General features: G+C 70.9%; 101 protein-coding genes and 3 pseudogenes (1 of these 104 only partly in view). 46 read left to right on the top strand and 58 right to left on the bottom strand.

The features are described from left to right. From SRB17_RS24080 to SRB17_RS24005, 16 genes are all read right to left on the bottom strand, one after another. Window positions 1–1,513, bottom strand: the 5' portion of a protein-coding gene (locus tag SRB17_RS24080; protein ID WP_153542078.1) for a xanthine dehydrogenase family protein molybdopterin-binding subunit. It extends 695 nt beyond the left edge of the window; only the first 1,513 of its 2,208 coding nucleotides appear in the window; it begins with the start codon at window positions 1,511–1,513; its stop codon lies beyond the left edge, outside the window. After that, on the bottom strand, window positions 1,510–2,499 hold the full coding sequence (locus tag SRB17_RS24075) for an FAD binding domain-containing protein (protein ID WP_153542076.1): 990 nt from the start codon (window positions 2,497–2,499) through the stop codon (window positions 1,510–1,512). The genes SRB17_RS24080 and SRB17_RS24075 overlap by 4 nt, the downstream gene beginning before the upstream one ends. Next, window positions 2,486–3,016, bottom strand: a complete 531-nt coding sequence (locus SRB17_RS24070) for a (2Fe-2S)-binding protein (protein WP_153542074.1) — start codon at window positions 3,014–3,016, stop codon at window positions 2,486–2,488. The genes SRB17_RS24075 and SRB17_RS24070 overlap by 14 nt, the downstream gene beginning before the upstream one ends. 176 nt (window positions 3,017–3,192) lie before the next feature. Further along, on the bottom strand, window positions 3,193–3,639 hold the full coding sequence (locus tag SRB17_RS24065; protein WP_153542072.1) for a cupin domain-containing protein: 447 nt from the start codon (window positions 3,637–3,639) through the stop codon (window positions 3,193–3,195). A gap of 165 nt (window positions 3,640–3,804) precedes the next feature. Then, window positions 3,805–4,872: a sugar kinase gene (locus SRB17_RS24060; RefSeq protein ID WP_416237080.1), complete on the bottom strand. Its 1,068-nt coding sequence runs from the start codon at window positions 4,870–4,872 to the stop codon at window positions 3,805–3,807. Then, the gene (locus SRB17_RS24055; protein WP_323376163.1) at window positions 4,869–5,801 is read right to left on the bottom strand and encodes an SMP-30/gluconolactonase/LRE family protein; all 933 of its coding nucleotides are present in this window, start codon (window positions 5,799–5,801) and stop codon (window positions 4,869–4,871) included. The genes SRB17_RS24060 and SRB17_RS24055 overlap by 4 nt, the downstream gene beginning before the upstream one ends. Then, complete coding sequence (locus SRB17_RS24050; RefSeq protein WP_323376162.1) at window positions 5,798–6,430, bottom strand: bifunctional 4-hydroxy-2-oxoglutarate aldolase/2-dehydro-3-deoxy-phosphogluconate aldolase; 633 nt, start codon at window positions 6,428–6,430, stop codon at window positions 5,798–5,800. Before SRB17_RS24050 ends, SRB17_RS24055 begins: the two co-directional genes overlap by 4 nt. A gap of 24 nt (window positions 6,431–6,454) precedes the next feature. Beyond that, on the bottom strand, window positions 6,455–7,294 hold the full coding sequence (locus tag SRB17_RS24045; protein ID WP_153542070.1) for a hypothetical protein: 840 nt from the start codon (window positions 7,292–7,294) through the stop codon (window positions 6,455–6,457). A 5-nt stretch (window positions 7,295–7,299) separates the two neighbouring features. Continuing rightward, window positions 7,300–8,445, bottom strand: coding sequence for a galactonate dehydratase (gene dgoD / locus SRB17_RS24040; RefSeq protein WP_323376161.1), 1,146 nt, complete (start codon window positions 8,443–8,445; stop codon window positions 7,300–7,302). Continuing rightward, window positions 8,442–9,179: a FadR/GntR family transcriptional regulator gene (locus SRB17_RS24035; protein WP_153542068.1), complete on the bottom strand. Its 738-nt coding sequence runs from the start codon at window positions 9,177–9,179 to the stop codon at window positions 8,442–8,444. Before SRB17_RS24035 ends, dgoD begins: the two co-directional genes overlap by 4 nt. A gap of 85 nt (window positions 9,180–9,264) precedes the next feature. Continuing rightward, window positions 9,265–10,035 carry an SDR family NAD(P)-dependent oxidoreductase gene (locus tag SRB17_RS24030; protein ID WP_153542066.1) on the bottom strand — a complete coding sequence of 257 codons (771 nt, stop codon included), beginning with the start codon at window positions 10,033–10,035 and terminating at the stop codon, window positions 9,265–9,267. Between the two features lie 74 nt (window positions 10,036–10,109). Beyond that, window positions 10,110–12,209 carry an alpha-galactosidase gene (locus SRB17_RS24025; protein WP_323376160.1) on the bottom strand — a complete coding sequence of 700 codons (2,100 nt, stop codon included), beginning with the start codon at window positions 12,207–12,209 and terminating at the stop codon, window positions 10,110–10,112. Further along, a complete protein-coding gene (locus tag SRB17_RS24020) occupies window positions 12,206–13,069 on the bottom strand; it encodes a carbohydrate ABC transporter permease (protein WP_153542064.1) in 864 nt (287 codons plus the stop codon). Before SRB17_RS24020 ends, SRB17_RS24025 begins: the two co-directional genes overlap by 4 nt. Next, on the bottom strand, window positions 13,069–14,004 hold the full coding sequence (locus SRB17_RS24015) for a carbohydrate ABC transporter permease (protein WP_153542062.1): 936 nt from the start codon (window positions 14,002–14,004) through the stop codon (window positions 13,069–13,071). Before SRB17_RS24015 ends, SRB17_RS24020 begins: the two co-directional genes overlap by 1 nt. Window position 14,005: 1 nt before the next feature. Further along, window positions 14,006–15,295, bottom strand: a complete 1,290-nt coding sequence (locus SRB17_RS24010; RefSeq protein WP_153542060.1) for an ABC transporter substrate-binding protein — start codon at window positions 15,293–15,295, stop codon at window positions 14,006–14,008. Between the two features lie 115 nt (window positions 15,296–15,410). Next, window positions 15,411–17,459, bottom strand: coding sequence for a glycoside hydrolase family 27 protein (locus SRB17_RS24005; protein WP_194294134.1), 2,049 nt, complete (start codon window positions 17,457–17,459; stop codon window positions 15,411–15,413). Between the two features lie 382 nt (window positions 17,460–17,841). Between SRB17_RS24005 and SRB17_RS24000 the strand changes: the two genes are divergently transcribed. The 4 genes from SRB17_RS24000 (at window position 17,842) to SRB17_RS23985 (ending at window position 26,876) form a co-directional block, all read left to right on the top strand. Beyond that, window positions 17,842–20,130: a SpoIIE family protein phosphatase gene (locus SRB17_RS24000; protein WP_194294111.1), complete on the top strand. Its 2,289-nt coding sequence runs from the start codon at window positions 17,842–17,844 to the stop codon at window positions 20,128–20,130. A 179-nt stretch (window positions 20,131–20,309) separates the two neighbouring features. Next, window positions 20,310–21,149: an SDR family oxidoreductase gene (locus tag SRB17_RS23995; RefSeq protein WP_153542053.1), complete on the top strand. Its 840-nt coding sequence runs from the start codon at window positions 20,310–20,312 to the stop codon at window positions 21,147–21,149. 150 nt (window positions 21,150–21,299) lie between these two features. After that, on the top strand, window positions 21,300–22,349 hold the full coding sequence (locus SRB17_RS23990) for an aldo/keto reductase (RefSeq protein ID WP_153542051.1): 1,050 nt from the start codon (window positions 21,300–21,302) through the stop codon (window positions 22,347–22,349). Window positions 22,350–22,799: 450 nt separating this feature from the next. Then, entirely contained in the window at window positions 22,800–26,876 is a 4,077-nt protein-coding gene (locus SRB17_RS23985) for a discoidin domain-containing protein (RefSeq protein WP_153542050.1), read from the top strand. A 449-nt stretch (window positions 26,877–27,325) separates the two neighbouring features. Here the strand turns inward: SRB17_RS23985 and SRB17_RS23980 are convergent, their stop codons facing one another. Together SRB17_RS23980 and SRB17_RS23975 are read right to left on the bottom strand one after the other, a co-directional pair. Continuing rightward, window positions 27,326–28,024: a DUF1275 family protein gene (locus SRB17_RS23980; RefSeq protein WP_153542048.1), complete on the bottom strand. Its 699-nt coding sequence runs from the start codon at window positions 28,022–28,024 to the stop codon at window positions 27,326–27,328. A 74-nt stretch (window positions 28,025–28,098) separates the two neighbouring features. Further along, on the bottom strand, window positions 28,099–29,322 hold the full coding sequence (locus SRB17_RS23975) for an MFS transporter (protein ID WP_153542046.1): 1,224 nt from the start codon (window positions 29,320–29,322) through the stop codon (window positions 28,099–28,101). A gap of 252 nt (window positions 29,323–29,574) precedes the next feature. Here SRB17_RS23975 and SRB17_RS23970 point away from each other — a divergent pair, with 252 nt between their 5' ends. The 5 genes from SRB17_RS23970 (at window position 29,575) to SRB17_RS23950 (ending at window position 32,922) form a co-directional block, all read left to right on the top strand. Further along, a complete protein-coding gene (locus tag SRB17_RS23970; RefSeq protein ID WP_153542044.1) occupies window positions 29,575–30,435 on the top strand; it encodes an NAD-dependent epimerase/dehydratase family protein in 861 nt (286 codons plus the stop codon). A 168-nt stretch (window positions 30,436–30,603) separates the two neighbouring features. Further along, window positions 30,604–31,500: a LysR family transcriptional regulator gene (locus SRB17_RS23965; RefSeq protein WP_323376158.1), complete on the top strand. Its 897-nt coding sequence runs from the start codon at window positions 30,604–30,606 to the stop codon at window positions 31,498–31,500. 71 nt (window positions 31,501–31,571) lie between these two features. Next, complete coding sequence (locus tag SRB17_RS48105; RefSeq protein ID WP_153542041.1) at window positions 31,572–31,724, top strand: hypothetical protein; 153 nt, start codon at window positions 31,572–31,574, stop codon at window positions 31,722–31,724. A 129-nt stretch (window positions 31,725–31,853) separates the two neighbouring features. Next, the gene (locus SRB17_RS23955) at window positions 31,854–32,423 is read left to right on the top strand and encodes a TetR family transcriptional regulator (protein WP_153542039.1); all 570 of its coding nucleotides are present in this window, start codon (window positions 31,854–31,856) and stop codon (window positions 32,421–32,423) included. A gap of 127 nt (window positions 32,424–32,550) precedes the next feature. Continuing rightward, the gene (locus tag SRB17_RS23950) at window positions 32,551–32,922 is read left to right on the top strand and encodes an ABC transporter permease subunit (RefSeq protein ID WP_323376209.1); all 372 of its coding nucleotides are present in this window, start codon (window positions 32,551–32,553) and stop codon (window positions 32,920–32,922) included. Here SRB17_RS23950 and SRB17_RS23945 read toward each other — a convergent pair. Together SRB17_RS23945 and SRB17_RS23940 are read right to left on the bottom strand one after the other, a co-directional pair. Continuing rightward, entirely contained in the window at window positions 32,919–34,337 is a 1,419-nt protein-coding gene (locus tag SRB17_RS23945; protein ID WP_323376157.1) for an MFS transporter, read from the bottom strand. The genes SRB17_RS23950 and SRB17_RS23945 overlap by 4 nt on opposite strands. 146 nt (window positions 34,338–34,483) lie before the next feature. After that, window positions 34,484–35,440: an NAD-dependent epimerase/dehydratase family protein gene (locus SRB17_RS23940; protein WP_153542037.1), complete on the bottom strand. Its 957-nt coding sequence runs from the start codon at window positions 35,438–35,440 to the stop codon at window positions 34,484–34,486. A 127-nt stretch (window positions 35,441–35,567) separates the two neighbouring features. Between SRB17_RS23940 and SRB17_RS23935 the strand changes: the two genes are divergently transcribed. Further along, window positions 35,568–36,275 carry a TetR/AcrR family transcriptional regulator gene (locus tag SRB17_RS23935; protein ID WP_153542035.1) on the top strand — a complete coding sequence of 236 codons (708 nt, stop codon included), beginning with the start codon at window positions 35,568–35,570 and terminating at the stop codon, window positions 36,273–36,275. 90 nt (window positions 36,276–36,365) lie between these two features. On the opposite strand, the gene SRB17_RS23930 is transcribed toward SRB17_RS23935, so the two are convergent. From SRB17_RS23930 to SRB17_RS23910, 5 genes are all read right to left on the bottom strand, one after another. Next, the gene (locus SRB17_RS23930) at window positions 36,366–36,710 is read right to left on the bottom strand and encodes a hypothetical protein (protein ID WP_153542033.1); all 345 of its coding nucleotides are present in this window, start codon (window positions 36,708–36,710) and stop codon (window positions 36,366–36,368) included. A gap of 263 nt (window positions 36,711–36,973) precedes the next feature. Continuing rightward, on the bottom strand, window positions 36,974–37,858 hold the full coding sequence (locus tag SRB17_RS23925; RefSeq protein WP_416237079.1) for an alkaline phosphatase family protein: 885 nt from the start codon (window positions 37,856–37,858) through the stop codon (window positions 36,974–36,976). A gap of 358 nt (window positions 37,859–38,216) precedes the next feature. Beyond that, window positions 38,217–38,441 carry a hypothetical protein gene (locus tag SRB17_RS46525; RefSeq protein ID WP_153542031.1) on the bottom strand — a complete coding sequence of 75 codons (225 nt, stop codon included), beginning with the start codon at window positions 38,439–38,441 and terminating at the stop codon, window positions 38,217–38,219. 155 nt (window positions 38,442–38,596) lie between these two features. After that, on the bottom strand, window positions 38,597–38,950 hold the full coding sequence (locus SRB17_RS23915) for a VOC family protein (RefSeq protein WP_153542030.1): 354 nt from the start codon (window positions 38,948–38,950) through the stop codon (window positions 38,597–38,599). 234 nt (window positions 38,951–39,184) lie between these two features. Beyond that, window positions 39,185–39,646: a DUF2199 domain-containing protein gene (locus SRB17_RS23910; RefSeq protein WP_267133453.1), complete on the bottom strand. Its 462-nt coding sequence runs from the start codon at window positions 39,644–39,646 to the stop codon at window positions 39,185–39,187. Between the two features lie 314 nt (window positions 39,647–39,960). On the opposite strand from SRB17_RS23910, the gene SRB17_RS23905 reads away from it, so the two are divergent. Continuing rightward, entirely contained in the window at window positions 39,961–41,259 is a 1,299-nt protein-coding gene (locus tag SRB17_RS23905) for a lanthionine synthetase LanC family protein (RefSeq protein WP_323376156.1), read from the top strand. Between the two features lie 93 nt (window positions 41,260–41,352). Here the strand turns inward: SRB17_RS23905 and SRB17_RS23900 are convergent, their stop codons facing one another. The 3 genes from SRB17_RS23900 to SRB17_RS23890 all read right to left on the bottom strand — a co-directional run bounded on the left by SRB17_RS23900 (window position 41,353) and on the right by SRB17_RS23890 (window position 44,810). Next, complete coding sequence (locus SRB17_RS23900) at window positions 41,353–42,990, bottom strand: sigma-70 family RNA polymerase sigma factor (protein WP_153542026.1); 1,638 nt, start codon at window positions 42,988–42,990, stop codon at window positions 41,353–41,355. 117 nt (window positions 42,991–43,107) lie between these two features. Further along, window positions 43,108–44,289, bottom strand: coding sequence for a serine hydrolase domain-containing protein (locus SRB17_RS23895; RefSeq protein ID WP_153542024.1), 1,182 nt, complete (start codon window positions 44,287–44,289; stop codon window positions 43,108–43,110). Between the two features lie 149 nt (window positions 44,290–44,438). After that, entirely contained in the window at window positions 44,439–44,810 is a 372-nt protein-coding gene (locus tag SRB17_RS23890) for a VOC family protein (protein ID WP_153542022.1), read from the bottom strand. 156 nt (window positions 44,811–44,966) lie between these two features. On the opposite strand from SRB17_RS23890, the gene SRB17_RS23885 reads away from it, so the two are divergent. Next, entirely contained in the window at window positions 44,967–45,164 is a 198-nt protein-coding gene (locus tag SRB17_RS23885) for a hypothetical protein (RefSeq protein ID WP_153542020.1), read from the top strand. A gap of 99 nt (window positions 45,165–45,263) precedes the next feature. Here the strand turns inward: SRB17_RS23885 and SRB17_RS23880 are convergent, their stop codons facing one another. After that, window positions 45,264–45,851, bottom strand: a complete 588-nt coding sequence (locus SRB17_RS23880) for a hypothetical protein (RefSeq protein ID WP_153542018.1) — start codon at window positions 45,849–45,851, stop codon at window positions 45,264–45,266. A gap of 531 nt (window positions 45,852–46,382) precedes the next feature. Between SRB17_RS23880 and SRB17_RS23875 the strand changes: the two genes are divergently transcribed. After that, window positions 46,383–47,075 carry a DUF899 domain-containing protein gene (locus tag SRB17_RS23875; RefSeq protein ID WP_153542016.1) on the top strand — a complete coding sequence of 231 codons (693 nt, stop codon included), beginning with the start codon at window positions 46,383–46,385 and terminating at the stop codon, window positions 47,073–47,075. A gap of 257 nt (window positions 47,076–47,332) precedes the next feature. Here SRB17_RS23875 and SRB17_RS23870 read toward each other — a convergent pair whose 3' ends face one another. Continuing rightward, window positions 47,333–47,527 carry a response regulator transcription factor gene (locus SRB17_RS23870; protein ID WP_153542404.1) on the bottom strand — a complete coding sequence of 65 codons (195 nt, stop codon included), beginning with the start codon at window positions 47,525–47,527 and terminating at the stop codon, window positions 47,333–47,335. Between the two features lie 47 nt (window positions 47,528–47,574). On the opposite strand from SRB17_RS23870, the pseudogene SRB17_RS23865 reads away from it, so the two are divergent. Further along, window positions 47,575–48,009: pseudogene (locus SRB17_RS23865) on the top strand (LuxR C-terminal-related transcriptional regulator); the annotation flags it as partial. A 49-nt stretch (window positions 48,010–48,058) separates the two neighbouring features. Here the strand turns inward: SRB17_RS23865 and SRB17_RS23860 are convergent. The 4 genes from SRB17_RS23860 to SRB17_RS23845 are packed head-to-tail and all read right to left on the bottom strand — an operon-like array spanning window position 48,059 to window position 50,361. Further along, complete coding sequence (locus SRB17_RS23860; protein ID WP_153542014.1) at window positions 48,059–48,826, bottom strand: DUF899 domain-containing protein; 768 nt, start codon at window positions 48,824–48,826, stop codon at window positions 48,059–48,061. 58 nt (window positions 48,827–48,884) lie between these two features. Beyond that, window positions 48,885–49,550, bottom strand: a complete 666-nt coding sequence (locus tag SRB17_RS23855) for a DUF2182 domain-containing protein (RefSeq protein ID WP_153542012.1) — start codon at window positions 49,548–49,550, stop codon at window positions 48,885–48,887. Window positions 49,551–49,589: 39 nt separating this feature from the next. Then, window positions 49,590–49,940 carry an ArsR/SmtB family transcription factor gene (locus SRB17_RS23850; RefSeq protein ID WP_153542010.1) on the bottom strand — a complete coding sequence of 117 codons (351 nt, stop codon included), beginning with the start codon at window positions 49,938–49,940 and terminating at the stop codon, window positions 49,590–49,592. Then, the gene (locus SRB17_RS23845) at window positions 49,927–50,361 is read right to left on the bottom strand and encodes an SRPBCC domain-containing protein (protein ID WP_153542007.1); all 435 of its coding nucleotides are present in this window, start codon (window positions 50,359–50,361) and stop codon (window positions 49,927–49,929) included. The genes SRB17_RS23850 and SRB17_RS23845 overlap by 14 nt, the downstream gene beginning before the upstream one ends. Window positions 50,362–50,771: 410 nt before the next feature. Here SRB17_RS23845 and SRB17_RS23840 point away from each other — a divergent pair, with 410 nt between their 5' ends. Then, on the top strand, window positions 50,772–51,266 hold the full coding sequence (locus tag SRB17_RS23840) for a hypothetical protein (RefSeq protein WP_153542006.1): 495 nt from the start codon (window positions 50,772–50,774) through the stop codon (window positions 51,264–51,266). A 475-nt stretch (window positions 51,267–51,741) separates the two neighbouring features. On the opposite strand, the gene SRB17_RS23835 is transcribed toward SRB17_RS23840, so the two are convergent. Continuing rightward, window positions 51,742–51,987, bottom strand: coding sequence for a hypothetical protein (locus SRB17_RS23835; protein ID WP_153542004.1), 246 nt, complete (start codon window positions 51,985–51,987; stop codon window positions 51,742–51,744). A 363-nt stretch (window positions 51,988–52,350) separates the two neighbouring features. On the opposite strand from SRB17_RS23835, the gene SRB17_RS23830 reads away from it, so the two are divergent. Both SRB17_RS23830 and SRB17_RS23825 read left to right on the top strand, forming a co-directional pair. Next, on the top strand, window positions 52,351–53,553 hold the full coding sequence (locus tag SRB17_RS23830) for a PP2C family protein-serine/threonine phosphatase (RefSeq protein ID WP_153542002.1): 1,203 nt from the start codon (window positions 52,351–52,353) through the stop codon (window positions 53,551–53,553). A gap of 81 nt (window positions 53,554–53,634) precedes the next feature. Next, window positions 53,635–54,528 (top strand): annotated as a pseudogene (locus SRB17_RS23825) (phosphorothioated DNA-binding restriction endonuclease). Window positions 54,529–54,602: 74 nt separating this feature from the next. Here the strand turns inward: SRB17_RS23825 and SRB17_RS23820 are convergent. Together SRB17_RS23820 and SRB17_RS23815 are read right to left on the bottom strand one after the other, a co-directional pair. Next, window positions 54,603–56,186, bottom strand: coding sequence for an MFS transporter (locus SRB17_RS23820; RefSeq protein ID WP_323376155.1), 1,584 nt, complete (start codon window positions 56,184–56,186; stop codon window positions 54,603–54,605). Between the two features lie 12 nt (window positions 56,187–56,198). Continuing rightward, on the bottom strand, window positions 56,199–56,897 hold the full coding sequence (locus SRB17_RS23815; RefSeq protein WP_153542000.1) for an SDR family oxidoreductase: 699 nt from the start codon (window positions 56,895–56,897) through the stop codon (window positions 56,199–56,201). Window positions 56,898–57,005: 108 nt separating this feature from the next. Here SRB17_RS23815 and SRB17_RS23810 point away from each other — a divergent pair, with 108 nt between their 5' ends. Continuing rightward, complete coding sequence (locus tag SRB17_RS23810) at window positions 57,006–57,497, top strand: winged helix-turn-helix transcriptional regulator (protein ID WP_153541998.1); 492 nt, start codon at window positions 57,006–57,008, stop codon at window positions 57,495–57,497. A 174-nt stretch (window positions 57,498–57,671) separates the two neighbouring features. Next, window positions 57,672–58,166, top strand: coding sequence for a PaaI family thioesterase (locus tag SRB17_RS23805; protein WP_323376207.1), 495 nt, complete (start codon window positions 57,672–57,674; stop codon window positions 58,164–58,166). Between the two features lie 201 nt (window positions 58,167–58,367). Here SRB17_RS23805 and SRB17_RS23800 read toward each other — a convergent pair whose 3' ends face one another. Together SRB17_RS23800 and SRB17_RS23795 are read right to left on the bottom strand one after the other, a co-directional pair. Next, window positions 58,368–60,458 carry a SpoIIE family protein phosphatase gene (locus tag SRB17_RS23800; RefSeq protein ID WP_323376154.1) on the bottom strand — a complete coding sequence of 697 codons (2,091 nt, stop codon included), beginning with the start codon at window positions 60,456–60,458 and terminating at the stop codon, window positions 58,368–58,370. 434 nt (window positions 60,459–60,892) lie between these two features. Further along, window positions 60,893–61,465 carry a TetR family transcriptional regulator C-terminal domain-containing protein gene (locus SRB17_RS23795; protein WP_194294110.1) on the bottom strand — a complete coding sequence of 191 codons (573 nt, stop codon included), beginning with the start codon at window positions 61,463–61,465 and terminating at the stop codon, window positions 60,893–60,895. A gap of 226 nt (window positions 61,466–61,691) precedes the next feature. Here SRB17_RS23795 and SRB17_RS23790 point away from each other — a divergent pair, with 226 nt between their 5' ends. The 3 genes from SRB17_RS23790 to SRB17_RS23780 all read left to right on the top strand — a co-directional run bounded on the left by SRB17_RS23790 (window position 61,692) and on the right by SRB17_RS23780 (window position 65,630). Then, window positions 61,692–62,708 (top strand): alcohol dehydrogenase catalytic domain-containing protein, encoded by a 1,017-nt coding sequence (locus tag SRB17_RS23790; protein ID WP_153541992.1) that lies wholly within the window; start codon window positions 61,692–61,694, stop codon window positions 62,706–62,708. Between the two features lie 74 nt (window positions 62,709–62,782). Further along, window positions 62,783–63,826, top strand: a complete 1,044-nt coding sequence (locus SRB17_RS23785) for a TDT family transporter (protein WP_153541990.1) — start codon at window positions 62,783–62,785, stop codon at window positions 63,824–63,826. A 745-nt stretch (window positions 63,827–64,571) separates the two neighbouring features. Beyond that, entirely contained in the window at window positions 64,572–65,630 is a 1,059-nt protein-coding gene (locus tag SRB17_RS23780) for a zinc-dependent alcohol dehydrogenase family protein (protein WP_153541988.1), read from the top strand. Between the two features lie 64 nt (window positions 65,631–65,694). On the opposite strand, the gene SRB17_RS46520 is transcribed toward SRB17_RS23780, so the two are convergent. From SRB17_RS46520 to SRB17_RS23755, 5 genes are all read right to left on the bottom strand, one after another. Beyond that, window positions 65,695–65,838, bottom strand: a complete 144-nt coding sequence (locus SRB17_RS46520; protein ID WP_228396208.1) for a hypothetical protein — start codon at window positions 65,836–65,838, stop codon at window positions 65,695–65,697. Between the two features lie 394 nt (window positions 65,839–66,232). Beyond that, complete coding sequence (locus SRB17_RS23770) at window positions 66,233–67,246, bottom strand: aldose 1-epimerase (protein ID WP_153541986.1); 1,014 nt, start codon at window positions 67,244–67,246, stop codon at window positions 66,233–66,235. A 17-nt stretch (window positions 67,247–67,263) separates the two neighbouring features. Beyond that, a complete protein-coding gene (locus tag SRB17_RS23765; RefSeq protein ID WP_323376153.1) occupies window positions 67,264–68,046 on the bottom strand; it encodes an ATP-binding cassette domain-containing protein in 783 nt (260 codons plus the stop codon). Then, on the bottom strand, window positions 68,043–69,077 hold the full coding sequence (locus SRB17_RS23760) for an ABC transporter permease (RefSeq protein ID WP_323376152.1): 1,035 nt from the start codon (window positions 69,075–69,077) through the stop codon (window positions 68,043–68,045). The genes SRB17_RS23765 and SRB17_RS23760 overlap by 4 nt, the downstream gene beginning before the upstream one ends. 129 nt (window positions 69,078–69,206) lie before the next feature. Beyond that, window positions 69,207–70,334 (bottom strand): substrate-binding domain-containing protein, encoded by a 1,128-nt coding sequence (locus tag SRB17_RS23755; RefSeq protein WP_153541984.1) that lies wholly within the window; start codon window positions 70,332–70,334, stop codon window positions 69,207–69,209. Between the two features lie 149 nt (window positions 70,335–70,483). Between SRB17_RS23755 and SRB17_RS23750 the strand changes: the two genes are divergently transcribed. Together SRB17_RS23750 and SRB17_RS23745 are read left to right on the top strand one after the other, a co-directional pair. After that, a complete protein-coding gene (locus SRB17_RS23750) occupies window positions 70,484–71,542 on the top strand; it encodes a LacI family DNA-binding transcriptional regulator (protein WP_153541982.1) in 1,059 nt (352 codons plus the stop codon). After that, window positions 71,535–72,608, top strand: coding sequence for a carbohydrate kinase family protein (locus SRB17_RS23745; protein WP_153541980.1), 1,074 nt, complete (start codon window positions 71,535–71,537; stop codon window positions 72,606–72,608). The genes SRB17_RS23750 and SRB17_RS23745 overlap by 8 nt, the downstream gene beginning before the upstream one ends. A 79-nt stretch (window positions 72,609–72,687) precedes the next feature. Here SRB17_RS23745 and SRB17_RS23740 read toward each other — a convergent pair whose 3' ends face one another. Next, window positions 72,688–75,237: a glycoside hydrolase family 32 protein gene (locus SRB17_RS23740; protein WP_153541978.1), complete on the bottom strand. Its 2,550-nt coding sequence runs from the start codon at window positions 75,235–75,237 to the stop codon at window positions 72,688–72,690. A gap of 275 nt (window positions 75,238–75,512) precedes the next feature. Between SRB17_RS23740 and SRB17_RS23735 the strand changes: the two genes are divergently transcribed. Together SRB17_RS23735 and SRB17_RS23730 are read left to right on the top strand one after the other, a co-directional pair. Further along, window positions 75,513–76,559 (top strand): LacI family DNA-binding transcriptional regulator, encoded by a 1,047-nt coding sequence (locus tag SRB17_RS23735; RefSeq protein ID WP_228396207.1) that lies wholly within the window; start codon window positions 75,513–75,515, stop codon window positions 76,557–76,559. Window positions 76,560–76,612: 53 nt separating this feature from the next. Then, window positions 76,613–76,852 (top strand): hypothetical protein, encoded by a 240-nt coding sequence (locus SRB17_RS23730; RefSeq protein WP_153541976.1) that lies wholly within the window; start codon window positions 76,613–76,615, stop codon window positions 76,850–76,852. 101 nt (window positions 76,853–76,953) lie between these two features. On the opposite strand, the gene SRB17_RS23725 is transcribed toward SRB17_RS23730, so the two are convergent. After that, the gene (locus SRB17_RS23725; protein WP_323376151.1) at window positions 76,954–77,673 is read right to left on the bottom strand and encodes an FAD binding domain-containing protein; all 720 of its coding nucleotides are present in this window, start codon (window positions 77,671–77,673) and stop codon (window positions 76,954–76,956) included. A 214-nt stretch (window positions 77,674–77,887) separates the two neighbouring features. Here SRB17_RS23725 and SRB17_RS23720 point away from each other — a divergent pair, with 214 nt between their 5' ends. From SRB17_RS23720 to SRB17_RS23660, 13 genes are all read left to right on the top strand, one after another. Next, a complete protein-coding gene (locus SRB17_RS23720; RefSeq protein WP_153541972.1) occupies window positions 77,888–78,871 on the top strand; it encodes a DMT family transporter in 984 nt (327 codons plus the stop codon). A 10-nt stretch (window positions 78,872–78,881) separates the two neighbouring features. After that, window positions 78,882–79,949, top strand: coding sequence for a glucose-1-phosphate thymidylyltransferase (locus SRB17_RS23715; protein ID WP_153541970.1), 1,068 nt, complete (start codon window positions 78,882–78,884; stop codon window positions 79,947–79,949). Beyond that, window positions 79,946–80,965, top strand: coding sequence for a dTDP-glucose 4,6-dehydratase (gene rfbB, locus SRB17_RS23710; protein ID WP_153541968.1), 1,020 nt, complete (start codon window positions 79,946–79,948; stop codon window positions 80,963–80,965). Before SRB17_RS23715 ends, rfbB begins: the two co-directional genes overlap by 4 nt. Window positions 80,966–80,967: 2 nt before the next feature. Continuing rightward, entirely contained in the window at window positions 80,968–81,861 is an 894-nt protein-coding gene (rfbD, locus tag SRB17_RS23705; RefSeq protein WP_153541967.1) for a dTDP-4-dehydrorhamnose reductase, read from the top strand. Next, a complete protein-coding gene (locus SRB17_RS23700) occupies window positions 81,858–82,457 on the top strand; it encodes an acyltransferase (protein ID WP_323376150.1) in 600 nt (199 codons plus the stop codon). The genes rfbD and SRB17_RS23700 overlap by 4 nt, the downstream gene beginning before the upstream one ends. A 291-nt stretch (window positions 82,458–82,748) precedes the next feature. Beyond that, window positions 82,749–83,921: a hypothetical protein gene (locus SRB17_RS23695; RefSeq protein ID WP_153541965.1), complete on the top strand. Its 1,173-nt coding sequence runs from the start codon at window positions 82,749–82,751 to the stop codon at window positions 83,919–83,921. Next, window positions 83,918–84,688 (top strand): WecB/TagA/CpsF family glycosyltransferase, encoded by a 771-nt coding sequence (locus tag SRB17_RS23690; protein ID WP_153541963.1) that lies wholly within the window; start codon window positions 83,918–83,920, stop codon window positions 84,686–84,688. The genes SRB17_RS23695 and SRB17_RS23690 overlap by 4 nt, the downstream gene beginning before the upstream one ends. Continuing rightward, entirely contained in the window at window positions 84,688–85,947 is a 1,260-nt protein-coding gene (locus SRB17_RS23685; RefSeq protein ID WP_153541961.1) for a nucleotide sugar dehydrogenase, read from the top strand. The genes SRB17_RS23690 and SRB17_RS23685 overlap by 1 nt, the downstream gene beginning before the upstream one ends. A gap of 3 nt (window positions 85,948–85,950) precedes the next feature. Then, the gene (gene wecB, locus SRB17_RS23680) at window positions 85,951–87,066 is read left to right on the top strand and encodes a non-hydrolyzing UDP-N-acetylglucosamine 2-epimerase (RefSeq protein ID WP_153541959.1); all 1,116 of its coding nucleotides are present in this window, start codon (window positions 85,951–85,953) and stop codon (window positions 87,064–87,066) included. A 51-nt stretch (window positions 87,067–87,117) separates the two neighbouring features. Then, the gene (locus tag SRB17_RS23675; protein WP_153541957.1) at window positions 87,118–87,945 is read left to right on the top strand and encodes a chain length determinant protein; all 828 of its coding nucleotides are present in this window, start codon (window positions 87,118–87,120) and stop codon (window positions 87,943–87,945) included. Further along, window positions 87,908–89,395, top strand: a complete 1,488-nt coding sequence (locus tag SRB17_RS23670; RefSeq protein ID WP_153541955.1) for an oligosaccharide flippase family protein — start codon at window positions 87,908–87,910, stop codon at window positions 89,393–89,395. The genes SRB17_RS23675 and SRB17_RS23670 overlap by 38 nt, the downstream gene beginning before the upstream one ends. Further along, window positions 89,392–90,339, top strand: a complete 948-nt coding sequence (locus tag SRB17_RS23665) for a hypothetical protein (RefSeq protein ID WP_153541953.1) — start codon at window positions 89,392–89,394, stop codon at window positions 90,337–90,339. Before SRB17_RS23670 ends, SRB17_RS23665 begins: the two co-directional genes overlap by 4 nt. An 11-nt stretch (window positions 90,340–90,350) precedes the next feature. Next, complete coding sequence (locus tag SRB17_RS23660; protein WP_153541951.1) at window positions 90,351–91,142, top strand: glycosyltransferase family 2 protein; 792 nt, start codon at window positions 90,351–90,353, stop codon at window positions 91,140–91,142. An 18-nt stretch (window positions 91,143–91,160) separates the two neighbouring features. Here the strand turns inward: SRB17_RS23660 and SRB17_RS23655 are convergent, their stop codons facing one another. Next, a complete protein-coding gene (locus SRB17_RS23655) occupies window positions 91,161–92,060 on the bottom strand; it encodes a glycosyltransferase family 2 protein (protein WP_153541949.1) in 900 nt (299 codons plus the stop codon). Then, window positions 92,057–94,033 carry an O-antigen ligase family protein gene (locus tag SRB17_RS23650; protein ID WP_228396206.1) on the bottom strand — a complete coding sequence of 659 codons (1,977 nt, stop codon included), beginning with the start codon at window positions 94,031–94,033 and terminating at the stop codon, window positions 92,057–92,059. Before SRB17_RS23650 ends, SRB17_RS23655 begins: the two co-directional genes overlap by 4 nt. 119 nt (window positions 94,034–94,152) lie before the next feature. Here SRB17_RS23650 and SRB17_RS23645 point away from each other — a divergent pair, with 119 nt between their 5' ends. Continuing rightward, window positions 94,153–94,809: a hypothetical protein gene (locus tag SRB17_RS23645; protein ID WP_153541945.1), complete on the top strand. Its 657-nt coding sequence runs from the start codon at window positions 94,153–94,155 to the stop codon at window positions 94,807–94,809. 17 nt (window positions 94,810–94,826) lie between these two features. Here SRB17_RS23645 and SRB17_RS23640 read toward each other — a convergent pair whose 3' ends face one another. The 8 genes from SRB17_RS23640 to SRB17_RS23605 all read right to left on the bottom strand — a co-directional run bounded on the left by SRB17_RS23640 (window position 94,827) and on the right by SRB17_RS23605 (window position 105,990). Then, window positions 94,827–95,873, bottom strand: a complete 1,047-nt coding sequence (locus SRB17_RS23640; RefSeq protein WP_153541943.1) for a glycosyltransferase family 2 protein — start codon at window positions 95,871–95,873, stop codon at window positions 94,827–94,829. 71 nt (window positions 95,874–95,944) lie between these two features. Continuing rightward, a complete protein-coding gene (locus SRB17_RS23635; protein WP_153541941.1) occupies window positions 95,945–99,547 on the bottom strand; it encodes a DUF4082 domain-containing protein in 3,603 nt (1,200 codons plus the stop codon). 72 nt (window positions 99,548–99,619) lie between these two features. Next, window positions 99,620–100,738: a DegT/DnrJ/EryC1/StrS family aminotransferase gene (locus SRB17_RS23630; RefSeq protein ID WP_153541939.1), complete on the bottom strand. Its 1,119-nt coding sequence runs from the start codon at window positions 100,736–100,738 to the stop codon at window positions 99,620–99,622. Continuing rightward, the gene (locus SRB17_RS23625) at window positions 100,735–101,424 is read right to left on the bottom strand and encodes an acetyltransferase (protein WP_153541937.1); all 690 of its coding nucleotides are present in this window, start codon (window positions 101,422–101,424) and stop codon (window positions 100,735–100,737) included. The genes SRB17_RS23630 and SRB17_RS23625 overlap by 4 nt, the downstream gene beginning before the upstream one ends. Beyond that, window positions 101,421–102,560, bottom strand: coding sequence for a DegT/DnrJ/EryC1/StrS family aminotransferase (locus SRB17_RS23620; RefSeq protein WP_323376149.1), 1,140 nt, complete (start codon window positions 102,558–102,560; stop codon window positions 101,421–101,423). Before SRB17_RS23620 ends, SRB17_RS23625 begins: the two co-directional genes overlap by 4 nt. Then, the gene (locus SRB17_RS23615; RefSeq protein ID WP_153541935.1) at window positions 102,557–103,531 is read right to left on the bottom strand and encodes an SDR family NAD(P)-dependent oxidoreductase; all 975 of its coding nucleotides are present in this window, start codon (window positions 103,529–103,531) and stop codon (window positions 102,557–102,559) included. Before SRB17_RS23615 ends, SRB17_RS23620 begins: the two co-directional genes overlap by 4 nt. A gap of 45 nt (window positions 103,532–103,576) precedes the next feature. Further along, on the bottom strand, window positions 103,577–104,632 hold the full coding sequence (locus SRB17_RS23610) for a Gfo/Idh/MocA family oxidoreductase (RefSeq protein WP_323376148.1): 1,056 nt from the start codon (window positions 104,630–104,632) through the stop codon (window positions 103,577–103,579). Window positions 104,633–104,685: 53 nt separating this feature from the next. Continuing rightward, window positions 104,686–105,990, bottom strand: coding sequence for a sugar transferase (locus SRB17_RS23605; RefSeq protein ID WP_323376147.1), 1,305 nt, complete (start codon window positions 105,988–105,990; stop codon window positions 104,686–104,688). Window positions 105,991–106,468: 478 nt separating this feature from the next. Between SRB17_RS23605 and SRB17_RS23600 the strand changes: the two genes are divergently transcribed. From SRB17_RS23600 to SRB17_RS23590, 3 genes are all read left to right on the top strand, one after another. Continuing rightward, a complete protein-coding gene (locus SRB17_RS23600) occupies window positions 106,469–107,317 on the top strand; it encodes a glycosyltransferase family 2 protein (RefSeq protein ID WP_323376146.1) in 849 nt (282 codons plus the stop codon). A 72-nt stretch (window positions 107,318–107,389) separates the two neighbouring features. Further along, on the top strand, window positions 107,390–108,733 hold the full coding sequence (locus tag SRB17_RS23595) for an MFS transporter (RefSeq protein WP_153541930.1): 1,344 nt from the start codon (window positions 107,390–107,392) through the stop codon (window positions 108,731–108,733). 23 nt (window positions 108,734–108,756) lie between these two features. Then, on the top strand, window positions 108,757–109,779 hold the full coding sequence (locus SRB17_RS23590) for a TolB family protein (protein WP_153541928.1): 1,023 nt from the start codon (window positions 108,757–108,759) through the stop codon (window positions 109,777–109,779). Between the two features lie 19 nt (window positions 109,780–109,798). Here the strand turns inward: SRB17_RS23590 and SRB17_RS23585 are convergent, their stop codons facing one another. Continuing rightward, the gene (locus tag SRB17_RS23585) at window positions 109,799–110,044 is read right to left on the bottom strand and encodes a Smr/MutS family protein (protein WP_153541925.1); all 246 of its coding nucleotides are present in this window, start codon (window positions 110,042–110,044) and stop codon (window positions 109,799–109,801) included. An 81-nt stretch (window positions 110,045–110,125) separates the two neighbouring features. On the opposite strand from SRB17_RS23585, the pseudogene SRB17_RS48525 reads away from it, so the two are divergent. Next, a pseudogene (locus SRB17_RS48525) lies at window positions 110,126–110,473 on the top strand (urea transporter); the annotation flags it as partial. 415 nt (window positions 110,474–110,888) lie between these two features. Continuing rightward, a complete protein-coding gene (locus SRB17_RS23575; RefSeq protein ID WP_153541921.1) occupies window positions 110,889–111,275 on the top strand; it encodes a DUF2267 domain-containing protein in 387 nt (128 codons plus the stop codon). Between the two features lie 96 nt (window positions 111,276–111,371). Here SRB17_RS23575 and SRB17_RS23570 read toward each other — a convergent pair whose 3' ends face one another. After that, window positions 111,372–112,703 carry an erythromycin esterase family protein gene (locus tag SRB17_RS23570; protein WP_323376145.1) on the bottom strand — a complete coding sequence of 444 codons (1,332 nt, stop codon included), beginning with the start codon at window positions 112,701–112,703 and terminating at the stop codon, window positions 111,372–111,374. Between the two features lie 222 nt (window positions 112,704–112,925). On the opposite strand from SRB17_RS23570, the gene SRB17_RS23565 reads away from it, so the two are divergent. Next, window positions 112,926–113,921, top strand: coding sequence for a sigma-70 family RNA polymerase sigma factor (locus SRB17_RS23565; protein WP_323376144.1), 996 nt, complete (start codon window positions 112,926–112,928; stop codon window positions 113,919–113,921). Window positions 113,922–113,968 lie beyond the last annotated feature (47 nt).

The raw sequence follows: 113,968 nt of genomic DNA, 5'->3' as shown, positions 1-113,968 counted from the left end.
GGCCGGAACCGCCCGCCATCATCGAGTGAGGCATGTCGGAGTCGCCCAGGTCGAAGCGGACCCGGTCCAGAGGCAGGCCCAGCTCCTCGGCGGCCAGTTGGGCCATCACGGTGTAGGTACCGGTGCCGATGTCGGTCGCCGCGCTGCGCACCAGCGCGCTGCCGTCCCTGTTGACAGTGGCCTGCGCCGCGCAGGGCTGGGCGAAATACGGGAACCACGCGCTCGCCATGCCGTAGCCGACGAGCCAGTTGCCGTCCCGCATGGAGCGCGGCTCGGGGTTCCGGTCGGACCAGCCGAAGCGTCGCGCGCCGACCTCGTAGCACTCCCGGAGCGCCTTGCCGGACCAGGGCAGTCCGTTGCGCGGGTCGACGTCGGTGTGGTTGCGCAGCCGCAGCTCCAGGGGGTCCATGCGCAGTTCCCGGGCCAGCTCGTCGAGCGCGGACTCCAGCGCGAAGTTGCCCTGCGCCTCGGCCGGGGCGCGCATGGACGTCGGCACGGCGATGTTGAGACGGGCCTGCCGGTCCTGCGTGATCACGTTGGGGCACCGGTAGGCGAAGGCGGTTCCCGACGCGAACGGCTCGTAGTCGGTTTCCTCCATGCTCAGGGAGCTGAGGCTGCGGTGGTCCAGCGCGACCAGCTCGCCGTCCCGGGTGGCACCGACGCTCAGCCACTGCACCCCGCTGGGCCGGTGCCCGATGGAGGTGAACATCTGGGGCCGGGTCAGCACCAGCTTCACCGGTCGCTTGATCATCCGGGCGGCCATGGCGGTGAGGACCACGTGCGGCCATGCGCGCAGCCCGGCGCCGAAGCCCCCGCCGACGTAGGGCACCAGGACCCGTACCGAGCTCTCGGGGATGCCGAAGACCATGGCGAGGGTGGTGCGCACCATCGACGGCCACTGGCTGGTGTCGTGGACGGTGAGGGTGTCGCCCTCCCACGCGGCGAGGGTCGCGAACAGGCCGAGCGGGTTGTTGGTGTTGTCGGCCGTGGTGTAGGTGGCTCGGAGTGTCACCTCGGCGGATTCCAGCGCTGCGGCGGTGTCGCCGCGGGAGGTGTCCGTCTCCCACGGGTCGACGAGCTGTTCGGCCCGCGGGTCCCGGAGGTCCAGCAGCGGCTCCGCGGCCTCGTAGTCGGCCCGCACCAGCCGCGCCGCCGCGGTGGCCTGCTCCGGGGTCTCGGCCACCACGAACGCGATGTGCTGCCCGTGGTAAAGGATCCGGTCGTTGCGCAGCGGTGCGCGAGGCGACGGGCCGAGGACCGTCGTGGGACCGGTCCCGACCTTCGGGGCGTTCTCGTGGGTGAGGACGGTGATCACGCCCGGGGCGCCTTCGGCCGCGTCGGTGTGCATGCGGACGATCCGTCCCGCGGCGACGGTGCTCTGCACCAGGGCGCCGTAGGCCTGGCCGGGGACGCTGAAGTCCATCGGGTACGGGGCGGTGCCGGTGACCTTGCGGGGGCCGTCGACCCGGTTGACGCCGGCGCCGACCCGTGGCCTGCTTTCGACGGTGCTCATGCGGTCACTCCCGAGACGGTCTGCAGCTCGCGTACCAGGGTGCGCCGGGCGAGCGGCACCTTGAACGCCGTTCCGGGGACGGTGAAGGCGTCGCGCATGGTCGCCTCGGCCGCGTCCTGGAACGTGGTCGTCGTGGCGGGTGCCCCGGTCAGCACGTGCTCGGCCTCGTAGGCCCGCCAGGGTTTCGTGCCCACGCCGCCGAGGCCGACCCGGGCCTGGTGGATCGTGCCGTCCGCCACGACGAGCAGCACCGCGGCCGAGGTGAGGGCGAACTCGTACGATGCCCGGTCGCGGACCTTGAGGTAGCCCGAGCGGGCGACGGGCGGCGGGAGCGGGATCTCGACCTCGGTGATCAGCTCGGCGTGCTCCAGGACGTTCTCGCGCTGGGGGCTCTCGTCGGCCGTCAGGTAGAACTCCGTCAGTGGCACGGTGCGAGCCTTTGACAGCCCCTGGATGTGCACGACCGCGTCGAGCGCCACCAGGGCGACAGCCAGGTCGGATGCGTGCAGCGCGATGCACCGCTCGCTCGCGCCGAGCACGGCGTGCATGCGCGCAGCCCCCTGCACCGCGGCGCAGCCGGAACCCGGCGTGCGCTTGTTGCATTCGGCGACCGTGGGGTCCCGGAAGTAGCGGCAGCGTGTGCGCTGCAGCAGGTTGCCGCCGATGGTGGCCATGTTCCGCAGTTGCACCGATGCGCCCTGCAGCAGGGACTCGCGCACCAGGGGCAGGCGCTCGGCCACCGTGGCGTCGGCGGCGAGTTCCTCCATGGTGGCCAGGGCTCCCACGTGGAGGACCTCGCCACGTCGTTCGACGCCGTGCAGCGGGAGCCGGGTGATGTCGATCAGCCGCGGCGGCTCCAGGACTCCGTCCTTCATCAGGTCCAGCTGTGTCGTGCCGCCCGCGAGGCAGGACGCCGCCGGGTCCTCCGCCAGCAACCGCACCGCCTCACGGGTGTCGGTGGCCCGGACGTAGTCAAAGGCGCGCATCGTGACCTCCCCGGGAGGCGGCCTCGCGAATCGCCGCGACGATGTTGGGATAGGCACCGCACCGGCACAGGTTTCCGCTCATGAACTCCCGGATCTCCTCGTCCGAGCCGGCCCGGCCCTCGGCCATGAGCGCCACCGCGGACATGATCTGCCCCGGCGTGCAGAAGCCGCACTGGAAGGCGTCGTGCTCCATGAACGCCTGCTGCACGGGGTGCGGGCCGTCGGCGTCGGCGATGCCCTCGATGGTGGTGATCTCCCGGCCCTCCGCCTGCGCCGCCAGGGTCAGGCAGGCCAGCACCCTCCGGCCGTCCAGGTGGACGGTGCATGCGCCGCAGGCGCCCTGGTCACAGCCCTTCTTCGTGCCCACCAGCCCCAGCCGGTCACGCAGCGCGTCCAGCAAGGTGACCCGCGTGTCCATGCGCAGGGCGTACGACCGTCCGTTCACCGTGAGGGTGATGACCCGCTCCGGAGCCGCAGGCCGCTCACCCACGTCCCGCCTGCTCGCCACGTCCGTCATCGCGTCCTCCTCGGGACAGGTCGCGCACGGCTCCAGCCCGGCACACGGCGCAGACCCGGTGAGCCGATTCGACAGTTTCGGGAAGATTGGCCACGTCATTTCACGATAGAGGCGGCCTGGAGGACAGGCACTGCGAGCCGATCGTCGCCGCCGTCGCCGTCTTCCTGTCACACGCTCTACGCAGGGCGTGGGGCGCGCTTGTCCTTGCGCTGTGCCAGTTCTTCCTCGTCGACGAGGACGAGCATGGGTTTGCCGGGCTCGCACAGCATCGTGACGAGGAACCGAACCGGCATGTCGGTTCGGTTGTTGCCGTCCTGGTAGTGGATCACGTCGCCCCCGGGCTCCCAGAACGCCTCCCCGGCCCGGATCACCCGCTCGGGCTCCCCCTCCAGCTCGAACAGCATCTCGCCCTCCAGCACATATCCGAAGGCCGGACCGAAGTGCCGGTGCGGAGGCGTGCCGGGGTCTCCGGGAGGGAACTCGACGCGCACGGTCATGGCCTGTGCGCCCTCCGGGACGGAAGGTGGTTGCACCTCCTGGACAACCGTGAGCGCGGTCTTCCACGCCTCGGATCGCCGTCCCTGACGTCCCGGGCCGTCTGCCACCGGTTCGCTGTTCGGCATCGCGTCACCTCCGGGCGGGCGTATGTGGAAGACGCTACTCCGGACTCGTACGGGCCGCAGGCGGCGCCGTTGCGGAGTGTCCACGGTGTCGCGGGGCCCGCGTACCGGTGGTCGTCCCCGCGTCGTCGGACGTTGCCCGGACCACCGGCGCCTCGGTCAGCGACTTCATCGGTCGGCCCCTCGCACGCTCCGGCGCGAGAAGGGTGCGTCGCCCGGTGAGACCGCACGGCCCAGTGCCTCCCACTCCGAGGCCGGCAGGGCGAGGAGGCGTCCGATCTGATGTGCGTCCGGCAACGGGCCGTGGTCTCCGGTCACTTGCAGGGCCGACACCGCGGTGATGTGCCCCAGTCTGAGCGCCCCCGTCGGGGGGACTCCCCGCAGCAGGCCCGCGAGGAAGCCCGCGGCGAAGGCGTCGCCGGCGCCCACGGGCTCCACCACCGTCGTCCGGAGCGCCGGCACGGTGTGGACACCGCCCTCGGTGAAGGCGGTGGCGGCGCGGGCGCCGTCCTTGACCACGAGGATGCGGGGATGCGGGAGCAGCCGTCGCAGGCCGGTCACGGTGAGGTCCTGGCCCCACAGGCCCTGCGCCTCGTCGAGACCGACGAAGACGATGTCCGCCCGGTCGGCCAGCCGGCGCAGCACGGTGGCCGCCGTGCCGTCCGGCCAGAGGGCGGGCCGGTGGTTGACATCGAAGCTGACCGTGTGGGGCCGTCCGTCGGCCGGAGGGGTCAGGGCTCTCGTGACCAGCTCCCGGCAGGAGGGCGAGAGCGCCGGTGTGATGCCGGTGAAGTGCAGCAGGCCGGCCGAGCGCACGGGCTCCTGGTCCAGCAGCTCGGGGCCGAGCGTCGAGGCCGCCGAGCCCGCTCGGTAGTAGTGCACGCGGGTGCCGGCAGGACCGGGGTTCTTCACGAGGAGCCCCGTGGGGTGGTGGGCGTCGGTGCGCAGGTGCGAGACGTCGACTCCGGCAGCGGACACGGCGGCGCGGACACGCCTGCCCAGCGCGTCGTCTCCGAGTGCCGAGAGCCAGGCCACGGGGATGCCGTGGTCGGCCAGGTACATGGCCACGTTCGACTCCGCACCGGCCACCGACAGCTTCAACTGCCCGGCCCGCTCCAGCGGTTCCGGCGGATCGGGCGAGAGGGCCGCCATCGTCTCGCCGATGCACACCACCCGTCCCTCGGAGGGGCGCCACGGCGCCCCCATGCCGGCCGGTTCGGTTCCCGCCCCGTTCATGCCGGTCCCTGCCCGGACGCCTCGGAGGGGGCGTCATCCCGAGGCGTCGCCCGCGCCGCCGACATGACGGAGGGGGCCGGGCCGTAGGGAGCTGCGGGAGTCCCGGGGACCTCGACCCGGATGCTGAACACGGCGCCGTCGTACCGCCCGGGCGGGTTCAGGCCCAGGCGGGCCGTGGTGATGTGCAGGACGTCGCCTTCCAGGCACACGCCCGCCGGCCTGCTCGCGGGCAGTTGCACGATGCGGTCGAGGGTGCCGTCGGGCAGGTGCCGGCGTACCGTCCCGGTGCCCCAGACGGCGACCCATACGGCGCCTTCCACGTCGATCGCCATCCCGTCGGGGTTGCCGTCGTCCACGGTGACGAAGACCTCGGATGTGCCGAGCCGGGCGGTGCGCGGGTCGACGGGATAGCGCAGGATGACGCCCCGCGCGCTGTCGGCCAGGTACATCGAGCGGCCGTCCGGGGTGAACACCGGGCCGTTGGGCACGGTGATGCCGTCCAGGACCCGCACGACCGTGCCGTCGTGGTCGACCCGGTACAGCGAGCCCGCGCCCTCGTCGGCGTCGTACGCCATGCTGCCCGCCCAGAACCGGCCCGAGGGGTCGGCCACGGCGTCGTTCATGCGCATGCGGGGCCCCGGCTTGTCCTCCGGGCGTGCCGACCAGGTCGTGGTGCCGTCGGGGTGCAGCAGGCAGATGCCGGTTCCCGCGGCCGCGATCCAGGTGCCCGGGTGACCGGCCACGGGCGCGACGGCCCCCAGCGGGACGGGGAGTCGGGCGAGGGTGCGCAGCGGGGCAGCGGGATCGGCCGGGGCCGCGAGGAGGCGACCGGCGAGGAGGTCCACGAGGATGATCCCGGTGCCCGTCCAGCGGATGCCTTCGCCGAGTTCGAGGCGGTCGGGACGGGTGGGGAGGGAGTCGGGGATCACGGTGCCGCCTCGCGTACGGCGGTGCGGAAGGTGCGGGCGCGGGCCCTGAGCGCGTCGACGCTGCCGCCGTCGGCGGCGTCGCCGACGAGCGGGGATCCGATGCCGACCGCCGCCGCGCCGGCGGCGAGACAGTCACGGGCGACCGCTTCGTCGACTCCGCCCACCGGGACGAACGAGGCATCGGGGAACGGGCCGCGCAGCGCCTTCACATACGCCGCTCCCCCGGCCTGGGCGATCGGGAAGACCTTCAGTGCCGCCGCGCCCATCCTCCGGGCGGCGATCACGTCGGTCGGGGTGAAAACGCCGGCGAGCACCGGCAGGCCCAGGTCCTGTGCCGCCGGTATGCCCTCTCCCAGGCCGGGTGTGACCACGAAGGTCGCGCCCGCGCGGTGGGCGGCACGGGCGTCGTCGGCGGTCAGGACGGTGCCGGCGCCCAAGGCGCGGTCGCCGCCGAGGAGTTCACGGGCGCGCGCGATGACGGTGAGGGCGTCCGTGCCGGTGAGCGACACCTCGATGAGGTCGATGCCCTCCTCGGCCAGGGTGAGTACGGTGCGCAGCGCGGCGTCGGCGTCGCGTCCGCGGACGATGGCGAGCAGGCGGTGGGCTGCCAGGGCAGCGGGTAGATCCACGTACCGGTCTCCTTGCTGGGCGATTCAGGGGCAGCGGCAGGCGGTGGTGAGCGTGAGTCGCCAGCGCATCTCTGCCGTGGCGGGCACCTGTGCGGCGTCCTCGGGGCCTGCGTCGGCGAGGTCGAAGACGCGGCCGAGCATGGGCTCGACGCCCGTGCTGCGGTAGGGGTCCTGCTGGGGGAAGCCGCCGAGGTTGCGCCACAGGGCGATCGACACGGGCTGCCTGGGCATGGCCCTTCCGGCCAGGGGTTGTTCGTGCACGCGCAGGCTCAGGACCAGCCGGTCGGGGCCGTCGTGCACGCAGCACAGGTGCGTGTCGACGACGGCTCCGACCGCGGTGCCGTCGTCGGGGCCGAACCGGTCGAGGGCGAGCCCGCGGGGCGCGGGCCAGGCACCCGCGACCCAGGGGGCGCCGGCGGGCCACTGTTCCCGCAACAGGGGTGCGGCTTCCGGGAAGAGGCGGGTGGTCGCGCCGCCGCTCATGCGGAGGGTCGCGTCCTGGGAGAGGTCGAGCAGGGCGTGGGCCGCCCAGAGGAAGCGGAAGCCCGGTTCGGCGGTCAGCGTGTAGTCGGCCTCGGCGCCGTCGGGTGTGGCGCGGATGGTGCGGGCCAGGGTGAAGGAGTCGCAGTGGAGGCGGTCGGTGTCGCCGTCCCGGGTCCACGGGCGGGACCAGGCGTCGCCGTGGTCGGGGCGGCCGCGGACGGTGGGCAGACACTCCTCGAGCCCGCCCGCGTCGACGAACGCGTCACCGGGTGCGGCCGTGTCCCTTTCCGGTGCGTGGCGGTGCCAGAGCCATTCGCGGCCGCCGGCGCGCAGAGAGGTCCAGCGGCCGCCGTGGGCGGGGTCAGTGACGATGTCGAGCATGCGGCTCACCACTCCGCGAACGAACCGTCGGGGTGCCGCCACACGGGATTGCGCCAGGCGTGCCCGCCGCGGTCGGCGGCACGCACCGCCGTCTCGTCGAGGGTGACACCGAGGCCGGGGACGTCGCTGCGGCGGGCGTGGCCGTCCACGAACCGGAACGGTTCGGGATCGACGACGTACGACAGCAGGTCGGCGTCCTTGTTGTAGTGGATGCCGCGGCTCTGCTCCTGGATCAGGAAGTTGGGGGTGGCGAAGGCGATCTGGAGGCTGGCCGCCAGTGCGATGGGGCCGAGGGGGCAGTGCGGGGCCAGCTGGGCGCCGAAGGTGTCGGCGAGGGAGGCGATCCGGTGGACTTCGGAGATGCCTCCGGCGTGGGACAGGTCGGGCTGGGCGATGGCGACTCCGGCGGTGAGGGCGGGCAGGAAGTCGCTGCGGGAGTAGAGGCGTTCGCCGGTCGCCAGCGGCACCGTGCTCGCGGTGACGAGACCGGGCAGCAGGTGACCGTGCTCGGGGAGGACCGGCTCCTCCACGAACAGGGGGTGCAGCGGGGCCAGTTCGGCCAGGACGCGGCGGGCTCCGGCGGCGGTGAAGCGGCCGTGGAAGTCCACCGCCACGTCCCGGTGCGGGCCGAGCGCCTCGCGGGCGGCTGCCACCCGGGCCACGACGGCCGCCGTCTCGGCCGCGGTCGTGATCGGTGAGGTGGCTCCCGCGGCGTTCATCTTCACCGCCGTGAAACCGGCGTCCACCTGGGCCGCTATCTGGTCGGTCAGCTCGGCGGGCTCGTCGCCGCCGACCCAGGCGTAGACCCGGACGCGTTCACGCACGGGCCCGCCCAGCAGGGCGTGCACCGGGGCGCCGTAGGTCTTCCCGGCGATGTCCCACAGGGCCTGGTCGAGGCCGGCGACCGCGCTGGACAGCACGGGGCCGCCTCGGTAGAAGCCGCCCTTGGTGAGCACCTGCCAGTGGTCCTGGATGCGCAGCGGGTCCTGCCCGAGGAGCTGTTCGGCGAGTACGTCGACGGCTGCGCGGACCACCTCCGCGCGTCCCTCGACGACGGGTTCGCCCCAGCCGACCACGCCGTCGTCGGTCTCGATCCGGCAGAACAGCCAGCGCGGCGGAACCAGGAACGTTTCGATGCGGGCGATCTTCACTTGCCGCCGGTGCCTTTCGTGTCGTCGGGGCCGTCGATCCGGTCCAGGTCGCGTCCGGCCTGCTCCAGCAGGGCGTGCATGGCGGCCTCGGCGGCCCGCGGGTCCTGGCCGCGTACGGCGTCCAGTACGGCGCGGTGCGCGGGAACCGGGTCCTGGCTGTGCGGGGAGCTGTGGACCAGGCGGTCTCGGTGGGCGAGGCCGGACTCGATGACCATCTCCATGCGTTCCAGGAGCTCGTTGTGGGTGGCGGCGAGCAGGGCGCGGTGGAAGGCGAGGTCGGCTTCGACAGCGTGGGCGGGGTCGGTGTCGTGCTCTGCCATCGCCGTGAGGGCGGCGTCCAGGGCGGCGAGGTCGGTGTCGGTACGGCGCTGGGCGGCCAGGCGGACGGCGGCGGGCTCGATGATGGTCCGCACCTCGGCCAGGTTGCGCAGCAGCGCCCGGTCGGCCTCGCCGGCCCTGCCGCCCTCGAACTGCCAGCGCAGGACGTCGGCGTCGAGCAGGTTCCAGTCCGCGCGGGCCCGGACGAAGGTGCCGCGCTTCTGGCGGGCGTCGACCATGCCCTTGGCGGCCAGTACCTTCAGGGACTCGCGCAGGGCGGTGAGGCTGACGTCCAGCTCACTCTGCAACGCCACCAGATCGAGCGTGGCCCCCTCCGGGATCTCGCCGTTCAGGATGCGGCGGGCCAGCGCCTCCACGGTCTGGCCGTGCACGCCACGGCGGGCGTAGGGCGTCATGTCGTACAGCCTTTCTCCTCGGATGTGCACGGGGCGGACGCGTGGGGATCGGATGTGCACACGCCCCATGGGACCACGGCGGTGATCACGCGGACGCCTTCACGACGCTCCAGCCTCCGTCGACGACGAGGTGCGAGCCGGTGATGAAGGAAGCCTCCTCGGCGCTGAGGAAGGCGATGGCCGCGGCCACCTCCGCAGGGGTGCCGAAGCGGCGGGCCGCGGTTCCGGCGACGCTGCGCTCGCGCTCCTCGGGCGGCACCCGGTCCCAGGCGGCGGTGAGCACCGGTCCCGGCAGGACGGCGTTGACGCGTACCTCGGGCCCGTACTCGACGGCGAGTTGGCCGCACAGGGACAGCAGCGCGCCCTTGGAGGCGGCGTATGCGGGATGACCGGGGATGCCGGCGTGGGCGTGGACGGACGAGGTGAGCACCACGGCCCCGGTGCCGGCGCGCAGGTCGGGCAGGACCGCCCGGAAGCCGAGGAAGGCGGCGGTGAGGTTCACGGACAGCTGCCGCTGCCAGGAGTCCAGGGACATCTCGTGGGCCGGGGTCACGTCGACGGTGAAGGCGTTGCTGACCAGCACGCCGACGGGCCCGTAGACATGGGCGGCGGTGACGATCCGCTGCCAGTCCTGCTCCGCCGAGACGTCGGCGGGCACGAACCGGGCACGGCCGCCGTCCTTGGCGATGCGCTCGGCGACGGCCTCGCCGCGCTCCTCGTCGACGTCGGCCAGGAGCACGGCGGCGCCCTCCTGGGCGAGGCGTTCGGCGGTGGCGGCCCCGATGCCCGAGGCGGCTCCGGTGATCACGGCAGTGCGGCCGGTGAACCGGGCGCCGTGCCGTCGAGCGGGATCCATGGGGCTTGGGCTCCTTGTCGTCTTGGGTGGTCTACGAGGGCTGCTGGCGGAGATGCGGTGGTGCGTGCGTGGGTCTACTGACGTACGAGTACCACCAGTTCGGCGTCATGGTCGGCGGTCCACGCGAAGGGGAGCCCGTAGTGCAGCAGGTGGGCGCCGCCGTACGTGGTCGTGGTCGCCGTGTCTCGGTAGGCGGCGGTCGGTTCGAGGCCGCGCAGCCGTAGTCGGGCTGGGCGGCCGGGCACGAGCGGGGCGCCGTCGAGACGGCCGGTGCTGAAGGCGGCGACGACGGTACGACGCTCGTCCTGGGCGTCGTACTGGACTCCGCAGGTGGTGTCCTGCGGGGTGCCGAGCAGGCGGGCCTCGCCGTGGTGCATCACGTCTCGCACCGCCTTGTACCGGGTGATCCAGCCGGCTGCCTCGGCGCGCTGTTCGGGTGTCCAGGCGCGCAGGTCGGCGCCGATGCCGAGGACCCCGCACATCGCGGTGACGAACCGGAAGGCGAGGCTGCGCGGGCGGGGGTCGAACACGCCGGGCGCGTCGGTGACCCAGGAGCTCATCACGTGCGGCGCGTGGGCGTGCAGGAAGCCGTACTGGATGGCCAGCCGGTCCAGGGGCGCGGTGTTGTCGCTGGGCCAGAGGACGTCGGTGCGGGCGAGGGTGGCGTGGTCGACGCGTCCGCCGCCGCCCGCGCAGCCCTCGACGGTGACGTGGGGGTGCGCGGTGCGCAGATGGTCCAGGACGCGGAGATAGCCGTGGACGTGCTCGGCGTCGAGGTCCAGGCGGTCCGCGTACCCGGCGCCGGGGCGGCCGCGCTCGGTCGGCGGGCGGTTCATGTCCCACTTCAGATAGCCGATGTCGTAGCCGGTCAGCAGCCGGTCGAGGGTGGCGAGGACGAAGTCCTGCACGTCGGTGCGGCCGAGGTCCAGCAGGAGCTGGTTGCGGATGCGGCGGGCCGGGCGGCCGTCGATCCGGTAGACCCACTCCGGGTGCTCGGCGTGCAGGCGGCTGCCGGGGCTGACGGCCTCGGGTTCGATCCAGAGCCCGAAGTCCAGTCCGAGGGCGCGGATGTCGTCGACGAACCGCTCGAAGCCCTGGGGGAAGGCCGCCGGGTCGGGGTACCAGTCGCCCAGTCCCCCTGTGTCGTCGGTGCGGCCGGTGAACCATCCGTCGTCCACCACGAACAGCTCGGCTCCGAGGTCCGCGGCCGCCTTGGCCAGTTCCAGCTGGCTCACGGCGTCGACGTCGAAGCCGGTGGCCTCCCAGGAGTTGTAGAGAACCTTGCGAGGCCGGTGCAGGCGTTCGCCGGCGAGGCGGCGCTCGTAGCGGTGCCAGACGCGGGAGAGGCCGTCGAGTCCGTCCGGGCTGAAGGCGCAGACGAGGTGGGGGGTGGTCAGGGTGTCGCCGGGAGCCAGGTGAACCGCGCCTCCGTGCGGTACGCGTCCGGCTCGGACGCGTACGGCTCCGCCGGGCTCGGCCTGCACGGTGATGTGCCAGTTGCCGGGCCACTCCAGGGCGATGCCGTAGGCCGGGGCGGGGGCGTCGTGGGGTGCCGTGGCGTCCTGGACGGCGAGCCAGGGCGCGTACGCGTGGCCCGGCACGCCCTGGGTGCTGCCCATGGTGAAGGCGCCCCGGGCCAGGTCGAGTTGGGTGCGCTGGAACTCCTGGGACCACTGGCCGGTCAGATAGGTCAGCCGGGCCGCGGTGGTGACCGGGATGTTCACGGCGGCGGAGTCCAGCCGCTCCAGGCGCAGTTCCTCCTCACCCGTGCAGGTCAGTTCGGTCCAGCGGTGCAGGACGTCGGTGCCCGCCACGGTGGCGTAGCACAGGGTGGTGCGCAGGCCGAGGACGTCGTCGGTGAAGGTGAGCCGGAGGGTGCCGGTGTCCTGCTGTGCTCCCTCGAAGGTCCACCACACGCCGCGTTCGGAGCCGGGCCGTGCGGCGACGAGGTCGGCGCCGGTGAAGGGGCGCAGCCCGTACGGCAGGTACTCCGCGGGGGCCGCGTCGGCGGGTGTGATGAAGTGGGTGCGGTGGGACCAGTCCAGCGCGGACGGTCCGTCCTCCACGCCGTGCGGTCCCCAGGCCTCCAGTTCCGCCCAGGGGCCGTCCGCGGAGAGTCGGACGGTGTAGCTGGTGTGGTCGGTGCGCAGGGTCCAGCGCTGGTGCGGCGTCACTTCACTGCTCCCAGGTTCAGGCCGGCCACGAAGTGGCGCTGGAAGCGGAGGAAGACGGCCACGGTGGGGGCGGCGGCGATGACGGATCCGGCGGCGATCACGTTCCACATGGACACGTACTGTCCCTGAAGTCCGATGAGGGCGGCGGTGATCGGCATCCTGGTGTCGCTGCGCAGCACGGTGATCGCCCACAGCAGGTCGTTGAAGATCCAGGTGAAGGACAGCGCGCTGAGCGCGGCGAGCGCGGGCCGGGTGAGCGGGAGGATGATGCGCCAGAAGATCTGCCAGGGTCCGGCGCCGTCCACGACGGCCGCCTGCTGGATCTCGGCCGGGATCGCGCGCATGAAGCCGTGCAGGACGAAGACGTAGAAGCCGACGCCGAAGCCGACCTGCACTCCGATCAGGGCGGGCAGGGTGTCGTAGACGCCCATCATCTCGCTCAGCTTGGACACCGGGATGAGCAGGATCTGCGGTGGCAGCAGGTTGCCGCCGAGCATGAGCAGCAGCAGGAAGCGACGCAGGGGCATCTCGTAGCGGCTGAGGGCGAACGCCGCCATGGCCGCCAGCGCGAGGGTCAGCAGAACGCAGGGGACGGTGACGATCAGGCTGTTGATCAGGGCGCGTTGCTGACCGCCGTCGACCCAGGCCTGCCGGAAGTTGTCCAGGGTGAAGGAGCGGGGCCAACTGCCCAGGCCGTGGGCGGCGATGTCGTTGAAGGACCGCAGGCTGGTCACCAGGACCAGGAGGATGGGCAGCAGCCATACGACGGCCAGGGCTCCGGCGCCGAGGTGGAAGCCGGCGGTGGCGGCCCGCCGGCGGCGCAGCGCACGGGCGGACGTGTGGGGGTGGGCGGCGGACATCAGTCGGCCTCCCGGAAGGCCCGGACCAGGTAGGAGGCGATGACTCCGAAGGCCAGCAGGAAGATGACGACGGCCAGGGCGGAGCCGTATCCCAGGCGCAGGGACTGGAACGCGGTGGAGTACATGTAGGTGCTCAGCAGTTCGGAGGAGTGGTAGGGGCCGCCGCGGGTCAGTGACCAGACCACGTCGAAGGAGCGCAGGGAGTCGATGATGATGACGGACAGCACGACGGCGTTGACGCCGCGCAGCTGAGGCAGTGTCACATGGCGGAGGCGCTGCCAGGCTCCGGCGCCGTCGACCTTGGCCGCCTCGTACAGCGCGGGGTCGATGCCTTTCAGGCCCGCGAGGTAGAGGACCATCACATAGCCGATCTGCCGCCACAGCGCGGGGACGATCACCGCGTACAGTGCGGTGTCCTGGTCGGCGAGCCAGGCGTGGCGCAGGCTGTCCAGACCGGCCGACTCCAGGAGGCGGTTGAGCACGCCGTCGGGCTGGTAGATGGCCTGCCAGACCAGGGCGGTGGCGACGAGGGAGAAGACGACGGGCAGGAACAGGGCCGCGCGGTAGAAGCCGACGCCGCGGCGCTCCTGCTGGAGCAGCAGGGCGGCGGCCAGGCCGAGCAGGGCGGACAGGCCGCCGAAGAGCAGCAGCCACAGGACGGTGTGGCCGAGCGCGCTGCGGAAGACGTCGTCGCCCGCCATCTCGCGGAAGTTGCCGAGGCCCACGAACTTCGGCGGCGAGACGCCGTCCCAGTTGGTCAGGGCGAGGTAGAAGCCCTGCAGCGCGGGCCAGAAGACCCATACGGCCTCGGCGAGCAGGGGGACGAGGACGAAGGCGAGCACCAGGGGAGGTGTGCGCCGGGGGCCCCGGTCCCCGCGGCTTCGCGGCGCTGCCGGGACCGGGGACTTGCGGTGCGGGGCGGTCAGGACGGCCATGTCAGGCGTTCCAGATCTTCTCGGCGTCGCGCTGCCAGTCGGTGAGGATGCCTGCGACGTCCTTAGGCCTGGCGATGAACTTCGTGAGTGCGGTGTCGGCGGTGGGCTGGAGGGCGTCGCTGGAGTCGCGGTTGAAGAACTGGGTGATCTCGGCCGCCTGGTCGATGTGTGCCCGGCCCTTCTTCACCAGCGCCGTGCCGGCGTCCTTCGCGTCGGGGTTGCAGGGCAGGACGGTCCCGGAGGAGCCCCTGATGTAGATCTCCTGGGCCTCGGCGGTGGCGAGGTAGCGCATCAGGTCGAAGACCTGCTCGCGGCGTCCGGTGCGGGCGCTGGCGAAGTAGCCGTCGGTCGGGGCCTCTTCGGCGAGCGGGACCTTCGGATCGATCACGGGGAAGCGGAAGAAGTCGATGTCGTCGAGGGCGCTCTTGGGCGCGGCGTCGGCGAAGAAGGTGCCGATGAGCATCATGCCGGTGCGGCCGTTGAGGAGGGCGGTGGTGGCGTCCTGGAAGGCCACGGCGGTGCCGTCGGGGTCGAAGTACGGCAGTACCTCCTGCCAGCGGTCGAAGACCTTGCGCACCTCGGGGTCGTCGAACCGGTGCTTGCCCGCGAGGAGTTGGCGGTGGTAGGAGGCACCGTTGATGCGGATGTCGAGGTAGTCGAACCAGGCCGAGGCCACCCATGCCGTGCCGCCGCCCGCGCCGAGCCCGATGGGTGCCACGCCCTTGCTCTTGAGCTTGTCGCACAGGTCGAGGAACTCGTCCCAGGTGGTGGGCTCGCTGACGCCCCACTTGGCGAAGTTCGACTTCCGGTAGAACATGCCCCACCAGTAGTAGTTGGCGGGCACGAAGACCTTCTTGCCGGAGCTCGCGGTGCACAGGCTGTTCAGCGCCTTGGAGTACCGCTTGAGGTCGGGCGAGGAGCTCCAGACCTCGTCGAGGTCGAGGAGCAGGTTCTTCTTGGCGTAGGCGTTGGCCACGGAGCCGGGGTACCAGGTGTAGACGTCCGGCGGGTTGGCGGAGGTCAGGTAGGTCGGCAGCTGGGTGCGGAAGGTCTCCGTGGCCACCGTGTTCAGGCTGGCGTGCCCCTGTCCGCTCTTGCCGTAGGCGGCGACGAGGTCCTGCATCGCGGCCTTGGCCTGCGGTGCGGACAGGCTGGACTGGAGGGTGACCGCGCCCCTGGAGGAGGACTTGGCGGAGGAGGTCGAGGTGACGCAGCCGCTGAGCAGTGCCGTCGCCCCGGCGGCTCCCAGGCCGGCGAGGAAGCTGCGGCGGCCGGGCAGGTGGTTCGTCATGGAGGGCTCCCTGCGGCTCCGAGCGGCGGGGCCCGGTTCCCCTTGTGGCCGGGCCCCGCTCGCGGCGGATCCAGAGTCGCGTGGCGATCTCGCCACGTCAAGATTAATTACTAATTTATTTGAACTGGGTGGTGTGGATGTATCCGTCGACGCCGCGGTACGCCGCGTCGACCGAGCCGTCCGGACCGGCGACCGCCCCGAGCGCGCCCTCGAAGGCCGCGCTGGGGAACTCCTGCCGCTTGGTCCAGCCCTGCCACGCGCCGCCGTCGTACCGCTGCTGCCACAGGGTGTAGTCGGCCGCCCGCGCGTACAGCACCACGGCGTCGCCCACGGCGACGAGCGTCGGGCTGCCGCTCACCGTGCCGCCGAGCGAGGTCCAGCCCGACCACTGCCCCGAGGCGTCCTGCGCGATGGTCCACACGTCGTCCGCGGCGGTGCGTACGGCGACGTGGACCCGTCCCTCGGCGTCGACGACGGCGGACGGCCTGCCGTACACCGGCCGGTCACCCGGCGTGCCGAGCGACGACCAGCCGGACGACGGTCCGCGCTGCACGATGCGCCCGTCGGCATCGGGCGCGACGAGCGTCCAGTGCGCGGGATCGGTGAACGCCACGGCCGGGGCGTCGGTCAGCCGCCCGCCCAGGTCCTGCCAGTCGCTCCAGCGCCCGCCGGAGAAGACCCTTCGGTAGGCGTGGTCGTCGGTTCCGCGGACGAAGACGTCGATACGGCCGCCGGCGGAGGCGTAGGCGGCGGGCTGGCCGAGGATCCGCCCGCCGACCGGGCCCGCGAGGTCCCTGGTGCGCGCCGGATGCGTGCCGTCCGCCGTGTGCTGGAGGAGCGTTCCGCCCGGCCCGCGGAAGAAGGTGGTCAGCGTGTCGCCGTCGCGCACCAGGGCCGGGCTCGCCGAGGCCCTCTCCCCCAGACTGGTGCCGGGCAGCGCGTCCTGCCCGGTGAGTCCGAGGAAGGCGGTGCCGTGGGCGGGGACCTCGACGGTGTAGGAGCCGGTGTGCGTGCCGCGGTCGGCGCGTGCGCGCAGGTCACGTACCTTGACGGGCCCGCCGAGGGCGGCGTCGGCGAAGTTCACGGTCCGCTCGGCCGGATGGTCGGAGCGGTTGAGCAGGACGACCGCCCGGCGGCCGTGGCCGGAGAGCACCTTGCTGTAGACGTCGCCGACGGAGTCCGTGGCGACGCGGACCCCCTGGATCCCGAGCGGGTCCTGGTCGACGGCGATGATCTCCGGGTTGCGCAGCGCGGCGATCATCGACGGGGACAGGGTGCGCGGGTCGGAACCCAGGACGAGCGGGGAGGCCATCTCGGCCCACATCACGAACTGGGTGGTGGACTCCTCCTGCGTCAGCTCCAGGGAGCCGTCGGCCATGTGGCGCATGGGGATGAGGTAGTCGGGGTCGTTGTAGTGGCCCGGTCCCTGCGCCTCGGGGTGCCAGGCGTTGGCATCCATGTTGCGCAGGATGTCGGGCCACTCCCCCGGGCTCGGGGTGCCCCAGGCGATGTCCGTGCCGGTGCGCCAGGAGTCGGCGATCGCCGGGGCGTAGACGTAGGTGTTGTGTGCGTCCTGCTCGGGTGTGTGCGGCAGGCCCCAGTCGTCGGTGAGCGGGTTGCACAGGTTCAGCAGCATCGGGCGGCCGGACTTGGCGACTGCGTCGCTGAACTCCTTGAACGCCGGCCCCGGATCGAGCCCCGCACCGATGCCGCACAGGAAGTCGACCTTGATCGCGTCGATCTTCCAGTCGGCGAACTGCCGCGCGTCCTCGGTGTAGTGGCCGCGGCTGCCGAGCCCGCACCTCTTGCCTCCGTCGTAGGTGCCGGCGTCGGTGTAGATACCGGCCCGCAGGCCGCGCTCGTGCAGATAGGAGACCAGGGCCGGGATGCCGGACGGGAACCGGTCGGGGTTGGCCACCAACCTCCCTTGCGCGTCCCGGGGGTTGTCGGCCTGCCAGCCGCCGTCGAGCCAGACGATGTCGTAGCCGCTGTCGCGCAGTCCGCTGCTGACCAGCTTGTCGGCGACCGCGCGCACCTCCTTCTCGGTGGGGGCACCGAGTCCGTAGTACGTGTTCCATCCCATGGAGGGCGTGCGGGCGAGACCGCTGTCGTAGTAGGTGGGGGCTCCTTGGTCGACGGTGTCGGCGGCGGTGGCCGCGGGCATCGCGGAAGCGGTCAGCACGACCGCGATCGCGGCGGCGAGCGCCAGGCGGGTGGTCCGGGTGCGCCGGGGTGCACGTACGGGCAAGCGTGAAGTCACTTGCGGCTCCTGTGGTGTGGGAAGCAGGAGGGGCCGCCGGAGGCGGAGGAAGACGGGTGTCCGTGCCCGCAGGAGCGGGCGGCGGAGTCACGGCGACGACTGTGGCCCGTGGGCACAACCCTGTCAATATTAATTACTAATTTAGGAGCAGCTGCTTCGTCAGGGCCGGTTGCGCGATTCGGGGACAAGAGCAGTCCGGACGCGACTCACCGAGGTGAGCGGCCCGATCACCTACCCCACTATGGAAGGGACACATGGGCGCGGGCCGGAGCGGAGGTGTGGTGCGATGTCCAGTGGTGCCGTCCTCCTGCGCATCGCCGCCGACGGGCGCATCGTCGAATGGTCGGCGCGGGCCGCGGACCTGCTGGGCCGCTCCCGGGAGGAGGCCGAGGGCCGCACCGTGGCCGAGCTGATGGGCGGGGACGACGGCACCACGGGACGCGGGACCCCGCCGGCGGCTCTGGGCGCGATGTCCGTACGGCCGGTGGTCTCCGGCGACTCGTTCACGTGGGAGGTGCGCGACGAGCACGGTGAGGGCACCACGGACCGGGATCTGGCGATCCTGCGGACGCTGTTCGTCCACTCGCCGATCGGCCTGCACGTCCTGGACGCGGATCTCCGCATCGTCCGGTCCCGGATCGGCACGGGCGAGGCACCCCCGGGGACGGAGGACGCGCTCGCCGGCCAGGACTTTCCCGAGGCGTTGGGGCTTGAGGATCCCGAGAAGGAGCGCGCGGCGGCGCTGCGGGTCCTCATGACCGGGGAGCCGACGCTGCAGCGTGTCGTGCGGTCCGTCCCGAACATCGGCGGGGGCCGGCGCAGGCACTACTCCTTGTCGTACGTGCGCCTCGACGGGGTGGACGGCGAGGTGCTGGGTCTCGTCGCCTCGGCCCTCGACGTGACCGAGCACGAGCGGGCACTACGGCGGCTCGAGCTCCTGGAGCACGTCCGCGCCACCGTGGGTGAGCGGCTCGAAGTCGTGGCCGTGTGCCAGGAGTTGGTGGACGCCGTCGCCCCGGCGTTCACGAGCATCGTGGTGGTCGAAGTCATCGAGGACGTCATCCGGGGCGAGGAGCCGCCGCTGGCTCCGGTGGACCACGACGTGCCGCTGCGGCGAGCCGCCTTCAAGGGGCTCATGTCGGCTCACCCGGTGGGGGACGTACGCCGGCTGCCGGACGGCACGCCCTTCTCCCGCGTCCTGAACGACCTGCGGCCCAGGCTCGTCCCCGTGACCGAGGACAGTCCCTGGCTGTCGGCGGACCCGGCGCGGGCCGACGCCATCGCCCGGTCGGACGCGCACTCCCTGATCGTCGCGCCGCTCACCGTGCGCGGCCAGGCGCTGGGGGTGGTCAGCTTCTACCGGCACCGGGACGAGGAACCCTTCGACGAGGACGACATCGCGCTGACGTCGGACCTGTGCGCCCACGCCGCCCTGTGCATCGACAACGCCCGCCGCTTCACCCGGGAGCGGACCATCGCCGCAACCGTGAAGCGCAGGCTCCTGCCGCAGCGGAGGTCGGCGCCGTCCACCATGGACGTGGCCCGCATGCACATCGCGGGGCCGGGCGGTGGAGGCGCGTGGTTCGACGTGATCGAACTGGCCGGGGGCCGGACCGCACTGGTGCTCGGGGACGTGGTCGGCCGGGGTGTCGCCACCGCGACCACGATGGGACAGCTCAGGACGGTCATTCACGCACTGGCCGCGCTGGACCTGGAGCCGAACGAACTGATGGCACGGCTCAGCGACACCGCCGCGCTGCTGGCCTCCGAGCGGTCCGCGCTCCCTGCCGGGGACCCGCTGCACCATGAGCCACTGACCGCCGACTGCCTGATCGCTGTCTACGACGCGGTCGACCAGACCTGCACCTTCGTGCGCGCCGGCCTGCCCGAGCCGTACCTGATCCGGCCCGGAGGCGACGCGCAGACCCTGCCCGTGCCGGGAGGCCCGGTGCTGGCCGGCACCGACCGCTCTCCCTTTCCCGCGACCGAACTCCCGCTGCCGGCCGGCAGCATCCTCGCGCTCGGCAACGAAGACCTGCTGGAGAGCGAGCCGGGATTGCGTGCGGTGCTGCGCGAGGGAGCGGAGCTGCCGCTGGACGAGCTGAGCGACAGGCTCGCCTACGCGCTGCGGGACCACCACGGGAGCGAGAAGCTGCTGCTCCTGGCGCGCCCCACGGGACAGCCCGCCGACCAGGTGCTGACGGTGCCGCTGGCCGAGGACCTCGCGGCCGTCCCGGAGGCCCGGGCGGCGGTGCGCGGGCAGCTCGACGCCTGGGGCGTCGGCGCGGACGACGCGTTCACGACGGAACTCGTCGTCAGTGAGCTGGTCGCCAACGCCCTGCGCCACGGCGCCCCGCCCTACCGGTTGCGCCTCATTCTCGACGAGCGTCTGACCTGCGAAGTCCGCGACGCGGGCGACAGCGTCCCGCACCTGAAACACGCCCGCGCGATCGACGAGGGCGGCCGCGGCCTCTTCATCGTCGCGAGCGTCGCCGACGGATGGGGCATCCGGTACCACGCGGTGGGCAAGACGGTCTGGGCACAGCAGAGCACGAGTACGGCTGCGTCGCCGTAGACGAGCCATCTTCCGCCGGTTGCGCGATCCTCGGAGCCGCCTTCTAAACCATCCGGTTGTTTTTCTCGAGGGTGCCCGCTAAATTCCAACCAACCGGATGGATGACATTCCGGCGGCGGCCGTCCGCCAGAGACGGTCACATCACCATCACAGGTTCGATCGGACTCGGAGGAACGGTCATGAGCACGTGGTTGGTCACCGGGGCGTCGTCGGGCATCGGCCGCAAGGTGACGGAGCAGCTCCTGAGGCGGGGCGACCACGTCGCCGCCGTGGCGCGGCGCGCGGAGCGCCTGGACGACCTGGTGAAGGAGTACGGGGACCGGATCTGGACGGCCCCGCTCGACGTGACGGACACGGAGGCTCTACGCGACATGGTGGACCGGATCTTCGCGGAGCTGGGTCGGGTGGACGTCGTCTTCTCCAACGCCGGCTCCGGCGCCGTCGGTGCCGCCGAGGAGCTGGAGGACTCCACGATCGAGCAGCAGATCGCCCTCACCATGACGGCCCCGATCCAGCTCGCCCGCGCCGTGATCCCCCGCCTGCGCGCCCAGGGCGGCGGCCGGTTCATCCAGACCTCCACGATGGGCGGCCAGATCACCACGCCGGGCGCCGGCATGTACCACGCCTCCAAGTGGGGTGTGGAGGGATTCATGGAGTCGGTGGCGCCCGAGGTCGCGCCGTTCGGCATCGGGATCACGATGATCCAACCCGGCGTCGTGCGCACCGGCTTCGGCTCCGTGCTCTCCATCGCCCCGGAGCTCGATGCCTACGCCTCGACCCCGGTCGGCCAGGTGCGCCGGTACATCCAGGCGACCGGTGGCAACCTGACGGCCGACGCGACCGGTGACCCCGAGAAGGCCGCCACCGCGATCATCAACTCCGCGGACATCAGCCCGGCCCCGCTGCGTCTCGCGCTCGGCAGCGACTCCTACGGGGCCATCAAGCGCGCGCTCGAGGGCCGGCTCGCCGAGCTCGAACGCACGAAGTCCATCGCCTTCTCGACCGACTTCGCCCGGTAATCACCAGGCGGCCACGACCGGTGGCCGGCCCGGCGCCCCGCCCGACGGCGTGGCGCCCACGGCCCTCCGTCTCCGGCTCACCTGTCGTGCCGGACAGGGGCCGTCCCTGCGGCCCCGACAACTCCCCCGCAGACCCAGAGGAATTCCGCCATGAGCCTCACCGACTTCCGCACGCTCGGACGCACCGGCCTTCGCGTCAGCCCCCTGGCCCTGGGCACCATGACCTTCGGCGACCCCTCCTGGGGTGCCGACGAGCAGACCTCGCTCGACATCCTCGCGCGCTACATCGACGCGGGCGGCAACTTCATCGACACCGCGAACCGCTACACGGAGGGCCGTTCCGAGCAGGTCATCGGCTCCTACCTGCGCAAGAATCCCGGCCGGCGCGACCGGCTCGTGATCGCGACCAAGGTCGCCCTCTCGATGGACCCCACCGACCCGAACAACGGCGGAACCAGCCGCAAGGCCATCCGCAAGCACATCGACGCCTCCCTCGAGCGCCTCGGCACCGATTACATCGACCTGTACTGGCAGCACAACTGGGATCAGCACACACCGCTGGAGGAGACCATGTCCACGCTGGACGATCTCGTCCGCGAGGGCAAGGTCCGCTATGTCGGCCTCTCCGACACCCCGGCGTGGGCGGTGGCCCGCATGGCGACCCTCGCCGAGTGGCGCGGCTGGACCCCGGTGGCCGCCCTGCAGCTCGAGTACTCGCTGCTGGAGCGCAGTTCGGAGGGCGAGCTGTTCGGGGCCGCACGGGAACTCGGCCTCGGCATCATGCCCTGGAGCCCGCTGGCCAACGGCGTGCTGACCGGCAAGTACACACGTGAGAACCACGAGCCGGAGGGCTCCGGCCGTGGCATGTTCGTCGGCCACCACCTCAACGAGCAGACCTTCGCCCTGCTCGACGTGCTCGCCCGCATCGCCAAGGAGCTGGACACCACGGTCGCGGCGGTGTCACTGGCCTGGGTGCGCCGGCAGCCGCTGACCACCGCCACGGTCATCGGCGCCCGCACGGTGGCCCAGCTGGAGGCCAACCTGGCATCCCTGGACGTGGTTCTGTCCCCCGAGCATGTCGCCGAGCTGAACCACCTCACCGCCCCGGCCCTCGCCTTCCCCCTGCCCTTCCTCAAGACCCTCGGTGTCCCCGCCCAGCAGGGCACCACGGTCATCAACGGCGTGAAGGCCGGCGACTGACCGGTCCGCACACAGGGCCTTGTCCCAGCGGGCAAGCTCCCCCCCAACCTACGAGACGAGATGGGCGTGTCGCAGTTGTCGTCGGCGTGGTGGATGTCGCCGGCAAGACCACCGTCCGCTGTCAGTCACATCTGCAACGCCCGGCCGACGCGGCGGACGGCAGGGACAGTGCCGCTCTTGCCGCGTCCGCGCCGATGCCCTCGTGGAGGCCCTGAGGTGACCGACTTCTGGCACACACGCCACGGGCCGGTCTTCCCACGTTCGCCATCGCCACCGTCCGCCGGTACCCGGCAGGGACGGCGCAAGCGATTCACCTGCCGATCCGCGCACCGGGGTTGACATGAGGCGGCGTGCAACACAGCCTTTGGCAACGTTGTCATTCCTTCTGCGGCACAGGCGCGCGGAGTCGGTTCCGCTTGCGCCGCCGATTCTTGATGGGGCGTCATATTCATGACCGATCAGCCAGGCCCGTCGCGACGGACCGTCATCACCACGGGCACCACCCTGCTGGCCGGATTCGGTGTCGGTTCCCTGCTCACCGCGCCGACCGCCGTCGCCGCTCCTGCCGGCGCACCGGTCGACTCCTCCGCCGGCCCAGGTGAACTCGCTCTCTACCGGCCGGTCTCGGTCTCCTCGACCGCCTACGCCGCGACCCCCGGCTCCTTCGCGGTCGACCGCCTCGCCTCCCCCGGTGTCCGGGGCAGCGGCTGGCGCGCCGAAGACGGCGACCCGCAGTGGATGTCCGTCGACCTGCAGGCAGCCTGTGAGGTCACCCAGGTCCGCCTGACCTTCGAGGCGGACGCCTCCGACCCGGTGTTCACGCCACCGACCACCGGCAACGTGCACAGTGGCACCACCGGCAAGGAGATCCAGTCCAGCTACTCCGTCGTCTTCGCCGTCGAGACGTCCCTGGACGACACATCCTGGACCACCGTGTACCGCAGCACGGCGGGAACCGGTGGCGTCGTGGACGTCCAGCTCCCCCGCCCGGTGTCCGCTCGCTGGGTACGCATGACCTCCCAGAAGCGCTCCAGTCCGCTGCCTCTCGGTCTCAACGGCTTCGAGGTGTACGGCACCGCCAAGGGCCACCGCCCCTCGGCCACCGGGTGGACCGACTGGGGCACCCGGCACGGCGAGGCGCCGAGCCTCACGGTCGCCGACGACGGGACCGTGCCCGTGGACTCGGGCTGGCGGCTCACCATGGACGACTGGGCGGGCGCGGACGGCGCCGGTCTGTCGAGGACGTCCGTGGACACCAGTACGTGGCTGCCCGCGACCGTTCCCGGCACGGTGCTGGGCTCACTCGTGGAGCAGGGCAGGCTGCCCGACCCCGTGGCGGGCTTGAACAACCTGCACGTCCCGGAGGCGCTGTCGCGGCACTCCTGGTGGTACAAGCGGGACTTCACGCTGCCCCGGGGCCTGCGCACCGGCGCCGGCCTGCACACCTGGCTGGAGTTCGACGGCGTCAACCACAAGGCCGACGTGTGGCTCAACGGCGCACAGGTGGGCGGCCTGACGTACCCCTTCGCCCGCGCCGCGTTCGACGTCACCCGGCACCTCCTGGCGGACGGCGAGAACGCGCTCGCGGTGAAGATCACGCCGATGCCGGTCCCCGGCAGCCCCGGTGACAAGGGTCCGCTGGGCGAGTCCTGGGTGGACGCCGGCGCACAGCAGATGAACCTCAACTCCCCCACGTATCTGGCGTCCTCGGGGTGGGACTGGATGCCGGCCGTACGTGACCGGGCGGCGGGCATCTGGAACCACGTCCGGCTCAGATCGACCGGGCACGTCGTCATCGGCGACCCGCGCGTGGACACCGTGCTGCCCACGCTGCCGGATGTGTCGGTGGCCGAGCTGACCATCGTCGTCCCGGTGCGCAACGCGGACGCCATCGACCACCAGGCGACGGTCACGGCGGCCTTCGACGGCGTGCGCGTGTCGCAAACCGTCACCGTGCAGGGCGGCGAGAGCCTGGACGTCGTTTTCGCCCCGGACGCCTTCCAGCGGTTGAGACTGCGTGACCCCGAACTGTGGTGGCCGAACGGTCTGGGCGAGGCCACCCTGCACGACCTCACGCTCACGACCGCGGTGGGCGGCCAGGAGAGCGACCGGCGCGCCACCCGCTTCGGCATCCGCCAGTTCGGCTACGAGTACGAGATACCGCTCGCGTTCACCGGGTCCGGCGACGCCTGCACCCAGACGGTGGCCTTCGACCGCCAGCAGGCCCAGCACGTCCGCATCCGATGCCTGACGCGCGCCACCTCCTGGGGCAGCTCGCTGTGGACCCTCTCCGTCCGGGACAGCACCCGGCCGGACACCGACCTCGCCCTGCATGCCCACGCCGAGGCGTCGAGCACCGATCAGGACAGCAACGGCGCGGCCAATGCCACCGACGGTGACGCCGGCACCCGCTGGTCCTCGCGCTACGAGGACGACCAGTGGATCAGCGTCGACCTGGGCTCCACGCAGTCCTTCGACCAGGTCGACCTCACCTGGGAGCAGGCATACGCGAAGACCTTCGTCGTCCAGGTCTCCTCGAACGGCTCGGACTGGACCGACGTGAAGTCGGTGGACAACGGGGCGGTGCCGCTGCCGTTCAGCAACGGCAACGCCAGCCTGCAGGTCGAGGACTTCGACCGGCGGAGCGCGCGCTACGTGCGCCTCAACTGCGACCTTCGCAACACCAGTTGGGGCAACTCACTGTGGTCGTTCGGTGTCGTCGACCGCAGCGACCCCGGCACCGACCTCGCCCTGCACCAGAAGGCCACGGCCTCCACCGAGGACCCCGACCATCCCGCCTCGCACGCCACCGACGGCGACCCGAACACCCGCTGGTCCTCGGCCTACGAGGACCACCAGTGGATCCAGGTGGACCTCGGCTCCTCGCGGACGTTCGACCGCGTGGCCGTCGTCTGGGAGACCGCGTACCCGAAGTCGTACACGATCCAGGTGTCCGACGACGGAGAGCAGTGGTCCGACGTCAAGTCCGTGTCGAACACTCCGGACCCGCTGAAGATCAGCGTCAACGGCGTGCGCGTGCTGGCGCGCGGCGGCAACTGGGGCTGGGACGAACTGCTGCGCCGGATGCCGGCGGAGCGCATGGACGCCGCGGTGCGCATGCACCGGGACATGAACTTCACCATGATCCGCAACTGGGTCGGCAGCAGCGACCGGGAGGAGTTCTTCGCCGCCTGCGACCGGCACGGCATCCTGGTGTGGAACGACTTCCCCAACGCGTGGGGCATGGACCCGCCGGACCACGACGCGTTCAACTCGCTCGCCCGCGACACCGTGCTGCGCTACCGCATCCACCCGAGCGTGGTGGTCTGGTGCGGCGCGAACGAGGGCAACCCGCCGGCCGCCATCGACCAGGGGATGCGCGAGGCGGTGGAACAGCAGGTGCCCGGCCTGCTCTACCAGAACAACTCGGCGGGCGGCATCGTCACGGGCGGCGGCCCCTACGGCTGGGTGGAGCCGGAGAAGTACTTCGACCCGATGACGTACGGCAGCCGGGACTTCGGCTTCCACACCGAGATCGGCATGCCCGTCGTCTCCACTGCGGCGAGCACCCGCAGCATGACGGGCAGCGAGCCGGAGTGGCCCATCCGGGGCGCGTGGTATTACCACGACTGGAGCGAGCACGGGAACCAGGCGCCGCAGAACTACAAGGCGGCCATCGAGGCCCGCCTCGGCGAGTCCGGCGACCTGGACGACTTCGCCCGCAAGGCGCAGTTCGTCAACTACGAGAACGCCCGGGCCATGTTCGAGGCCTGGAACGCCAACCTGTGGGACAACGCCTCCGGACTGATGCTGTGGATGTCCCACCCCGCCTGGCACAGCACGGTCTGGCAGACGTACGACTACGACTTCGACGTCAACGGCATGTATTTCGGCGCCCGTTCGGCCTGCGAGCCGCTGCACGTGCAGGCCGATCCGGTGAAGTGGCAGGTCATCGCGGTGAACCACACCGCGGCGGACCTGCGCGGCGCCACGGTCACCGCCCGGCTCTTCGACCTGTCCGGCCGGCAGCTCGGCACGAGCAGGACGGCACGGGTGGACGTGTCGCGGGCGGCCACCGCCGAGGCGTTCACCGCCGCGTGGACGGACGATCTTCCGGACCTGCACCTGCTGCGGCTGACCTTGGAGGACTCCGGCGGCAGGGAACTGTCCCGGAACACCTACTGGCGCTACCGGGAGGCCGCAGCTCTGCGGGATCTGAACAAGGCGAAGCAGGTCAGGCTGACGGGGGCGATCACCCGGGTGACGCGTTCCCATGACCGCCAGGAGCTGACGGCGGTGGTCCGCAACCAGGGCTCGGCGGTGGCCTCCATGGTCCGGCTGTCGCTGCTGGAGGACCCGCACGGCCGCCGCGTGCTGCCGACGTTGTACAGCGACAACTACCTGTGGCTGCTGCCCGGCGAGTCCCGGACGGTCCGGCTGTCGTGGCCGACACAGGCATGCTCCTCACGACACCCGGTGCTGACGGCGGAGGCGTACAACAGCCCGGTCGCCACACTGCACGGCTGAGGCGCGTCCTCCCCTTCGGTCCCGGCCGCTCGGGCGGGACCGAAGGCCTGCCCGGCCGTTGTCCGGGCTCAGTCCAGCCCCGGGTGGGGCGACGAGGACCGGCAGGCCGATGTGATAGGTCACGCGGACCTCTGCCCGCTCCCAGCGACCGCCGGGACCGGGCAGGGCGGGGGCAGGTGTGGTGCGTCGGACGGCATCACGGCTCAGGCGCTCACACCTCGCGTGCGGCTTCCGTGAACCCGACGCGCGCGCCCACTGTCATCTCGGTCTCCTGGCTGCTTCCGGACGAGCCGGAGAACCGTCCCGCCCACGGATTGCCATCAGCGGCGGAACCGCACGTCTTCAGCGGTCACGCCGTCATTCCCCATGCCGGGAAATCAGGACGGACCGTATATCCGTCGTGTGACTGGCCATGTCGCCGAAGGGCGACTGGACTGCCGGTCGGTCGATCAGGAACGGCCGGCGTAGTCAGGCGCGCCGCCGCCGAGCTGTGCCCCGGCGACGGCGATCGCGCACAGCATCAAGGCGACGGGCGGAACGGCGGCCCAGGCGCGCGCTGCCTTCAACAGCGCGGCGGAGACGGCGGCACCCACGACCAGGCCGGCGAATCGCAGAGGTACCCAGACGCCCTGGCGGCCGCTGTGGATGCCTTTGACGATGTAGGTGGCCAGCGTGCCGGTCAGATAGGTGGTGGGCGCGGCGGCCTGTCCGGCGGCCACCATGGCTGCGGACTGTGCCCCCATGGCGAGCCCTGCCCCGAACTGCATGATGTCCCGGGTCGTCCCGCCGGGCATGCCGCCGGTGAGCCCCCAGACCAGCGCGCCCACGGCCAGGAGGACCGCCTCTGCGGCGAGGACGATCATGACGCGCCGTGGCCAGTGAGTGGCCACGGTGGCGCTTCCGCGGGTGCACCAGGCACCGATCAGCGCGCCCAGGCCGAAGCCGGCCAGTGCCAGCACGGCCGCCGTCACACACACGACCTCACCCCGGCCGACGGCCATGCCGAGCAGGGCGAGGTTGCTGGTCATGACTCCAGCGAAGACCCGCTCGAGGCCGAGGAAGGAGACGGACTCCAGGGCACCGGAAGCCGCCACCAGCAGCACCACGGCGATGCGCAGGGATCGTCCCGGGCCGGCCTTCGACCGCATGTGGTGCTCCACCGTTCCCCCGAGAGTTCACTCGTCACTTTCGGTCACTTTCGGCAGCCCATCGTAACCGTCTGTTACGCGCGAGCGCGGCCACGGAGGGAGGTGCACGCCCACAGCACGGACGCGAGCGCGGTGACGGCGAGGCCGGTCACGCAGATGCCGCCCCAGCCGGCTTGCGACCACATGAGGGAGGCCGCGGCCGAACCAAGTGCTCCACCCACGAAGTAGAACGTCATGTAGATGCTGTTGACCCGGTTGCGGGCCGCCGCGTCGACGTCGTAGATGACGCGCTGGTTGAGCACGTGCAGCCCCTGCACGCCGATGTCCAGGATCAGCACGCCCGCGATGATGCCGCCCAGGGTGTGGCCGGCGAGCAACAGCACGGCGTAGGCGACGCCGATGAGGGTGACGGCGACGGCGGTGGGCAGGGGGTGGGTGTGCCGCCGGACGCGGCCGGTGAGGTTGGCGGCCAGCGCGCCGGCCGCGCCCAGGAGTCCGAACAGGCCGATGACGGCCGGCGAGTAGCTGAACGGGCTCCGGCTGAGCTGGAGTGCGGCGGTCGACCAGAAGACGCTGAACGCGGCGAAGCCCAGGGCGCCGTAGACGGAGCGGACGCGGACCCTGGCGTCGGCTCGGTAGAGGCGGACGGTGGAGCCCAGCACCTCTGCGTAGCCGACGCGCCGGCCGGGGAGGCCGTCCATGCCGTGCAGGGCACGGCGCAGGACACCATTGACGACGATCATCAGCACCGCCGCACCGACGAACAACGGGCGCCAGCCGACGAGTTCGGTCACCACACCGGCGACGGTCCGCGCGAGCAGCATGCCGGTGAGCAGGCCGCTGATGACGGTCGCCACGGCGCGCCCGCGCCGGGCGTCGTCGGCGAGGTGGGCCGCGGCGGGCACGAGCACCTGGGCCGCGACGTTCGCGAGGCCCAGCGCGGCGAAGGCGACCAGGGCGACGGCCAGTCCGGGGGCGAAACCCACCGCGGCGAGGGCGGCGGCGTCGAGCAGCAGCAGAACAGTCAGCAGGGACCTGCGCTCGACGATGTCCGCGAGTGGAAGCACGAACACCAGACCCAGGGCGAAGCCGAGTTGGGTAACGGTGACGATGACACCGGCGGCGCCCGCCGACGTGCCCATGGAGCGCGCGATCACGTCGAGGAGTGGCTGGGCGTAGTACACGTTGGCGGCGATCGCACCGGTAGCCGTTGCCAGCAGCAGGGTCAGGGCGCGCGATATGCCGGGGGGTGCGGGAGCCGCCGCGTTGAGGGGCCGCACTGTGGCGATGCGGGACATGAAGGATCTCCTGGTGTCGGGCAGGGAGCTGGTCTGTGGGGCGCAGCGACTTTGCTGCCCCGGAGTCCAACTTCCGGGGCAGGTGCGCAGTTGTCCAAGACCTGTTGCGTTGCCGCTGATACCCGATGGACATGGGTTCGCGTGATGCCCGTCGGGTATCACGGGTGGCGGAAGAGGTCTTGGACGGGGGTCCGTCCCCGGGCGCAGGCTGGTCAGCGAAATCACCGGCCCACGGAGACAGGAGCCACACCCATGAAGATCTTCCTCACCGGCGGATCCGGATACATCGGCAAGGCCACGATCAGCGCGCTGGTCCGCCACGGGCACACCGTCGAGGCACTGGCCCGCAACGACCGTGCCGCCGGGACGGTCAGCGCCCTCGGGGCGACGCCGGTGCGCGGGGGTCTGGGAGACCTCGGCGTACTCAACGCGGCGGCGGCCGGCGCCGAGGCGGTCGTGCACCTGGCGCAGGCCGAGACCGGCACCGAGGACCTCGCGGCCGCCACCGCCATGCAGGACGGCATCGGCACCGGCACCTATGTGCACACCGGCGGCACGTGGGTGTACGGCGACACCCGCGGGGTCGTGGACGAGAGCGCTCCCTGGAACCCGCCGGCCCTGGTCGCCTGGCGCAAGCCCGTCGAGGACGCTGTCCTGGACCGTGCCCAGCGGGGTGGCCGCCCCGTCGTGGTGCAGCCCGGCCTGCTGTACGGCGGCGAGAACCGCCTCATCGACATCTTCTACACCACCCCGGGCAAGGCGGCGGGCGCCATCCCCTTCATCGGCGACGGTGCGAACCGCTGGGCGCTGGTGCACATCGACGACATCGCGGAGCTGTATGTCGCCGCGCTCAAGGCGAAGCCCGGTTCGGTGTACGTCGGCGTGGGCGGCGTGAACCCCACCGCCAAGGAGTGCGCGCTGGCCGTCGCCCGGTCCGTCGGCCTCGACGGCAAGGTCGCCTCGATCACTCTGGAGCAGGCCCGCGAGCAGATGGGTCCGATCGCGGACGCCTTCGCCCTCGACCAGCAGCTCACCCCGGCACGCGCCGAGGCGGAGCTGGGGTGGACCCCGGTGCGGACCGATCCGCTGGCCGTGCTCGCCGCCGGCGAGTGAACCAGGCCGGGCAGGAGTGGGCACCGTCTGTGACGGCGCGGCCCGCCCGGGGCAGTAGATTCATGACCACATGCCTCGGTCGTCCCACGGGGCGATCGAGGCGGTGGTCGTCGGGACGGCCGAGTGACCAGACGGGACACCTCAGGGGAAAGTGAGCGGTGAGTCCGGGTGGATCTTGACCTGCGGAAACTCCGGTATTTCGTGGCAGTGGCCGAGGAACTCCACTTCGGACGCGCGGCCGAACGGCTGCACATCGCCCAGCCCGTGCTGTCCCGGCAGATCCGAAGCCTGGAGGACGACCTGGGCGCCGAGGTCTTCGACCGCGACCGGCGCGGCACGCTGCTCACTCCGGCCGGCGAGCAGTTGCTGGAGGACGCCGTCCCGCTGCTCGCCTCGGCCCAGGCGCTGGTCCGGCGGGTGAAGGAGGCCACGCAGAGCACTCCCACGCTGACCATCGGCTTCATGCCCGGCATCACGGTCACCCCCGCCATGGCCGTCTTCACCACACGTCAGCCCGGCGTCAACGTGCGCCTGCTGCGCACCACTTGGGACGACCAGGTGGAGGTACTGCTGGACGGCCGGGCGGACGTCGGTGTCGTACGGCTGCCCATCGACCAGCACGGCCTGCAGGTGCGGCCGCTCTTCCGGGAGCCGCGGGTCGTCGTAGTCCCGGTGGGGCACCGCCTGGCGGACAGGGCGTCGGTGACCGTCAGCGACCTCGCCTCCGAGCATCTGCTCCAGGACCCGGACGCCGTTCCCGAATGGCGTGACGTGGCACTGGAGTTGCGCGGCAGGCGGCGCCCGGAAGTCCCGGCGATCCACCAGGTGGAGGAGAAGCTGGAGCTGGTGGCCTCCGGAGCCGGCATCTGCGTGCTTCCGCTGTCCACCGCCAATTTCTACACCCGCCCGGACGTCGTTCCGCTGCCCGTGGAGGACATCGGCCCCAACGAGGTGGCCCTGGCATGGGTGGCGTCCCGCCGCTCCCCCCTCATCCACGACTTCGCCGAGGCCGCGGCGCAGACCCTGGGCCCGCCCCGGACCGAGGAACGCCCGCCCGGGCCCTGAACCGGGCACGGCGGGGTACTTCGGGCCGCATCCATACGAACACCCTTGTCCTGCCCAGAGGAGAGTCGACCATGACCGTGGCCTCGGAGCGCACTCCGCTGACCGACGTGCACGCCCACTTCCTCACCCCGCGCTACGTTCAGGCCGCGCAGGACGCGGGCACGGGCAGCCGGACGGCATGGCGAGGTTCCCGGACTGGGAGGCGTCCGCACACCTGGAGTTGATGGACCGGTGGGGCGTAGCGACCTCCCTGCTGTCGATCTCCTCCCCTGGCGTGCACTGCGGGGACGACGCGGCGGCCCGCGCCCTCAGCCGGCTTTTTAATCCAGCCGTTTGTATTTTACGCTGTGGTCATGGGGTATGACTCTTCCGCGACGCGTGCGCGACTGCTGGAGGCCGCGTACGAGGAGTTCGTCGCTCACGGACTCGCCGGGGCGCGGGTGGAACGGATCGCCAAGAACGCGCCCGCCAACAAGCAGGCGATCTACGCCTACTTCGGTTCCAAGGCCGACCTCTTCGACGCCGTCCTCGGAGCCCGGCTGCAGGTCCTCGCGGACGTCGTTCCCTTCACCGCGGACGACCTGCCGGCCTACGCGGGCGCCCTGTTCGACGCCTTCATCGCCGACCCGGACCTGATCCGGCTCACCCAGTGGAAGACGCTGGAGAAGCCGGAGGCGTCACCGGCCGAGTTGGAGGCCCATCTCACCAAGGCGCAGGCCGTCGCCGACGCGCACGGCACCGACCTGGAGACCGGCATGGACGCGCTCATGATCGCCCTTGCGGCCGCCCAGTCCTGGCTGTTCACGCCTCCCGCCATCCGGAACCCCACCGGCGACGACGAGAAGTCCCGGCTCAAGCGACACCGTGCGGCCGTCATCGCCTCGGTGGAGGCACTGGCCGGGCGTCTGATGCCGGCCGAGTGACACGCTCGGCCGGCCCACGGCTCCCTGCACCGGTGCTGTTCTCCACCACCATGAACCTGCCGTTCGGGGTGTTCGTGATGCGCAACGCGTTTCTCGCCATCCCGCACGAGATCGAGGAGTCGCCAAGATCGACGGCGCCTCCGTGCCCCAGATGCTCGTGCGGGTGCTGCGGCCGCTGATGCTGCCCGGCATGCTCACCGTGCTGCTGTACGCCTTCCTCGCCACCTGGACCGACTTCCTCTGCGCGCTGACCTTCATCACCAAATCGGACCGCGTGACGCTGCCGGTGGAGCTGAGCAACCTGCAACAGGGCGTGCACGGCCAGGTGGGCTTCGGACACCTCGCCGCGGGCGCGGTCGTGTCGATGATCCCCTGCCTCGTGCTGTACGTGTCGGTGCAGAAGTACTACGTACGCGGACTGACCGCCGGGGCGCTGAAGGCGGGAACCGGCGGCCGGGGCGACGCGGCGACAACAGCGCCGCGCACACGACCCCGCTAACGCTCTCGGGTCCCCGCCGGCACACACAGCCAGGCGAGGAGCGCCGCGGTCAGGTAGGCGAGCGCGCCGACGGTCATGCTGGTGCGCAGCCCGGTGGCGTAGTGGGTGGCTGTGGCGAGCAGGCTGCCGCCGAGTGCCACGCCGGTGGCGCTGCCGATCTGCCGGGCGGTGTTGAACAGGGCGGAGGCGGCGCCTGCGTACGAGGGTGGCGCGGCGCCCATCACCGTGGCGGTGGAGCCGGTGAGGGCGAAGGACGTGCCGAATCCGGCGGCCATCATCGGCGCCACCAGCAGCGGGTAGGCGGGATCGGCACCCGCCGCGGCCCAACCCGCGAGCCCCAGGGCGGCCAGGAGCATGCCGGCGACGACCAGGGGACGGTCACCGGTACGGCGGGACAGCCGCCCGGACAGGACGGAGGCGAACATGGTCATCGCCACCGCCGGGAACAGCGCCAGGCCCGTGCCGAGGGCGGTGAAGCCACGCTGGTGCTGGAACTCCAGGCTCGCGGTGAACACCATGCCGTAGAAGCCGAAGTTGAACAGCAGCCCCATGACGGCTCCCCCGCTCATCGCCCGTGAGCGCAGCAGGCGAAGGGGCAGAACGGGCGACCGGGCAAGCCGCTCCCGTTCGACGAAGACCGCGGCGGCCGCACCGGCCAGGCCCACGCCGGCGAGGACGGCGGGGTCCGTCCAGCCGCGCCGTCCGGCCTCGTTGAGCGCCGCGGTCAGCAGCGTCACCGTCGCCACGACCGCGCACTGCGCCGGCCCGTCGAGGGGCCGGGCGGCCTGCCGGGGTGACCGCGCCACGTGCCGCAGGGTCAGCAGCAGGCAGGCCGCACCGACGGGAAGGTTGATGAGGAAGACCCAGCGCCACCCCACCGTGGACACCAGCAGGCCGCCGAGCAGCGGCCCGGCCGACGCGGCGATGCCCGCCATCGAACCCCACAGCCCGAAGGCCCTCGAGCGTTGCGCCGGCGCCGGGTAGGCCTGCTGGAGCAGGGCCAGGGAACCGGGCACGATCAGCGCCGCGCCGAACCCCTCCAGCAGTCGGGCGGCGACCAGGAAGGGGGCGTCGGGCGCCAGGGCGCACGCGGCCGAGGACACGGTGAACACGGCCACGCCCCAGCAGAAGACGCGTCGGTTGCCGAGCCGGTCGCCCAGCGCGCCACCGGTCAGCAGGAAGCCGGCGAAGACCAGGGTGTAGCCGTCGGTGATCCACTGGATGCCGGTGAGCGAGGTCGCCAGGTCCCGGCCGATCACGGGCACGGCGACGTTGATGACCGTCACGTCCAGGATGACCATGAAATACCCGGCGCACACGGCGAGGAGCGGTGCCCACCGGCGCCGCTCGGGCCGGGGAACCGACGGGTGAGAGGGCAGGGACCCACCGCCGTCGCTCGGCTCCGCGAACGCCACGGCCTCACCCCGTCCCCGCGCGCGGACGTACACAACCGAACGCCACAGTAAGGGACATGTACCTCGTATCCCGGGAAGACCGGGCTGCCGTGCCGCACGGCCGCGCCTGCGGGCCGTCACCGGCTGTCGGCTCGGCGGGGCGGCTGTCACTGGCCGGCCGGCCACCCGCGGTACCAGGCCAGCGTGGCGTCCAGCGCATCCCCCAGCGAGGTGGGGGTGACACCGAAGGCGCGCTCGAAGGCGGAGGAGTCCATGATCTGGGGTTCCGTGTGCTGGTAGAACATCTCGGCGTACTCGGCCATGAACTGCTCGTCGAACGGGCCGAAGGGGCGGGGCTCTTCGAGGACCACGACGTTCAACGGGCGGCCCACGCGCTTCTCGATCATGGTGTGTATCTCGCGCGTGCTGACCGCAGGCGCGGTGGGCAGGTGCCATACCCGGCCGTCGCCGTGCGGACGTTCACCCAGTGTCGCGAGGCCGGCGGCGACGTCCTGGATGTACGTGTAGCTGTGCGGCAGGTCGAGGTCGCCCATGCCCAGAACGTCTCCGCCGGTCAGCGCACCGGGAAAGACCGATGCTCCGAGGGTGGAGTTGAGCACGCCTGGACCCACGAAGTCGGCGGAACGGCCGAGGACGACCCGGGCCCGGCCCTCGCGGTGGGCGGTCAGATACCGGTGGTCGAGTTCGGCCCGCATGCGGCCCTTGCGGCTGGTGGCGTTCCACGGGGTGTCCTCTGACATCACCGCTCCGCCCGTCTCGCCGTAGGGGTAGAGGGTGTCGAGTACGACCAGGCGGGCGCCCGTGTGCGCGACGGCGCCGAGGACGGCTGTCTGGATGCGGGGCATCACCTCGACCTGGAGGTGATAGGCGACGTTGACGCAGTGGTGGACGACGGCGGCTCCGGCTGTCGCCCGGAGCGCGCCGTCTGCGGTGCTGACGTCGGCGGCGTACCGCTCGACGCCGTCGATGGCCGCGCCGCCGGCGGTGCGGTCCACGAGCCGTACGGCGTGGCCACGGCGCACCAGCTCGCGGGCGAGCGCGGTTCCGGCAGGCCCGGAGCCGAGGACGGCATGCAGGGCGCGGGGGGCGGTGGCAGCGGACATGACCGACTCCTTGGGTTATCCATACTCTGTTTAGTTAGAGACTGTAACTCCAGTTAGAATGTCTAGCAAAAGTGGCTGGTCAGGACCGGCGTTAAGGTGTGTCACGAGATCGCGAAAGGAGTCGCTGATGGCCGACGCATCGCTCAGCCCGAGGGCCCGCTACCGGGAGCGGACACGCGCGGAGATCAAGGAGATCGCGCTCAGGCAACTCGCGGAGGGCGGTACGGCGTCCGTGGCGCTGACCCGGATCGCCAAGGAGGTCGGCCTGTCCGGCCCCGCTCTGTACCGCTACTTCGACAGCCGTGACGCGCTGCTGACCGACCTCATCCGCGACGCCTACACGGACCTTGGAGCCGCGGTCGCGGCGGCGGCCGACGCGGTGCCCTCGGATGGGGCCCCGCGGCTGCGCCTGCAGTCTCTCGCGACGGCCGTGCGCGCCTGGGCCGTCGCGCACCCTCATCGCTATCTGCTGATCGAGGGCACCCCGGTGCCGGGCTACACGGCCCCGCCCGACACCCTGGACAGCGCACGGTCGGTGCTGGGGCCGTTCCTGGCCTGCTTCGAGGGTGCGGAGCCCGCTCCCTCGGTGCGGCCACTCGTGGACCAGATGACGAGGTGGGCCCATGAGGACACCGCGGTTGCCGAATGGGCCCGCGGACACGTCGGCGCGGACGGCGAGGGGACGGCCCTGGCCGGAGCCGTGCTGGCCTGGACCCAGCTCCATGGCGCCGTGAGCCTGGAAGTCTCCGGCCAGTTCCGTGGCATGGGCCACGACGCAGGCACGTTGCTCACGGCACAGATGGACGCGCTCGCGGACACCTTCGCCCTGGACTGACCGGGTCCCCCTCGAATCGCGCAAGCAGGCCCATGGCGTCGCCACGCACTGGTGTCCTCGCAACCACCGTCTGGTGAAGTGCTGCCGCGATCAGTCGGCAGGCCGGAACCGGAGCGCCGACCAGGTGTCGTCGATCGCAACCTGGCGCACGGGCCGTACACCGCGCTCGGAGAGCGCGGCGGCCAACGTGTCCCGGTTCAGATCCGTTCCGAGCTTCCCGCCCTTCGGGTAGGCCACCCAGGCGAGGGCATCGCGCCGCGCGGCGGCGAGCACCGCCTCGGCATCCGCCCCGAGAAGATCACCCGAGGTGGTCACGAAGACGAGCACCGCATCGGCCGACGCCGCGTCAACCGCGGCCTCCACATCCAGATGGACGTCGTCGGGCCGGCCCAGTACCACGACACTCTGACCGGGCTTGATCTGCAGCTTGTTCATGACGGACACGACTCTGATCCTGCCACCCGAGAGGCGACGCCGCCGCCTCGAAGCCAGGCCTTCCACCCGGTCGCGGCCGTGCTGGTCGGCGATTACCTGCTGGAGCACTGGGGAGCCTCGACTCGGTGTCGGCGCAGCCGGCCGAGTGGTGGGGACACGGGGCGGTCGCGGGGCGGGGTGCAGGACCGTCGCCTCGGGCGAGACGACGGTCCTGCTGCTGGTTCAGCGGCGCGGGCCGGTGATGTGCTGAGCCTGACTCACGGTCAGTTCCAGATGCCCGCGATGTCGGAGGCGTTGGCCGCGGCCCCGGCGTGAGTGGTCAGCCCGGCCAGGTCCTCGAGGGTGCGCAGCGTGTCGTAGTGGTTGTAGTGCGTCGCGGTGGAACTGCCCGGCGCGACGTGCGCGCCGTAGAACACCGTGGCGATGTGGTTGCTGTGCGAGCTGTCGTCCTCGTCGAACGTGACGGCCAGGATGCTGTTGTGAGTCTGGGCCCAGGTGGCGTAGGCGCCGAGGTTGTTCTTCAGCCAGTTGTCGCCCGTCGTGATGGAGCAGTCGTGCATGTCGTCGCACAGGTTCGGGATGACGAACGAGACCTTGGGCAGGGTGGTGTAGTCCATCGGGAACTTCGTGAACGTGTGTGCCGTGTTCAGCGGTACGTTGCTGAAGGCGAACCACGGGTTGTGCTTGCGGGCGTACTTGGTCGCGGAGTTGGTGCACGCCGTGGAGCCTTCGGAGGGCAGGCCCTCGTTGTAGCTGCCCCAGGTCTTCCCGGCGGCGATGAGTTCGGAGCCGAGGTTCGCGGCGCTGCTGAACTGCGGGGTGTAGCAGTTGTCGGTGGTGATGCCCTGGTTGTTCCCGGAGAACAGGTCCAGGTAGTTCGGCTGGCTGGGGTGGGTGATGGCGAACGAGTTGGTGAGGTTGCCGCCGCCGGCCTTCAGCGTGTTGTTCAGGTACGGGGCGCTGGAGCTGCCGATGACCTGCTCGTAGGAGTGGTTCTCGAACACCACCACGACCACGTGGTCGGGGGTGGGCAGAGCGGCGGCCTGCGCGGCCGGGGCGGCGGCCCACACCCCGACCAGGGCGGCGGGGAGGGCGGGGACGAGGGAGAGCGCCCGGCGCGAGCGCTTGATGCGGGACAGCAAGGACACGGTGGACCTCCTGTGTGGGCGGTGAGCGGGGAGGTTCTCCACTGATCAGGTCCTTTCTGATCAGGCGGTAGGAGAGTAGTGGTGCGCCGTCACGGCCTTCAGGTGCCTGGCAATGAAGACCCGTCAAACAGCCGTTGGCTGCCGATGGCCCCTCCACTCCTCGCGTTCATCTGCCCGGGGGTTGCCCCGGCAACGGGCCTCCCGCCGGAACGGGTCCCGGCGGCGCGGATGGAACCTGGCTGTCGAGTTGGAGCACACGCGGACCAGCAGCTCGAGGCGGGCGCCTGGAGCCCGTAGGCGCCCCGGTGTGCCGCATACGCCGGCCCGTACGGGGCGCCAGGGACAACGAGGCCGCCTCCTACACCTCGCCGGTGGCGAACAGTTCCAAGTGCCCGCACTTGGGGCATCGGAACGCCTCTATCTGCCGCCGGGGTCGGCCCATACGCTTGGCACCCCCGAAAATCCCCCGCTCCAACGCGCCCTCGATCCAGCGTGCGTAACCACGCGAGTGCTCGCCGGCGTCCTCTATGAAACCCTCCATCAGACCGACTGTGCCGCAATGAGTGCACGTGTAGTTGCTCATCCGGCGAGTGTAGGAAACGGTGCGCACGTCCGGGACGGGGCCGGCGGCACCTCCTGGTCCGTGATCGGGACGACCTCACGAGCATGCGGTCGGGCCAGGGTGCGCGGGCGCAGGCCTGCTCGTCGGCGGGGCGGCGCACCGGCGTCCGGACTCGGTCAGGCGGGCTGCCACAGCTCGACCCGATTACCCTGGGGATCGGTGACCCAGCCGAATCGGCCGACGCCCTCCATGTCCTGAGTCTCTTCGGCCACGTCCGCTCCCCTGGCGCGCAATTGCGCGAGCATCGCATCGAGGTCGCGGACGCGGAAGTTGAGCATGGTCTGCTGAGCGCGGGACCCGAAGTAGTCGGTCTCGGACTCGAACGTCGCGAACACCGTCGGCCCGACTGCCTGACGCCACAGCCCGTTCTCATCGGCGTCCAGGCCCAGGCAATCGCGATACCACGCGTTCAGGGCCGCCGGGTCGGCGGCCCGCAGGAAGTATCCACCGATTCCAAGCACACGTTCCATGCCGCCATCTTGCCAGGACGGCGATCGGGTGGGCCGGGCACCAGTCTCATAAGGCCATGCGGTCGTCGCGTACGGCCCCGCAGCCACCTGAAGGAGACGGGTCGACGCACGGTGTAGCCGCCGTTGAGGCCAGGTGGGACCTACCGTGCCTCCCCGCATGTGGCGGGCCGACGTTGGGTGGGTGCGCCGCGGTGAGGTGCAGGGCTCCCAGCTCTCCCCGTTCCACGAAGTGGATCAAAGATCGTCCCTGTTGGGGTGGAGGACGGCCTCCGCGATTTCGCGCACGCGGTCCTCGGTGATGCCGGTGCGCTGCTCGACGGCGAGCGGATGGTCGGTGGGTTCCAGCTCGATGAAGGGGCGCCGGCCGACCGGTCGGGTATGGGCGTGCGTCCTCAGGTTGAGGGTGCTGGGCGCATACAGGCTCAGCTCGGTGGTCAGCCAGCCGAAATACGGCTTCTCCGCCTCGCGGCCGGGCGTGTTCCACCTCTCAAGAGCTCGGGCGAAGTTGTCTCGGCTCAAAGAGACCCAGACGCCCCAGGAGAAGGGGTCCCCCCGGCCGATCACGGGTATCTCGATCAGGCCCTTGACGAAGTAGTGCTGGCCTTTGATGACGCACTGGTCGGAAGAGAGCATGCTGTCGGGATCGTCGGCGAAGCGCTGATCCCAGACGTCAGGCGCCATGGTGGAGTAACCCATCGGAAGCTCTGCGTGGTACTGCCCGCAGCATGAGCATGTGAAGCCGAGGTCATGAGCCATGGACGGGAGCTTAGCCAGCAGCGGCTCACGGTCGCCCAGCGAGCCTACGAAGCCCGGAGGAAGTCCTTCCGCCTGCGAGCGGCGGCGAAGTGGGGCGAAGCGAGGGCGGCCGTCTCCGAATTTCGCCAGGCTGCGGTGCCGACGCCGACGGAGGCCGGCAGATCGCGGTCCTCAGCCCTTGGTACCGCACCGACGCAGGGGTTCCAGGGCACTGCCCTCTGTGCGGCTACGTACGATCATGCGAGAGTGGGCCTGTGACGGCACCACAAGCCCCGGCCGTGGCGGTCGACGAGGTCGAGGAACTGGCGATGGACGGGCTGCGGTGGCTGACCGCGGCGGCGCGGGAGACGGCCGGCGGGGGCCTTTCCTGGACGACCAGGCCCTCGGACGACGAACCCAACCCGACGCTCTACAGCGGTATGGCCGGGATCGTCGCCGTACTCCTGGAGGCTTGGCGGCACTTCGGCGACGACTCCTACGCCGATGCCGCCCTGCGCGCGGCCCGCGGACTCGTCGGCTCCGTCGACGGATTCGACGACGACTCCCTCTACTTCGGCCGCACCGGAATGGCCGTGGTCCTGCGGGCCGTTCACGACGAACTCGGCGGCAAGGCGGCCGGCGCGGCCGCGGACCGCGCGCTGGAACGCGTGCGGTCCCGCTTCGACGGGACCCGCTGGGGCGAGCTGTTCGAGCTGATGGGCGGCAACGCGGGGATCGGCCTCGGCGCGCTCGTGGCCGGCGACGCCGAACTGGCCGTGCTCGCCATGGAACCGTATGTGCGGACGGCCGAGCAGACCCCGGCGGGCGTGCAGTGGGCGCACCGCGCGGGCATCGACTCCCGTCTGCACCACATCTCGCACGGCTCACTCGGCATCGTCCTGGCCCTGGCCCGGGTCGGCCGGGCAACCGGCCGTACGGACCTGGTCGAACTGGCGCTGGCCGGTGCCGCGAACGTCGTGGCGCGTGACGAGGCCGGCCCGGACGGCTTCCTCGTGCCGCACTCCACACCTCAGTACCGGCCCGAGGTGATCGCACCCATCAGCTTCGGCTGGTGCCATGGCCCGGCCGGCGATGCCCAGGTCTTCCGGCTCCTGCGGGACGTCACGGGCGACCCGGTCTGGCCCGCCCTCGCCGACCGCTGCTGGCACACGGTCACCCACTCCGGCCTGCCCCGACGGCTGCGCCCCGGCTTCTGGGACAACAGCGGCCGTTGCTGCGGAACCGCGGGCGTCCTCGCCCTGGCCTGTGACCGGATCGCCGAACAGCACGACGGGTACGACTTCGCCCACGTCCTGGTCGCGGACCTGGCCGCCCGTGCCGTCCGGGACACGGACGGCGCCCGCTGGTCCAACGTCGAGCACCGGGCCACTCCGAGCGACCTCGAACCGTGCACCGGCTGGGCGATGGGCAATGCAGGCATCGTCCGCGAACTCCTGCGCTTCGTACGGCTGGTCCGTGGGGGCGATCCCCGGTACGCGTTCACCTGGCCGGACCAGCCTCCGGTGCCCGCTCGGGTCACGATCGGACCCTCTCGTACCGACGCCATGCCGTGATCGACGGGTGCACGCGCCCGCAGGGAACGGCTCTGTTCGCGTCCCCCGCTCAGGCTCATAGGTGCCGCAGGCGAACGGGGCCCGCGGATGCCGTCACAGCTTCGCGCCGAAGTCCTGGGTCCACCACGGGCCGCCGGCACCCTTGTGCACGCCCACGCCGACGTCCTTGAACGAGCAGTTGAGAATGTTCGCCCTGTGACCCGGACTGTTCATCCAGGACTCCATGACGGCTGCGGCGGTCTGCTGGCCTCGGGCGATGTTCTCGCCATACGTGGACCAGCGATAGCCGGCGGCCGTGATGCGCTGTCCGGGGTCCGCGCCGTCGGGGTTGGTGTGGTCGAAGAACTGACGAGCGGCCATGTCGTCGGAGTGGCTCTGGGCCGCCTTCTCCAGTTGCGGGTCCTCGGTGAGGGGACCACAGCCGGCGCCTGCCCGCTCCTTGTTCACGAGCGCAACGACCTGGCCGACGTCGTCGGCCGGGGCCGACGGAGCCGGCGGCGTGCTCGCCCGGGTCGCAGTCGGACGGGCGGGCTGTCGGTCGGCGGGCCGGCTCTCCGTTGCACGGCCCCCCGCCTTGGCGGCCCGCGACTTCTTCGGCTTCGGCCGTGACGGAGAGGGTGAGGCAGACGGCGACACACCCCCGGCACCGGGCGTGGCGACGAGGTCCGGTACGGGGACGGCCGCTCTTCGCTCCGCGCTCGCGGTGTCGCGGCCGGTTCCGGAGTCCGTACCGAAGTACCACAGACCACCACCGACGACGCAGGCCGCGACGACGGCCCCACCGGCAGCTCGGCGCCGCATACGCCGACGTAGACGGGACTGGCGGCGCGAGCCTGTCGCGCCGCCCCGTATGCCACGTCGTGCGGCGCCCGGGCCCGATCCGGTGTCGCCCCGGGTGACGCCGGGTCGTGCGGCAGAACCTGCCGGGGCAAGGCTCCCCGACAACGCGGACATCTTGGCCGGCAGCGCGGGCGACACCGCGACCAGCGCCAGACCGGCCAGCAGTCCTTCCGCGGGCATCAGACCGCTCCACAGTCCGCTGCAGCGGGCACACCCGCGTGCGTGCCTGGCTATTCGCTTACGCCACAGAGCCGAGGGCCGGCCGTCCCACGAAGCCAGCACGATGCGGAGTTCCTCGCAGCGTGGCCGCGCGTCGAGCGCTCGTACGACCACGCGGGCAGCCTCGAGCTGCGCCTTCATCCGCTGTACGCGTACCGCTGTGTGCTGGGGCGACAGGTCCAAGGCGGCGGCCACGTCGGCCCGGGTGAGCTCGCCGGCGCACTCCAGCCACCACAGTGACAGCAGTCCCCGGTCATCGGGCTCCAGCCAGCGCGTCGCCTGTGCTGTCTCCTGGCGCTGTCCGGCGAGCTGGAGCTGGACCACCGTCAGATCGACGAAGTCGGCCCCCGGATCGGCCAGATCCTGGGCTTCGTCCATCGTGCCCGGGGCGGAGCGCCGGTTCTGCCAGTGCGCCCGTACCTGGTTCATCGCGATCGCCACGAGCCAGGAGCGAAAGCGCTCGGGCGTACGCAGTTCCGCCAGCCCGTCCAGGGCGCGCAACATGGTCTCCTGCACCACGTCGTCGACGTCCACCGAGCCGTTCAGGGCTCGGCCCACAATGTTGTAGACCAGCGGGAGGTAGGCGTTGACCAGCGCGTCCTGAGCCTGCGTGTCGCCCTCTCGGGCGGCCGTGACCAGTATCGCCGTCTCCGCCGCGTCCTGCGTACCCATATCAAATGCTTCCTGTCATCGAGGCCGAACGATTGTGTCCGATACCTGGGAGATCGCTCGACGCGCCTCGGATAACAGTTCTTCGGAAGTGGGTCTCAGTCGGCGTCGATCACGTGATCATGAGCCTGAGGTCGCTGCAGGCGTGCAGCTGGTGCCGGAGATCGCCGCACTCCTCCAGAAGTCCCGCATCAGCGGCGTCGGTGTCGGGTTTTCCATCGCCACCTGCGTCAGGAGGATCGCGACCGTTCCCGTGGACGGGACGACATGTGCCGTCGTCCCCGTGCCGCCCACCCAGCCGTAGCGGCCGGGGACGTTCCAGGGGTCGGCCGGGGTGACGTCGACCTGGCCGCCGTATCCCCAGCCCTGGCCCTCCAGGAAGAGCGTGGCGTCGGCGCGCTGTTCGGCCGTGAGGTGGTTGGTGGTCATGCGGCTGACCGAGGCGGGGCTGAGGAGGCGGTGGCCGTTGCTCTCGCCCGCGTTCAGCAGCATGCGGGCGAAGGCCAGCCAGTCGTCGGCCGTGGAGACCAGACCGCCACCGCCCGAGTGGAAGCGCGGGAGGCTGCTCCACTGGCCGTCGGGGGTGTCGGTCAGTTCCAGGGTTCCCTCGGGGGTCGCGGCGTAGGAGGAGGTGAAGCGGTGCCGTTTCGGCTCGGGGACCTCGAAGGCCGTGTCCTCCATGCCCAGCGGCTCGAAGATCCGTTCCGCGAGGAAGTCCGGGAACGTACGGCCCGACGCCCGGGCGACCAGGATCCCCTGGAGGTCGGAGGAGGTGCCGTACAGCCAGGCGTCTCCCGGCTGGTGCAGCATCGGCACCTGCGCGAGCAGGCTCAACCAGGTGTCCGCGTCCGGCCAGTCCTGCAGGGCGCGGCCGTCCTTCTGCACCGTGAACAGGGACTGCACCGCAGGCAGGGAGAAGTCGGCGGGGAAGCCCCAGCCGGTGCGGGAGCTGAGCAGGTGCTCCACCGTGATCGGGCGGGTGGCCGGAACGACGTCCGCGACCGGGGAGTCGAGGGTGCGCACCACGCTCGGCTTCGCCAACTCCGGCAGCCACTCCTCGACCGGAGCGTCCAGGGCGAGTCGCCCTTCTTCCACCAGCATCAGGACCGCCGCCGCTGTGATGGGCTTGGTGATGGACGCGATACGGAAGATCGTGTCCCTCGCCATCGGGGCCGTGCCGTGGGTGTCCACCGAGCCGGCGGACACCACCTCGACAGCGTCGCCGCGGGCGACGAGGCCGAGGGCTCCCGGCACCTTCCCCTGCTCGACGTACCGGTGCAGGGTGTCGTGCAGCGCGTTCATCGGTGGCCTTCCGGTCGTGGTTGTCTCGCGGTACGACTCCCAGGGCGGCGGAAAGTCATCGGCTGCACGTCCGCAACACGACCTCCCAGCGAACGATGTGCAACTCACCTGCCAATGCCGTGCCCCGGTGCCCGACCATGTGCTCGCAGTCAGCGTGTGCTGATGCAGAAGGGATGCCCAGCCGGATCGGTGAGGACCCGTGCGTGGTCCCCGTGAGGCTGGTGATCCGGCTTGCCCGCACCCAGCTCCAGCAACCGGGCCTCAGCCACGTCGAGGTCGTCCTCGACCTTGAAGCAGATGTGAAGCTGCTGGGGAACGATGGGGTCGGGCCAGCTCGGGGCCAGGTAGTCGTCGACCCGCTGAAAGCCGATGAAGAGTCCGTGCTCACCGTTGAGGCCCGCGAAGTCGGCGTCCGACTTCGGGTGCGGTTCAAGGCCGGTGGCCTGCTGATAGAACGCCGCCAGAACCGGCGGATCAGGGCAATCGAGCGTTATCGCAACCAACTTCATCTGCGGGGGCATGGCGACTCCGGGCCGATCGGTGGACTTCCGCGTGAACACCCTAGGGGCGCCGGTCCGCGGTTGAGCGGGACACCGACCAGCGGCGGCATGTCTCCAGCCCGAGGCCACGGCCGCTTCAGGATGCGAAGGAAATCGAACACATGATTGAATTTGGCCATGAGCCCGATTCCCGACGACCTTGCCCACGCACAGGAGCAGTGGCACGCCACCTACCGGGAGCTCGCCGTGCGCCCGCGCACGACGCTTCGGCGGCGACTGGTCCACCTGTCGGCACAGGTGCTGTTCCACCCGTACTGGCGGGGTCAGCGATCGCAAGGTTGGGCGGCACTGCACGCCACGGGGCGGCAACGCTGAAACTGACGGTGAGCGGTTCATGCCACGCGGGAGGCGGCGCGCGCGGTGCCCCCTGGTGATCTCCGGGCGGACGAGGCACCGTCAGCGCCCGGCGCGCCGCTACGGGCCCGACGTCCGACCGCCCCGTGCCGAACCAGCCTCGTTGCCGCCGGGCCCTGATGCGAAGTCGACGAACAGCGGCATTCTGTGCAGGGGCGGGGGTTCTCCCGGGAGGCCGAGCCGCTGCCAGGCCAGCCGGGCCGACACCTTGAGCACACGTCGCGCCCGCACTATGAGCAGGGCGGCGAGAGGCAGCTCAACGAGTACGGCCGTGACGACGCTCCCCCACACATCAGGTCTTCCCCAGTCCAAGGAGACGTCGAACCAGGCGTCGCATATCAGCAGCGTGGCCGCCACGTAGGACATCGGGACCATGACCTGCCGCCTCAGCCACACCGCCACTCCCGCGCAGGCCAACGACGTCAGCAGCATCACATCGAAGCCGACCCACACCATGGGCCAGTACCGAGCCTCGAAGCGATCCGGCAGTGACAGCCCCAGGTACACCGTCCACGGCACGAGCAACAGCACGCAGAGCCCCAGCTGCCGAAGAGCCCGCCGATAGCGGCGGCGCAGCGCGGCACCGTCCGGCGAGAAGACGCCGGCTGTCACACCGGCGGGGACAGTGGGGTCCCTCTGCTCGCTCATCCTTGCCCGTTCCTTCCAGCAGCTGATGCCCCTCCCAGCAAAACAGCGACCGCAGAGCCCGATCCATTCCGGCCTCCCACCACCGGCCTGGCCCGCGACTCCCCACGCCACAGGGTCCCGCCCACCCGGCCAAGCGGATCATGGCAAGAGCCGTTGCCGTCGGCGTGCCGGCCCGCCCTGCTGCACCGAGGACGTGGCTCGCGGCGCAGGTGGACGCGTGGTCCCCTGTTCTTGTCCGCAGGAGGACCGGCCGATGCGCTTCGCCCCGACCTCCGTCTTCGCGCCCGCCCTGATCGCGGTGCCCGCGTGGGTCCTGACGGTCGCCCAGGCAGTCCGAGCCATGGGGAGGGGGCCCGGCACCGTGGGAATGGCGCTGCCAAGGGCCGCGTCCAGCAGACCGCACAGGCGAAGCCGAACACGGCGTTCTCGATCCGGATCCTCTGATCACGAAGACCGGCCGCCGATGAGTTCTGCGGCTGGGCGGGGTCTACACCTGAACACCGCACGCTGCACACACGACAGTGAGGGATCATGAGCACCAACGCACTTCCGCCCGTCGTCGACGGTGAAACCTGGCGACGAGAGCTCGAGGCCCTGCGCGTCCGGGAGAAGGCCGCGACCCGAGAACTGGACGCGATCGCCGCCCAGCGCCGCCGCCTGCCCATGGTCCGGATGCCCGAGTACATCCTCGAGGGTGAGAAGGGACCGGTCCGGCTGGTGGACGTCTTCGAAGGCAGCAGGCAGCTGATCGTCTACAACCACATGTGGTTCCCCGGCAAGCAGTGGCAGTGCCCGGGCTGCACCGGCTTCACCTCGCAGTTCACCCGCCTGGAGTTCCTGGACGCCTATGACGCCCGGTTCGTCATCGTCACCCAGGGGCCGATCGACGAGGCACTCGCTTACAAGCGGCGCGTCGGGAATCGCATGACCTGGTACTCCACGGCCGACAGCCCGTTCGGCAGCGACGTCGGCGCACCTCCCGGGGGTGGATTCGCCGTCAACGTCTTCCTGCGTGACGGCGACACCGTCTACCGGACCTGGCACACCAACGGCCGGGGCGTCGAGCAGCTCAGTCACACCTTCGCGCTCATCGACCTGTTGCCGTACGGACGGCAGGAGGAATGGCAGGACTCGCCCGACGGCTGGCCACAGGATCCGACCTACAGCCGGTGGAGCTCCTCCGAGGACATCGCGGGACTCTACGGCCCGGGGCAGCACAGCTAGACCCGCCGACCGGTTGATCCGGTTGAAGAAATTGCGGCCGCCGACATCACGGCCAGGAAGATCACCGTTGCGGGCCGCTCGGCGGCCTCTCTGCTCCGTACCCGCGGCAGCGGCCGATGTCCGATGCCTGCTCAGGGTGAACCCGAGTGAACTCCCGGGTGGGATCCGGGTGTCCGGCGGCCTGCGGCAGGGGATGTCCGGGCGGCACCCAGTTGCTCGGGGCCGGCCGAGTCCTGTTCCGCGTTCGCACGGTCGCGTCACCATCCCGCGCGGAAGGCAATGCGCGCCGCTTCCACGCGGTTGGCGGCTCCCAGGCGTTCCAGGATCTGGGTGACGTGCCCTTTGACGGTGCCCTCCGTCAGACCCAGTTCGGAGGCGATGGCGCCGTTCGACAGGCCGTGGGCGAGGAGGCGGAGGATGTCTCGCCGGCGTGCGGTGAGGGCCTCGGTCAGGCGGAGGCTGTCCGCATCGGCCGGCTGTGTGACCTCGCCGGAGTGAAGTGATCCTGACCACCTTCGAGATCGACGAGTACGTCTTCGAGGCGCTGCGCGCCGGTGCCAGCGGCTTCCTGGGCAAGGGCGCCGACGCGGAGGAACTGCTGCAGGCCATCCGCACGGTCAGCCGCGGCGACGCACTGCTGTCTCCCGCCGCGACCAGAACCCTCATCAGCCGCTTCCTCGCCACCCCGGCGGTCCCGGGTCTCCTGGACGAGGCGGCCCGCCGCGGGCTGGAGGCGCTCACCGAGCGCGAACGGCAGATCACCGCGCTGGTGGCGACCGGGCTGTCCAACGACGAGATCGCCGCCCGGCTCGTCCTCAGCCCCGCAACCGTCAAGACCCACGTCAACCGCGCCATGGCCAAGGTCGGCGCCCGTGACCGCGCTCAACTCGTCGTCTTCGCCCACCGCAGCGGCCTGACCGTGTCGTCGCCGTAGCGCGACGCGCCGGTGCGGCGCGCCGTGGTCGGGCCTCGGCCGACCCCGGTCACTGGTGGTCGTACTCGTCGTGGCGACGCCACCAGAAGCCGGTCTCGTTACGGCCGAGAGGCGCGCGGTCGAGCCACTGGTACATGCCCCACAGCGCGTCCAGCCCGCGCGCGTATGCCGAGTAGGTGTGGTGGACGACGCCGTCCTGCAGCGCGAACGCGCTCACACCGGGGCCCTCTCGCCGGTAGGTCTCCCAGTCCGTACCGACGATCGACCGGGTGAAGGCGTCGCGGGAGCTCCGCTCGTCGTCCGTCGCCGGCCGCATGTCCTCCTCACCGAAGTTGTACGCGACGACTCCCGCCTCCCACTCCTTTCTGGTGTGCGCCACCCCGAAGTCGAAGTTGAAGTCACTGCCGTAGGACGACGCCCACGGGAAGGTCCAGCCCATCCGCTCCCGGTACGCCTGGAGCTTGGCGAACGGGGCTCGTGACACTGCCCAGAACATGACGTCGTGGTGGGCGAGATGGACCACGGAGCCGTTGAAGCCGTCGGCGATCGCCGAGCAGGACGGGCATCCGGCGGCGTAGTCGGGCCCGAACATGAAGTGGTAGACGAGCAGCTGTGAGCGTCCCTGGAACAGGTCGGCGAGCGACGCCGTTCCCTCGTCGGTCTCGAAGCGGTAGTCCTTGTCCACCCGGACCCAGGGCAGCTCCTGCCGTCGCCGGGCCAGTTCGTCGCCGCGCCGGGTGAGCTCCTTCTCCTCGTCCAGGAGCTCCAGCCTCGCGGCGAGCCACTCCTCGCGTGTCCCCGTCTTGTGACCGGTCATTTGTCCGTCTCCTTGCTTGCCCTGTCCTACCTTGTCGTGTTTTACCTTCGTTGCGTCGCTACATCGCCGTCGGCGTGAGCCCGGGGACCAGGGAGGGCGCGAAGACGATCACGAGGCCGAGCCCCACGATCGCCAGCGCGAGCGGAACATCGACCGCGGTCTTCCCGGGCAGCAGCTTCTGGACGGATGCGAGGGCGGCGACCAAGGACATCCACACCACACTCATCACGCCGAGCGCCACCAGCATCGCCATCAGCCCGATGCTCGATCCGGTGCAGTACAGCCCGAACCGCAGCCCGGAACCGGCGACGTCGTGGCAGCGCCGCCGGAAGTACCGCTTGACCGGCGTCAGCTCGTAGGCACCCGCGGCGATCACCATGGCGCCGGCGGCCGACGATCCGTGGGGCCGGTCCAGTGCGTACGCCACGACACCTGCGAGTACCCAGACGGCGAGGTAGCCCCCGGCCAACGGCAGCGCGCCACGGACCCTGCCGACCAGGCGGACGTGCCTGGCGACCGCGGGGGCAGCACCCGGCAGCATCATCGCCGCCATCATGGTCATCCATGTCGCGGTGAAGAACCCGAATGCCCCGGGCCTGGTCGCGACACCCATGTCCATGCCGTGCATCAGCCGGACCGCGGCCGCCCAGCATGCCGCGGCGAGCCCCAGCGTCACCGCCGGCACCATCGCCGGCGCGGCCGGGCGCCGTATGTCCACGTTCACCGTCCGTCCTCCCTCCGGTGTGTCGGGCGGCGGTCCTGGTCACTCGGATCCGCGCGCCTGCTCATCGAGGTGATCTCTCAGTGCACCGAGCCGGCTGTCCCAGTCACGAGCCAGCGCGGCCAGGAACTGCTGCGCCACCTGCATCGGCGCGGACCGCAGCCGGTACCGCACCCGGCGCCGCTCACCCGGTTCGGCCGTCACCAGGCCGGCGTCGGCGAGCAGGGCCAGGTGTTTGGCGATGGCCTGACGTGTGATCGGCAGCCGTCCGGCCAGGTCCGTGGCCGTCGCCGGCCCCCCGGACGCCAGCGCGGCCAGGATGGCGCGCCGGGTCGGGTCGGCCAGGGCGGCGAAGACCTGTTCGGCGACCGCCTCGACGTCAGGCTGCGGCATCGAGGTGGTCGACCAGTTCGCCCAGTTCGCGCGCCCAGCCCTCGGTGTGGCCGTCGTACTCCTTGCGGTGGACCTCGTCCGTCAGCTGGGCGAAGCCGGTCTCGACCACTGTCAGGCGGGTGCCGGTGCTGACCGGTTCGAGCGTGAACTCCACGTAGGTGCGGCGCGGATCGTCCTCGGGCAGTTCGGCCATGCGCCAGGTGAAGCCGAACACCGTCGGCTCCTCCACCCGTTCCACCCGCATGTCGGCGGTGTGGCCGCCCTCCCACTTCATCCAGGCCGAGCCGCCGGGCCGGAGATCGATCCCGGCCTCGTTGCCGAACCAGGCACTCAGTCCTTCGGCGGTGGTGAGCGCCGCCCACACTTTGGCCGGCGGGTGGGCGATCTCGACGGTCCGCTCGATGCGATCAGGGAATGCCATGTCTGCCTCCACGGATATAGCAACCACTTGATTGCGATGCTATGGCAACCAATCGGTTGCGTCAACCGAAGGGTGTGTTCCGCGCCGGTGGGCACGGCTTCTCGATGCGGCGCGACCGGAGCCCGTAACACACGACTCGACCTCTTCTGGTGTAGCGACACGCGGTGGTGTGCGAGGTGAGCAGGCATCAGGAGATCAACCAAAAGGGCTAATGTCGCATCAATCTGCTTTGTGCATCCGGGACTTGACGCTCGATGAGGCCTCCGGACACGCGGTGGGTGGGGCCGGAAATAGCCCGATCGGCGCCCGATTCCGGTAATTCAATATGACTGGTATGTCTGCTGTAGGTAATTTTGATCACGACCGGCTGACGGGCCGGTATCTCTGAGACAGCAGACAGGAGAAGCGATATGAAGGTCCCCCGTTCCACCGTGGTCACCGCGGGTCTCGCGGCCGCCGCAGCGCTGGCCGCGACCGGCATCACCTACGCATCGGCGGCCTCCGCCCCGGTGCCCCAGTCGGCCCCTGCCGTCGCTGCCGCGGCGCCTGGCGACGGCTTCTCCGGGCAGGGCAAGGGCAACGAGGGCCGTGGGGGTCGCCAGGGTCGTGAGGGTGACTGGGGCCGGATCCTGATCAACGAGCGGTCGTACTCCGCCCACCCGGGCGACTGCATCACCGTGGTCAGCGGCCTGGGCGCCAGGACGCTGAACATCCGCAACGACACGCGCAAGACCGTCGAGGTCTTCCGCGGTGCGGTCTGCGACAACGGCGCTCCCATCGCCACCGTCGGTCCGCACAGCTCCGCGGACGGTGTGCGCCCGTGCCCCACCCACGAGGTCGACGTCAGGCGCGGCGTGGTGGCCAGCTTCCGCGTGGTCCGGCACCACGGCGGCGACTGGGACTAGTCCGGCGCCGCCTCCATGATGCGGGGCCCCGGCCCGCCGGAATCGGGCCGGGGCCCCCAATGTCGACCATTGTCCGACAGTACGCGCGCCCCTGCGCAGCCTGCCGGAGCCGGACAGCAGGCCCTGCGCTCCTGCTGTCCGGGGGGTCGTCCTGTCGTTCACCAGGCGATCCGCCCGGTGACGACTGTCCGGGCGCCATCCGTCGGTGTCTCTCCCGACGCCGTGGCCGCCGGCCTGCTCCCCGGCGCTTCCGTCCGCCGAACGGATGAACGAGGTGCGGCGAAACACGCTGGGGGACCGCTGACCGCTATCCTTTCCGCCGCTCGGGCGACGCGCGGTCCATCAACGGCCCCGCCCGAGCCACCGAGCCGGACATGCTCTGCCTCGAGCGCCTCGGCCTGATGTTCGAGGCGATCGACAAGACACGGCTGGTACGGCGGTGAGGCGGTCCTGGGCCTGACGAAAGTCGGGGGGTTCACCGGCTCGCGCGCAGTCCGATCCGCTCACCCGCCCGTACGCGCTCGGCGCCGAGTTCGTCGAGCACGGCGCTGACATGTCCTTTGGCGGTGCCCTCCGTCATGCCCCGTTCGGCCGCGATCCCCGCATTGGTCCGACCGAACGCATCGCCGTACGCGAGGAGTACATCCGCCGAGTCGTCCCCGAATACACAGGCTGCGACGTCGGCCAGATCGAGTGGTCCACCGTCCATGGCGATCTCCATTGGTCCAACCTCGGCGGCCCCGACCTCACCATCCTCGACGGGGGACGGCTGGGGAAAAGCCCCGGTCGGCTTCGACACCGCCCAGCCCTACCTCTGCTCCCGGACGATCCCGAGAGGCGGGACGTAGCCGGGCATGCGGCGCCGGGGCAGGGCCTCGGGCATGGCGGCGCAGCGCGCCAGACGTCCTCCAGATCGGCCGGCACCGGCAGGTGGCGGGCACCGTCCAGACGCAGGGCCGGCGGGAGTGCCCATGGTCATGCCGGTACTGGGAGCCTCGGGTGAAGTGAAACACGAAGCGGCGCAGGCGCCAGTCGAAGATCTCGCTGTGGGACATGCAGTGCAACAGGGTGTATACCGATACGTATGGGCGCGGGGCGTGTGCCGGTGGACCGCCTCCCAGAGCAGCAGCTGGGCCGCAGGCTGGTGGCAATCCCCCTTGCGCTGATCGCCGTGATCACCGTGGTGGACATCCATTCCCCGCCGGACGTCCACCTGGGCCCCTTGCTGGTGATCGCGCCGGCCCTCACCGCGTCCCTGGCCGGGCCGCAACTGACCGCCCTCGTCGGAACACTGGCTGTGGCCGCCCAGGTGCTCATCGCCGTGTTCCACGGCGGACTGACCACACCAAACCACCTCTCGCAGATCACTGGCTTGACCCTGCTGTCCGCCTTGGTCGTCTTCGTCTGCCACGTGCGCGAGCGGCGCAGCCGGGAGCTGAACCGGGCACGGTCGGTGGCCGAGACGGCGCAGCTCGTATTGCTGCGACCACCACGCCGCCGGATCGGGCCGCTGCGGGTGGCGTGGCTGTACCTGGCAGCCGAGGACGAGACCCGTATTGGCGGCGACCTGTTCGCGATCGCCCGCTCCGACCGCGGCACCCGCGTGATCATCGGCGACGTCCGCGGCAAGGGACTGGCCGCCATCGGTGAGGCATCCATGGTGCTGGGCGCGTTCCGCGAGGGCGCGCACCACTACGACGGCCTGGCCGAGTTCGCCGCGGGCCTGGAGGCGAGCGTCTGCAGGCATCTGAAGGACGTCGCCGACACCGAGCACGACCCGGGCGAGCACTTCATCACCGCCCTGCTGCTCGACGTCCCCGACGACGACACGCAGGTCGAGATGGTCAACTGCGGCCACCCTCCGCCCCTGCTGCTGCACGACGGCCAGGTCACCGTCCTGCATGCACGACGCCCCGTACCGCCCTTGGGCATGTGCGAACTGCCCGTCCCCAGCCACCGCGCCGACCCCTTCACCTTCGAGGACGGCGACACGCTGCTGCTCTACACCGACGGCGTCACCGAAGCCCGCTCACCCGAAGGAGCCTTCTACCCCCTCGCCGAGCGCGCCGCCTCCGCGCCCACGTCCGGACCCGAAGCCCTGATACGCCACATCCATCGCGACCTCCTGGACCACATCGGCCACGAACCCGGAGACGACGCCGCTCTCCTGGCCATCGAACGCTACGGCGCCCACCACCTCCACCGACCGCACACCATGGCCCGCCCCCTCGACGGCCGCCGTCGACTCGACTCCGACTCGAAGCCGCTTCCGGGGGACCCGTCCTGACCCCTCGACCCGTGCTGTCGCTGGGGCTTTCCGGTCCCGCCCAGTCATGCACCTGGGATGGCCCGTCTGCGATCAGCCGCCATGGACTGGCTGGAGCGGACCGCGAGACTGAGGCAGTGGACCAGGAGCGGGACGCGCGCTCCGCACAAGCCGCTGCTGCTCCTGTACGCGCTCGGCCGGTTCCAGGAGGACGCGCAGGGCAGCTTGCGCTACAGCGCGGTGGAGCAGGACCTGCAACGACTGCTCACCGACTACGGCCCTCCGAACAAGACCACGCCCGCTTACCCCTTTCACCACCTGGTCAGCGACGGCGCATGGGAAGTGCGCACCGATCGGGGGCCCGGCAGCCCGGGAAGCGGGGTGCGGGAGCTGCGCGAGACGGGTGCCACCGGGCGGCCGGCGCCGGACTTGTGAGCAGCGCTGCGACGCGAACCGCAACTGCCCGGCAGGATCGCGCGATTGCTGCTCGACCCGCACTTCCCACCCTCCCACCACGGCGAACTGTGCGAAGCCGCCGGCCTGGAACTGGAGCCGGCGCAGAGCGAGCAGCTCTCGGCGGCACACAGGCAGCGGGACCGGCGGATGCGGGAGCTGGTGCAGACCGCCTACGAGTACCGGTGCGCCTTCTGCGGTTAGGACGGCAGGATCGGCGCGGTGCCTGTAGGGCTGGAGGCCGCCCATGTGCGCTGGTGGGCGTTCGATGGTCCCGACGAGATCGACAACGGGCTGTGTCTGTGCTCGCTGCACCACAAGCTCTTCGACAAGGGTGTCCTCGGAGTGGGAGACGATCAGCGCATCCTGGTCTCACAGCGCTTCGTCGGCCACAGCCACGCCGCCCGCGAGCACGTCATGGCCCTCGCGGGCCGTCCACTCGTCGGCCCACAGCCCGGCGCACGCCCCGTCGCGGCCGCTCACCGTGACTGGCACGCCCGTCAGGTCTTCCACGGTGAGCCACGCCCTGCCACGGCCGCCTGACACGGTCCCGGCCTCGGCGGAATCGCTGCGCAGGCAAACCCACGGTTCTCGGCGTCGCTCCTGGACGTTACGCGTCAGCTCGTCGTGACGGTGGTGTGGTGCGGTCGGTTGTGTACCAGCAGGGCTGAGGCGAGGGCCGCGCACAGGAACACGGCGGCGATGACGGTCATGCCGGCGTGGACACCGGAGGTGAAGGCATCGCCGATCGCGACGGTCACGTTCGGCGGGGTCGCTCGGTGGCCGGCGCTGCCTGTGGAGACGGCGTGTTCGACGGCGGGCCAGGCTGCTCGGGGGACGTGGTGGGCGTCCAGCCGTGTCGGCAGTTGGGACTGAAGCCGGCTGGCGAGGAGTGCACCGAGGAGGGAGGAGCCGGTGACGGATCCGATCTGGCGGAAGGCGTTGACGGCTCCGGAAGCCATGCCGGCGCGTTCGTGGGAGACGCTGACCAGGGCGGCGGCGGTGCTCGGCGCGGCCACCATCCCGCTCGCGGCTCCGAAGAGCGCGTACAGCCACCACACCCGGGCGTAGGGGGTGGTCGGATCCAGCGTGGTGAGTCCGGCCGTGGCGGCGGCTCCGATGAGGAAGCCCAGGGTCAGCGGGAGCTTGAAGCCGGTGCGGCGGATCACACGTCCGGTCGCGTAGCTGACGATGACGTAGACGCCGAAGAAGACCAGCAGCCGCCATCCCACGTCCAGGGCGGACAGATGTTGGACCCGCTCGTAGAAGAGCACCGACAGGATGGCCAGCCCGGTGAAGCCGAACAGGGAGATGGCCGCGACGAACATGACGGCGCTGAAGGACGCCGACCGGAACAGGGTGATGTCCAGCATGGGTGTGCGGCCGGCGCGCTCGACGAGGACGAAACCGGTCAGGGCCGCGGCCGCGATGATCCAGGCGGTGAGGATCCGGGGGCTGCTGTAGCCGTCGTGTCCGCCTTCGATGAGGGCGTAGACCAGGGCGGCGATGCCCAGGACGGCCAGGACCTGGCCGGGGATGTCGAGCTTGCCCTCGGGGCCGCGCGATTCGGCGACGAAGACGGCGGCGGCCATGGTGACCACGGCGAGGACGGCGGTCGACAGGAAGACCGTGTTCCAGTGGAAGTGGTCCAGCAGTGTGCCGGCGATCAGCGGGCCGGCGGCGAGTCCGATGCCGGAGGCGGCCGCCCAGATGGTGACGACTTCGGTGCGCCGGTGGGGGTCGGGGAACGTGGCTCCCAGGATGGCCAGACTGTTGGGCAGGATGAGCGCGCCACCGACGCCGGAGACGAGCTGGCCGGCGATGACGCCTCCCGCCGAACCGGCCGCGTAGACGATGAGCGAGCCGATGATCATGACGGCGGCGCCGGTGACAAAGGTGCGCTTGCGGCCGTAGAGGTTGCCGATGGTGCCTGCGGACATCACCAGACTGGCCACGAGCAGGGTGTACGCCGAGGGGATCCAGACCAGGCCGGTCGGCGAGACGTGCAGGTCGTCCTGGATGGCCGAAAGCGCCGATACCGATGCGGTGATCAGCAGAAAGGTCGTCATGGCGCCCAGGCACATGGCGATGAGCGTGACGGTGGCGGCGAGCCGGGAGGGCTGGTTCGGGGAGGGCCGGAGACCGGTTTGCCGGTCGGTCGGCTTGAGCCGGCCCGGGGCCGGGGAAGGAGTGGAAGTCACGGTGTCCTCGTCTCAGCCGAGCTGCGGGTAAAGGGCGGCGACGCCACCGGAGAGGTCGGCCTGGACCTGGCGGCTGCGGTCGTCGACGACGATTTCGGCAGCCCCGGAGGCAATGCCGTCGATGGCCGCACGGGCGACGTCCGCCGGGTCGGTCTTGGGCCCGTCGACATGGCGGGCCATGTCGGTGTCCATGTAGCCGACGTGGAGTCCGGACACGGTGATGCCCCGGGGTGCGAGCTGCTGGCGAACCGCGTTGGTCAGGCTCCACTCCGCGGACTTGGCGGCGGCGTAGGCGCCGACGGCGGGAAAGCTGATCCACGACAGCGCGGACAGGATGTTGAGGACGGCGCCTCCGCCCTGGGACTCGATCACCGGACTGAAAGCCCGGATCATGGCGAGGGTGCCCAGGTAGTGGGTCTCCATCTCCAGGCGGACGGCGCCCCAGCTGCCGGTCAGCAGATCGGCGCCCGTGGAACTGCCCGCGTTGTTGATCAGCACCGTGATGTCACGGGCCTCGTCGGCAGCCGCGGCGACGGAGGCGGGGTCGGTGACGTCGAGCCGTATCGCTTTCACACCGGGCAGATCGATCTGGTCCGGCCGGCGGGCCGCCCCGTACACCGTGGCGCCACGCGCGACCAGCTCCTGGGCGAGTGCCCTGCCGAGCCCGCGGTTGGCCCCGGTGACCAGGACGGTTGCTGTGCTGATGTCCATGATTCCTCCCTCTGGATGCGCACACCGTAGCTGACTTACGATTGAATAAGTCAGCTACGAAGGTATAGGCTGACTTTGCATGAGGCAAGCCAGGTGGAGGGTGGAGAGATGAAGGATCTGCTGGAGGAACGAGACGCCTGGTCCATGGCCAACTGCTCCATCGCCAGGACTCTGGAGATCGTCGGCAACAGGACAGCGATGCTGATCATGCGCGAGGCGTTCTTCGGCACCCGCCGGTTCGACGACTTCGCCAAGCGTGTGGGCATCGGCGAACCCGCCGCCGCCGCGCGCCTGAAAGAACTGACCGCCGCCGGTCTCCTGGAGCGCGTCCCCTACCAGGAGCCCGGCCAGCGGACCCGGTACGCCTATCAACTGACCCAGAAGGGGCGGGACTTCCGGGCGGTCATCGTGGCACTGCGGCAGTGGGGCGACACCTGGGCCGCCGACGAACAAGGACCGCCCCTGGTCGTACGCCACGAGAATTGCGGCGCCCCGGTGCACGCGGTCCTCCGCTGCGACGACGGCCACGACGTACCGATCGGGGACTCGTTCGTCGACGCCGGCCCGGGTCTCATCCGCGTCGGCCCGAACAGTCCCTGAACCCAGCGGCGGCCGAAACACCCGGCAGGACGATTCCATCGCGGAAGTGGCCCGCCCCCGCCATCACCGGACGGCACGCCACACCGACAACACACGCCCCCCAGGAGCTGCCGCATGTCCGAAACATCGAAGAAGTGCCTGAGTGCCGACGCGACCGACCGGACAGGAGCGGCAATACACAGATCACGCGTGTTCGGCTGGGAAGACCCTGCCATTTCCGCCGACGCCGTCCCTCACCACAGCGGCCTCGACTTCCTCCGCGAGATCCTGGCCGGGCGCCTGCCCGCCCCGCCGATCGCCGCCACCCTGGGCTTCACACTGGAGGAGGCCGAGCACGGCCGGGCGGTCTTCGTACTGGTGCCGGGCGAGGAGCACTACAACCCGATCGGCAGCGTCCACGGCGGCGTCTACGCCACGCTCCTCGACTCGGCGGCCGGCTGCGCGGTGCAGTCCATGCTGCCCCAGGGCATGGGATACACCTCGATCGACCTGACCTTGAAATTCCTGCGCCCGATCACCGTCGACACCGGCAAGGTCCGCGCCATCGGCACCGTCCTCAACAGCGGCCGCCGCACCGCCCTCGCCCAGGCAGAGCTCCGCGACTCCGACGACCGGCTCCTGGCCCACGCCACCAGCAGCTGCATGCTCTTCCCGGTCCCGGCCCGCTGACCACCATGCCCGGCGCGTTGGGCGGACCCACGCAACTGGCTGACCCGACCGGGCTGCACCGGCCAGGTGTTCTCCTTGCTGTCAGCGCCCTTTGTGCGAGCCTTCGCCGAGGACGGCTTCGTCGTCCTGGGGACGCGAGGCCACCGGTCGCAGAGGGAGGCATACGGCCGGCCGACGACGATCCGGGCGCCCTCGGTGTCGCTATGACCGCTGTTGGGGGTGGGGCGAGGTTGCGGGCGGGAGAGTCTGCTCGGCCCAGACGGTCTTGCCGTCGAGGGAGTAACGGACGCCCCAGTTCTGTGCGAGCTGGGCGACGATGAACAAGCCGCGCCCGCCTTCGTCGACCGTCTTCGCGTGGCGCAGCCGCGGCGCGAGGGAATTGCCGTCGCGGACCTCGCAGGTGAGCGTGCGGTCCCTGAGGAGCCGCAAGTGCACAGGCGGGGTGCCGTAGCGGAGGGCGTTGGTGACCAGTTCGCTGACGATCATCTCGGTGGTGTAGGCGATTTCCTCGTCCACTCCCCAATGTCTGAGCTGGTGTTGGGTGTGAGTGCGCGCCGTGGCGACGGATTTGGGGTGAGGGTCGAGATGCCACGTGGCGACCTGATCAGCGGGGAAAGCGTGGGTGCGGGCGAGGAGGAGGATGACGTCGCCGTGGCGGGTGTCGTTCCGCAGCCGGTAGAGCACGTCGTCGCACAGATCCTGCAGTGGCCGGTCAGCGTGGACCAGCACCCGTTGAAGGGTCTCCGGGGACTGGGAGGCGGTCAGGAGGGATGGGGTGTAGAAGGCGAGGACGCTGCCGTCAACGACAGAGACCGTGGTGGCGGCGAAGGGGGGCCCTTCGGTACTGCCCAGAGGAGGTCCGCTCGGCAGGTGAGGGATCTCGGTGCTCCCGTCGGGGTGGGCGATCACGGGTGGGGGGTGACCGGCCAGGGCGACGGTGCAGGTCTGGGCGAGCGGGTCATAGACCGCGTACACGCAGCTTCCCCTGAGGGGCATGGGGTCGCCGGGCGGCAGAGCCGCGCGTTCCTGGGCCAGGCGTATTGCGGTGTCGTTGAGGCGAGCGAGGAGCTCGTCGGGCTCCAGGTCGAGCGCGGCCAGGGAGTGTGTGGCGGTCCCTATCTGTCCCAGAGTGGTGGCCGCGTGGATGCCTTGGCCGGCCACTTCGCCGACCACCAGTGCGGTGCGGCCGCCGGACAGGGCGAAGGTGTCGAACCCGCCGCCTCCGCCCGTTGCAGAGGGCACCAGCATGTGAGCGGTTTCAACGGTCGTCTGCGTCGCAGGCTGGGGTAGCAGCAGGTGGCGCTGAATTGTCATGGCGATGGTGTGTTCGCGGGTGTAGCGGCGGGCGTTGTCGATGCACAACGCGGTGTGAGCGGCCGCTGCGACGGCGAGGGTGACATCGCCCTGGTCGTAGACCTCGCCCGGGTCGGTGCGGTACAGGCTCATCAGTCCCAGCACGCTTCCGCGCAGGGTCAGAGGTGTGGTGATGAGACTGTGGGCACCGGAGGCGCGGATCGCCTCGGCGCGCGGCGGGACGGCCGCCAGCCAGGGCGTTTCGGGGCCCAGGGCGACCAGGCGGGGCTTGAGATCGGTCAGCGTCTGCGCGTAAGGCGTCGGAAACGGCAGAGCACGCACGTCACCCACCGGATGCGCCTGAACCTGCTCCTCGCCACCACTGCGGCCGAAGGCGGCACGGCGCAGTGGCACCTCCCGCCCGAGAGGACTCGGCGGAGGTTCCTCGCCACGCACCACTGCGTCCACCACTTCCACCACGGCGATGTCGGCAAGATCCGGCACCACCGCCTGCACCAGTTCCTCGCAGGTGGCCACCACGTCGAGGGTCTCCCCCACGCGCTCGCGCACCGAGCCGAGTACGCGCAGACGGGCACGTACCTTTTCGCATTCGGTGACATCGAGGATCTCCGCCAGCACCCCCAAGATCCTGCCCTGCGCCTCCTCAAGCCGGCACGCCGAGACCGAGAACAGGTACTCAGGCCCCGGAGCCCCCTTCGGACGCACTCCCACCAGTCGCCCCTGTGCGGGCGCCCCGCTCTCCAGCACGCCGTGCAGCATCGCCTCGACCTCACCGGGCGCGGAAAAGTCATACACGTCGGTGACGCGTCGGCCCGTGACCTGCTCAGGGGACGCTTCGTACAGGAACGGCGAGTCGACTTTGATCCGTAGGATTCGCAACTCCGTGTCCAGGACCATCAGGCCAGTCGGGGACTGGTGGAACAGAGCTTCCAGTACTGCCGCACCCTCGACGGGCGAAATGGCTTCGTTCTGCGCCACGGCGACCCACCTCCCCTATCCAGCCTGCTCCTCGCTCCTGCGCGCCGCTCGCCCGCATTCCGAGACGGGTTGGAGCTGCCGCCGTTGCGGCCTCAAGTGTTTCCGCACGTCGTGGAACCGTCCGAGGAGCCCCTGAGCGAATGGCGCAGGTGGGCGCTTCGGCGAGCGCCCCAGTTCCCAATCGCTGCATGAGTGACACAGCCAGGCCCGGGGCCCGGCATCGGACCCGCGCGCACCTCACGCGTGCGCGGGCGGGTCCGCTACAGCAACGACGGGAAGGCGCGACCGAGCAAGCCCTCCCCCACAGTGCCCATGGGACGCCTCCGACGACGAGTCGTCTCCTGAGGCGCCCGGGCTCGCCCGCGCCTGCCTTGCGGGCCGCGGAGCATTGGTGTGGGTGGCGGTGCCTGCGAGTCTTCAGCGGCCGGCCGCGATCAGCGCAGGAGGACGCCGAAGACCATGTGGAAGAAGGCGTCGAAAGGGGCGGAGGACTTGTCGGCCCGGGCCGCGATCAGCGTGCCCTCCCAGGCACTGAGGATGAACCGCGCGGCCTCCTCGACGTCGAGCGCGGTGTCCAGCTCACCTGCATCCCGGGCTTCGGTGAGCACCCGCCGGATGTGCGCGGCCCACCGCTGGAAGCCGCCCTGGACGGCGGAGCGGATCTCCTCGGAGTGGTCCGCCACCTCCGCGCCGAGGTTGCCCACCAGGCATCCACGGGCGAAGCCGCTGGCGACTGTGTCCTCGCCCAGGAACTCGAAGTGCGCGCGAAGCCGCTCCAGCGCAGGACGTCCGGGCGTCTCGAGCAGGTCGAACCGCAACCCGGCGGCGTAGCGGCTCAGCGCCTCAAGGGCGCTCTCCTCCTTGCTGGCGAAGTGGTTGTAGAACGAGCCCTTGGGAGCCCCGGCCGCCGAGGTGATGTCGCTGATGCCGGTGGCGTTGAATCCCCGCGTGCGGAACTGTTCCAGGGCTGCCTGCGCGATCTCCTCGCGCTTGGACGCGCGTGCCATCCCCATCACCACCTCCGCTCCAATATGTCCGGTCACCTTGGTTCGGGTCAAACCCCCGTCACCGTGGAGGCGGCTCGTCACGATGCCCACGGTTCGGCCCTCGGACCTGCTTGACCAAGTTAAAGTGACCGGTCATATTGAAGTGACCGGTCATATTGAATGCCGGCCCCCGCCCCAGCCCTCCGCCCTCCACGTGTCGGCCGAGGCAGCACCGAGGAGAAACGTCATGTCCGCCTACCGAGCATTCGAGGCCACCGGTGTCCACCAGCTCCGGCTCGTCGAGCGCGAGCTGGTAGACCCGGAGCCCGGGCACGTCCGGCTCAGAGTGGAGGCATGCGGTGTCTGCCACTCCGACGTGCTGGCCGTGGAGGGACTGCGCCCCGACCCGTCACACCCCGTCGTCCCCGGCCACGAGATCGTCGGCGTGATCGATGCCGTGGGCGCGGGTGTCACCGCCTGGCGGCCCGGCGACCGCGTCGGCGTCGGCTTCCTGAACGGGCACTGCTGGCAGTGCGAACCGTGCCGCCGGGGCGACTTCGTCAACTGCCTGAACCAGGAGCAGACGGGAACGACCGTCGACGGCGGATACGCGGAGGTGACCTACGCCCGCGCGAGCGGACTGGTGCGCATCCCCGACGGCATGCCCGCCGTCGAGGCGGCCCCGCTGCTGTGCGCCGGACTGACCACCCTCACCGCGCTCCAGCAGGCCCCCACCCGCGCGGGCACCCTGGTCGCTGTACAGGGGATCGGCGGGCTCGGTCACCTGGCCCTGCAGTACTCACGCAGCCTCGGACACCGCGTGGCCGCCATCGCCCGCGGCCAGGAGAAGGAGAAACTCGCCAGGCAGTTGGGCGCCCACGAGTACATCGACAGCACCCTCACCGACCCCGGCACGGCGCTGGCCGACCTGGGCGGCGCATCGCTCATCGTTGCCACGGCATCCAGCGGTACGTCCATGAACCCCCTGGTCCGCGGACTGGCCCCGGGCGGGACGCTGGTGGTCGTCGGCGCCGCCCCCGACCCGCTGACGGTCGCCACGGCCGACCTGATCTTCGGCACCCGGCGCATCGTCGGCAGCCTGACCGGATCGTCGATCCAGAACGAGGACAACCTCGCCTTCAGCCTCGCCCACGGCATCCGCCCGTCCACCGAGACCATGCCCTTCACCCACGCCACGGACGCCTACGAGCGGATGCTCTCGGGCAAGGCACGCTTCCGCGTCGTCCTCGACATGGACGCCTGACCACGCCACGACCTGCGCCGCCGGGCAGGCCAGTCCAGGCCCGGCGCCCCTGGCAATCCCCTCGAGGTTCCCCCATGACCGACATGGTCGACACGACAGAGCTCACCAGCACGGCCCCGCGCGGCAGCGGGCCTGCGCACCCAGCCGCCGACATCGTCTCCGACCTCAACGCTCCCCATGCGATCCGCGCCGCACGGATCAGGCTCCTGTCCGTCTCCCTCGGCGCCGCCGGCCTCGGCGGAGCCTGGCAGGCGGCGGTAACCACCTTCCCGCCCGCTCTGCAGGTCAGCGACGCGCTGTTCACCGTCAGCGGTCTCATCTGGTTGGTGCTGCTGGCCCAGTACCTGCGCCATGGCGGGACCCGATGGCGCAACCTGCGTCACGACCTGCGTCATCCCGGCGATGGCTTCACCCTCGGGTACATCCCCATCATCGGCATGCTGATCGCAGGCCACTTCTCCCGGTTCGAACTCACCGGGGCACGCTGGGTCTACGCCGTGTTCCTCACCGTGGCCGCCCTGATCGCCGCACGCCTGCTCGCCCACTGGCTCACGGGCGCCCTGAGCGCGACAGCCCTGCACCCGGGCTATCTGCTGCCGGTCTCCTCCGCACCGTTCGTGGCCAGTGCCGTCGCCTCCACGCTCAGGGTGCCCGGTGTCGCCGACGCCGCCTTCGCGGTGGGGCTGCTGTACTGGCTCGCCTTCGGCACCGTCATCCTCAGCAGCCTCGTCACCACCGGCCCCCTGCCCGGACCAGCCCGCCCGGCCCTCACCGTCCTGACCATTCCCCCCGCGACCGGCGGAATCGCGTGGACCGCCGCCCACAAGGGCGTCTTCGACGCCGTCGGCTACGGCTTCGCCGGGACCCTGCTCTTCACCGTCCTCCTCGTCGTCTTCCTCCTGCCCGAGCTGCGCCAGCCCTCGTTCCATCCGGGCCTGTGGATCTTCAGCTTCCCCGTGGCGGCATCCACCAACTTCACCATCCGCTGGATCCATGCCTCCGCACTTCCCGAAGGACCGGCCCTCACCGGCATCCTCCTGACCGGTGCGACCTCGGCGCTGGGCCTGCTGGCCACGGCCACCCTGCGCCACCGGGCCCGGCGAACACTTCCCAGCTGACGTCCGCCCCAGCCGCGGAGAGACACCTGCCGGAGGCATCACCGCGTTCCTCGAGCGCCGACCGGCCCGACTCACCGGAAGGATGGTGACAGCCCGCAGCCCCGCGGTCGATCGCCGAGCAGATCGCCGCCATCGACAACGCTCACGTTCTCACCGACGTCGTCTACACCCAGGTCAGTGTCGCGTTCGGCGACGACGAACGCACTCGCGAGGTCACGGCCCGGCTGCTCGCCGACGGCATCGCGTGGATGTCCGGCTCGCGGTGGAAGGGCCGCGACGTCCTTCGCATCTCCGTCAGCAACTGGACCACCGCCCCTACTGCAGTGGTCCCGCCCAGGCGACCCCCGTGGCGGCCCTCGGCCGGCACAGCCACCACCGCTGACGCGCCTTCGTCGACGGCGACCAAGTCCGTCGGTGATCGCTCGGGGCGCGTGCGGAGTCCTTCACCCGCGTTCATGTGCGGCTGTCTGCGGAGTGGCCTACCCCTTCATCACAGCCCGGCGCGTTGGTGCGGCTCTCATGGCGTCGCGCGCCTCGCGTCAGGGGGCAAGGCTGCTTATGACATGACAGCGCTGGGGAGGGAGCGCAAGCTGGGAGGAGTGCAGGGTGGCCCCCGGCGATCGGTCAGGCGCGGCGAGCTGTACACAGGGCGCCGAGGGCCGCCGGAGGTTACGTCGTCGCTGCCCGAACGTCCGCCGTGTCCGTCGGGGCGCTGAGAGACGAAAGGTCGCTCATGCCGCAATCCATGCGCGCGCTCGTGGCCGGAGAGGTCGGCGAGCCGAACGATGTCCTGCGGCTGGAATCCCGGCCTGTTCCCACGCCGGAAGCCGGCCAGGCGTTGATCCGTGTGAAGGCGACTCCGATTCACGCCAGCGATCTGCACGTGTTGCGTGGTCGCTACGGCTTCTCCCCCGAGTTTCCCACTGTCGGGGGGCACATGGAATGCGTGGGCCGTATTGAGGCCCTGGGTCCGGATACCGAGGGACTGAAGATCGGCGAGCGCGTGGTGGCCGTTGCTGTCCCGGCCGTACCCGGGCCCCGTGCGGCCGGCACCTGGCAGGAATACCTTGTCGCCGATACACACCGGCTTCTGCCCGTCCCCGACCGTCTGAGCGACTCCAGCGCCTGTCAACTCGCTGTCAACCCGTTGACCGCGCTGCTCCTGGTGGCACGCGAACTCGACGTACAGCCGGGAGAACGGTTGTTGCAGACGGCGGCGGGCTCCACCGTCGGCCGGCTCGTCATTCAGCTGGCCAGGCATCTGGGAATTCGCACGATCAATGTGGTGCGGCGGCGCGATGCCGTTGAGGAGATCAAGGCGCTCGGCGGCGACGAGGTCATCTGCACTGAGGACGAAGACCTGTTGCAGCGTGTGACCGAGATTGCAGGACCGGCCGGCGTGCGCAAGGCCATCGACTGTGTCGCGGGCGCCGTAGGTGCCCAGGTGTCGCAGGCACTGGCTCCGGGAGGAGAGGTCGTGGTCTACGGCGCGCTCTCCACCCATCGGCAGACCGACCCAGCGGCGCTGACGATCCCGCTGCAGGCGCGCTCGGTCATCTACGAGTCCAAAGTGGTCCGTGGCTTCTGGCTGAACCGCTGGTTCGGCACGGCCTCACCTGCGGATGCGCTGGACGCGCTGTCCGAGGTTCGCACTCTCGTCGTTGATGGAGTGCTGAGCATCCCCCCAGGCCGGCCGTTCCCGCTCGAACGCTTCGCTGAGGCCATCTCGTTCGCCGAAACGCCCGCTCATGGCGCCAAACCGCTCTTCATCTTCGAAGACGGCCGGGACAAAGACGACGAGTAGGACGCGGCATCTGGACGTGGTTGCTGTACTTCGCTGCTGTACGGCCACCGGCGGCGCCTTGCTGTCAGCTGAAGCGGATGTCGCTGAGGTCGGGCATGGCCGGCAGGAACGGCGTGGTGAGGTAGGTCCACAGGGCGTAGCCGTTGAAGTAGGCGCGGTTGCCGAAGGGTTTGACCGAGGCGTGCTCCTCGTGGAGGAGAACGGTCATCTCCCGCGGCGCGGGATCCTGCGGCAAGCCTTTCACGGCGAACAGACGACCACCGCTGACAAGCGGTGGCTCGCGCCTGAGTCAGCTGCCGCCTGCGGGTGTTCCCGCCGTGGGCTTCGATCGCCTCGGTGAGTAGTTCGTTCATGAAGGTCTCCTGAGGTGCGGCGCGCACCGAACGCCCGCCCACTCACGGCTGAAGATGATGCGGTCGACAGAGATGGTTCGGAATCCGCTTGGCCGTTGATCATCGAAGCGGCAGACGAGAGCTTGAACTCCGGCAATCACCGCGCGCTCGATTGTCTCCTGGTTGTCGCCGACCGGAGCAACCCAGGTGGCGAGGCACGAGGAAGGACTGGGCGGGCACCGTGGGCACGGGTCATGCCGTCGCCGCGTGTCACGTCCCTGAAGCCCCGTACGCGACCCCGAGGCTGAACTCGCGGCGCTTTCCGGGTTCCAGGGTGAGGGCGGCGGCGTGTTCAGGGCGGTTGAAGGCGTCGGTCATCGTCTCGACGGGTTCCAGGGCGATGGAAGTGCGCTGATCGCGGGCCAGGGTGTCTCCGGTGAAGACGTGCATGAACCCTCCGTACTGCCACACCCGCAGTTCCTCGCCGGTCGCCGGATTGGTCAGTACCGTCTCGATCCGGCCGTCGGGGCCGGGGGTCAGGTCCGCGTAGCAGGCGTCGATGACCGCGTCGCCGACTCGCTTCGGTGCCCGGAAGTCCATGCCGGGGCAGTCGTCCAGGGGGAGCAGGGCGTCCTCACCGGGCAGCGGGATGAGGGATGGGTCGGTGCGGATCACGGTGCGCGCGGGGATCTGCAGGACCAGATCATCGATGGGCCGCGAGAGGGTGAAGTACGGGTGCCAGCCCGCCGCGTAGGGGGCAGTCGTGTCGCCGACGTTCGTCGCGCGGATCTCGATGCTCAACCCCCTCTCGCCGATGGTGTATTCGGCTTCGAGGTCGAGGGCGAACGGGTAGCCGGGGTGCCGGCCCGGTCTGATGCTCGTGGTGTGCAACAGCAGGCGGGCGGAGTCGGCCGTCGTGGTGGCACGGACGAGTTCGAACGGTGCCTCGCGTGCGAAGCCGTGGTAGATCAGGCGGTCTCCGTACCGGCCGGGGAGCAGGTCGTGGTCGTGTCCGTCGTAGCGGTAGCGGCCGTCGGCTATCCGGTTGGTGAAGGGGACCATCAGGCCGGCGCGTACGCCGTCCTGGGAGAGGAGTTCCTTCTCGTCGCGGTAGCCGTCCGTCAGCTCCTTCAGCCGGCCGGCCGAGCCGAGTCTGGCCTGCCAGCTCAGCAGCGTCGCTCCGCGCCGGGCGAGGACGACGCGTGTCGAATCGTCCGGCGCGGAGACGATGAGGGTGGGTTCGCCGCCGAGGCGGTCCTCGGCGATCCGGTACTCGGCGGTCATGTCCCCCTGTGTTCCTCTCAGCTCGCTTCGGGGGCGAGCTTCTTCGCGCCCGTCATGATGGCCACCGCGTCCTCCATGGAGTGCGACTGCGGCGTGATGACGCCCGCGCAGCCGCCGAGTCGCTGGATGTGGATGCGGTCGGCGACCTCGAAGACGTTGGGCATGTTGTGGCTGATGAGGATGATGCCAAGGCCCTGGTCGCGCAGGTCGCGCACCAGCTTGAGGACCTGTCCGGTCTCGCGGACGCCGAGGGCGGCGGTCGGCTCGTCGAGGATGACGACGCGGCCGCCGAAGGCCGCCGTCCGGGCGACGGCCACGCACTGCCGCTGGCCGCCCGAAAGGGTTTCCACGGCCTGGTTGATGTTCTGCAGGGTGCCGATGCCGAGCCGCTTGATGTGGTCGGACGCCTGGCGCTTCATCTCGCTGGTGTCGAGCATGCGGAACACCGAGCCGAGTACGCCCTTGCGGCGGATTTCCCGGGCGAGGAACAGGTTGCTGGCGATGTCCAGCGCGGGGGCGACGGCCAGGGTCTGGTAGACCGTCTCGATGCCTGCTTCGCGGGCGTCCTGTGGCCGCTTGAAGTGGACCTCCTTGCCACCCACGAAGAGGCTGCCCCGGTCGGGTACGAGGGCTCCGGACAGGCACTTGATCAGCGTGGACTTGCCCGCGCCGTTGTCGCCGATGACGGCGAGGACCTCGCCGGGGTGGAGGGTGAGGTCGACGTCGTTCAGACCGACGACCTTGCCGAAGAGCTTGACCAGGCCCTTGGCTTCGAGGACGGGGGCGGTGGCGGTGGTCACGACTTCACACTCCGGATCCACTGGTCGACGGAGACAGCCGCGATCACCAGGATGCCGACTGCGAGGACTTGGTAGTTGGGGTCGATGCCGGCCAGCGCGAGGCCGTTGACGAAGACCTGGACGATGAGCGCGCCGATCAGCGAGCCGAGCACCACACCACGTCCGCCGAACAGGCTGGTGCCGCCGATGACGACCGCGGTGATGGACTGCAGGTTGGCGTTGAGGCCGCTGTTGGGGTCGCCGCCGCCGACCCGGCCGACCAGGATCCAGGCGCCGACGGCGATGGCGAAACCGCCGACCATGTAGGCGCTCAGCAGCACCCGGTTGACGGAGATGCCGGCCAGGCGGGCCGCCTCGACGTCGTCGCCCACGGCGTACAGGTGCCGGCCCCAGGCGGTGTAGCGCAGGGCGTAGCCGATCACCGCGTACAGGGCGATCATGATCAGCACGCCGTTGGTCAGGTTCAGCTGCCCGACGGAGACCGTGTTGGCGGTCCACATGAGGATGTTGCCCGGTTGCAGGGCGACGGTCTGGCCCTTGGCGTAGATGAGGGTGATCGCGGTGAAGATGCTGAGGGTGCCGAGGGTGACGATGAACGGCGGCAGCTTGATCTTGGTGACCAGCAGTCCGTTCAAAGCCTGCGCGGCGATGGCCACGGCCGCCCCGGCGAGCAGGGCCACCCCGCCCGGCCAGTGGTTGTCCGCGACGAGCTTCGACATCAGCAGCGAGGCGAGCACCATGACCGCGCCGATGGACAGGTCGATGCCGGCAGTGAGGATGATGACCGTCTGCCCGACGGCCAGCGAGCCGATGACCGCTACTTGCTGGATGACCAGCGAGAGGTTCTGCAGCGCGTAGAAGCGGTCGTTGACCAGGGAGAACACCACAGCGGCGAGCACCAGGACGATCGCCGGGCTGAGTGCGGGCTGGCGGTGCAGCACCGAGTGGATGCGCTGGGTGGGGGTGGCGGGCCGGTTGAGGAGCTCCTCCGCCGGTGCCGGTGTGGCTTGAGGGTCCACGTGGGTGGTCACAGGGGGTCCTTCCGGTGTCTTCCCTGGTACGGGCTCATGGGCTCGTGCGGTGCGGGTGCGTCGCCGGCGCCATCACGGTGGCTTCCGGCGCCGCACCCGGCTCGGGGCAGTCGCACCCCGCTTGGGGTGTCAGTTGCCCCAGCAGGCGGAGGCGGCCTGCGACGGGGACTGCACGGTCAGGCCGCCGAGGGGCTTGGCGGCGGCGAGGGCGGTGCCGGTGTCGTAGAAGGCCTTGCCGTCGGTCACGCTGGGCTTGCTGCCGCCGCGGGCCAGCTTGGCGATGGAGCTGACACCGAGGGACGCCATCTTGCCCGGGTACTGCACCGCGTCGGCGGCGAACTCGCCGCTCGTGACGTTCTTCAGGCCGGCGCAGCTGCCGTCGATCGCGTAGATCGCAACGTTCTTCTCCTTGCCGGCCGCCTTCAGTGCGTTGTACGCGCCTTCGCCCGCAGGTTCGTTGATGGCGTAGACGACGTTGATGTTCGGGTTGGCGGACAGGCAGTTCTCCATCGCGGTGCGGCCGCCGTCGATGGCGCCCTGGGTGGGCTGGTGGCAGGCGATCGTGTAGCTGCCGCCCTTGCCGCCGGTGTACTTGCCGGACTTGGCTTCCTTGCCGTTCTCGGTCTTGCTGCCCGGGTCGATGCCCATGCCTTCCAGGAAGCCGTGGTCGCGGTTGATGTCGACGGAGACGACCTGGTTGTTGAACAGGTCGAGCATGGCGATGACCGCGGGCTTGCCGTTCAGGGCGGCCGCCGCGTACTGCCCGTCGAGCTTGCCCGCCTGCTCGTTGTCGGTGGCGTAGGTGATGTCCGCGACGCCGGCCGGGTTGGGCGCGGTGTCCAGGGCGATCACGAACAGGCCGGCCTGCTTGGCCCGGTTCAGGGCGGCGTTCACGGCGTCGCCGTTGGTGGTGATGAGGATGCCCTTGTCGCCGCGGGATATGGCGTTGTCGATGGCGGTGATCTGGGTCTGGGTGTCGCCGTCGGTGTTGCCCGCCGCCACCGTGAGACTCACGTTGTCCTTGGCGGCCTGGGTCTTGGCGTCCTTCTCCATGCTCACGAAGTAGGGGTTGGTGAGTGTCTTCAGGATCAGCGAGACACCCACCTTGCCGCCGCCGCCCGAGGCGGACGAGGAGGAGCTTCCGTTCGAAGAACCGCAGGCCGCGAGCGTGGCGCCGAGGCAGATGCTGACGCCGATCGCAGCCACTCCGGTACGCCGACTGCGGCGGCTCGACACCTGGCTGGAGGAGATGTTCATGGCTTGATCCCTTTCGGAGCCGTCCCTTGGCCGACGTTGAGACAACGTTGACTTGGCGAGATACTGGGCCTGTATGGACGAGCCCGTCAAGACGCTGATAGACATGCGTGGGCAACGAGTAGGTAACGCGCAACCGGTTGGAGACAACGATGACTCAGGGCGAGGCACCGCCCCGGTCGACCCGCAGCCGCCCCACCATGCGTGAGGTCGCGGCGCTGGCCGGAGTAGCCATCAAGACCGTCTCGCGCGTGGTCAACGGCGTCCCCACCGTCGATCCGGCGATCGTCGCCAGGGTCCGCGAGGCCGCCGACAAACTGGGTTACCGTCCCAACCTCACGGCCAGCAGCCTGCGCCGCGGCGACGGCCGCACCGCCACCATCGGCATGCTCGTCGAGGACGCGGCCAACCCCTTCTCCGCCGTCCTGACCCGCACCGTGGAGAACGTGGCCCGGGAACGCGGAGTGCTGGTGCTGGTCGGCAGCCTCGACGAGGACCCGGCGCGCGAACGGGAGTTGGCCCAGGCACTCGTCGACCGCCGGGTCGACGGTCTGGTGATCGTCCCGGCGGGACGTGACCAGAGCTACCTGATGAGCGAGCAGCGCAGCGGCACGCGCATGGTCTTCGTCGACCGGGAGGCCGGCCTGCTCGACGCGGACGCCGTCGTCTCCGAGAACCGGCAGGGTGCCGTCACCGCCGTCAACCACCTGCTGAAGGCCGGCCACCGCCGTATCGCCTACCTCGGCGACCAGGCGTCCATCCCCACCGCTGCCCAGCGCTTCGACGGCTACCGGCACGCCCTGGAAGTCGCGCACATCGCATTCGACGAGGAAATCGTGCGCCACGTCGGGTCCAGCGAGGAGGCGGCCATCGCCGCGACCGAGCAGGTCCTGTCGCTGCCCGATCCGCCGACGGCGCTGTTCACCAGTCAGAACTTCGTGACCATAGGCGCCGTCCGCGCGCTGCGCGCCATGGGTCTGCAAGAGACCGTCGCCCAGGTGGGCTTCGACGACTTCCCCCTGGCCGACATCCTCAGCCCGGGCATCTCCGTCATCGCCCAGGACGTCGAGCGGGTGGGCAGGACAGCCGCCGAGATGCTCTTCCGCAGGCTGGACGGCGACGAGTCGCCGACCCGCACCGTCACCGTGCCGACCCGGCTGATCGAGCGGGGCTCCGGCGAGATCCCAGCCGAAGGGCCCAGCCATGACTGAAGCCGTACAAGCCGCCGCACAGCTCCCGGCCGTGACCGTGATCGGCGAAGCACTCATCGACCTGGTCCAGCTCGACGCACCCGGCGACTACCGTGCCAGGCCCGGCGGCAGCCCGTTCAACGTCGCCGTCGGCCTGGCCCGGCTCGGACACCGCACGGCGCTCATGGCGCGGCTGGCCGAGAACACCTTCGGCCGGATGCTGCGCACGCACGCCGCCGCCGAGGGCATCGACCTGACATACGCCCCGGCGGCCGCCGAGCCCACCACGCTCGCCGTGGTCTCCATGGACGCGGAGGGACGGGCGAGTTACGACTTCTACCTGGACGGCACAGCGGACTGGCAGTGGACCCGGGCGGAGACAGCCCTCGTACCGCGGAACACCGCCGTCCTGCACTTCGGTTCGGTCGCCTCCTGGACGTCTCCGGCCGCCGAGCACATCCACTGCGCCGCCCAGCGCCTGCGCGCCGAGGGCACGGCGCTGATCAGCTACGACCCCAACGTCCGCCCCGCCCTCCTGGGCGATCCGGAGCGCGGCAGGCAGGCCGTCGAACGCAGCGTCGGCACCGCCCACCTGGTCAAGGCCAGCCGTGAGGACGTCGAGTGGCTCTACCCGGACACGCAGATCGAGCGGATCGCCGCCCACTGGCTGGAGCTGGGCGCGCTCCTCGTCGTCATCACCGACGGCCCCGACGGCGCTCACGCCTTCCACGCCAATGCGGGAAGCATGAGCCGTCCCGGGCGGAAGGTCGCGGTGGTGGACACCGTGGGCGCGGGTGACGCGTTCACCGCGGGGCTGCTCGGCTCGCTGGCCCGCCATGGACTGCACATCCCGCAGACGCTGGCCGCGGCCGACCCGGACGTACTGAGGATCGCCGTGGACGACGCGATCCTCATCTCCGCGCTGACCTGCGAGCGCCTGGGCGCCGACCCGCCCACCGCCCTGCCCCGCCTCCACCTGCCTGCCCAGGCGCCCCTGGAGGTGACGGATCTGGCCTTCCCCGACGACACCGGCAGGGTGGGCACGGGCAGTTCGGCACCGCAGACGACGCAGCCGGTCCGGAGCTGACCGTGCCGGGCATGAGACTCCCCGGCCGCCGGGGGTGTTGCCGGGCGCCGAAGTGCTCGGCAACACCCCCGGGGACCGGTCACTTCCAGATGGACGCCAGTTGCCATGCCTGCAGACGGCCGAGCTTGGCGGTGCCGTTGCCGGCGAAGACGTCGACGCCGGTGCTGGAGGGATCGGGGAAGATCTGGTCGGTGAGGACGACCTGCCGGCCGGATGCATTCTCGGCGTAGACCTCGACCGAGGACGCGTCGCCGAGGACGTGCAGGCGCAGGGCCTTGCCGTCGAGGGCGAGCGGGGCGTGCTCGGTGCTGGAGAAGGCCGGGTCGAAGTCGGTCGCACCGGAGGCGGTACGGTCCAGGTAGACCTCGCCCGTGGTGGTGTCGTAGCCGATCCGGGTGCGCTGTCCGCCGCCGGTGCGCACGTCGAGGCCGAAGCGGTCGGCGGTGCCCGGGGTGAGCTCGGCCTGGAGTTCCAGGGTGCTGCCGTGGACGCCGAGCGGCGTGGTGGCGTTGGTGACGGTTGTGGCCGGGACGCTGGTGCCGGCCCCGCGGAGCGTCTTCAGTTCGCCGACCGGCTGCTGAACCAGCTGAGTCGTGCCGTTCACCGTGCGCAGGGAGAGCCGCCGGGGGAAGGTGTCGGCGCTGCGCCAGGGGCTGGTGGGGATGTTCCCGCCGTAGTTCCAGCTGTTCATCCAGGCGATCATGATGCGCCGGCCGCCTGGAGCGTCGTTGTAAGTGTTGGCGGCGTAGAAGTCCTGGCCGTAGTCGAGCCAGTGGGCGCGCCGGGTGACGGACAGGGCGGGCTGGTCGGCGGCGGTGAAGTCGTCGGCGAGGACGTGTCCCCAGCCGCCGGTGTTGGCGTCGACGATCTGGATCTGGACCTTCTTGCCCTTGTAGCCGGTGGTGTTGAAGGAGGCCCAGTCGAGGTTCTCGGAGTTGGACCCGGTGGCGCTCTGCACGATCTTGCCGTCCACGAGCAGGTTGACGCCGGTCTCGTCGGAGTGGGGCTGTGCCTGGGTGTCGGAGAGGACCATCTGGTCGAGGTTGGTGTGTCCCCAACCTCCGGTGTTGCCGTCCACGACCTTGATCCGGGCCTGCTCGCCCTGCAGGTCGGACAGGTCCCACGAGGCCCAGTTCAGCGCCTCGGCGTCGGCGCCGGTGGCGGAGCGCACCACCTTGCCGCCGACGATGAGTTCCACGGCCGTGGGGGCGTCGGAGCTCGCGGCGTGGTAGCCGCCGCCGATGAGGAAGTCCAGGTACCTCTTGTCGATCGTGAAGGTCGGTGAGGTGAGGGTGCCGGTGGAGGCGTCGCCGTTCAGATAGCTGTTGACGAGCCCGTGGCCGAGGTAGCCGGTGACCTGTTGCTGGTCGGGCAGTGTGCCCTGGGCCGGTCCGGTGCCGAAGGCGTCGCCGGCGGTGGTCCAGTCACCTATGGGGCTGGAGTAGGTGCTGCCCTCGAAGTCGGCGAGGGTTTCACCGGTCGGCGTGGGCTCGTCGCCCAGGACGGAGCCGGGCTGGTACGAGTGGTTGCCGCCGCCGACCTTGAAGTTGATGTAGTCGCTGGTGACAGTGAACGCGGGCGAGGTCAGCGTGCCGGTGGAAGCGTCGCCGCCGTGAAAGCTGTCGGCGAGGCCCTGGCCGTCGAAGCCGGTCACCGCGCTCTGGCCGTCCACGGCGCCCGTCGCCGGGGAACTGCCGAACGCGCTGCCGGAGCCCGTCCAGTCCCCGAACGAACCGGACTCGAAGTCCTGCATGACAGTGCCGCTCGGAGCGGTGTACGTCCCGCTGTCGTCGGCGGTGAACTTCTTGCCGTCGAAGTCGCCGACGAAGTACTGGGCGCCCGAGCCGCCGGCGATGGCACCGGGGTTGAGGTTGACCGCCAGCACCCACTTGGTCTTCTTCGGGTCGCCGTCCACGGGCAGCGGGAACAGGTCCGGGCACTCCCACACCCCGCCGGTCGCGCCGGCCGGGCCGAAGTCGCTCAGGTGGCTCCAGTGCTTGAGGTCGGCGGAGCTGTAGAAGGAGATCTTGTGCTGGTCGGAGAGGGCGACGGCCATCAGCCAGCTGCGGGTGGGGGCGTACCAGAACACCTTCGGGTCGCGGAAGTTGGTCGAGTCGAGGTCGAGGACCGGGTTGCCGGAGTACTTGGTCCAGGTGGTGCCGCCGTCGGTGCTGTAGGCCAGGGACTGCCGCTGGACGCCGGTGGACTTCACCAGGCTGGTGTAGACGGCGACCAGGGCCGGGTTGTCCTTGGTCCCGAAGCCGGAGGTGTTGTTCTGGTCCAGCACCACGCTGCCGGAGAAGACCATCTCGTTGTCGTCCTGCGGGATGGCCACCGGGAGTTGCTTCCAGTGCACCAGGTCGGTGCTGACCGCGTGGCCCCAGGACATGTTGCCCCAGGTGTTGCCGGACGGGTTGTACTGGAAGAACAGGTGGTACTGGCCCTTGTACCAGATCAGGCCGTTGGGGTCGTTCATCCAGTTCTGGGCCGGGGTGAAGTGGAACTGGGGCCGGTACGCCTCGTGGTGGAGCGTGCCGGCCGAGGCCGGGGACGCGGCAACCAGGCCGAGCCCGGACAGGAATGCCAGTGCGGTGAGCAGTCTGCGGCGCGGACGAGTCGTTCTGGACATAGTGCTCCTTACAGGCAGGCAAGCTGCGGCGCAGCCATAGGGGTACAGACCCGCGCCAGGCGCGGGTGAGGGCAGGGCTCCGCCCCGCCTCGTCCGAGGCCACAGGCGAGCCCGCCCGTCGGAGGAGCGCGGCATCAAGGGGTTCCAGCCCGTGCTGGAAACGTTTCCCCGAACGTAGGGGCGCCGTGTCGCCCTGTCCAGACTCTGTGCGGGAAAACGCTCACATGCGAAGATGAGTACGGCTGTAGGGTGCCGTTGACCGGGAGGTGAAAACGTTGCCGAGCTCCGAGAACGACGCCGGCCGGCGGTCGGCGACGATGCGCGATGTCGCGACCATGGCCGGGGTCGGCATCGCCACCGTCTCGCGGGTCGTCAACGGCAAGCCCGGCGTCGCCCCGGACCTGGCGGAAAAGGTGACGCGCGCCGCCGAGTTGCTCGGATACCGGCACGACCTGACGGCCAGCAGCCTGCGCCGGGCCGACCGCCGCACCCGCACCCTCGGGCTGATCATCGAGGACGCCGCCAACCCGTTTTCCGCCGCTCTGCACCGCGCGGTGGAGGACACCGCCGCCGAGCGCGGCGTGCTGGTCCTGGCCGGGTCCACCGACGAGGACCCGGTCCGGGAACGCGGCCTGGTGAACACGTTCACCGCGCGACGGGTCGACGGCCTCATCGTCGTCCCCACCGGACTCACCGACACGGAACTCGACGCGGCCCGCCGGGGAGGCACACCCGTCGTCTGCGTGGACCGCCCCACCACCGCGCAGCAGGTGGACACCGTGACGGTGGACAACCGCGCGGGCGTGCGCGCAGCGGTGAGGAAGCTGTACGCGGCAGGTCACCGGCGTATCGCGTTCCTCGGAGACCTCTCCGCGATCTGGACCGCCGAAGAGCGCCACGCCGGATTCGTGGAGGGACTCGCCGAGGCGGGATGCGTCCTGCACCCCGCACTGATACGGCGCGGTCTCCACGGCGCGGAGGCCGCCCAGGAGGCCACCCGCGAACTCCTCGCCCTCCCCCAGCCACCCACCGCGCTCGTCTCCGCCCAGAACCTCGTGACCGTCGGCGTGCGCAAGACCTTGCAGGAACTCCGCCTGCAGCACCACGTGGCCCTGATCGGCTTCGACGACCTGCCGTTCGCCGACCTGCTCGAACCCGGCATCTCGGTGATCGCCCAGGACCCCGCCTCCATCGGCCGGGAGGCCGCGACCTTGCTGTTCGACCGCCTCGACGGTGAGCACGGGCCTGCTCGCCACCGTGTGCTGACCACGCGCTACCTCGCCCGCGGCTCCGGCGAACTCCCGGGGCCCGAAGGCATGTGACTCGCGCACGGCTTCCGCACCCGTGCGTGAGTCGTGCCATCTGCCGTCGAGACATGCCGTTGGCCGCTCCATGCCGATCTTGCGGTGTCTTCGCTGTCGGCAAGGCCCCGGCGGGCGGCCAGGTCTTCGACGAGGCCCTCTGCACCGCCGGCCCGCTCGCCGTCACGGGCGCCAGCGTGGCCTCCACGACCTGGGGGCGCCGCCACGGTGACCACACCGCACCCCGCGCGAGGTCCGACGCCAAGGCGCAGCCGTCCGCCGCTCGGGCATCAACCGCCACGGGCACGGTCTGAGCATCTTGACGGCTCCGGCAACCTGACCTCGCGCGGGGCGCGCCCGGCAGCGGCGCCTCCGCCATCCGCGGTAGTCGGTGGACCGACGGCACAGCCGCAGATCAGTCCCTGCCACGGCCGCCCGGCAGGCCCGTGACCTGTGAGCGTACGACCTGCCACGCGGCGGCCGGCAGGTCGGCGAAGGCCGTCGCACGCAGTGCGTCCAGCACCTCCTCGGTGTCGGTGCCGCACGGGGCGCTGCCGCTGAGCACGTCGTAGCCTTCGCGTACGGCGACCCGCAGCCGGCCGCCACCGTCGTCGGCATGGACCGCCGAGGCCACGACGAGGGGCGGCGGTCCACCTGCCTCGCCGGCCAGTTTCCGATACGCGCAGGCGATCGGTTCCCGCCAGCGCAGGCTCAGCAGGACCGGGCGCTTCGCCACCAACTCGGACAGGTCCGTCTCATGGACGCCGTGGGGTTCCAGCACCGTCGCCCGGGCGTCCAGGACGATCGCCGCGGGCAGCAGACAGCGCAATGCGCTGCCGACGAGGTTGCCGCCGACCGTCGCCGTCCGCCGCACGGCCCCGGTGCCCACTCCGGCGGCCGCCAGGCGCAGCACGTCCGGCACCCGGCCGTCCATCCGGTCAAGGACCACGGCGCCTCCCACGGTCTCCCGCCCCAGCACGTTGGCCTCCGGCACGTCCCGCAGGGACATGGCCAGTTCGGGGAAGCCGTCCCGCTGCCAAGTGGCCCACACGAGCGTGGCTCCGCCGATCGGCACGGCCCCCTCGGCGAGGCACTCCTGCGCTGCGGACACCGACGTGGGGAGACGCAACAACACGGCAACCGCCTGCCTTCCTCCAGGAAGTGAACGAGAGTCGTGGGTGGTGCTGTGGCCAACCGGCCCTCGCCGGGGCAGTCTTCCCGGTCCGGCAGGGGCGCGTACACGGCTCACACGAGCACACCGTGGCCGCCGGGCCGCGCCCTTTGGACCCCCGCACCGGTGGCCTTGTGGACCTGTCCATGACGTCCCTGGTGAGGGCAGCGTGGCCGGTATGGACACACCTTCCGCTTCGTTCGCCCAGCTCGTCCCCGGCATGGTCGGGATGGCGCTGGTCGGCAGCAGCGTCACCGTCTCCCGCACGCTCGTCGACGCCCCTCTGTTCACCAGCCAGGCGGTCCGCTACGTGGCCGCGACCGTGATCCTCCTGCTCATGGCACGGCTCGCCGGTGCCCGGCTTTTGTGGCCACGGGGACGGGAGTGGCTGTGGCTGGCCGGGATAGCGATCACCGGTCTGGTGCTGTTCAACGTGGCCGTGGTCCGGGGCGTCGGCCGTGCGGAGCCCGCGGTCGTCGCTGTCGCGGTCGCGTGCGTGCCGGTGGTGCTCGGGGTGGTGGGCCCGGTGCTGGAGCGGCGCAGGCCGAGCCGGCGGGTCCTGTGCGCGGCGCCTGTCGTCATGGCGGGCGCGGTGCTGGTGGAGGGAACCGGTCGCACCGATGCCGTGGGGGTGGCCTGGGCGGCACTGGCCCTGGGCTGCGAGGCAGCGTTCACGCTGCTCGCGGTGCCGGTGCTGCGGCGGCACTCGCCGTGGGGCGTGTCCGTGCACGCGATGTGGCTGGCCGGTGCGCTGCTGGCCGTGCTCGGCGCGACGACGGAAGGGCCTTCGGCCGTAAGGGAGTTGTCCGGGTCCCAGTGGGCGGCCGTCGGCTATCTGGCGTTGATGGTGACGGCGGTCGCCTTCGTGTTGTGGTACTCGACGGTCCGCGCCGCAGGTGCCGGGCGAGCGGGGTTGCTCACCGGCATCGCGCCGCTGGCGGCGGCGGTCGTGGGCACCGTCTCGGGCAGCGGCGCACCGAGGCCGTCGGTCTGGCTGGGCATCGCCGTGCTGATCGTCGGTCTGGTCGGCGGCCTGCGTACGCGCAACGTGCCAGGCGCCCCCCGGCTCAGAGCTGTCTGGCATGACCGCGGCACACGAGCCGCGGTGTTCGAGGACGGGCGGTGTGCGGAATCCCCCCGTCGGCAAGTCCGGCATCAGTAGGCTGATATGCATGAAGGCACTTTTGTTGTCTGGTGGCTCAGGTACCCGTTTGCGCCCCATAACCCATACATCGGCGAAGCAACTCGTACCGGTCGCGAACAAACCGGTGCTGTTCTACGGTCTGGAGGCGATCGCCGAGGCCGGCATCACCGAGGTCGGGATCATCGTCGGGGACACAGCCGAGGAGATCCGGGAGGCGGTCGGCGACGGTTCCGCGTTCGGCCTCGACGTCACCTACATCCCGCAGGCGGCACCGCTGGGCCTGGCCCATGCGGTGCTGATCGCCCGGGCGTTCCTGGGCGAGGACGACTTCGTGATGTACCTCGGCGACAACTTCGTCGTCGGGGGCATCACGGATCTGGTGGACGCCTTCCGCGACGAACGGCCGGAGGCCCAGATCCTGTTGACGAAGGTGCCGGACCCGAGCGCGTTCGGGGTGGCCGAGCTGGACGCGGCGGGCCAGGTGATCGGCCTGGAGGAGAAGCCCAGGCATCCCAGGAGCGAGCTGGCTCTGGTGGGCGTGTACCTGTTCTCCCCCGCCGTGCACGAGGCCGTGCGCGCGATCAAGCCGTCCGGACGCGGCGAGCTGGAGATCACGGACGCGATCCAGTGGCTGATCGACGCCGGACGCGATGTGCGTTCCTCGATCATCTCCGGGTACTGGAAGGACACCGGGAACGTCACCGACATGCTCGAGGTCAACCGCTCGGTCCTGGAGACCCTGGAGCGCCGGATCGACGGCACGGTCGACGACGACAGCGAGATCATCGGCCGGGTGCGGATCGCGCCCGGGGCGAAGGTCACCGGCAGCCGGATCGTGGGCCCGGTGGTCGTCGGCGCGAACACCGTGATCACCGACTCGTACGTCGGGCCCTTCACCTCGATAGCCGCCGACTGCCGGATCGAGGACAGCGAGGTCGAGTACTCGATCGTGCTCCGCGACTCCTCGATGAGCGGGGTCCGGCGGGTGGAGGCCTCCCTCATCGGACGCAACGTCGAGGTGACCCCCGCGCCCCGCAAGCCCGCCGCCCACCGTTTCGTCCTCGGCGACCACAGCAAGGTGCAGATCTCGTCATGACCACCAGGATCTTGGTGACCGGCGGTGCCGGTTTCATCGGCTCGCACTACGTCCGGACGCTGCTCGGCCCGGCCGGCCCGGGTGACGTGGCGGTCACGGTGCTGGACAAGCTCACCTACGCGGGCAATACGGCCAATCTCGACGAGGTGCGCGATCACCCGGGATTCGTCTTCGTCCAGGGTGACATCTGTGACGCCGCTCTGGTCGACGAGCTGCTCGCCGGGCACGACCAGGTGGTCCACTTCGCCGCCGAGTCCCATGTGGACCGCTCGATCCTGGGCGCCACCGAGTTCGTCCGGACCAACGTCCTGGGCACCCAGACACTGCTGGACGCGGCGCTGCGCCACGGGGGTTCGAGGACCTTCGTGCACATCTCCACCGACGAGGTGTACGGCTCCATCGACGTCGGCTCCTGGCCGGAGACGGACCCGCTGCGCCCCAACTCCCCGTACGCCGCCTCCAAGGCCTCCGGCGACCTGATCGCCCTCGCCCATCACCGCACCCACGGCCTCGACGTGCGGGTGACCCGCTGCTCCAACAACTACGGGCACCACCACTTCCCCGAGAAGGTCATCCCGCTGTTCATCACCAACCTGCTGGACGGCAGGAAGGTCCCGCTGTACGGCGACGGCGGCAACGTCCGCGACTGGCTGCACATCGACGACCATGTGCGAGGCATCGAGCTGGTGCGCACCAAGGGGCGCGCCGGCGAGGTCTACAACATCGGCGGCGGCACCGAACTGACCAACAAGGAGCTGACCGCTCTGCTGCTGGCGGCCTGCGACGCGGAGTGGGACACCAGCGTCGAGTACGTCACCGACCGCAAGGGCCACGACCGCCGTTACTCCGTGGACTGCACGAAGATCCGCGACGAGCTCGGCCATGAGCCCCGCAAGGATTTCGCCACCGGCCTTGCGGAGACGGTCACTTGGTATCGCGAGAACCGCACCTGGTGGGAGCCGCTGAAGGAACGCACAGCCCTCCAGGACAACGCCCTTCTGCCGACGAACAGGTGACCATGACCAGCACTTGGCTGATCACCGGCGCAACCGGAATGCTGGGGCAGGACGTCCTCGCGCGGCTGCGCCGGGACGGAGAGAAAGCCGTCGGCCTGGCCCGGGACGGTCTCGACATCACGGACGCCGACGCGGTGGACGACGCCCTCGGTGCGCGCAGGCCCCGGATCGTGGTCAACTGCGCCGCCTGGACGGCCGTGGACGACGCCGAGGAGCGCGAGGCGGACGCCCTGCGGGTCAACGGCGACGGCCCCCGGCAGCTCGCCGAGGCGTGCGCCAGGACGGGCGCCCGGCTGATCCAGGTCTCGACGGACTACGTGTTCTCGGGCGACGGCACCGGCCCGTATCCCGAGGACGCACCGACGGCACCGCGCAGCGCGTACGGACGTACCAAGCTGGCGGGGGAACAGGCGGTCCTGGCGGCGCTCCCGGACGCGGGGTACGTCGTGCGTACGGCCTGGCTGTACGGGGCGGGGGGACGGAATTTCGTCGACACGATGATCAAGCTGGAGTCGGTCAGGGACACCGTCGACGTGGTCGATGACCAGCGGGGACAGCCCACCTGGACGGTGGACCTCGCGGACCGGCTGGTACGGCTCGGGGGCGCCGCCCTCGCCGGTACCGCGCCCGCCGGGGTCTACCACGGCACCAGCGGTGGGGAGACGACCTGGTGCGGTCTGGCCCGGGAGATCTTCCGGCTGCTCGGCGCGGACCCCGGACGGGTCCGGCCCACCAGCAGCACGGCCTTCGCCCGGCCCGCTCCCCGCCCCGCGTACAGCGTCCTGGGGGACGACCGCTGGCGCGGGACGGGGATCGCGCCGATCCGCCCCTGGCGCGAGGCGCTCCAGGCGGCTTTTCCGGCTCTGCTCGACGAGAAGAAGGGTTCAGCCCGGTGAACTTCAGGATCCAGCCGACCGCCCAGGTCGACGAGACGGCCACGATCGGTGACGGGACGACGGTCTGGGACCTGGCCCAGATACGGGAGGACGCCCGGCTGGGCGGCGGGTGCATCGTGGGCCGGGGAGCGTATGTCGGCCCGGGGGTGCGGATCGGCGACAACGTGAAGCTCCAGAACTACGCGTTGGTCTACGAGCCCGCGGAACTCGGTGACGGGGTGTTCGTCGGCCCGGCGGCGGTGCTCACCAACGACTACTTCCCCCGTTCGGTGGATCCGCAGGGCCGGCTCAAGCGCGGTGGCGACTGGGAGGCCGTGGCGGTGGTGGTGGGCGAGGGGGCGTCCCTGGGGGCCCGTTCGGTGTGCGTGGCGCCGGTGCGCGTCGGCCGTTGGGCGCTGGTCGCGGCGGGTGCCGTGGTGACCCGGGACGTGCCGGACTTCGCGCTCGTGGCGGGCGTTCCGGCGCGCCGGATCGGCTGGGTCGGCCGGGCCGGCGTCCGACTGGTGGAGCGGGACGGCGAGTCGGGCGGATGGGAGTGCCCGCAGACGGGAGCGCTGTACGACGAGAAGGACGGCGAACTCGTCGAGCGCGGATGACGCCAACTCGAACCCGTCCGACTTTCTGATTCTCCCAAAACACCGGTCATCGAACACGTGCAGGCATAACATGTGTGCGAAGTGTGCAGACCGGGCGCAGTATGCGCACAACCAGTGCCCAGGGGGGTTACCGGGTGAGGACACCTGTGTCCGAGGCGAGGAGCGACGACCGCTCCGTTGCCTGACGTCTGACGTTCCGGCGTCTGCCTACCGCCGCGTGGCCATCCGCGACGCGGCGCTCACAAGCCTGCGCAAAAAGAGGACCCACAGGGGGGTTGGTGTGTCCAGAAGATGACCATCACACGTCTGGCGGCGCTCGGTCGCGAGGAACCGCCGCTGCTCGCGCTCGCCCGGCGGCTGCTCGCAGTCGCCGAGTCGGGGCTTCCGTCGATGCTGCTTCCCGGCGGTGAGGCCTTCGCCTTCACCATGGCCGGGCGGAAGGCAGCCGATGGTTCCTGGACCCTGGAACGGCGCGGGACCAGCACCCGGTACGCGGCCATCACCGTGCTGGGGGCCCGGTTCCTCCCCGAGGACCGCCAGCGCGCGGTGCTCGGCGGGCGTACCGCCCAGGAGTTCACGGATCTGCTGGTCGAGTCGCTGCCCGCGGTGAACAACCTCGGTGACGCGGCGCTCATCTCCTGGGCGGCCGCCGAGACCGGGCACCCCAAACTGTCCGACGCCGTCGCCCGGGTCGAAGCCCTGGACGAGGAGGGCCGGCCGCAGTACACCGTCGAGGCCGCCTGGGTGCTGTCCGCGCTCGCGGCGGCCCGTGCCACGGTCGATGTGGACAGGCCCCTCTCCGCGGCCCGTGACCGCCTGCTGCGCGCCCGCATCGGCGACAGCCCACTGTTCCCGCACGCCACCGGGCCCGGCCTGGTGCCCTGGTACCGGGCACACGTGAGCTGCTTCGCCGACCAGACCTACCCGCTCCAGGCCCTGGCCCGCGCCCACGCGAGCGGCGACGGGGACGGCGATCCGGAGGCGCTGGCCGCGGCCGAGGCGTGCGCGGCGCGCATCTGCGAGCTGCAGGGCGACGGCGGGCAGTGGTGGTGGCACTACGACGCGCGCACCGGCGATGTGGTGGAGGGCTACCCGGTCTACAGCGTCCACCAGCACGCGATGGCGCCGACCGCGCTGTTCGACCTCGCCGACGCCGGCGGCACCGACTTCGGCGCGCCGGTCCGCAAGGGCCTGCGCTGGATGACGGACGTTCCCGAACTGGCCGAACGCCCGGAGCACCGGGAGCCGTTGATCCTCGACGAGCTCGGCGCGACCTGGCGCAAGGTCTATCGGGGCGACCCGAAGAAGGCCGTACGCGCCGCCCGGGGACTCGGCACCAGGGTCGCTCCGAACCTGCGGCTGCGGTCCCTGGACCGGATGTACCGGCCGCTTTCCGTGGACCGCGAATGCCGGCCGTACGAATTCGGCTGGATGCTCCACGCCTGGCAGGGGGGCCGGATATGAACGGGCGTCAGTCTCTCTTCGGCGTCGAGCTGGACCCGCTGACCATGGACGAGACGGTGCAGCGCTGCCTCGAAGCGGTCCGGGACGGCAGACAGCTCGAGATCGGGGTGGTCAACGCCGCGAAGCTGGTGAACATGCGGCGGGATCCCCGGCTGGCCCGGGCCGTGGCCGGCTGCGACCTCGTCCTCGCCGACGGACAGGCGGTGGTCTGGGCCGGCCGGGTGCTGCGCGCCCCGCTGCCGGAACGGGTGGCCGGCATCGACCTCTTCCTGCGGCTGCTGGCGGAGGCGGAAACGGCCGGCATGTCGGTGTACTTCCTCGGCGCCAAGCAGGACGTGCTGGAGGAGATGCTGCGGCGGGTGGCCGACCGGTTCCCCCGGCTGCAGGTGGCCGGCAGCCGGAACGGCTACTTCGACGATTCCCAGCAGGAAGCGATAGCCGGGGAGATCGCCCGCAGCGGCGCCCGGATGCTGTTCCTCGGCATGACCTCGCCCAAGAAGGAGATCTTCACCGCCGCCCACGGCGCACGCACCGGCGCTCGTGTCGTCCACGGGGTCGGCGGCTCCTTCGACATCCTGGCCGGGGTCACCAAGCGGGCCCCCGGGTCCTGGCAGCGGTGGGGGCTCGAGTGGCTCTACCGGGCGCTGCAGGAGCCTCGCCGCCTGGGCCGGCGCTATCTCACCACCAATGCCGCCTTCGTCCTCATGACGGCGCGAGAGTTCATCCGGCTCTCTCCGTCGCCCGCTCCCGCGAACAGGAGTCACTGATGCGCGTCGTCGTGGTCGGACAGGGTTACGTCGGCCTGCCGCTGGCCATCCGGGCCGCCGAGGTCGGACACGAGGTGATCGGATACGACGTCGACTCCCGGCGGGTCAAGAGCCTTGCCGCCGGTGAGTCCTTCGTCGAGGACGTCTCCTCCGAGCGAATCCGCGCGGCACTGGACCGAGGCACCTACCGCCCGAGCGAATCGGCCCGCGACTGCGGCGGTTTCGACGTCGCCGTGGTGACCGTCCCGACCCCGCTGCACGAGGGCACTCCCGACCTGCGCTACATCAAGGAGTCCGCGGTCACCCTCGCCCGCTATCTGCGCCCCGGAGCCACCGTCGTCCTGGAGTCGACCACCTACCCCGGCACCACGCAGGAGCTGTTCGCCCCGATCCTGGAGGACGGCTCGGGCCTCACCGCCGGCAGCGACTTCCACCTCGGCTACAGCCCCGAGCGGATCGACCCGGGAAACACGGTCTGGGGTTTCAAGGAGACCCCGAAGGTCGTCTCGGGCGTCGACGCGGCGTCACTCAAGGCCGTTCAGGACTTCTACGCCGGTCTCGTCGACACCACCGTGCCGGTGCGCTCCCCCAAGGAGGCCGAACTCGCCAAGCTGCTGGAGAACACCTTCCGCCATGTGAACATCGCACTGGTCAACGAGATCGCGATGTTCGCCCATCACCTGGACATCGACGTCTGGCAGGCCATCGACGCCGCGTCCACCAAGCCCTTCGGCTTCATGAGGTTCACCCCCGGACCGGGCGTCGGCGGCCACTGCCTTCCGATCGACCCCTCGTACCTTTCCTGGCGGGTGCAGCGCGAACTCGGCCAGAGCTTCCGCTTCGTGGAGCTGGCCAACGACATCAACAACCACATGCCCGAGTACGTGGCGCGCCGCATCGGCGACTTGTTCAACGAAAGACGCCGTTCCGTGAACGGCTCGAAGATCCTGCTGCTCGGCCTGGCGTACAAGAAGAACACCGGCGACGCCCGCGAGTCGCCCGCCCTGCGCATCTCCCAGCTGCTGCTCGACATGGGCGCCCAGGTCAAGGCGGCGGACCCGCATGTCGTCGAGGGCCTGCCGGTGGACACACGACTGGTGCGGGTCGAACTGACCCCGCAGGAGCTGGCCGCCGCGGACGTGGTGGTGCTGCTCGCCGACCACGACAGCTTCGACTACGAACTCGTCGCCGAGCACGCCCCCTTCGTCCTCGACTGCCGTCGACGGCTGCCCTCCGGACCCACGATCGAGGTGCTCTGAGCCATGCCGCGCATCGTCTGCGTCGCCGGGGCGCGACCCAACTACATGAAGATCAAGCCGGTGATGGACGCCCTGGAGAGCCGGGGCGCCGAGGTGGTCCTCGTCCACACCGGTCAGCACTACGACCCGGCCATGAACGACGTGTTCTTCGCCGACCTCGGCATCCGCCCGCCCGACCGCTTCCTCGGCGTCGGCTCCGGCAGCCACGCCGAGCAGACCGGACGCGTGATGACCGCGTTCGAGCCGCTCCTCGCCGAGGTGTCCCCGGACATCGTCGTCGTGGTGGGCGACATCAACTCCACGCTGGCCTGTGCCCTGGTCACCGCCAAGACGGGACCGCTGCTGGCCCATGTCGAGGCCGGCCTGCGCAGCCGGGACTGGAGTATGCCGGAGGAGGTCAACCGGGTCGCCACCGACCGCGTCAGCGACTATCTGCTGGCCCCCTCCCCCGACGCCGTCGACAACCTGCGCGCGGAGGGGTACCGGGAGGACCAGATCCACCTCGTCGGCAACGTCATGATCGACACGCTGCTGGCCAACCTGGAACGGGCCCGGGCCTCGGACGTCCTCGGCCGATACGGCCTGGCCAGGGGCGAGTACGGCCTGGTCACCCTGCACCGCCCCGCCAACGTGGACGACCCCGAGGTCCTCGCCGCGCTCCTGAAGGCCCTGGGTGAGATCGCCGGCCGCTGCCCGCTGCTGCTGCCCGTGCATCCGCGCGCGTCGCAGCGGCTGGCCGACATCGGCGTTCCCGGAGGCATCCGGCTCGTACCGCCCGCCGGATACCTGGACTTCATCGCCCTGCAGGACTCCGCCCGGCTCGTGCTGACCGACTCCGGCGGCGTTCAGGAGGAGACCACCGCGCTGGGTGTGCCGTGCGTGACGCTGCGGGACAACACCGAACGGCCCGTCACCGTGGAGCAGGGCACCAATGTGCTGGCCGGCCGGGATCCGGCACGCATCGTGACCACGGTGAACCGGGTGCTGGACGATCCGCCCGCGCCGCGCCGGCCCGACCTGTGGGACGGTCACGCGAGCGACCGGATCGCCGATGTGCTGCTGGAGGGGGGCAGCGCGAGCACCCGCCCGAGGCCGACTGCCCAAACGTTCCTCATATGATCCGCTTGCAACATATGCTCGTCGAACGTCGGGTCGCTAGGGGGGACCACCATGGATCTCGCTGAGATCTTCCGGGTCATGCGCAGGCGCTGGTACGTCCTGCTGCCCGGATTGCTGCTGACCGCAGGCCTGATCGTCGGTGTGGCCCTGATGGTTCCCGTCACCTACCAGTCGCAGAGCACGGTGGTTCTCCTGAACTCCCAGAAGGCCACGGTCGCCTACGACGGCAACCCCTTCCTCAGCACCGAGACCTCGCTCACCGGCATGGCCGACAGCCTGGCCCGCAACCTCAACTCCGACGGCTCGGTCCGGGAGCTGAAGTCCCGTGGCGCAACGGGCACGTTCGGGGCCAAGCTCGCCGACAACGCCCAGGGGCCGCTGATGTGGCTCACCGTCACCGGCACCGACAGGGCCGCCGTCCTCGCCTCGGACCGCATCCTGACCACCTATGCCCAGCAGCGGCTGGACCAGTTCCAGGAACAGCAGTCGGTCGCCCCCAAGGCCATGATCCGCATGACGACCATCGTGCCTCCGCAGAACCCGGTGGCGCAGACCAAGACGCGCCTGGAGTACATGGTCATGGCCGGGTGCCTGGGCCTGGTGCTGAGCCTGGTCGGCGTCTTCTACGTGGAGGCGCGCCGCCGGTCACGGGCCGCTGTGCGCCCGGAGGAACCCGAGCAGCCGGCGGCCGGGGAGCCGCTCGCCGAGCAGACCATCGCCCTCCGGACGACGCCCAGTTGGTCGCGGTCCGCCGAGAACAGGACCGCCGCGGAGCCGAGGGCCGGGCGGCCCGTCGTGGCCGTGACGCCCGCCGCCGAGCCGCTCGACGAGGAGTCGACTCATGGACAGCGTTCGCACACCGGACAGCGAGACCGCTGAGCCGAGCGTCACCCCCGCTCCTGACTCCCTCGGCCGGAAGGTCCGTTCGGCGGCCCGCTGGAGCCTGATCAACACCGTGGTCATGCGCCTCGGCAACTTCGCCACCGGCATCCTGCTGGCGCGCTTCGCCCTCGGACCGGCCCAGTGGGGTGTCTACGGCATCGCCCAGACCGTGCTCCTGGTCCTGCTCTCCGCGAACGAACTGGGCGTCAGCCTGGCCATCGTCCGCTGGGACGGCGACCCCCGCCGGTTCGCGCCGACGGTGCTGACCCTGGCCACCGCGACCAGCGGCCTGCTGTACGCGGCCCTCTTCGTCTCGGCGCCGGCGGTGGCCGGGCTGCTCGACACGCCCGACGCCTCGGGCGTACTGCGGGTGATGTGCCTGTGCCTGGTGATCGACGGGGTGGCCCAGGTCCCCGCCGGCTTCCTGACCCGGGAGTTCGCCCAGGGCCGGCGGATGCTCGTCGACGCGCTCAACTTCCTTCTCAGCACCGCCGTGACGCTGACGCTGGCCTTCGCCGGCTGGGGCGCGATGAGCTTCGCCTGGGGCGCGGTCGCGGGCAACATCGCCGCCCTCGTCGGCTGCGCCCTGGCCGCCCCCGGCACCCTGCGGTTCGGCTGGGATCCCCAACAGGCCCGGGCACTGCTGAAGTTCGGCCTTCCGCTGGCCGGCGCGAGCCTCCTCGCGCTCGCCGTCGTCAACGTGGACACCATGGTCGTCGGCTCCACCCTCGGCGGAGTCTCGCTCGGCTTCTACGTCCTGGCGTTCAACATGTCCGGCTGGCCGGTACGTGTGATCTCCGAGGCCGCCCGCCGCGTCTCCTTCGCCGGCTTCTCCCGTCTCGCCGACTCCCCGCAGGCTCTCGCCCAGGGCTTCAGCCGCGCCCTGGGGGTGCTCGTCACCGGCACTGTGCCCCTGTGCGTGCTGCTCGGCGGCCTCGCCGCCCCGGTCGTCCACCTGGTGTACGGGGGCAGGTGGCTGCCCGCCGCCGACGCGCTGCCCTGGCTGATGGCCCTGGGCCTGGTCCGGATCGGCTGCGAACTCGCCTACGACTGCCTCGTCGCCACCGGGCAGCGCCGCTCCCTGATCCTCACCCAGGCCCTCTGGGTCCTCGCCCTCGTCCCGGTACTGATCGTCGGCGCACGCCTGGGCGGCATCGTCGGCGTCTCCCAGGGCCATGTGCTGGTCGCCGCCGGACTCGTCGTACCCGCCTTCCTCCATGCCCTCGGCCGGGCCGGGATCGGCCTCGCCCACATCGCCAGGGCCTGCGCCTGGCCCTTCTTCGGGGGAGCCGTGATGACCCTGGTCATCGTCGCCGCGAAGCATCTCTTCGGCGACGGCACCCCCGCCCTGTTGGTCATCGGCCCCGCCGCCCTGGCCTGCTACGCGGTGTGCGTGCTGCCCGGCCGCCGCTTCCTGCTCGGCTCCCGGACACCGGAGACCGCATGACGAGGCTCCGCCGCCTGCTCGCCGGCCTGGCCCTCCTGCTGTCCGCCGCCTGTACGTCGGGCTCCTCGGGCACCGACTCCGTACCGCCCGCCCGGGGCCACTCCACCGGCACGTCTCACGCCACCACCGCGGCACCGGACGAGGCCCGTTTCCCCGACGCCCGCACCACCGGTCCCCGCATCCCGCTCACACCGCACCCCACGGGGAACATGAGCGTCAGGACCGACGGAACCGTCATCAAGGGCTGGGACATCACCGGCTCCCTCGACATCTACGCCGACGACGTGACCATCATCGACAGCAAGATCACCTCCACGAACTGGTGGGGGGTCAACCTGCGCCCCGGCCACCGGGGCCTGAGGATCCTGCACACCACCGTCACCGCGGTCCCCGGAAAAGGGCCCGACAACGGCGGAGTGGACTACGCCGTCTCCAACATGGGCACCAGCTCCGTCGAGGTCGGCTGGTGCGACATCTCCGTCTTCGGCAACGCCCTGTCCATGGGCCAGGGCTACCTCCACGACAACTACGTCCACAACCTCGTCCCCTTCCGCAACAACGGCGGCGAGTGGCAGCACACCGATGCGGTGATCAGCGGCGGCGGTGCCAAGGGCCGGCTGATCGTCCGTCACAACACCCTGCTCAACCCCGTCGCCGTCGACCGGGGAGCCTCCGCGGCCCTTGGCCTGTTCGCCGACACCGGCCACGTCTCCGACACCGTCGTCGACGGCAATCTGCTGGCCGGCGGCGCGTACGCCCTCTACGCGGGCGGCCCGGGCGCCACCGGGATCAGGGTCACGAACAACGTCTTCTCCACCCGGTACCACCGCAACAGCGGTGTCTACGGTGCCGTCACCGCCTGGAACGCCGGCGGTTCCGGCAACGTCTGGCGCAACAACCGCTTCTCCGACGGCACCCCGATCATCCCGAAGCCGGCCGGCTGAGAAGGAGGATCATGCGACGCATCACCCGCGCCCCCTGGGAGCTCCTCAAGCGCGCCTTCGGCTGGCTGGTGCTCTTCGAGCTGCGCAACAAGCTCGTGCTCCTCCCCTCCGCGCTGCGGCTGCGCCGCTTCGAGACCGCGGAGACCCGCCGTCTCACGGCTGCCGCAGCCTCCCTCCCCACCGCCCTCGTCGCGACGGTCATCGCCACTCACCGGCGCCCCGACCAGCTGCGGGCGGCCGTCCGGTCGGCCCTGGCCCAGACCGTGCGCGATCAGATCGTGGTCGTCGTCGACGACGGCGCCGGCCTACCCGAACTTCCCGACGACCCACGGCTGTTCGCGGTCTCGCTGGCGCGCAACACGGGCGTGGCCGGCGTCGTACGCAATGTCGGCATCCGCCTCACCCGCTCGCGGTACGTGGCCTTCCTGGACGACGACAACCTGTGGGAACCCGACCATCTGCAACGGGCGCTGGCGGTCCTGGAGTCCCCCGGCGGGCCGGACGGCGTCTACACGGCGCTGCGCCGCGTCCTGCCGGACGGGACCGAGCGGGACGTCCTGTCCGTGCCGTTCGACCGCCGGCGGGCCGCCCGGGAGTCGTTTCTGGACACCAACGCCTTCGTCGCACGGCGCAACCGGGCCTTGCACTTCAGCCGTCTGCGGCGTACGCCGGACGTGCTCCCGCGTGAGGACTGGGAGCTCGTCCACCGGTACAGCCGCAGCCACCGGGTCCGCCATGTGCCGCACCCCACCGTGCGCTACCTCGTGAACCCCGGCAGTTTCTACACGACGTGGTCCGGCTGAGCGTGCGCCAACGGGGTGTCACGGTCCCGGAGTGACCCGCAGCGCGCCCGGCCTGAGCAGTGCGGTCGCCGCGGCCCGGCTGGCCTTCCGGCCGAGCAGAGCCCGCGAGGTCTCGCGCAGGAACACGGCACCTCTGAAGCACGCCGTTGCCACGGCGCCGTGCCGCCGCCCGTAGAGCCGCACGCGGTTGAGCGTGAGCAGGGTCCACAGCCGGGGCGAGACCTGCGAGTCGCCGCCCAGATGGACGGCCTCGGCGGCCGGCTCCAGCTGTGTGGCGTATCCCAGGTCCCGCGCACGCAGGCAGTACTCGGTCTCCTCCGAATAGAGGAAGAAGGACTCGTCCCACGGACCGCAGGCGGCCAGGCAGTCGGCCGAGACGGCCATGAGCGCACCGGTCGCCCAGTCCGCGCGGGTGGGCCGCCGATACGCGGCGGGGTCCGTGACGAGTTCGCCGAGCCGCGGAAAACGCCCGGCTCGGCGGTTGCCGATGACGGCCTCACCGAGGGCCCTGAGCACGCTCGACTCACGGCGCAGCGAGTAGTGGTGGGTGGCCCGGCCGTCTTCGTACAGAAGGGGTACGGCGATGCCCACTCCGTCGCCGAGGCTGTCGACGAGCCGTTTGGCGCAGCCCTGCCGCATACGGATGTCGGGGTTGCAGATGAGAACGGGCCCGTGCTCACCGGCGGCACCCAGCGCCGCGTTGATGCCGGCGGCGTACCCGGCGTTCCGGCCGGTTCGGACGAGGGTGGCGTCGGGGGCCAGGGTCTGGAGAACCTCGACGGTGTCGTCGGCCGAGTCGTTGTCGGCGACGACCAGCCGCCAGTCGAGGCCGGCCATGCCCTCGGGAAGCGCGGCGAGGAACCCGGGGAGCACCGAGGCGCTGTTCCAGGTGACGACGATGACGGCGACGGGGCTCATCGGGACTCCACGAGTTGGGGGAGCTGGACGGGTGAGGTCTCGCCGGGGCCCTGGACGGCGGTTTCGGCCTCACGCCGGACGAAGCCCAGGTAGCTGCCTCCCGCCCCCAGGATGAGGAAGAACATGCCGGCGAACATGGGGAAGCTGAGCGAGTCGAACGTGGCGCTGATGACCAGGGCGACCAGCGAGGAGGCGACGAACGCCTGGCCCAGCTCGCGATCGGACTCGGTGCCGGCCAGGCGCCGGACCGCGCCGCCGTGATGGATTCCGGTGATGAACAGGGCGAGCAGAGCGAGGAGCCCGAGCACGCCCATCTCGGCCAGCGCCAGCATGTACTGGTTGTCCGTGAAGAAGTACAGGTCCGGAGTGAAGGTGCCGAAGCCCCGTCCGAACAGGGGGTGTTCCTTCAGGTAGGGCACGATCGCGCTGTACTTGACCGTACGGGCCTGTGTGCTGCTGTCGGAGTTGGACAGGAACGAGGCGAACAGGCCCGTGATCGTGCCGATCAGCCCCGGAACCAGGACCTTGAAGACGGCGACGGAGGCCGTCATCACCCCGATCGCGGTCCAGCGTCGGGCCGGCTTCCAGCGCGGCACCATCACCAGGGCCACCAGCAGCAGGCCGATGATCGAGGTCCGTGACACCGACAGGGGCAGCGCTCCGGCCATCAGCACCACCGGAGCCCAGCGGCGCAGCGCGTGGAGGTGGCGTCGTACCGGATCCAGTGCCTGCTGGATCGCGAAGGGCAGGAGGATCGCCAGCATGCCGGCGAACTCCAGCGGCTGGGCCGTGGTGGCCCGGGGCCGGGTGAAGGCGCCGCGGTCCATGACGCTCACCTGGGCCACGCTGGTCTGGAGGCCGGGGATGTGGATGGAGTCGGCGATGTTGGTGGCCGCGAAGAAGTCGTAGAACCCGATCGCGGCGACGACGGATGCCATCACCACGGCCCGGCGCATCAGCACGTCCAGCCGGCCGCGCTCCTGCACGGCCGCCGAGGTCAGAACGACGAGCGACACCCACACCAGGAACCCGATGAGCCCGCGATCGGCGCCCAGGACCTCCTCGTGCGAGCTCTCGCGCATCGCGTCCGCGACGTACGCCGCCAGGACGGCCAGCCCCAGCACACACATCGCGACCCGGGGGGTCCTGGTGCCCGGCGCGGGAAGGATGCGGCCGCCGAGCCAGGTCGCGAGGTACCACAACAGCCCGAGCAGGGCGAAGACGTTGGCCGGGGTGCCGACGCCGCCGAGCGCGGGCAGGGCCAGGTTCGACGGGATGAAGAAGGCCAGCACCAGGTAGACGGTGAGGACCGCCGTGGCGTCGACCCGTCGGCCGAGCAGGCCTGCTCCTGTCCGCCGGCGCGTGCGGGCGTCCTGCGGCCGCGGGGCCGGGCTGTTCCCGGCGGGCCGCCGGCGTCGGACCACCGCGACGCCCTCCAGGAGGATCGACAGCAGGAACGCGCTGACGACGCCCAGGATGACGACCGCCGCGATGTCCTGGTAGCGGCTCTTGGACTTCGACACCGGGGTCTGCGGCAGGACGACCGGCGCCGCCTGTACGAAGTAGGTGGGCGGTACCTTGGCGGCGGCCTGCAGGGCCTTCAGCTGTTCGCCGGCGAAGGCCGTCAGGGTGTTGGTCTCCGCGAGCACCTTCGCCCGGTCGGTTCCGGTGACGCTGAGCGACAGGAGCGGGCTCTCGCTCTGCGGCGCGAAACCGGCCGTGTAGGGATCCGTGACGCCGCGGCTGTGCAACTCCTTGGCGGCGTCGGCCGATTCAAGGGTTCTGATCAGCACGTCGGCCGTGACGATGAGCGAACCGCCCGCGTTGGAGATGGGGTTGCCGAACGTGGGGGCCAGCCGGGCGACGGCCGAGGAGTCCAGCAGCGCGACCGAGCTCTGGGACTGATAGGAGACGGGCACGGTCACGTACAGATACGCGCCGCCGAGCAGACTGAGCAGGGTGACGGGCACCATGAAGTACCAACGTCTGCGCAGAATGGCCCATATCTCACCAAGGCTCACGAACCAACCCCCCATTCGGTGGCATCCAGCCGCGCGTCCTGCCAGTATCGGGGGTGACGGAAGGAACTCCTATGTCGCCCGGGAACGTCGCCGATGCGCTGCTCCGCCGCTGGTACGTCGTGGTGGTCGCGCTGTTGCTGACGGCCGCCGGGGCCTACCACGTGGTGCGCCCCGCCCCCCAGTACGTCGGCTCCGCGGTGGTCGTCCTCAAGCCGCCGGTGACGCAGAACCAGCCGAACCAGCTCACCAATCTGCAGCCGCCGCTCGCCGTGGTCTCCTACGCGGTCGTCCAGCAACTGCAATCCCCGGCCGGTGCACGGGAGTTGACTGCGGCGGGCGTGCACGGGACCTATCAGCTCGTCCCCCGCAACAGCGGCACCAGCGCGACACCGCGCTATCTGATCCCTTCCCTGCAGGTGCAGTCGCAGGCGTCCGACCCCGACGCCGCCGTCACGGCGGTGCGCCGCATCATCGACGTCTACACCGAGCACGTCGACGCGATGCAGACGGCTCAGAAAGTCCCCGCCGGGTCGCGGATCACCGCCTCCGTGCTGACCTCCCCGAGCGCCTCCGAGGTTCTGGGCGACAAGAGCCGAGGCCTGGCCGGCACGGCCCTGCTGGGCCTCGCCGGCGGCGTCCTCGGCGCGTTGTGGCTCGACCGGTATGCGCTGAGGCGCCGACAGGCCGTACCTGGCCGGCACGCCGGTCCCGTTCAGGTGGCCAACTGAGCCGTACCGGTCACTCATCAGATTCCGCGGCGCTTCCACGACTCCCACCACAGCCATTCCCGGCCGCGTTCGGCCACGGCCGACCACACCAGCGGCTGCAGATACGGCATGGCCTTGGGCCCGATCCGCCGTCTGAGCCGCAGCGCCCGGTACTCGGGCAGCGCCGCGTATCCCGGCAGGCACTCCTCGGCGAACGCCACGCAGTCGTCGACCGGGACGATCCCCGTCCGCCCCCGGTCGTAGGCGCGGTAGGCCCGCCGCAGTGCGTGGCGGGCGAGCCGGGTGTGGACCTCGTCGGCCAGGCGGTCGGCGTGGGGCAGCCGGTCGGCGCATTTGGCGAGCACCGAGTCGAAGGCCACGAGACGCTGGCGCAGGTCGTCGAGCTGACCGCCGAAGTCCGTGGTCGACATGTTCTTGCCGTGGACGCGGTAGAAGGCCTGGTCGGCGCCGCGTATGTAGCCGACGTCGGCGTGTGCGGCGAGCCGCATCCACATCTCGATGTCGCCGGCGTGGGGAAGCTTCGGGTCGTAGCCGCCGACCGTGCGCTGGAGGCTGGTGCGGACGACGACTTCCGGTGAGGTGATGCAGCCGGTGCCCTCGCGGAAGCGCCGCTCCAGCCACCACTGCCCGGGGTAGACGACCGATCCGGTGCCCTGTGTGCGGGCCTTCGGCACCGGGCCGCCGTGCTGGAAGCGCAGGGGGCGCCCGTAGGCGAACCCCGCCTCGGGGTGGGCGTCCAGGAGGGCGGCGGCCCGGACCAGCGCGCCGGGGACCAGCCGGTCGTCGGCGGAGAGGAGGGCCACGTAGTCGCCGTCGGCCCATTCCAGGAGGCCCTCGTTGTAGGTGGCGATGTGGCCCTTGTTGGTCTCGTGGACGTGGACCTCGATACGGGGGTCGGCGGCGGCCAGTTTGTGCGCGATCACCGCCGAGTCGTCGGGCGAGGCGTCGTCGATGATGAGCACCCGGACGTCGACGCCGTTCTGCTCGTCCAGGACACTGCTGACGCAGTCGGCGAGGAAGTGGCCGTACTTGTAGCAGGGGATGACAACGCTGACGGTGCTCATCGGTGGGCAAGCCAATCCCCGGTGGTGGCCTCCGAGCAGGGCGGAGACCACCACCGGTGCGTTCGGGTCGGTCAGTTCTTCTGCTTGCGGACGGTCTTGCTGGTCAGCGTCCAGCTGCGGGACGTCACCGGGTGGCGGTGCTTGTCCTGGGCCGTGACCGTGATCGTGAACCGGGTGCCGTCGGGCAGCGGGGCGGACAGGTGGACGGACACCTTGTGGGTGGTCCGGTCGTAGGAGACGACGGCCGTGACGTGGAGCTTCCTGGCGGCCTTGGAACCGCGCAGGATGGTCACGGTCGCCTTGACGGACGACACCGCGGCCTTGCCCGGCACGGCCATGACGAGGGCGCTCGCCGCGTCGGCGGTGTGCGTCACCGAGGACGCGGTCACCTCCGAGGCGTTGGCCGTCGACAGGGACGCGCTCGGGTTGTCGGCGGTGAAGACGGGGCCAACCCAGTAGTTCGCGGATCCGTAGGAGCCGTCGGGGAAGGCCGAGCCGGTGCCGTACTTGTAGAGCCCGTTGTGGTGTGCGGTGGTGTCGGCCGTGGCCGTCAGCGGATAGGACTGGTGAGCCGCCGCGAAGTAGCCGCCGTCCACCGCGTAGTTGCCGTTCGGCGCGTGGTAGGAGACGACGTACGCGGTACCGGCGGTGATCGCCACCGGAGTGGCGAAGGTCAGCGTCTGCCAGCCGGAGGCCGTCTCGCCCGTGAAGGTGCCACTGGCGAGCAGCGTGCCGTCGTCGGACCACAGGCTGCCGGTGTGGGTGCCCGTGTTGCCCGTGCCCTTGTAGTAGGTGACGCCGGTGACCCAGCCGTCCGCCGAGGAGGTGAACCGGGTGCCCAGCTCGACGGAGTTGGGGTCGCCGGTCATGTCGGTGGTGGCCGGTACCGTCCCGGAGTTCCACAGCGTGCAGGGGCAGGTCACCGCGGGCGGGGTGGAACTGGTGGTGAAGGACCACGTGACCGGGTCCGCCATGGCGTTGCCCCACAGGTCGGAAGCCTGTACGGAGGCGGTGTACGTGGTGTTCAGCGCCAGCTCCGTCGACGGGGTGAAGGTCGCCTTGTTCGACACGGGGAGCGTCGTGGCCCCCGGCACGGTGCTGCCGTCCGGACCCTTCACGGTGAACGTCAGGCTGCCGGCGTCGACGGCCGAGCTGAAGGTGGCCGACACCGGTGCGGTGATCGACACGCCGGTCGCCCCGGACGTCGGGGAGGTCGAGCTGACGGTGGGCGGGGTCGTACTGGCCGTCGAGGTGTCCAGCACCACGTCGACCCAGTAGTTGCTGCCGGAGGACTGCGAGGACGGGAAGGCGCTGGTCGCGCCGTAGTGGTAGACGCCGTTGCCGCCGTCGGTGCCGGACTTCAGTGCCGTGAGCGGGGCCAGGCCGGCATCGCCGGCGGCGAAGTAGCCGCCGTCGTAGGAGTATCCGCCGTTGGGGGCGAAGTACGAGGCGACGTAGGTGGTGTTGGCCTTGACGGGCACCGGGGTGGCGAAGTTCAGCTGCTGCCAGCCGGAGGCCGTCTCGCCCGTGAAGGTGCCGGTGGCCAGGCGGGTGCCGGAGGCGCTCCACAGGCTGCCGGTGTGGGTCCCGGTATTGGCGGGTGACTTGTAGAAGCGGACGCCGGTGATCGAACCGGTCGCCGTGGTACGGAACTTGACGCCGAGCTCCACCGAGCTGCCGTCGCCCGCGTTGACGGTGCCGGGCACGGCCGAGGCCGGCCAGACGGTACAGGGGCAGGCCTGGGGGCCGACGGTCAGCGGGACGGTGGTGACGGCGCCGATGTCGACGCTGTCGTCGACCGCGCGGACCTTGATCGTTGCCGGGCCCGGGGTCGTCGGGGTCCAGGTGTAGCTCCAGGACGTCAGGCCGCTCGCGGCCTTCCAGGTCGTTCCGCCGTCCGTGGACACCTCCACGCGGGCCACCACGCCGCCGCCGGAGTCACTGGCGGTGCCCTTGACGGTGACAGGCTTCAGCGCCGGGACGGTCACCCCGGAGGCCGGGCTCGTCACGGTGACGGCCGGCCCTGTGGTGTCGGTGGAGGCGGAGGCGGCGACGAGGTTGCTCTGCCGGGTCGCCGGCTGGATGCCCATGTCGGCGAGGATGTTCACCGTCGCCTGTTGCATACGGGAGTCCTCGGTGACCACGGTGTCGGCGGGGTTGCTCGTCGGCACGTTGGTCAGGCCCCACGACCACTGCACGGTCCCGGACCCGAACACCAGGGCCCCGGAGTCCTGGTCGCGGAACTCGACGAGGTTGTGCGTCGCCGTGCCGTTGCCGTAGACGTTGCCCCAGTCCATGCGGAGCTTGGCGTCGTTGATGTCGACCGTGGTGGACGACACGTCGATCGCCCCGGCGGGCCTGGTGCTGTTGTCGATGTCGCTGTCCCACTCGTAGCCGAGGGTGCCCGTTGGGAACGTGGCCGTCTGACTGGAGGTGAGGCCCGCGATGGAGGTGTTGCGCCAGATCCGGTTCTTGCCGTAGGAGCCGGGGACGGTGATGGCGTCGCTGCGGTAGCCGTTCACCTGGAACATCGAGCCGGTGAGGATGTTCGGCGGCTGGTAGTTCTGGCCGTACTGGGTGCTGGCCGGATCCATCCAGGTGCCGGTCCAGATGCCGCTGGGGTCGGCGACGCCGTTGTTCTGCGCCATCTTGGTCATCTTGTAGCAGACCAGCGTGCGGTCCGCCGTGTTCGTACCGTCGATGCTCGGGGCCAGCCGCGTCTTCCAGAAGACCTCGTTGCCGCTGAAGAACGCCTCCCGGACGCCGGCCTTCCGGGCCGCCAGGACGTTGGAGTACTGGCTCTGCGTCCAGTACTCGTCATGGCCGGAGGACATGTACACCTTGTGCTTCTTCAGCAGGGTGGCACCGCTGGTCGAGGACACGTCCACGCCGGACAGATAGCTGACGTCGTAGCCGTTGCGCTCCAGCCAGGACAGCATCATGTACTCGGAACCGTAGATGCCGTTGTCGCCGCCGATGTCCAGCGGCCGGTTGTAACTGACCTCGTAGGCGCGGCCGTCCGGCGCGGGCCCCGCCCCTCCGTACAGGTCCTGTCCGCCGTAGTCGTTGTAGGCCTGCCAGGTCTGGTCGCTGGTCTGCACGACCATGTCGGAGGTGCTCGAGTCGTTGCGGACGACGAACGGGTACGGCATCAGGCCGTCATCGTTGTTCTGCGACAGGTTGGCGATGTACAGGCCGGACACCGCGTCACTGGGCACGGTCCACGTCGCGGTCACGGGCCAGCTGCCGCAGTCGACCAGCCCCGTGCTGCTCTTGGTGGTGCAACTGGCCGGCTTGGTGGAGTAGTTGGCCGGATAGGTGACCGCCGCCTGGGTCGCGGTGGACATCTCGCGCGCGCCGTCGCCGCCGTACCAGCCCAGCCGGTAGATCTCGATGTGGTACGGGACCGGCGACTGGACCTTGAACTGGACGGTGTCGCCGGCCTGGACGCTCTCCTTGGTGGTGAAGCCCCTGATGTCGCCGTAGGCGTTGGGCGCGAACCAGTCGGACATCGGGCTGCCCGGCTTGGAGTTCTCGCAGACGATGGGGTTCGAGCCCGCTCCGCACGGGTCGGAGGCCGCCTGGGCGGTCGCGACCTGCGGGAGCACCGCCCATACGAGTGCTGCTACGACGGCGAGGCGGGCGCCCCGGATCCGTCTGCTCCATCTGTTCATGTGTACCTCTCAGCGGTGCTGTGCAGGACCGGCCCGTGAGCCGCCGGGGTGGAGCGTCGAAACAGGGGCCGATCAGCGTGCGAGCGCGTCGGTGAGGGCGTCCACGACGCGCTGCTGCTGGTCGGGGGTGATCTGCGGGTAGAGCGGAAGCGACAGGATCCGGTCCGCCGCCTTCTCGGCGTGGGGGAAGTCGCCCCGCGCGTGGCCGAGATGGCGGTAGGCCGGTGTGAGGTGGACCGGGGCCGGATAGTGCACTCCCGCGCCGATGCCCTCGGCGTTGAGCTTGCCCACGACGTCGTCGCGGTCCGCCCCGGCGACCTGGACGACGTAGAGGTGCCAGACGTGGACGTTGCCGGCTGCCGTCGTGGGAAGCACGACGCGGCCGGCGGCCGCGAGGTCGGCGAGCAGCGCGTGGTAGCGGGCCGCGGCCGTGTGCCGGGCCGCGTTGCCGTCCGCCAGCCGCGCCAGCTTCGCCCGCAGGACGACGGCCTGGAGTCCGTCCAGCCGGCTGTTGAACCCCGGCACGTCGTGGCGGTACTTGGCGACACCGCCGTGGTTGGCGATCGCGCGCACCTGGCCGGCCAGTTCCTCGTCGTCGGTCAGCACCGCGCCCGCGTCGCCGTACGCGCCGAGGTTCTTGCCCGGGTAGAAGCTGGTGGCCGCGATCCCGCCGCTGCCCGGCGTCCGGCCGTCGCGGGTGGCGCCCTGGCACTGCGCGGCGTCCTCGACGACCCGCACGCGCTCGGGCAGGTGCGCGGCCAGCTCCGTCACGTCGGCCAGCTGCCCGTAGAGGTGGACGGGTACGACCGCGCGGGTGGCCGGGCCGACCGCGTCCAGGGCGGCCCGGGGGTCGAGCAGGTGGGTGCCGGGGAGGCAGTCGGCGAGGACCGGGCGCGCGCCGGTCCTGGCCACGGCGCCCGCGGTCGCGATGAAGGTGTTGGCGGGCACCACGACCTCGTCGCCGGGGCCGATCCCGCTTGCGCGCAGGGCGAGTTCGACGGCGTCGGTGCCGTTGGCCACGCCGACGCAGTGTCCGACACCGGCGAAGTCCGCGTACTCGCGCTCGAACAGGCGGACCTCCTCGCCTCCGATGAACGCGGTGTTCGCCAGAATCCGTTCGAATCCGGCCCGTACGTCGTCGGCGACCTCGTCGTGGGCCGCCTTGAGGTCCACCAGCGGTATCCGGTTCATCTGACGGGTCCCCCCATGGTTCGCGTGGCAAGTTCGTCGAGCGCCGGGGCGTCCGCCCGGCGCAGTCGCCGGGCCGGGTTGCCCGCCCAGACCTCGCCCGGCGGAACGTCGCCGAGCACCGTGCTTCCCATTCCGATCAGCGACCAGGCGCCGACCGTCGTGCCCTCCCGGACCAGAGCCCCGGAACCCACGTAGCTGCCCCTGGCCAGCCGCGCTCCCCCGCCCAGGCGGACTCCGGAGGCGAGCGTGACGTGGTCCTCGACCACGTCGTCGTGGGTGAGGACGACGTGTGGCATCACCGCGACGTGCGCGCCGACCCGTACGGAGGCGGTCAGGACGCAATGTGCGAGCAGCACCGAGCCGGGGCCGATCCGCGAGGTCGCCGACACCGCCGCCGTCGGGTGGAGCACCGTGGCGTAGCGGTCCGCGGGCAGGTCGAGCCTGCGCACCAGGCGGGCGCGGGCGGCGTAGTCCCGGGGGTTGCCCACGCAGATCACCACCCGGGCCTCGGGCAGGTCGTGGACCAGCTCGCAGCCGCCGAGGACGGGTACGCCGTCGACCTCGGTGCCGTGCAGGGCGGGGTTGTCGTCGAGGTGCCCGAGCAGCGTGAACTCGCCCGCGTCCCGCACGGCCTGTGCGGTCTCCCGGGCGAATCCGCCGGCGCCGATGACCAGCAGCCCGGTCATGGCGCGGCCTGTTCGTGCAGCACTGCCACGACCCGGTCCTGCTGGGCCTCGGTCATGGTGTGGAACAGCGGCAGGATCAGCGAGTCGCGGCTGATCCGCTCGGTGACCGGCAGGGGTGCGCGGGGGTGGTCCGCGTAGGCGGGTTCGAGGTGCGCGGCCATGATCCCGCGCCGGGCGGACACGCCGGCCTCGCCGAGCGCGGCGAGCAGCTCGTCCCGGCCGGCGGGGAAGTCCTCGGCCGGCAGCACCCAGTACGACTGGAAGTTGCTCTGCCCGTGCGCGGGGTCGCGTACGGGGGTGAGGCCGGGAAGGTCGCGCAGCAACGTGTCGTAGCGGGCGGCCAGTTCGCGGCGACGGGCGATCATCGTGTCGAGCTTGTCGAGCTGGACCAGGCCGACGGCTGCCTGGATGTCGGTCATCCGGTAGTTGAAGCCGACTTCGAGGTAGCTCTCCAGGACGGGCTTGTCGCTCGCGTGCCGGTCCGCCGCAGAGGCGTTCATCCCGTGCTCGCGCAGCCGGCGCAGGCGTGCCGCCCACGCGGCGTCGTCGGTGGTGATCATGCCGCCCTCGCCCGTGGTGACGAGCTTGCGCGGGTGGAAGGACCAGGCGGCGAGCAGCGCGCCGTGACCGACGGGCTTGCCGTCGGCCGTCGAGCCGATGGCGCAGGCCGCGTCCTCGACCAGGGGCAGCTCCCAGTCGGCGCAGGCGGCACGCAGGGTGTGCACGTCGGCCGGTACGCCGCCCTGGTGGACGGCGAGGACCGCCCTGGTCCGGGGGGTGCGGACCGCGTCCACGGTGGCCGCGGTGAGGTTGGCGGTGGCGAGGTCGACATCGGCGAACACCGGCTCGGCGCCGACGTACCGTACGGCGTTGGCGGTGGCGATGAACGACAGCGAGGGCACCACGACCTCGTCGCCGGGCCCCAGCCCGAGTGCGACCAGTGACAGGTGCAGGGCGGTGGTGCAGGAGCTGACGGCGACGGCGTGCTCGGCGCCCACCCGATCGGCGAAGGCCCGCTCGAAGGCGGCGACCCTCGGGCCCTGGGCGACCCAGCCGGACAGCACGGCCTCGGAGGCGGCCCGGGCCTCCTCCTCGCCGAGCCAGGGAATCATCACCGGGATGCGGTCGGTGCTCACTGGTCGGCCTCCCGCTCGGCGCGCCACCACTCGACCAGGTCGCGCAGCCCGGTGCGCAGGTCGATCCGTGCCTCGAAGCCGAGCCGCCCGGCGGCCTGTGTGGTGTCGGCGAGCCGTCGTGTCACGCCGTTCACCGCGCGGGCCGGCCCGTGCACCGGCTCCAGGCCCTGTGCCCCCATCGCCTCCAGAAGGCCCTCGGCGAGCTGCTTCAGGGAGGTCTCGGTGCCGCTGGCGATGTTGAACACCTCGTCGGTCAGATCCGACTCGGCGGCCAGGACGTTGGCCCTGGCGATGTCGCGGACGTCGACGAAGTCCATGGTCTGCGTGCCGTCGCCGAGGATCAGCGGCGGCTCGCCCGCCTCGATGCGCTCCATCCAGCGGATGAGGACCTCGGTGTAGAGGCCGTGGATGTCCATCCGTGGGCCGTAGACGTTGAAGTAGCGCAGCGCCACGTAGTCCAGGCCGTACATGGCGTGGAAGCTGCGCAGCATTCCCTCGTTGAAGGCCTTCGCGGCGCCGTAGAAGGTGTCGTTGTTGTACGGGTGGTGGCGCTCGGTCGTCGGAAAGGTCTCGGCCATGCCGTAGACGGACGCCGAGGACGAGGCGACCACCTTGGACACGCCGGCCTCGGCCGCGGCCTCCAGGACGTTGAAGGTGCCGTCGACCAGGACCTCGTTGGCGAGCCGGGGCTCCTCCGCGCACTGCGTGATGCGGATCGCGGCGAGGTGGAACACCAGGTCGGCGCCCTCGGTGACCTTGCGCACGGTGGCGGCGTCCCGGACATCGCCCTCGACCACCTCCACGGCGCCGCTGGGCAGGGCCTGGGCGAGGTTGGCGCGCCGCCCGCGCACGAAGTTGTCGAGTACGACGATCTCGCGGGCGCCGCCCTCGGCCAGCAGGTCGACGAGGTTGGAGCCGATGGTGCCCGCTCCCCCGGTGACCAGGATCTTCTTGCCTCGTACGCTGCTCAACTTCCCTGCCTTCTCAGTGAATTGAACTCGCCGAACCGCATGCGCTCAACGCCCGGCGCGCAAACCGACGACCGCGCCCCGGAACTCGAGACTCCGGGACGCCGCCTCGAGAATGTCCAGCACCCGCAGTCCCGCGCGGCCGTCGGTCAGCGGCGTCCGGCGCTGCCTGATCGCGTCGGCGAACTCGTCGACCATGCTGCGCAGCGCTTCCTTCTCGCCGATGGCGGGCGCGACCATGTCTCCGGAGCGGTACGAGACGAGCATGTCCCGGCGCTCGTCCGCGCCGATCTCCTGCGGGGAGGCCAGGTCCACGCCCCGGTCGTAAACGGCCACCCTTTGCAGGGGGTTGAGGTCGTCCCAGATCAGGGTGCGTTTGGAGCCGCCGACCATCGTGGTGCGCACCTTGGTCGGGGACAGCCAGTTGACGTGCACGTGGGCGATGGCCCCGGTGTTGAGGGTGAGCGTCAGATAGGCCACGCAGGCCTGTCCGGCGCCGATCGGGTCGGCCCCGTGGGCGGCGACGGCGACCGGCTCGACGCCCGCGGGGAGGATGAAGTCCAGGATCGACAGGTCGTGCGGGGCGAGGTCCCACAGGACGTCGATGTCCTTCTGGACGAGCCCGAGGTTGATCCGGACCGAGTCCAGGAAGTGGATCTCGCCGAGTTCGCCGGAGCGGACCAGCTCGCGGATGCGGCCCGCGGCGGGCGTGTAGCAGTAGGTGTGGTCGCACATCAGGGTGAGACCGCGTTCCTCCGCCTCGGTCACCAGGCGCATACCGTCGGCGTAGGTCGCCGCCAGCGGTTTCTCCACGAGGACGTGCTTGCCGGCGCGCAGAGCGGCCAGGGCGATGTCGAGGTGGGTGCCGGCGGGCGTGGCCACGGCGACGGCGGCCACGTCGGGGTCCGCGAGAACGGCCGCGTAGTCCGCGGTGGCCTGCACCGTCGAGTAGCCGCCCAGAACCCGCTGGGCCCGGTCCACGTCGAGGTCGCACAGCCAGCGCAGCCGGAACCGCTCGCTGGCCTGGAAGTTGCGGACGAGGTTGGGTCCCCAGTAGCCGGCCCCGACGACCGCGACCCCCAACGGCTGCGTGGTCTGCGTCACTTGGTTCCTCTCCTCTTGGTCCTTCCGCGGGCGGTCGGTCTGCAGGCGGTCCATCAGTAGGCCCCCGTTCCCCGCACCACCGCGGACCCGGTGCGCACCAGGATCGACAGGTCGAGGCCCAGCGACCAGTTGTCCACGTATCCGAGATCGAGCCGGACCGCTTCCTCCCAGGGCAGGTCCGAGCGGCCGCTGACCTGCCACAGCCCGGTGAGGCCGGGCTTGACGAGCAGCCGGCGCTTGATGTCCGGCGGGTACTCCTCCACCTCTTCGGGCAGGGGAGGCCGGGGGCCGACCAGAGACATGTGGCCCCTGACGACATTGAGCAGTTGCGGGAGTTCGTCGAGGGAGCTGCGGCGCAGCAACGAGCCGACCCGGGTGATCCGCGGGTCTTGCTTCACCTTGAACAGCAGGCCGTCGCTGTTCTGGTTCAGGTGCTCCAGTTCCGCCCTGAGGGCCTCCGAGTCCGGCCGCATGGTGCGGAACTTCAGCATGGTGAAGTGGTCGCCGTACCGGCCCACCCGCTGCTGCCGGAACAGCGCCGGCCCGGAGCTGTCGAGCCGGACGACCAGGGCGATCAGGAGCATGGGCAGCGCGAGGAACAGCAGCAGCGTCGCGGCGAGCGTCCGGTCCAGCAGTTCCTTGGGCAGCCGGGAGATCCGGGAGAGGTTCGGTGCCTGGATCCGCAGCAGCGGGACCCCGTTGGTGGGCCGTACCGCCAGCCGGGGCGCGGAGACGTCGGTCAGCACGGGGGCCAGCAGGAAGTCGACGCCCTGCGCGGCCGCCGTCCAGGACATCCGGCGCAGCACGGCGGCGTCCAGCTCGGGCGCCGGAAGCGTCACCACGGTGGTGACGCCCAGGGCCCGGACGACGTCGTTCATGTCGCCGACGCCGCCGAGGACGGGGAGCCCGAGTCTGCGGATCTCCGCGGCGTTCCGCGGATCGGTCAGGCAAACGCCGGCGACCTGCAGTTCCTGTACGCCGCCGCGCCGCAGCACGGCGACCAGCTCCGCGACGCCGGCCGACGGTCCCACCAGCAGTGTCGGGCTCCGCTCCCGGCCCCGCGACCACCGCCGGTGCAGTCGCCGGCGCAGCGTGTAACGGACCGGAAGGGCGATCGCGACGGCAGGCACCGCAGCCATGATCATGTCATGAAGTAGGTTCGAATCGTGCGTGAACAGCCAGTACGCGAGGGCGGCCAGCGCCGGCAGAGCGACGGCGCCGCGCAGCACCCGCAGGTACTCCTCCGTCCCCAGGCCAAGGGCGCGGCGGTCATAGGAGTGGTGGGCCAGCATCGTCAGGACCCACGCCGGGGGCAGCACCAGGGCCACGGCCCAGCGGCCGTAGGCCCCGTGGATCACCAGGGCCGCGGCGGCCGCTGCGAGGCCGTCCGCGACCAGTAGAGTTAACCGGTACTTCCGTTCCCAACGTCTTCGGCGAACTTCCGGACGTCTGTGTTCCACATCCAGTTGCTCATGCGTGACCTCAATGGTCATGCGCCCCCCACCACATGCGCGGCTCCCCCTGACCACACGCAACTGGACACAGGGTCGCACGTGCGCAGCCAGGGCTGAATCAGCGCCGCATGTGTCTCCTCAGCACAGCGACACTGGAAAACGAGAGAGCCTTCAGCGGTTCCCCAACCGCCTCATGCCCCCAGCATGTTGGTTACTGCCTGTGCCGATCCGGGTCACGACGCCGTGCATTGACGTGCCGTCAAGAGAAAGTCCCCCTCCCAAACCGGTCCGGCGATCCTCAATCTAGACCACAGGACGCAGTCACGGGAACAGTTGGACGAAACACGCAGCGCAAGGGCGACTTCGAGGCCATACTGCCCGGGTGACGAGCATCGTGATCCCGGCCCACAACGAGGCACGCGTCATCGGCCGGCTCCTCGACTCGCTGCTGGCCGACTCCGCCACGGACGAGACCGACATCGTGGTCGTGTGCAACGGCTGTACGGATGACACCGCGCGGATCGCGGCAGCCCGCGGCCCGCGCGTCCGGGTGGTCGAGATCCCCGTCCCTTCCAAGCACGCCGCCCTGCGGGCGGGTGACGACCACGCGCGCGGCTTCCCCCGCCTCTACGTGGACGCCGACGTCGTGATCACGGGCGCCGACGTACGGGCACTGACCGGGCCCCTCACCGACGACACCTCGGGCATCCTCGCCACCGCCCCCGAACGGCAGATCCCGCTGGCCGCCTGCGCATGGCGGGTGCGCGCCTACTACCAGGTGTGGCAGCGGCTCCCCGCCGTACGCGAGGGGTTGTTCGGGCGAGGCGTCATCGCGGTCTCCAAGGCCGGGCAGGCCCGGATCGCCGCGCTGCCGCCACTGATGGCGGACGACCTGGCCGCGTCCCTGGCGTTCGCCCCGGAGGAGCGGCTCGTGGTCCGCGCGGCCAGCGCCGTGATCCAACCACCCCGCACCTGGCCGGACTTGATCAAACGGCGGGTCCGGGCCGCGGTGTCCACCGCCCAGGTCGAGCAGCACCAGGGGGCACACCGGGCCTCGGCCCGCACGGGCAAGGCGGATCTGACGGCCATGCTCCGCAGGGAGCCGAGGCTCTTGGCGGGTGTCGTGGTCTTCGTCGCGGCGGCGGTCGCCGCCCGGCGGAGGGCCGGAAAGGCCATCCGGGCCCAGGACTTCGGCACCTGGCTACGCGACGAGAGCAGTCGGCAGGTCTGATCGCACCGCACCTGAAGCCATGTATCGCACCACACCCGGAGCCTTGTACCGCACCGCACCTGGAGCCTTGACTTGTATCTCACCGACCGCTCCGCGCCCGTCAAGGCGGGTACCGACCGGGTCCGAAGACGCAGCCCGGGGCCCAAGCTCGCCCCGGTCGTGCTCGTGCTGGGCGCGGTCAGCCTGATCACGGACATCTCCTCGGAGATGGTCACCGCCGTCCTGCCGCTCTACCTCGTCACCACGCTCGGCTTCAGCCCGCTGGGATTCGGCACCCTCGACGGCGTCTACAACGGCGTCAGCGCGCTGGTCCAGCTCACCGGGGGCCATCTCGCGGACCGGGTGCGGGGCCACAAGCTGCTGGCCGGGCTCGGCTACGGCCTGTCCGCGCTGTGCAAGCCGCTGCTCCTGCTCGCCGGCAGCCTCGGCACGCTCGGCACGGTCCTGGCCCTGGAGCGGACCGGCAAGGGCCTGCGCACCGCCCCGCGCGATGCGATGATCTCCCTTTCCACACCGGCCGAGAGCCAGGGCCGGGCCTTCGGTGTGCACCGGGCGATGGACACCACCGGCGCGATGCTCGGCCCACTGGCGGCCTTCCTCATCCTGCGCGCGGCGGCCGACGGTTACGACGCCGTGTTCGGCGTGAGCGCATGCGTCGCCGGGCTCGGGGTGGTCGTACTGGTGTTGTTCGTACCCGGCGGGCGGCGGGGGCCGGAGGAATGGCGGGGCGGGCGGACCGGCGAAGCGGGTGTGCGGGGCGAAGCCGGGGTGGCCGCTGAAGCGGGCGCAGCGGTCGACGCCGGTGTGAGGGGCGGCACGCCGCCCGTCCGCGTACGTGAGGCACTGGCGCTGCTGCGCCTGCCGCGGCTGCGGGCGCTCGCCGGCTGTGCCGCGCTGCTCGGCCTGACCACCGTCAGCGACGCCTTCCTGTATCTGCTCCTCCAGCGGCGTGCGGGTGTCGGCCAGGAGTGGTTCACGCTGCTGCCGCTGGGCACGGCCGTCGTGTTCCTGCTGCTGGCCGTGCCCGTCGGCGCGCTGGCCGACCGGGTCGGGCGGCGCACCGTGTTCCTCGCCGGGCACCTGGGTCTGCTCGCCGCCTACACATTCCTGCTGTGGGCCCCGGGCACACCGCTGCTCGCCCCGGTCGTACTCGCCCTGCACGGCGCGTTCTACGCGGCCACCGACGGGGTACTCCCGGCCGCCCTCGCCGGCCTCGTGCCCGAGCATCTGCGCGCCAGCGGCCTGGCCATCGTCGGCACCAGCCAGGCGCTGGCCCGGTTCTGCTGCTCGCTGGCCTTCGGCGCCGCCTGGACGGCCTGGGGGGACGGGCCGGCGCTGGCCGGCTCGGCGGTCGGCCTGCTGTGCTGCGCGGCCGTCGCGGGCCTGGTGCTGCGGCCGGCCGGCGGAAACCGATGACCACCACAGCCACGAGGATCCCTATGACATCGCTGCGCCGCCGTCTGCTCGTACTCGTCGCGGCGGTCCTGGTCCTCGCGGGCCTGGGCACCGGCGTGGTCCTGCACGCCGCCGCCCGCGCGGACCGGGCGAACCGGCCGCAGTCGGGCGATCCCGCCGTCCGCGCGGGCACGTTGACACTCGGCCAGAAGGGCCGCCTGGCCTTTCTCAACGCGGCCCCCGGCCCGCACCGCACCGCGGTCTCCTCGGTGCCGTCCGCCGACCCCCGGGGCGGGCGGACCGCCTCGAACCTGAAGTGCGCGCGTTTCTACGCGGCCGCCGGCACCGGCATCTGCCTCCAGTCCGACCCCGGTGTCCTCAAGCAGAGCAACCGCGCGCTGCTGCTGGACGCCGGCCTCCGCACCCGGCGCACCTTCCCGCTCGCGGGCACGCCCAGCCGGGCCCGGGTCTCGTCCAGCGGCCGCTTCGTCGCCTGGACGGTCTTCGTCTCCGGCGAGTCCTATTCGTCCGCCTTCTTCTCCACCCGGACCTCGATCCTGGACACCCGGACCATGCGGCTGACCCCCAGCCTGGAGACGTTCTCCGTCGTCAAGGACGGCAAGCCCTACCACGCCTCGGACATCAACTTCTGGGGCGTGACCTTCGCCGCCGACGACGACACCTTCTACGCCACCCTCAACACCGCCGGCACGACCTACCTGGTCCGGGGTTCGATCTCCCGGCGTACGGTGACCACCCTGGTCGAGAACGTGGAGTGTCCCTCGCTCTCCCCCGACGGGACGCGGGTCGCCTTCAAGAAGCGGGTCCTGTCCCGTACCGATCTGTGGCACGAGTACGTCCTCGACCTGCGCACCCTGCGCGAGACACCGCTGGCCGAACGCCACAGTGTCGACGACCAGGCCACCTGGCTCGACGACCACACGGTCGCCTACGCGCTCCCCGCCGACGGCAAGGTCGGCAGCAGCGACCTGTGGAGCGTACCCGCGGACGGCTCGGGAACCCCCCACCTGCTGATCGCCGGTGCCTCCTCCCCCGCGCCGCTGTAGCCTGCGATCCGCCGCCCGATCACTGGAAGTAGACGAGAATGCGTCCGGTGTTGCCCGTGTCGACCTCGCGCCGGACGTACAGCTTCCGGATGTGCTTCTGGTCCAGGAACGCGAGCACGCGGGCTCTGAGCCGCCCGGAACCCTTGCCCGGAATGATCTCCGCAACGGGCTCGCCCGCATGGTTGGCCCTGAAGAGGAACTGACGCAGCGCCAGTTCGATGTCGCGGTTGTTGCGGAAGATCGGGTGGAGATCGAGCGAGAGCATCCGGACCTCGGGTGGGGTTGGAGACGGGGCGCCATGTGAAGCTACTCGGCCGCGAAACCGCGCGCCAGGAGGGGTGGGGTCCGGGTCATGTTCCTGGGCAGCGCTCGGGCAGGTGCCGTCTTCGCCCTCGCACTGGTGCCGGCGGACTGGCGGTACGGCGCCGACGCGCTGGGTGGCGCCGCCCTCGGAACCAGCGCCGCGCGTCTGCTCGGCGCGCCCCCGGACCGGGTGCGGGCGGGGCTGGAGGGCTTCAACTCCTGTCTGACCGCCCTCTGTTGCGCCGTGTTCCTCAGCGGGCAGGCCGGCCACGATGCTGCTCGCGGCCCCGGCCTGCCTTGTGGCCACCATGGTCACGGCGGCCATGATCCGCCTGCTGCCCGGAGACCTTCGGAACGACGGCCGTCTACGAGGAGCCTGCCCTCGCGGTGATTGTGATGCCGCCGGATCGCGTCGACGTGAGCGACGGAGTAGGTGTCCTGCTGCGCTCGATCAAGCCGGGCCGGGTACTGGCCCGCAGTAGCTCGGCCTGGGCGGAAGGCCGCCCGGCAGCCGCGGGCCCTGCCGGCACTCGCCGCCGCCGGACGGCGGTTGGTGCCATACGGCACGGGTACCCGGGCGCGGATGGAGTGGCAGCAGGTGCAGGACGCGTCGGCCGCGGTCTTCGTCGTGGTCCTCGCCCCGGGAGCGGAAGCCGTCGCCACGCTCACCGGCTTCGCCCGGGATGTGCCTCTCGAAGCTCGGCGAACAGTGCGAGGAGCTGTCGCTGCTGGGGGACATTCCGGCCCGGTCTCGGCCCGGCGCTTGTCGACCTGCCACAGGGAGCATCACCACCGGGGAGCGCATCATGACGTCCACCGAATTCCTCGCCGCCGTGCGGGAGCACGGGGAGTACAGCGACCTCGACGAGGCGACCCGCGTCACCGAAGCCGTCCTCTGCACGCTCGGCGACCGGCTGCAGCCCACCGCGGCGGATCACCTCGCGGACCAGCTGCCCCTGGAGATCGGGTCGTTCGTCACCGGCGTGGGCAACACCGGACGGACCTGGGGCGTGCAGGAGTTCGTCCGCCAGGTGGCCCGGGCCGCCGCCGAGGACGAGACGACCGCCCGGAGGGACGCGGAAGTGGTGCTCACCGCCGTCGGCGGCACCGTGTCGGGCGGCGCGCTGCACAAGCTGCTGAGTCTGCTGCCGAGCGGATACGCGGCGCTGTTCGGCCATCCCGAGCTGACCTGACCGGGCCTGGTGCGGCGGCGACGGCGACGGGGGCGCCGCCGACCAGCACCGGCCCACCTTCACCCGCCGCTTCCCCGCCGCCGTACGCTTCTGGTGTCACACGCCCGCAGGCCAGGTGTGTTCCTCCCGGGTCTCCTCGGCCACGGGGTGCAGCGGGGTGAGCGCGTGAGTGCGGTCGAGGTAGCAGAAGGCGTCGTAGCGCTGGGCCAGGACCGTGGGGACGTAGTTGCCGACGCGGTCGTACTGCGGCCGGTACACCACGCCGATCGCGCGGTGGCCGTGCTCCTCGTGGAACCACTCGCCATGGCCGGAGGAGGGCGGGTGCTGGAGCTGCACATGCGGGAAGACGAACAGCGCCCGCTCGCCGGGCAGCGCCCGGTGCAGCAGATCCTCCACGCTGCCGGTGCGCGCGGGCGGCACGTCCATGATCCTGGGGACGTCGCCCCATGCTTCCGCGGCGATCACGGTGCCGGAGTGCGAGCCGAACCCGACCAGCACCACACCCCTGCCCATGTGACGCTCGCGCACCAGTTGCCCGACGTTGATCTCGCCGACGTCGGCCATGTCCGTGGCGCGCGCATCACCGATGTGGGTGTTGTGCTCCCAGACCACCGCCCTGGCATCAGGGCCGTAATGCTCCGTCAGCCGGTCCAGGGTGTCGGCCATGTGGCGGTCCCGGATGTTCCACGACTCGGGCCCGCTGTCGAGCATGACCCGGTAATAGGCCTCGGCCCCGGCCAGCACGTCGGCGTTCTGCCTGGCCGCGAACTCCGCGAGCGAGCCGTCCACGCCCGCCGCCTGCGCGGCCCGCCGGCGCAGCTGCGTGAGCAGGGCCACCACCTCGGGTGCACAGCCCTCCGGCATGTAACGGGTGGCCAGCGCATACGCCTGCGGGTTCGCCGCGTACGGCTCGAAACAGCGGAACGTCTCCAGGGCGTGCTCCACCCGGTCGGGGTCGTGCTCGCGCAGATGACCCAGCACCGCGTGCAACGACTCCCACAGGCTGTAGACGTCCAGCCCGAAGAAGCCCACGCGCCGCTCGGGGGGCAGAGCCTCGTTGTGCCGGCGCAGCCACCGGGTGAAGGCGGCCACGTCGGTGTTGCCCCATATCCACGTCGGCCAGCGCCGGAAGCCCGCCAGCACCTCGCCGGGGTCCTCGGGCGCGTCCGACGCGGCGACCACGGCGCAGTGCACGGCCTGGCAGTCCGGCCAGTCGCCCTCCACCGCGACGAAGGAGAAGCCCTTCTCCTCGATCAGCCGGCGCGTCAGCACGTCTCGCAGCTGGTAGTAGTCCGCGGTGCCGTGGGACGCCTCGCCGAGCAGCACATAGCGGGCGTCGCCGATGCGCTCCATCAGCGGATCGAGCGACGCCGGGTCGGTCAGCGGCAAGGCGTGGCTGCGGATGCGGTCCAGGTCGGTGTCGGGCACGGAAGCTCCCCTTTCCGCGGATGCCGCACCGGGTTCCCGCGGTACCGCGAGCGAAACGACGTGCGCGCGGCCCCGCCGCCGTACCAGGAGACGTCGGCACAGGCAGCGCGCGTGTCCTGACGCTCCGGCCGGGTACCCGCACTCGGCAAGCGCCTGTGGGAAGCACAGAGCGAAACGACAGGAGTCGGAGACCGGAACGATGCCTGCCCGGCACGATCCCCTGTGGTGGACCCCCGGGAACGCCGCCGTGCCGCCGAGCGCTCCGCGCGCCCGCGCAGCCCGGTCCCGGAGACCGGCGACGAGCCGGATCTGCTCGGCCAGTACCTGGCCCAGATCGCCGCGACCCCGCTGCTCGAAGCCGCGGACGAGGTACGACTGGCCCAGCGCATCGAGGCCGGTGTGCACGCCGCCGAGGAGCTGGAGCCGGACGAGGCCGGCGAGCGCGCCCTCGCACCGCCGCGGCGCCGGGAACTGGAGGCGGCCGTACGGGACGGCACGCGGGCCAAGGACCACATGATCCGGGCCAACCTGCGGCTCGTGGTGTCGATCGCCAAACGGCACGCCCACCGGGGCGCGCCCCTGCTCGACCTGATCCAGGAGGGCAACCTCGGGCTGATACGGGCGGTGGAGAAGTTCGACCACACCAAGGGCTTCAAGTTCTCCACGTACGCCACCTGGTGGATCCGGCAGGCGATCGAACGGGGCCTGGCCCAGCACGCCCGCACGGTACGGCTGCCGATGCACGTCGTGGAGCAGCTGCAGAAGCTCGCGAAAGCCGAACGGCAACTCCAGCTGCGGCTCGACCGCGAGCCGACGGACGACGAGGTCGCCCGGGAGAGCGGCTTCGACGAGCAACGGGTGGTCTGGCTGCACCGGGTCGGGCGGCAGACGCTGAGCCTGGACACGCCGGTGGACGAGACCGGCGAGACCGTGGTCGGGGACCTCGTCCCCGCCACCGACATACTCCAGGCTCCGCAGGTCGCCGAGTACCGGGCGCCGGCCGAGAACCTCAGGGACGCCCTGGGTGTGCTGGCGCCCCGTGAAGCCATGATCCTCAGCCTGCGCTACGGACTGCACGACGGGCATCCGCGCACGCTGCAGCAGGTGGCCGACCAGGCCGGACTGACCCGGGAACGCGTGCGCCAGCTGGAGAAGGAGTCACTCAGCAGACTGCGGGCGCCCGAGACGGGCAAGCGCCTGCTGGACTGGGCGAGCTGACGGCCTGGACCCGGGCGAGCCGACGCCCGGGACCGGGCGAGCCGGTC

It is taken from the genome of Streptomyces sp. RB17 (assembly GCF_009604455.1).
Lineage (GTDB): Bacteria > Actinomycetota > Actinomycetes > Streptomycetales > Streptomycetaceae > Streptomyces.
The sequence above is the reverse complement of the archived record's forward strand: the minus strand, read 5'-3'. Positions and strand labels throughout refer to the sequence as shown.

Bases quoted from the DNA above. Each gene is read 5' to 3' on its own strand.
- SRB17_RS24075 (WP_153542076.1), bottom strand. From the start codon at position 2,499: ATGCGCGCCTTTGACTACGTCCGGGCCACCGACACCCGTGAGGCGGTG.
- SRB17_RS24070 (WP_153542074.1), bottom strand. From the start codon at position 3,016: ATGACGGACGTGGCGAGCAGGCGGGACGTGGGTGAGCGGCCTGCGGCT.
- SRB17_RS24065 (WP_153542072.1), bottom strand. From the start codon at position 3,639: ATGCCGAACAGCGAACCGGTGGCAGACGGCCCGGGACGTCAGGGACGG.
- SRB17_RS24060 (WP_416237080.1), bottom strand. From the start codon at position 4,872: ATGAACGGGGCGGGAACCGAACCGGCCGGCATGGGGGCGCCGTGGCGC.
- SRB17_RS24045 (WP_153542070.1), bottom strand. From the start codon at position 7,294: ATGCTCGACATCGTCACTGACCCCGCCCACGGCGGCCGCTGGACCTCT.
- SRB17_RS24035 (WP_153542068.1), bottom strand. From the start codon at position 9,179: ATGACGCCCTACGCCCGCCGTGGCGTGCACGGCCAGACCGTGGAGGCG.
- SRB17_RS24030 (WP_153542066.1), bottom strand. From the start codon at position 10,035: ATGGATCCCGCTCGACGGCACGGCGCCCGGTTCACCGGCCGCACTGCC.
- SRB17_RS24020 (WP_153542064.1), bottom strand. From the start codon at position 13,069: ATGTCCGCCGCCCACCCCCACACGTCCGCCCGTGCGCTGCGCCGCCGG.
- SRB17_RS24015 (WP_153542062.1), bottom strand. From the start codon at position 14,004: ATGGCCGTCCTGACCGCCCCGCACCGCAAGTCCCCGGTCCCGGCAGCG.
- SRB17_RS24010 (WP_153542060.1), bottom strand. From the start codon at position 15,295: ATGACGAACCACCTGCCCGGCCGCCGCAGCTTCCTCGCCGGCCTGGGA.
- SRB17_RS24005 (WP_194294134.1), bottom strand. From the start codon at position 17,459: ATGCCCGCGGCCACCGCCGCCGACACCGTCGACCAAGGAGCCCCCACC.
- SRB17_RS24000 (WP_194294111.1), top strand. From the start codon at position 17,842: ATGTCCAGTGGTGCCGTCCTCCTGCGCATCGCCGCCGACGGGCGCATC.
- SRB17_RS23995 (WP_153542053.1), top strand. From the start codon at position 20,310: ATGAGCACGTGGTTGGTCACCGGGGCGTCGTCGGGCATCGGCCGCAAG.
- SRB17_RS23990 (WP_153542051.1), top strand. From the start codon at position 21,300: ATGAGCCTCACCGACTTCCGCACGCTCGGACGCACCGGCCTTCGCGTC.
- SRB17_RS23985 (WP_153542050.1), top strand. From the start codon at position 22,800: ATGACCGATCAGCCAGGCCCGTCGCGACGGACCGTCATCACCACGGGC.
- SRB17_RS23980 (WP_153542048.1), bottom strand. From the start codon at position 28,024: ATGCGGTCGAAGGCCGGCCCGGGACGATCCCTGCGCATCGCCGTGGTG.
- SRB17_RS23975 (WP_153542046.1), bottom strand. From the start codon at position 29,322: ATGTCCCGCATCGCCACAGTGCGGCCCCTCAACGCGGCGGCTCCCGCA.
- SRB17_RS23970 (WP_153542044.1), top strand. From the start codon at position 29,575: ATGAAGATCTTCCTCACCGGCGGATCCGGATACATCGGCAAGGCCACG.
- SRB17_RS48105 (WP_153542041.1), top strand. From the start codon at position 31,572: ATGACCGTGGCCTCGGAGCGCACTCCGCTGACCGACGTGCACGCCCAC.
- SRB17_RS23955 (WP_153542039.1), top strand. From the start codon at position 31,854: ATGGGGTATGACTCTTCCGCGACGCGTGCGCGACTGCTGGAGGCCGCG.
- SRB17_RS23940 (WP_153542037.1), bottom strand. From the start codon at position 35,440: ATGTCCGCTGCCACCGCCCCCCGCGCCCTGCATGCCGTCCTCGGCTCC.
- SRB17_RS23935 (WP_153542035.1), top strand. From the start codon at position 35,568: ATGGCCGACGCATCGCTCAGCCCGAGGGCCCGCTACCGGGAGCGGACA.
- SRB17_RS23930 (WP_153542033.1), bottom strand. From the start codon at position 36,710: ATGAACAAGCTGCAGATCAAGCCCGGTCAGAGTGTCGTGGTACTGGGC.
- SRB17_RS46525 (WP_153542031.1), bottom strand. From the start codon at position 38,441: ATGAGCAACTACACGTGCACTCATTGCGGCACAGTCGGTCTGATGGAG.
- SRB17_RS23915 (WP_153542030.1), bottom strand. From the start codon at position 38,950: ATGGAACGTGTGCTTGGAATCGGTGGATACTTCCTGCGGGCCGCCGAC.
- SRB17_RS23910 (WP_267133453.1), bottom strand. From the start codon at position 39,646: ATGGGTTACTCCACCATGGCGCCTGACGTCTGGGATCAGCGCTTCGCC.
- SRB17_RS23900 (WP_153542026.1), bottom strand. From the start codon at position 42,990: ATGGGTACGCAGGACGCGGCGGAGACGGCGATACTGGTCACGGCCGCC.
- SRB17_RS23895 (WP_153542024.1), bottom strand. From the start codon at position 44,289: ATGAACGCGCTGCACGACACCCTGCACCGGTACGTCGAGCAGGGGAAG.
- SRB17_RS23890 (WP_153542022.1), bottom strand. From the start codon at position 44,810: ATGCCCCCGCAGATGAAGTTGGTTGCGATAACGCTCGATTGCCCTGAT.
- SRB17_RS23885 (WP_153542020.1), top strand. From the start codon at position 44,967: ATGAGCCCGATTCCCGACGACCTTGCCCACGCACAGGAGCAGTGGCAC.
- SRB17_RS23880 (WP_153542018.1), bottom strand. From the start codon at position 45,851: ATGAGCGAGCAGAGGGACCCCACTGTCCCCGCCGGTGTGACAGCCGGC.
- SRB17_RS23875 (WP_153542016.1), top strand. From the start codon at position 46,383: ATGAGCACCAACGCACTTCCGCCCGTCGTCGACGGTGAAACCTGGCGA.
- SRB17_RS23860 (WP_153542014.1), bottom strand. From the start codon at position 48,826: ATGACCGGTCACAAGACGGGGACACGCGAGGAGTGGCTCGCCGCGAGG.
- SRB17_RS23850 (WP_153542010.1), bottom strand. From the start codon at position 49,940: ATGCCGCAGCCTGACGTCGAGGCGGTCGCCGAACAGGTCTTCGCCGCC.
- SRB17_RS23845 (WP_153542007.1), bottom strand. From the start codon at position 50,361: ATGGCATTCCCTGATCGCATCGAGCGGACCGTCGAGATCGCCCACCCG.
- SRB17_RS23840 (WP_153542006.1), top strand. From the start codon at position 50,772: ATGAAGGTCCCCCGTTCCACCGTGGTCACCGCGGGTCTCGCGGCCGCC.
- SRB17_RS23835 (WP_153542004.1), bottom strand. From the start codon at position 51,987: ATGGAGATCGCCATGGACGGTGGACCACTCGATCTGGCCGACGTCGCA.
- SRB17_RS23830 (WP_153542002.1), top strand. From the start codon at position 52,351: ATGGGCGCGGGGCGTGTGCCGGTGGACCGCCTCCCAGAGCAGCAGCTG.
- SRB17_RS23815 (WP_153542000.1), bottom strand. From the start codon at position 56,897: ATGGACATCAGCACAGCAACCGTCCTGGTCACCGGGGCCAACCGCGGG.
- SRB17_RS23810 (WP_153541998.1), top strand. From the start codon at position 57,006: ATGAAGGATCTGCTGGAGGAACGAGACGCCTGGTCCATGGCCAACTGC.
- SRB17_RS23795 (WP_194294110.1), bottom strand. From the start codon at position 61,465: ATGGCACGCGCGTCCAAGCGCGAGGAGATCGCGCAGGCAGCCCTGGAA.
- SRB17_RS23790 (WP_153541992.1), top strand. From the start codon at position 61,692: ATGTCCGCCTACCGAGCATTCGAGGCCACCGGTGTCCACCAGCTCCGG.
- SRB17_RS23785 (WP_153541990.1), top strand. From the start codon at position 62,783: ATGACCGACATGGTCGACACGACAGAGCTCACCAGCACGGCCCCGCGC.
- SRB17_RS23780 (WP_153541988.1), top strand. From the start codon at position 64,572: ATGCGCGCGCTCGTGGCCGGAGAGGTCGGCGAGCCGAACGATGTCCTG.
- SRB17_RS46520 (WP_228396208.1), bottom strand. From the start codon at position 65,838: ATGACCGTTCTCCTCCACGAGGAGCACGCCTCGGTCAAACCCTTCGGC.
- SRB17_RS23770 (WP_153541986.1), bottom strand. From the start codon at position 67,246: ATGACCGCCGAGTACCGGATCGCCGAGGACCGCCTCGGCGGCGAACCC.
- SRB17_RS23755 (WP_153541984.1), bottom strand. From the start codon at position 70,334: ATGAACATCTCCTCCAGCCAGGTGTCGAGCCGCCGCAGTCGGCGTACC.
- SRB17_RS23750 (WP_153541982.1), top strand. From the start codon at position 70,484: ATGACTCAGGGCGAGGCACCGCCCCGGTCGACCCGCAGCCGCCCCACC.
- SRB17_RS23745 (WP_153541980.1), top strand. From the start codon at position 71,535: ATGACTGAAGCCGTACAAGCCGCCGCACAGCTCCCGGCCGTGACCGTG.
- SRB17_RS23740 (WP_153541978.1), bottom strand. From the start codon at position 75,237: ATGTCCAGAACGACTCGTCCGCGCCGCAGACTGCTCACCGCACTGGCA.
- SRB17_RS23730 (WP_153541976.1), top strand. From the start codon at position 76,613: ATGCCGTTGGCCGCTCCATGCCGATCTTGCGGTGTCTTCGCTGTCGGC.
- SRB17_RS23720 (WP_153541972.1), top strand. From the start codon at position 77,888: ATGGACACACCTTCCGCTTCGTTCGCCCAGCTCGTCCCCGGCATGGTC.
- SRB17_RS23715 (WP_153541970.1), top strand. From the start codon at position 78,882: ATGAAGGCACTTTTGTTGTCTGGTGGCTCAGGTACCCGTTTGCGCCCC.
- rfbB (WP_153541968.1), top strand. From the start codon at position 79,946: ATGACCACCAGGATCTTGGTGACCGGCGGTGCCGGTTTCATCGGCTCG.
- rfbD (WP_153541967.1), top strand. From the start codon at position 80,968: ATGACCAGCACTTGGCTGATCACCGGCGCAACCGGAATGCTGGGGCAG.
- SRB17_RS23695 (WP_153541965.1), top strand. From the start codon at position 82,749: ATGACCATCACACGTCTGGCGGCGCTCGGTCGCGAGGAACCGCCGCTG.
- SRB17_RS23690 (WP_153541963.1), top strand. From the start codon at position 83,918: ATGAACGGGCGTCAGTCTCTCTTCGGCGTCGAGCTGGACCCGCTGACC.
- SRB17_RS23685 (WP_153541961.1), top strand. From the start codon at position 84,688: ATGCGCGTCGTCGTGGTCGGACAGGGTTACGTCGGCCTGCCGCTGGCC.
- wecB (WP_153541959.1), top strand. From the start codon at position 85,951: ATGCCGCGCATCGTCTGCGTCGCCGGGGCGCGACCCAACTACATGAAG.
- SRB17_RS23675 (WP_153541957.1), top strand. From the start codon at position 87,118: ATGGATCTCGCTGAGATCTTCCGGGTCATGCGCAGGCGCTGGTACGTC.
- SRB17_RS23670 (WP_153541955.1), top strand. From the start codon at position 87,908: ATGGACAGCGTTCGCACACCGGACAGCGAGACCGCTGAGCCGAGCGTC.
- SRB17_RS23665 (WP_153541953.1), top strand. From the start codon at position 89,392: ATGACGAGGCTCCGCCGCCTGCTCGCCGGCCTGGCCCTCCTGCTGTCC.
- SRB17_RS23660 (WP_153541951.1), top strand. From the start codon at position 90,351: ATGCGACGCATCACCCGCGCCCCCTGGGAGCTCCTCAAGCGCGCCTTC.
- SRB17_RS23655 (WP_153541949.1), bottom strand. From the start codon at position 92,060: ATGAGCCCCGTCGCCGTCATCGTCGTCACCTGGAACAGCGCCTCGGTG.
- SRB17_RS23650 (WP_228396206.1), bottom strand. From the start codon at position 94,033: ATGGTGCCCGTCACCCTGCTCAGTCTGCTCGGCGGCGCGTATCTGTAC.
- SRB17_RS23645 (WP_153541945.1), top strand. From the start codon at position 94,153: ATGTCGCCCGGGAACGTCGCCGATGCGCTGCTCCGCCGCTGGTACGTC.
- SRB17_RS23640 (WP_153541943.1), bottom strand. From the start codon at position 95,873: ATGAGCACCGTCAGCGTTGTCATCCCCTGCTACAAGTACGGCCACTTC.
- SRB17_RS23635 (WP_153541941.1), bottom strand. From the start codon at position 99,547: ATGAACAGATGGAGCAGACGGATCCGGGGCGCCCGCCTCGCCGTCGTA.
- SRB17_RS23630 (WP_153541939.1), bottom strand. From the start codon at position 100,738: ATGAACCGGATACCGCTGGTGGACCTCAAGGCGGCCCACGACGAGGTC.
- SRB17_RS23625 (WP_153541937.1), bottom strand. From the start codon at position 101,424: ATGACCGGGCTGCTGGTCATCGGCGCCGGCGGATTCGCCCGGGAGACC.
- SRB17_RS23590 (WP_153541928.1), top strand. From the start codon at position 108,757: ATGACATCGCTGCGCCGCCGTCTGCTCGTACTCGTCGCGGCGGTCCTG.
- SRB17_RS23585 (WP_153541925.1), bottom strand. From the start codon at position 110,044: ATGCTCTCGCTCGATCTCCACCCGATCTTCCGCAACAACCGCGACATC.
- SRB17_RS23575 (WP_153541921.1), top strand. From the start codon at position 110,889: ATGACGTCCACCGAATTCCTCGCCGCCGTGCGGGAGCACGGGGAGTAC.